This window comes from Legionella sp. PATHC039 (assembly GCF_026191275.1).
Classification (GTDB): Bacteria; Pseudomonadota; Gammaproteobacteria; order Legionellales; family Legionellaceae; genus Legionella; species Legionella pneumophila.
The window spans coordinates 1,555,823-1,671,165 of record NZ_JAPHOP010000001.1; the positions used below are offsets into that span (position 1 = coordinate 1,555,823).

The window sequence follows — 115,343 nt, forward strand, 5'->3', positions numbered from 1 at the left end:
TATGAGTGGTTTAATCATTCAAGGCAAAATCTTTTTTTGGAAGCCTCTTTATTCGGAACCAAGTAATCAGCTCAAATCCACTAAAACGCATCAATCCCATCTCTTGAATCTTTTGCCAGAACCATGATATAGATACGTCTCTGTATTGAAGGAGATATTTTGAAAATGGAACTTCTGCGCATTTTATCCACTCTTATTGTTTTATTGTTTTCAACCCTTATCCATTCTCATTCCGACACTAATTCCAATCAAGGCATTGCTTTTGTCCATGGTACTCGAGATCACAGAGAAGATGCCTATGGAGGGTATTGGAAAATTGATTTCATACAAAGTATCTCCCAAACCCTGGCAAAACCTGAAAATCACTACGTAGTTCATTGTGACTTTAGCCAATATATGTGGCATGAAGACGCGGCCAATTGTGTTGCCAATCAACTTCTGGAATTTATTAACGATAAAAATGTGAGCTCTCTCACAGTCTACACCCACTCTGATGGTGCCAACATCATGCGTTGGATTCTCTCAAACCCAACTTATGATAGCCGATATATGACTCTCAAACGCAAAATCAGTCAAGTGATTGCCATTGCACCTTCCAGTGGAGGGACTCCCCTTGCTGATGAAGTATTAAATGGCGGCATATTTGAAACGAGTCTGGCCTGGTTACTCGGTTATCTTTCAGATGCAGTCAAACAACAACGTGTAGGCGACATGCTGATCTATAACGAAGAATTGCTATTGGGGAGCAAAGGCCGACCCTCTCTGTCCATTCCATTTAAAGTCATAGTGGGGACTGATGTCTATGCTTCACCATTTTCAACATCCAGCTATTGTAATGGATACATGCTAAATAGCGGGCTAAAAATTGCCAAACTCTATCTTAATCAGTGTGCTGATGGCTTTCTGAATTGTGATTCGCAAGCTCAAGCAGGAGAAGTATGGTTCTATGATATAGACAAAACTGATTACAATTTGCCTTTAAGCCATAATCAAAGTCGACATTCTTGTTTTGGTTTGGATCAAATACTTATCAGTGCCCTAGTTAATGAAGGAGTTGTAAAATGAAAACTGCTCACCTTATATGGATATCCGCATTTTGTATTGCCCAAGCTCATGCGTTTACATTACCAAGACAGCCAACCAAATCTTATGAATGTGAGAATTGCAGCCAATTATCACGAGAAAATCTGCACGATAAATGGGAAATTACCAATGAACCATTAAACAACAACATCAGTAATGTTCGTAGAAGTTATGGTTACAAAGAACGTATTTCTCTGGAACAATTACAACGCGGAGTTATTATATCAACATTGGCTCCTGGCGCTGTCGTTCGCATTACCCCTTTGCAGAATAAATCCATCCCGGAATTACTTATCAAAACACCAAAAAATCAACTCTTGCCCCTGAAAGAAGCCTCTTCTCTCTATAATCAGGATGACGAGGTTGGTAATAATCCTTTAGCCATTACAAAACACCAGGCTATGTTACAAATAAAACCTGAACTGGGGTATGGAAAATTTATACTAAAAAGCAAGGACATTACTAACAAATATGCCGATGCTTATATGATCAGTGTCCTTGATAAATTTTCTATCACTTACCTTGAGGTTGAAACCGATTCCCTCCATTACCAGTATGGCGATAAGCTAAAAGCCACCATATCGCTTCACAATGATATCACTGAGTATGACGTCAATGACGTTGATGCTCGACTTGTAGGCCCTAAAGGTCAAGTCATTTCGCTTAATCTGACCAAGTTAAAATCCAATGTATTTGAAGGAACTGCCACTTTGGATTCCGAGTTAAATGATCGCGGCGAAAACTGGTACTTAGAAACCGATGTTCAAACAGAATACGGGCAAGAAATCATTAGACGATCTGGCCATACAGCCTTTTCATACTCCATTCCCTCAGCCAGTCTTATGAATGTAAAAAAATTGTCCTCTAAACCTTTGACTTTTGTTGTCACTGTAGATGTTGCAACTGCAAGCCGATACGCTTTACAAAGTGTGTTGTTCCAAAAAAATGGAAAGGGTGAAGCCAGGCCTATTCAGACCTCGCAAAGAGCACAGTGGCTTGAACCCGGTAAGCATGTTTTGCAATTTACCTTTGACAATCACAATCAATTATCGGACGATAACCTCTATTTGGGTTATTTACGCTTGATAGACTATGGGCAGTTAAAAACTGTGTATCAATACAACCAACCTGTCAAGCTTAGTCAGTTAGCGGATTAATGAATGGCATTATTTTCTTCTGTCACTTTGTTTGAGGGCATAGCGTTGGCTATTGCCCTTCAATTCTTATTGCTTTTCTGGGTTTTGGTAAAACAAGCACAGCAAAAAAAACTGACTGAACAACTTGGTGAAAGAATACAACAAACACTTATCTCTCAACTTCACCAGTTACGTATTGATTTAAGCCAATCATATCAAACGAGCCAACAATTTATTAATGAAAAGATAGCTCAAGGACAACTGACTACACAACAGCTCATTAGTGATGCCATACAAAGACAAATGGCCGATGTCAGAGAGCAAATGACTCATAGCTTCAAACATCATGCGAGCTCACTCACTTCTCACTTACAATTACTAACTGAGGAAATTCGTAATCATTTAAACACACTAACTCAGCAGGTTAATCACAAATTGACCGAAGGTTTTGAGAAAACTTCGTCTACTTTTATTGACGTGGTAAAGCGATTGACCATTATTGATGAGGCACAAAAGAAAATCACTGAACTCTCCAGTCATGTTGTCAGCCTTCAGGACGTATTAGTGGACAAAAAAGCTCGCGGTGCTTTTGGTGAAGTTCAATTATCAACACTCATCAGCAATATGCTTCCCAGCGCAAGTTATCAAATGCAATATACCCTCAGTAATCAAAAACGGGCTGACTGTGTTTTGTTCTTACCCGAGCCCACTGGAAATATTGTCATAGACGCCAAATTTCCCCTGGAAACTTATCAACGATTAATCAACAGTGATGCCTTATCCACAGATCGTAAGTCATTACAACAACAATTTCGCCAAGACATTCAAAAACATATTAAGGACATCGCTGAAAAATATATCGTGCCCAATGAAACAACAGATGGCGCCATGATGTTTATTCCTGCAGAATCTATATTTGCTGAGATTCATGCAAACTATCCTGATTTAATTGCCATGTCTCAAAAGCTAAAAGTCTGGCTGGTATCGCCTAGCACATTAATGGCTGTACTGACTACAGCAAGGGCAGTACTTAAAGATGATGCAACTCGCAAACAAGTACATATCATTCAAAAACATCTTCAAGCCCTGGCCAATGATTTTCAACGCTTTGAAAAGAGAATGGATAAATTATCCAAACACATTGACTTGGCACATCAGGACGTTAATGAAGTCAATACATCAGCCAAAAAGATCACTTCCAGATTCGAAAAAATTGAATCGGTCGATATCGAATTGGATGAACAGGAACTAACTCAATTAGAATTGGTCGAGTCTGAATCCATCTAAAATAAAATCTTTATGGTGCAGAATACCTAATTTAGCATTATACTAAGCGGTTTTCAGTTTTAATCATTAAATTCCAATGAATACAAAAACGCTACTTTACCAACCCACAAAAAATAAACAGATATGGGGGCAACTCTATGGTAGCAGTCTGGCGCTTGCTTTAGCTGAATATTGCCAACAAACACCCGGGATCAAATTACTTATTACGCAAGACAACCTATGCGCCAGTCAGTTGCAGGATGAACTACAATTTTTTCTAAACCCGAACCAAAATACCCAGGAGTTATTATTTTTTCCCGACTGGGAAACCTTGCCTTATGATCAATTCTCTCCTCATCAAGATATTATTTCAGAAAGACTCTACACCTTAAGCAGAGTTCAACAAATTACCAATGGAATCATTATTTCTTCAGTCAGCACTTTAATGCACAGACTTTCTCCGCCAGAGTTTTTAAATCAATACGCTTTAATGCTTAAAGAGGGGCAAAAGCTTGATCTGAACTCGTTCAGGAATCAGTTGCAACAAGCAGGATACCATTGTGTTAATAAAGTGCTTGAACATGGTGAATACGCACTACGTGGATCTATTATTGACGTGTATCCGATGGGTAGTGGTTTACCTTTCCGTATCGAGCTATTTGATGATGAAATTGAAAGTCTCAGAGAATTTGATCCGGAAACACAACGCACAATAGAAAAAATCAATCAAATCCATTTGTTACCTGCTCGTGAATTTCCATTAAATGAACAAAGCCAATTACACTTCCGACGAGCTTTCAGAGAGTCTTTTCCTGGAAATCCCAGCCATTGCCCAATATACGAAGCAATTAGTAACAGTCAATTTCCATCTGGCATAGAATATTATCTGCCCTTGTTTTTTGATAAAACCGTTACCTTTTTTGATTATCTGCCAGCCAATGCCAAAATTTGTTTAATTGAAGAAATCCAAGAGAATGCTGAGAGATTCTGGCGAGAATTAAATGAACGCTATGAACAACGGCGTCATGATGTCAGCCGCCCTATTTTAACCCCAGATAACTGCTTTATTAATCCCACCGAATTATTAACTAAAGCTAACAATTATGAACAAGTACGCCTGTATCATAAGCCTTCCGAAAAAAAAGGAGCCTTAAATTTCAATATTGCCAAAGCTCCACAACTCCCCATTGACAGGAAAAATATTGAGCCACTCCGCCAATTAAGTGAGTATTGTTCTGATCCAACGCGACGCTATCTTATTGTTGTTGAAAGCGCTGGGCGTCGCGAAGTATTACTGGATCTGCTTAAATCAAGCCATATCATTCCAAGAACACAAAACTCGTGGTTGGACTTCATTTACGATGAATCCCCCATCAATATAACTACTGGCCCATTGATTTATGGCTGTGAATTAACCGACAAACAAATTGTGATCATCGTTGAGTCGCAATTATTTGGTGAACAAAGCACACCTCAACGCCGAAGCACTCAAAAATCAGTTGATCCCGACTTAATCATACGAGATATGGCCGAACTTCGATTGGGCGCTCCTGTTGTACATCTTCAATTTGGAGTAGGTCGCTATCAAGGTTTGCAATACATCGACTCCAATGGTACCCCCAGTGAGTTCCTCGTCCTTGCTTATGCAGGTGATGACAAAATCTATGTCCCAGTCACTTCTCTGCATATGATAAGCCGGTATACTGGTGTGGACAGTGAACACGCCCCTTTGCATAAACTGGGTTCTGATCAATGGCAAAAGGAAAAAAAGAAAGCGGCCGAGAAGATTCATGATGTTGCAATTGAGTTATTGGATCTCTATGCTAAAAGAGAAGCCCAGCCAGGGCACCAATACGATTTCAATCAATCCGAATATATAAAATTCGCCAGTGGCTTCCCCTTTACAGAAACACCAGATCAACTTCAGGCTATTGAACAAATTATTAGGGACATGCAATCACCAAGACCGATGGATCGCCTAATCTGTGGTGATGTAGGATTTGGCAAAACAGAAGTCGCCATGCGTGCTGCATTCGTAGCAGTACAAAATGGAAAACAAGTCTGTATCCTTGCTCCAACTACCTTGCTTGCAGGACAACATTTTGAGTCATTTCGCGATAGATTTGCAGAGTTTCCTGTTAATATTGAATTATTATCCCGCTTTCGCAGTAATAAAGAGTCCGAAGCAGTCCTTGCCGCATTGCAATCAGGTAAAGTAGATATTGTGATTGGAACCCATAAATTATTCCAAAATAATATTTCTTTCAAAAACCTGGGATTACTGATTATTGATGAAGAACATCGATTTGGAGTGAAACAAAAGGAACATATTAAATCGCTTCGTACTCATGTTGATATTTTATCCATGACTGCTACTCCAATTCCCAGAACCTTGAACATGGCAATGGCGGGAATCAGAGATATTTCACTTATTGCAACACCGCCCGCCAAGCGTTTGGCTATTAAAACATTTTGGCAAGAAAAAAATGATCTCACCATACGAGAAGCGATATTGCGTGAAATATTAAGGGGAGGGCAAGTATTTTACCTGCACAATAATGTACAAACTATAGAAAGAGTTTGCCAGGATCTGGAAGCTTTAGTGCCCGAAGCAAAAATTCAAAGCGCACATGGGCAAATGCGAGAAAGGCAATTAGAGCGCATCATGTCTGATTTTTATCATCACCGATTTAATGTCCTGGTTTGCACAACCATCATTGAAACAGGGATCGATATTCCAACGGCCAATACCATTATTATCGATCGTGCCGATAAATTTGGATTAGCCCAGCTGCATCAATTACGTGGTCGTGTTGGACGCTCTCATCATCAAGCCTACGCTTACTTATTAACTCCCAATGAAAAACTGTTAACGCCAGATGCAGTGAAACGTCTCGAAGCCATTGTGTCTTTAGAAGATTTGGGAGCAGGGTTCACCTTGGCAACACACGATCTGGAAATTCGTGGAGCAGGTGAACTCCTTGGTGAAGAACAAAGTGGTAATATGCATGCCATAGGATTTAATTTATTTATGGAAATGCTTGACCGTGCCGTTAACGATTTAAAGGCAGGTAAAACTCCTGAATTGTCAGCACCAATGCATCAAGGACCTGAAATTGACTTGAGAATTAGCGCGATTATCCCCGAAGATTACATAGGTGATATACACAATAGACTCATCATGTATAAAAGAATTGCTAATGCAAAAACTACCCAACAACTTAGAGAACTACAAATAGAACTGATAGACCGGTTTGGTTTACTCCCACAACCAGTCAAACATCTGTTTTTGATTACTGAATTAAAGTTAAAAGCAGCACAGCTCGGTATTCAAAAAATCAGTGCCAGTGCTCAACAAGGTAAATTGGATTTTAGTGAAAAACCATCGATTGACCCAGGAACACTAATCAGCCTCATACAAGTACACGCCAAACGCTATCAAATGGAAGGACCGCAACGTCTGCGTTTTACTTTAGACAGCACGTCATCAGAGGAACGAATATTTGAAATCAGTTCTTTATTAAATAAACTGTCTCCTCATTCCCAAACGATTGACTGAGATTGCTGAAGTGCCTTTTGGATTAACTCGGCATAATCTTTTTCAACTACCCTTCTCTTTACTTTCAGTGTAGGTGTTAATTTATCATTTTCAGTTGTCCAGGCATCTTTCAGCACAAGGATGTGACCGACTTTTTCGTATTTAACCAATTTGGAATTGACTTGCTTTAAGGTTTCTTGCAATGAGTGAGTGATCTCCTCTTTTGGCATACCTAAACGCACTGCTTCATTCAAGGTAACTAACAAAACGTTACTAGGTAACTCTCTACCTACCAGGCACAGTTGTTCTAGCATAGAGTTCACTGAAAACAGTTTTTCTATTGGTGAAGGAGCAATGAACTCTCCTGTCTGATTTTTAAAGTTCTCAGAAAGTCTTCCTAATATTTTAACTCTGTCTTCATTATCAACATCAACGACATCTCCTGTTCGCAACCAACCCTCTTCTGTAAAGGCATTTTTAGTCGCTTGTTCATTTTTATAATAACCTGACATTAGACAAGGGCACTTCATTAGTAATTCATTCTCTTCGCCTACTTTTATCTCAACCTCCAGCCTCGGAGTACCAACGTAACCACGTTTTCTCTCATTTAACATCGATAAGGTAGCATAAGCCAAATTCTCAGACTGACCATATCCTTCCTGAATATAAATTCCCAATTTTTCAAAAAAATCAATAATGGATATTGGCAGATGAGATGCTCCGCTAAAACAATTAGTACACTCGCTTAATCCTAAACTGTGAATGATTTTTCTTTTTATCAAACTGGATATAAGAGGAATTTTTAATAAAAAATTCAATTTGGCTGGTGGCAGTTTTTGTTCAATTTTCTGCTTAAATACTCCCCAAATGCGTGGAACTGCAGTGAAAAAGGTAGGACTCACTTCTCTTAAGTTCTCTGCAAACTTCTCCAGACTTTCAACAAAAGATACCGATGCATTAATAGCAACACTGCCTAATTGGATGGCAGAGCGTTCATAGACATGGGCCAGGGGAAGATAAGATATTAATTTATAATGTTCCAGCTCTCTTATTCTGAGCAAGTCCTTGGGGAAAACTGTCAAGTAATTGGCTATGGACCGATTGGTATACATAGCTCCTTTGGGTGCCCCCGAAGTCCCGGATGAATAAATAATGGTATACAACGCATCTGGCTCTGGTTCCACCAGGTTAATCATAGGGTCACTTTTCAAAACATCAGACCATTCGTAATCAACTTGCAAATCTTTATGGTAATCAAAACCAATTGTGGGATAACTTTTAGGGATAAATTGTCTGACCCGCTGATGATCATCTAATTTTCCAACAAAAACCAGTTTCACATCCCCATGATCTAAAACATAATGCGCACTTTCTTCATTTTGATTAGCAAATAACGGGACATTGACCATTCCAGCAATATGAATTCCAAAATCAGCGATAAACCATTCCGCGCAATTCTTGGAGATAATGGAAATATGATCGCCTTTTTTTAACCCCAGATGGTGTAAAAAACCAGCTACTTTTCGGGCCTGCAGCATCACGGCCGACCAGGTATATTCATGCCAAACTCCACTTTTTGGTTGTCTTAAATACACATGGTCTGCCGAATTTTTTTCATTTTTCAACAGTAAGTTAAATAATGAATTGGAATTGGATTCTTTTTGCATGGCTCTTCCTTAAGCTTGTTTAATTACTATTCTAGACCAACTAGTTGTAAAATATTATTTTTTTCTCGCAAAACACAATTTTCACCTTCATGAATCGCCTCTTTTGCTTTATGAAAATCATAAAGCATGATGTTTCCTAATTGAGGAACCAAAGTCAAATCAGCAGGATCGCCTGCCGCTCTTGCTCGGGTTATCCGGTCTTGCATTATTTTGATGCTTCTGGTCAAGACATCATAATATCCAGGCCCATCACTGATTCCCATTATTTTTTTTATCATTTTATCAAATTGGCCTGAGAGAACTGAAAAAAAACCCGGGTGTTCTGTCGTGCTCGGAGGCACCCTTAGCAAGTCATGATTTAAATTGACAACGATTACAACATCTGCCCCCATAGCTCGACACAATGTAACAGGAACGGGATTAACTAAACCACCATCGACTAACCAGCAATCCTTATAACGCTGTGGGGTAAATAACCCTGGTAAGGACATGGATGAGCGAATAGCAAGCTCAAGAGAACCTTTACTTAGCCATATCTCACGTCCAGTACTCAAATCAGTAGCAACTGAACTAAAAGGTAGCGAGAGCTCCTCGATATTTTTTTCAAGACCAAAATCCTTGAAAAAGGTCATCAATTTACTACCAGAGATAACCCCGCCACCTAAAAAATTCACATCAATGAGTTTAGCCATTTCTCTTTTATTAAGCTTTATCACCCATTGTTCAAACAGATCCAGGGTGCCACAGGCATAAATGGCGCCAACCAATGCGCCTATGGAACATCCAGCGACACAATCAATCCTTACACCCAATCGTTTGATTGATTGAATTACCCCAATATGAGCCCAGCCGCGCGCTGATCCGCTACCTAAAGCCAAACCAATTTTAGGGTATTGATTTGTCAAGAATAACTCCTGGAAATAGTTGGTACACACTTGACTGGCATTTTCTTACTTGGTTCCGCCAACCGTCAAGGCATCAATTTTCAAAGTGGGCTGCCCTACGCCAACGGGAACAGATTGTCCTTCTTTTCCACATACGCCAATCCCTCTATCCAATGCCAAATCATTACCAATCATACTTATTTTTTTCATCACATCAGGGCCATTTCCAATCAAAGTAGCCCCTTTCACCGGTTTTGTAATCTTGCCATTCTCTATTAAATAAGCCTCACTCGCAGAAAATACAAACTGGCCAGAAGTAATATCAACTTGTCCGCCTCCAAAATTCACCGCATACAACCCTTTTTTTACAGTGCGAATAATTTCCTGAGGGTCGTACTGTCCTGACAGCATATAAGTATTAGTCATTCTCGGCATTGGGACATGGGCATAGGACTCACGACGACAATTACCTGTTGATTGCATTCCCATTAGTTTGGCATTCAACTTGTCCTGCATGTAATTCACTAAAATTCCATTATCAATTAAGGTCGTACATTGTGATGGCGTCCCTTCGTCGTCTATAGTCAGAGAACCACGTCGATTTTCTAAAGTACCATCGTCCACAACTGTAACACCTGCAGCAGCAACCTGCTGACCCAATCTACCTGAAAAAGCAGATAATCCCTTGCGATTAAAATCACCCTCCAAACCATGTCCAACAGCCTCATGAAGAAGTACCCCTGGCCATCCTGGGCCCAAAACAACTGGCATGGTTCCAGCAGGAGCTGGTTCAGCCTTCAAATTGGTTAATGCTTCCCGTACCGCTTCACGCGCATAACTCAAAGCGTTTTCTTTCTCGGTAAAATAGGAATAAGCTACTCGTCCACCACCGCCCGATCTCGCTGATTCTCTTCTACCATGACTGTCTTCAACAATAACACTGACATTAATGCTAACCAATGGCCTCACATCAGCCATCATCTGCCCATCCATATTGGCAACCATTACTACTTCATAGCAACCAGTTAAAGTGGCATTAACCTGTATCACTCGAGGATCAATACTACGGGCCTCTTTATCAATGGCTTCCAATAAAGCGATTTTCTCCTGTTTGCTCATTCCTTCCAAAGGATTTAAACTCTCATATCGATTTACAGAAGCCTTTAATACCTTGACGGCCGGTACTGTTTTTGAACCAGAAAGGGCTATGGAGCGCGCCGCATCGGCAGCACGAAGCATGGAAGGCAGTAATATATCATCACAATAAGCAAAGCCGGTTTTATCACCGCTTACAGCCCTAATCCCTACCCCCTTATCCAGAGAAAAATTACCGCTTTTAACCTCTGAATCTTCCAAATACCAGGATTCATAACTACAACTTTGGAAATAAAGATCAGCATCATCGACGTTGCGATTAAACATGGTCTTGAATAATTTTTCTATTCCGACTTCATCCAGGGAAGCTGGTGTCAATAAAATATTTTTTGCTATCGCAAGAGATTTTGTCATTTATATACCTTTTACATTAAAACATGATGTTCAACACACGGAAATTGTCTTCTCAACTGTGACAATCTCTCTAAATCAATATCGGCCAGAATTACTCCCTGCCCTTCTTCTTTTTGAGCCAACACTTTACCCCATGGTTCCACAACCATACTATGCCCATAAGTATGACGCCCGTTTTCATGAGTCCCACCCTGATTAGGAGCTAAGACATAACATAAATTTTCGATTGCTCTTGCTCTGAGTAAGACCTCCCAATGCGCAGCTCCAGTTACCGCAGTAAAAGCAGACGGAACTGAAAGTAATTGTGCGCCTCTTTGGGTTAAATATTGGTACAATTCCGGAAAACGCAAGTCATAACAGATGGTTAACCCAATTTTCCCCACTGGCGTATCCACTAGCGCTATATCTTTTCCTGCCTCTATAGTTAACGATTCCTGGTGTTTTTCCTGCTCGGAAACTATGACATCAAATAAATGAATTTTATCATAGCGAGCAACATTTAGGCCTTTATCATCATAAACTATACAACTTGCTCTTACCTTTGAACCCATACTTTTTAACGGGATTGTTCCTGCTATTATCCATACCCGCAAATCTCTCGCTAACTCACTTATTCTTTGTTGTATAGGTCCTTGACCATAATATTCAGCAATGTGCAACTTCTCTCGTTCATTCATTCCCATAAAAGCAAAATTCTCAGGTAGCACCACCAAACTGGCTTCCTGTTCCCTAGCTTGAATTAAATATTGTTCAGTGAGTTGCAAATTATCTGCTATTTTGGCAGATGATACCATTTGCACAAGCGCTACTCGATTCATCCTTTTTCCTAAATGACATTCATATTTTTCATCTTACTATATCGTTCCATATAACCCCAAAACAAAATTGACACAAAAACCTTTTCGCTTTAATAATAAATTGTCTATTGGTCTATATGTAAATTTTATTACAAAATTTTCAAGTGATGCGACTTGAAAAATAGGAAATTTGACCATAGATATGCTACACTGATAATAAATAACTGGAGTTCTGAACAATGAACCGAAATGATATCACCATACTTGGTCAACAAAGAGAATCTGTGCTCGCAACCAATAAAGTCCTGCGAAATACGTATTTACTGCTAAGTTTAACCTTCATATTTAGCGCATTAACTGCCTACGTAGCCTTTATTAGTGGAGCTCGCCCAATGAATCCACTATTAATGATAGTTGGCGTTTATGGCTTGATGTTTCTAACTCAAGCTTTAAGAAATAGCGTTTGGGGTTTGGTAAGCGTCTTTGCTTTTACAGGGTTTTTAGGATATACAATTGGCCCATTACTCAACTATTACATCACAGGTTTTTCAAATGGCCCACAAATAGTAGCTACTGCTTTAGGTGGTACTGGAATGATCTTTTTCGCTCTATCAGGATATGCCCTGACAACGAAAAAAGATTTTAGCTACCTGGGCGGATTTCTTTTTGTTGGCGTTATGGTTGCCTTATTGGCGATGATAGCGGGAATATTTATACAAATACCAGCTTTGCAATTAGTGATTTCTGCTGCTTTTGTATTAATTTCATCTGGATTGATTCTATTACAAACCAGCGCCATAATTCATGAAGGAGAAACCAATTACATAATGGCCACTATTGGCTTGTTTGTTTCCATTTATAACTTATTTGTTAGCCTTCTGAACCTGCTAAGCGCATTCTCAGGTCGCGAATAATTTAATATCGTCTCCTCTACCTGAGTCCCGGCTGTACGCCGGGATTTTTTTATGGATCAATTGTTTACGGAATATAAGAGAGTATCTCAACAAGGAGGTATTGAACTGATACAAAACAATATATTTAAATTAATTAACTGAAACAACTGCCACCTTTCAATTTTTGAGCAGTTATCTGAAGAATAATTACATTGCAAAATCTAGAGGAATTATTAATCGATGTGAAATTAATTTTGTTTCCAACTAGCCTTGGCTTTAAAAAGTTCTGGCAAATCTTCCGGTTTTTTCTTCACTTCCTGGCTCAGAGTAAAAAGCTCGCGATCTTTTTGATAATAGACTCCCAAAGGTACTGGGTAATCAGGGAACGTCAATCGCGCTAAACGCATGGCGCTAATTAAGTTTTTCTCATCATGCTTATAAAGCGTTTTTTCATCAATTGAAATTTGTACAAATTGCTCGTCGTCCAACTGCAGGGCTTTTTCTTTTTGAGCGCCAAATACGAGTGGCTGACCGTCTTCCAATATTATTGTGTTTTCAGCCCGGTTATTTTTAACTGCAAAATCATCAAAAGCACCATGATTAAAAATATTGCAATCTTGATAAATTTCGACAAAAGAGCATCCCTTATGTTCATAAGCTTTTTTAAGCACAGAAGCCAAATGGACAGGATCTTTGTCAACCGCTCTGGCTACAAAACTGGCTCCGGAAGCCAAAGCGATCATGATTGGATTGATTGGCTCACTTGTCACTCCTTTGGGGGATGTTTTAGTTACCTGCCCTTTCTGAGACGTTGGAGAAAATTGCCCCTTGGTTAATCCGTAAACCTGATTATTAAACAGAAGTATATTAACATTGACATTACGCCTTAAAATATGCAGCAGGTGATTGCCGCCTATACTTAACGCATCCCCATCTCCGGTAATAACCCAGACACATAAATCTTCTCGCATTGCCTTTAAACCAGTTGCTACTGCTGTAGCCCTGCCATGTATAGTATGAAACCCATAAGTGTTCATATAATAAGGAAGCCGTCCGGCACACCCTATGCCTGAGACAAAAACATGTTGCTCAGGAGGCAAACCTAATTCAGGAAGTACTCTTTGCAAAGCAGCTAAAATGGCATAATCACCACATCCAGGACACCAGCGAACTTCTGTTTCATTCGCAAAATCTTCACGCTTATAATTGCTGTTCATAGTTGGCTTCCGCTTTAATGGCACTTACCAAATGATTAACACTGAAAGGTTGACCATTGCATTGGCTAATCGATTGCGCATCCACCAGATAAACTGCTCTGATGAGTTGACATAATTGGCCAGAATTCAATTCAGCAACCAATACCTTGTCATATTTTTTCAATAAAGAACCCAAATCATGAGGTAATGGGTTAAGATGGCGCAGATGCAGATAGGCAACCGGTAATCCCTGTTCAAGACATTGTTGTACAGCAGACTTTAAACTACCAAAAGTACTACCCCAACCTATAACAAGCATGGGAGCCGTCATATCACCCTCAAGAACCAAAGCAGGATAATCTCTTGCAATACCCTTTATTTTCTCAGCACGTGTAATCACCATTTTTTGATGATTCTCAGCATCATAACTAACTCGTCCTTCATCGCCTTGCTTTTCCAAGCCTCCAATTTGATGAATAAACCCAGAAGTTCCAGGAACATTCCAGCTTCTACTTAAAAATTCATCTCGATGATAGGGTTTGGTAAAACGATTAAACTCCGGTTTTGGTATATTGAGAGAATCCAAAGCAGGAATTTCCCAGGGCTCTGCCGCGTTCGCCAAATAAGCATCGAGTAATACAATAACTGGAGTCATGTACTTGATGGCTATCCTGAAGGCTTCAATAATTGTATTAAAACAATCAGCAGGGGATTGAGCTGCAATCACAGGTAAAGGTGCCTCGCCATGGCGACCATACAAAGCTTGCTTTAAATCACTCTGGCTGGTTTTCGTGGGCAAACCTGTTGAAGCCCCCGCTCTTTGCACATCAACTAGCACCAAGGGCAGCTCCGTCACAACAGCCAAGCCCAGGCTTTCACATTTTAAATCAAGCCCAGGCCCTGAAGTACAGGTCAGAGCTAAACGACCACCATAAGCAGCCCCTATACAAGAACAAATAGCGGCAATTTCATCCTCGGCTTGTATTAACTGTACGCCGTAATCATATAAGCGAGCGCATTCATGCAAAATAGCAGAAGCCGGTGTAATTGGGTAACCTGACACCAACAGCGGAACTTGTGTCTGAGTAGCTAATGTAGCCAGAGCTAACCCTACTGCCTCAACTCCAGTGATTTGCCTGTACTCACCTGAATGTCTGTTGACTTCCCCCAGCATGTAATCCCGACGTGAAAGCTCCAGAGTCATAGCATAATTATATCCTGCCAACAAAGCCAATTCATTGGCTTTTGCTATGGCCTGATTTGTTTTAAACTTTTTAGCGATAAAAGCCTGGCAAGTTTCTGTAGGCAAATCAAACAACCACAAAACCAATCCCAAAATATAAAAATTCTTGGTTTTGACAGCCTGTGGTTTTGTAAGGTTAATGGATTCAACTGCCTGAATAGTTTGTGTAATTAATGGGAAAGCAACAATGTGATAATGTTCTCGACAATTATCCAGGAAACTCTTATCGATACATGCTTTTTGCCAATCTCTTTCTTGAAAACTGTCTTCATTAATGATCAGCAAACCACCTTGATTCAAATGTTGAAGTGAGTTTTTTAATGCAGCTGGATTTAAAGCCACTAAAACATCCAATGACTCTCCGGCAGTAAAAATAGCTCTTTCCGCCATTGCCAACTGAAATCCTGAGACACCCGCAACTGTTCCAGCAGGAGCACGGATTTCTGCCGGGAAATCAGGCATAGTACGCACATCACGTCCTGTCAATGCCGCGCTAATGGTTAATTGTTCACCTACCAATTGTACTCCGTCACCAGAATCGCCAGTGATACGTACAACAATGACATCAGTCGTTGACATAAAGTCTCGCTTCCTGCATTAATTGGCGCATGTGTCTTACTGCCTCTTTTAATCCACAGAATAATGCTCTGGCAATAATGGCATGTCCTATGTTAAGTTCATTTAACTCCCTAATCGCTGCAATCGGTTTAACATTATGATAGTGCAACCCATGACCGGCATTCACTATCAGGTTCAAACTGGCAGCAAATTCAGCTGCCTCTTTAATTCGTTGCAATTCATAATGCTGCTTTTCCTCTGAGGTAGCATCAGCATAACACCCCGTGTGCAATTCAATAACTGGCGCCCCAACATCAACCGCCGCTCTTATTTGCTCTTTATCCGGGTCAATAAATAAAGAAACCTCACTTCCCATTAATTGTAAGCGACGTACTGCCCTTTCCACCACATTGCGGTGAGTCAAAATATCTAATCCACCTTCTGTAGTTAGTTCTTCCCGCTTTTCAGGCACTAAGCAAGCATGCTCCGGCGATATTTCTTCGGCAAAATCAAGCATAACTTCAGTAACTGCCAGCTCAAGATTCATACGTGTTTGCAGAACCTGTTTAATCAATCTGACATCACGCGCCTGAATATGTCGTAAGTCCTCTCTCATGTGCAAAGTAATTCCATCTGCCCCAGCTTCTTCAGCATCCATTGCTGCCTGGACAGGATCAGGATAACGAGTTCCTCGTGCTTGTCTTATGGTTGCTATATGATCAATATTAACACCTAACAATAACTCTTTATTCATTTTGCACCAAAAAATGTAAAATGCAGAGTATAATGCAGTTCTTTACAAACTGCTATTCACGTTACCTTGTTTCAATCAGTTTAAACGGCACTACCTAAAGCATTTAACCATACTTTACTTTATTCACTACCACTTTAAAGAAATTATAATATTGAAGTCAAACTGATGCCTGAATAATAGGCACTGATCATATTTCCCTGAATCATCATAAACTAAACAAAAATCTTGATATCATTTTCTTGTTTAAATAAAATATTAAACAATTTTAATTATAATTGAACATGGTGTTAGATGTTAACATTATCGGCTTTGGAAAAAGGCTATGATAAAAATCTTAATCAACTCTCATTATCCTTTTTAAATCTTAGAGATAATGACATACCACTGTTATGTGAGTTTCTTCAAAATCATCCTGCCATAACCAGTCTTGACCTGTCACACAATGATATTACAGCCAACGGTGTGAAGCTTTTTGTTAATAAAACATCGATTTCATCCCTTGACATTAGCCATAATAATATTGGTCCAGAAGGTGCTCAAGCGTTGTAAAAAGACAATCACATTACTACTTTAGATGTCAGCTTTAACAGTATTGGTGACGATGGAATTAAGGCTTTAGCCAACAACGCAAAGCTGATAACCCTCTATGCACTTTATAATAATATAACCAAGGTAGGGGCAAGCTATCTTGCTCAATCCAATCTTAGGAAAATCGATCTCTGTTTCAATAATCTGGAAGATGAAGGAGTTATAGCATTAGCAAGTAATATCAATATAAAAGAGCTGATTGCAAGCGCTTGTGATGTCTCTGATATTGGAGCTATTGAATTAGCTAAAAACAATCAACTGACTTTACTTATTTTGGGAAAAAACGCGATAACTGATAAAGCAACAGTCCATTTTGCTAATAACACTTCTTTGAGTACCCTTCATCTGGGTAGTAATCAAATTACGGCAGCAGGTAAAAAAATACTTAAAACCAATACCAGGATAACGGACCTTGATTTAATCGGCAATCCAATCGAAGAGCATGAAACAGATGAACTAAATTATTCTAAAAAATCGGCAAACACCCATAGTGTATTTAAGTTTTTACAAAAATTTACTTTTCTCAGTTGTATGTCACCTTGTCAAGAAACCACAGAAAGCGAAAAAGGCTTAAATAAAAAACCGAATTAATTATGAACTCACGATTATCTTAATCAAGATTCAGTAAAAACAATAACCTAAGAGGTAAATTTATATTCGTATCTACAAAAAGAACAGCACTATATTTTTAAAAAAATCATGGTTAAGAAATAACCGCCACAACAAACTCAAATCAGTTATCGGAGTAATTTATGGCTATTGCCCCCCAACAGATACAAGAGAGACTGAAGCAAGAACAATATCAAAAATTTGTTGTTGCTGATATTGGGAATTTTCCACATTGCCTTGCTCAGACTCCTGAAGGCATAGCTAGCGGACAAAGATACCAAAAATACAGTACAAACTCCTTATCCAGAACACCACCATTTAGTCAATGGGGAGCTCCCCAGCTCTTAACCCCTAAATCGGCTCAGGAATATATTAAATTTGCCCAGCAAAGAAATAAAAAATCAAGTTTTAAAATTGATGGCGAGGCAGTTCGTGTCTCTGAATGCAGCAATTTTGCTTACCACTCTGTAGGAGTATTGTTAGATGATCCACAAATAAGAGCTCAGTATGATGTTGCTGTTATAGGAAGTATGCACAGTAACGGCCGGTATCTACATAATATTACTATACTCGTTCCTAAAGGAAGCAGACTCCCTCAACCCCCACAGCAATTAACCGCTGAAGTTTTTCCAACTGGTACGCTAATCGTTGATCCCTGGGCCGTTGGCATGGGACACCCTCCTGAACAAGCATTGGCGATTCCCAAAGAACAATTTGCTTATAATCGCAGCCTTTTTCCCGCCACAGTGAATTATCAGTCAGCTCTTGATGAGAGTCTTACTTCAACCAGAACAGGCCAGCTCACTCCCTATACTGGTACACCTTCACGAACTGGAAGGCAAGAAGTACGCGCACAAAGCCTGTTTCCTGATACAAGAAGGTCTGTTTCTGCAACGATCCCCGGAAATTTTGCTACTTATCATGAATTATGGCGAAATGCTTTTCAAGAAATTATGAATGATCCTCGCCATCAGCTCCACAGAAATGATGTAGAATACAAAAAGATACATGCCATTAGAACTGTTCTTGATGATTATACTAAAGGGGGCAACACTTGGTGGGCCAAATTCAGACGAATTTTCACTTTTCATTGGAATAGACACCATGTCAAAGTAGTTGATGACATTGTCAAGGAGATTGATGCTGGTAATTACACTACCTCAAGAGCTTTGGTTGATAGATTAGATAATCTTGCTATTTCATTGGGAAGTAAACTCAATCCTAAAGGTACTTTAAAAGAGCAAATTGGTTTTATTAAAATTCAGGAGCAAAATCCTGTGGAAGAAATCGAAAATCTATCCAGACCTCACCTAACATAATAAACCCTGGACCTGGTGTGATAGCGTAGAAGCACTTGGCGATCATACCACTATATCAGGCCGGTCCATATAAGGACCGGGCCTTGATTTCCCGTCCCCCCAAAAGATGATCGATTGCCTGACGCATAATGAATTTCGCTGATTTTAAATAAGCGGACTCGCTTAAATTATCTGCTGCTATAGCAAGTAAATGCTCACCAGGTATTTTTTTATCACCACCTAAAATAAAGCCCTCCCCAGCTACAAATTGGTAATGAGAATCGGGAACAATTAACTCTCCCGTTCGTGCCTCATGAAGAAATGAAAATGTGTATCCACAAGCCTTAAGCAAAGCCCATTCAAAGCGACGCAGCAAAGCTTCTATCGCCTCTCTTTCTCTAACTAATGCTATGCCATTTAAGGTGAACAAGTAAGCATCAAATAAATCCGGGTCAGGGAAATCGGGGCTCAGCGTATAATAGAGTAACTCATTGATGTATAGGCCTGAAAAAAGAGAATGTCCCTCAAGATCTAGTCTGGAAGAACTGCTTTCAATGTTTCGTGTGTAATATTGATCATAACGCTTTTCGATACTAACCCACAGAGGAATAAAAGCTTGAAGTAATGACTGTTTCTTGGGAGTTCGCCCTCCCTTGCACAAGCAATTAATTAATCCCAGTTCCCTAGTAAAAAGCTTTAGTCTGGCACTGGTATCTCCAGACCATTGCTTATGAATTACCCAAGCATTCAGCGATTTACTGGTCATATCCCAATTGCTTCAGTATTCTCTCATCATCTGACCAGCCTGATTTCACTTTACACCAACATTGTAAAAAAACCTTTTTATCTAGCATTTTTTCCATGTCCAAACGGGCATTAGTTGCCATTTCTTTTAATTTTTGGCCTTTATCACCAATGATCATGCGCTTGTGATTATCCTTGTCTACTAAAATCAAGGCATGAATACGAATTAAATTTCCCTCATCCTTAAATGATTCGATATCTACTGTTACTGAATAAGGCAATTCTTGCCCACAAAAGCGGAAAATTTTTTCACGGAGCAATTCAGCACATAAAAATTTTGTAGACCGATCGGTGAATTGATCATCAGGGAACAAATGTGGTCCTTCTGGCAAATAAGTCTTTAATTTGCCTTCTAATTCATCCACCTGCAAACCAGTTTTCGCCGACAAAGGAATAATGGCTGCAAATTGATATCGCTGACTTATTTGCTCTATCCAGGGCAAAAGTTGTGTTTTATCAGTTATCTTGTCAACTTTGTTAACTACCAGGATGCAAGGAACTTTAGCTTGTTTAATTAAATTCAATACATACTCATCTTCGTCTTTCCAATGCGTTCCATCGACTAGAAAGGCAATCACATCCACGTCACGTAGTACACTAATCGCTGTTTTATTCATCATGCGATTAATTGCTTTCGCATTACCCTGATGAATACCAGGAGTATCTACATAAACAAACTGAAATTCACCTTCTGTGCGAATTCCTAAAATACTATGGCGCGTGGTTTGTGGTTTTCTTGAGGTAATACTTAATTTTTGCTGTAAAATACGATTCAATAAGGTTGATTTGCCAACATTTGGCCTGCCAACTAAAGCAATATAACCACAATAACTACTCATTAATCTTGATTCCTGTTTATTTTTAAAACATTTTAACAGTCATGTCATAAAACTTCCAGAGATACCAAATTTTTCATTAAACAGACTTGCAATTTCTGTTGCAATTCGAGTACCCTGTGCATTAATGGCATTAAATTAAACGATTTTGTATTATTTTAGCTTACATGGGCTTTACTTTTCTTCAAAACCAACTTAAGCGATAAAAAATCACTAAATTAATGACAGTATCCTTTTACCATGTATTAAACCAAATAAATCTTTATGCCTGATTTTGAAACTACTGATGGCCAAACTCAAGTTATTATTCCACTCAGAGTTACTCCGCACACACACAAAGCGATGCCAACTATCACCGGAAGTATTTTCAGTCACGAAGCCGGTACAGTATTTTATGGTAATTATAATATGGAATATCTCCTTCCTGGAGGAGACAGACTACGCTTAATAGCCAATCATAACAAGAAAACAGTTCAACTGATGCTCTTCACTCATAACCCTGAACTGTTAAAAATTCTTCCGGGAGACAGACCATCCTCGTTAGTTGCTGATGTTATAAATCACGTCAATCGCTATAAAGTTCAAGCTGCAAGCTATAAAAAACCCCTAAGCCATGAGCAGGAAGAAAAAATTAACCTGGCTAATGCTTGTATCCGATCCTTAAACTGTCTATTGCAAAAAGAAAGACAATTAAAACCTCATGATCATGCTGGACAGGAGGAGTTAAGAAGAAAAATCATTTCCATTATTGAACATTGCCAGAACGGCAATCGAATGATAGCCAATAATCCTGTGGTTTCAGAAGGAAGTTTTGGTTATATGCTATATGATGCGCACAGAACAGCACAGCATTATCGGTTTAACCGAGTTTTTTCTGTTTCTCGCCAGGATCAAATGGACTTTACCCAAGTGACTAAAACACAACTTGGAAAACCAGTTACTCCTTGTTTTGTTTGGGATAGTGAAATCCATATTGGGCACAGTAGCAGTGAGCTTGACGATGCGCTCAGGGTAATTTGTCAGCAATACCAACTCTGCCCTGCGCCAGCATTAAACAACATCCCGGCCAATCGCTTTGCAAGACTGGAACGATTCATAAGTAAACTTTGGAATGACGGTCGCGATTGGATTAATTATCTGGCAATCACAAAAAAACCAGGTCATAAAACTGAAATACAAAAACGCCCTGATGGAGTATCTATCACCAAAATAACGCCTTACTACAAACTCAAAGGACTGCCTCAAAGAGGTTATAATAGTCTAGCTGCAATGGTAAATCATCTAGTGGAAAACTCAGCCCAACAGACTGAGGTAAACAGTATAAAAGAGGCGAAAAGATTACTAAGCCATTTACCTAATGGTAATTGGGTTATTGTGCCAAAAAAAAATACTGTTCTGTTAAGACTCGAAAATAAACTAGTTCATCTTAAATATTTTATTCATGATCAACTCTTTTATCCTTTGCCGGATGGAGAGGATTTATATATTTTAAGCCAAATCAGCAAAAGACATCTTTACTTGCCTGAAAGAATCAGCCTCCGTTTCAAAGCATTTATTTCCCGTATACCTGATTTTTTTAAAGGTTTTTACAAAAGCATGAGCCAATTCATCATACATGACCTGCATGAAGAGTTTTTTAATCATGTGCATGCAACTCATGCCCCTAAACAACATCTTTCAGAAAGGGATCAGCGTCCAAAATCCAAAAAAATGAAAAGAACCTCTCTGCATGAAGCGCTCCAAAATCAGGGACTTCTTGCGAATGGTCAAACTCTTGAAGAGTTCATTAGTGATCAGATCAACAACAGCCCCTATGTCATTGCAAGAGCGAATCATCCCCCTACTGTGCACACCTATGAAAATCCTTTGCACAGAGCTTTGGGCGTAGTACGCCATTTAGCCGGATTTTTTATAGACACTAGCGAACGTAACCCTATGATTGGTACTCTTGCCATGGCAGCTTATGTCTATGGCGCAGGAGCTGTACTAGCACCCAATGTTCTCGCTGACATTTTAAAAAAGCTGCACTTAAGTGGCTTGATTTATGGAATTGAGCCTGTTCAAAAGTTAGCTCACTTAATGAATCATGGCAAGACTTCTGAAGCTATTTCCGCCTCTGCAACCCTCTGGCAAGGTATGGTAGTGAGCGGCAATTTGGATAAGTTCTTTGTCGATGCTGTCTCTGTCCTGAAAGAAGATCCAGCAGAAATCGCTATTATTGTTTCTTTAGCGCTTAGCCTTGGTTATGGTTTAACAAAAGCGATTCCTTCACTACAACATGAAATGGGTGACTTTCCTTATACCAATTATGCTGCTCTTGGAGGTAAAGGAGGTGCCGCTATCTATGACACGATTATGCACCCGGGTGATGACTGGTTCCTTGGGACTTGCAAGTGGTTTTGCAAGAATATTATAAATATTGGAAAATTATTGATTGCACCTTTTTTTGAAGGTTTTTACTATGGTTTTTTTGATGGATTTATAAATGGCTGGAAAAAAAGTGGTAAATTGATAAAACAACTGGGTAAACAAACATTAGCCGCAGGTGTTGATCTTATTTTAGCTATTTTAACTATCCCCTTACTTGAGGCTAGTTCGCTTTTAATGCACGTACCTTTTAGAGGAATTACCAATTTTTTCCGTAAATTACTGTCTGTATTAGGTAACTTCCGTGCGATTGGGAAATTACTCATAGATATAGCAGAGCGTCCATCCACAAATAACTTCATATCTGAATTTACGCTTTCCCCTCTTTATGGATTTACTTCCCCTTTTGGCCATTTCTCAGATAATTCAGTCTCAAACATAGGCATTAATATCATAAGGCTGCTTTTTTTACCCCTTCTGCAGCTGATTAAAAATATTTTAATTCTCCCTCTGATAGACACCCTTTCACTAACAATAAGAATAAATTTATCTATTATTAACCCTATTTCCCGACTTCTTGCTTATTCTGCCGGCACTATCCTTTATCACTTCGGGCAGATTTGGGATCATTCAGCGGGAGTTTTGTTCTCAACAAGCGCGTATGGGCTGACTACATTATGTAACCACATAGATAGCAAAGCGGGTGAATTAAAGCAATATTTGCTTTCCTTAATAGAAATAAATCGTGGAAAAGTATATCAATGGGCATTCCATGATGAGGATATACTGATACATAAAATAATGCAGGATAATCAATACTATTTCAATGATCCCAGACGTTGTGAATTAATTCCTCACTCAGACAGTCACTGCTTGTTACACAATTTATTATTGAAGGAAAGGAGCTCTACCAATAAAGTTAAAGATAATCCGAAATCCCAAGAACTGCATTTTCCAGGTCTGTTTCGTGGTACCACACAAACACCAAACACAATGCCTCAAGAACATACACTGACTATCTAAACACTTCCAAATCTAATCGCATTGATTTCATGGTTTTTATTTGCAAATTATGCTACTTGCTTCTAAGATGAAATACTAATATTCAGCAAAAAACGGCTCTAATCATGCATGAGTTGTAAACTCAAGATCGCACGATAGTAAATGGCATGATCGTGTTAAAACATGAATAAACTGATGCTTTATTGGTCAACATTGTGTATAATATAAGATAACTGGGGGCGATTGATTAAGGATCCTATTTATGGCAAAAGATAACAAATTACATCAAGTTAAAACATCAGAAGAGAGTCCTGAATCCGTAAAAACCGAGGAAATGGAACCTGTTGTAGAAAAAATGCGTGTTGAGGATAGTAAAAAAGAAGATAAGCTATCAATGCCCACCACTAAAAAGGAATCTCAACCCAATGAGCCAGTAAAGCCCTTTAAAACTTCTTTTGAGAAATGGATAGAATCCACCTTGCTTGATCCACAGGCTAAGGAAGACAGTGGCTCCACCATTAATCTGGGACGAGAAGGGTTAAAAAACGCATCCCAGGTCAAAAAATTTCTTTTATCTCCGGCGGGTAAAGACGTAATAGCTGAATTAGGTGCCCAAATGGCTCTGCAAAGAAACATCAATCTACAAAATCAACAAGACAGAATGGAGCATGAGCTCTTTAAACGCCGGTTAATGGCCGCTTTGTTTTTGTGGTATTTATCTAAAAAATCCCATGCTGCGGAAAAAGTCAAGGAAATTATTCGAGAATACAATGAAAAAGCCATAAAAAATGCTGAAAAAGCAAGCAAGCCAAGCCAACAGTCCACTTCATCCACTTCACAAGCCGATAAAGAAATTCAAAAAATGCTGGATGAATATGAAAAAGCTATTAAACGTGCTCAAGAGAATATTAAGAAAGGCGAAGAATTAGAAAAAAAACTGGATAAGCTGGAGAGTCAAGGCAAAGATCTTGAAGGCAAGTACAAAACCTATGAAGAAAATTTGGAAGGATTTGAAAAACTTCTTACTGATTCTGAAGAGTTATCACTATCCGAAATTAATGAAAAAATGGAAGCCTTCAGCAAAGACAGTGAGAAACTCACGCAACTGATGGAAAAGCATAAAGGCGATGAGAAAACCGTTCAATCCTTACAGCGTGAGCATCATGACATAAAAGCAAAACTGGCTAATCTGCAAGTTTTGCATGACGCTCATACAGGTAAAAAATCCTATGTTAACGAAAAAGGTAGCCCGGTCAGCTCATTAAAAGACGCTCACCTGACCATTAATAAAGACCAGGAAGTAGTAGAACATGAAGGACAATTCTATCTCCTGCAACAAGGTCAATGGGATGCCATTAAAAATGATCCCGCAGCATTAGAAAAAGCCCAAAAAGACTATAGCCAATCTAAACATGATCTTGCAATCATCAAGATGGAAGCTCTAATTCATAAGCTTAGTTTGGAAATGGAAAAACAATTGGAAACAATAAATGATCTTATTATCAGCACAGATCCAGAAAAGAATGAGGAAGCCACCAAATTGCTGCATAAACATAATGGATTAAATTTAAAATTGGCAAATCTACAAGATATGCTTGCAGTACATAGAAAAGAAAAATCCTTTTTTAATGAGAAAGGACAGGAAGTGACCTCATTAAATGATGCGCATTACGTGATAGGAAAAGATCAACAACTGTTTAATTTAGGCGGTAAATTCTATCCTATCCATAAAGAACAAAAAATACTTGAAAAAGACGGCAAATTTTATCTTTTAAAACAAGGTGAAGACTGGGAATCTATCAAAGATAGCCCGGAAAAACAAAAAAAAGCTGAGCATGATTTTCATAAACTTCAGTATGAAACACCAATGACAGTCAAGAAATTAGTGCATCATAATAAAGGTTTAGAAACAACCATTCATAAAGAACGAATTGAAGACACGAAACAACAATTAGAAGACAATGGAAAAGAAAAAATAGAAATAGCCAATAACATAAGTAAACTTCAATCTACAGTTGGTGTGGCTTTAAATCAACTCAACCAACCAACTTTAGATACTGAATCACCTGTCTTAACACCTTCCGGAGGAAGTACAAACAGTTCACCGAAACCAACCCCGAGCTTGGCGTCAGTGACTACTTTTTTCAAGACGAAGATAGATGAAATGAAAAAAAATGAAAATGTTAAAGTTACCTTTGATGATCTGCTGGCGCTCAGTATTAAAATTGCCGACCCAAAAGCACGTACTTATTTTACTGGTGAACTACTTAAGGAAGTGCCACGCTCTGGGGCAATACCGTTTCAAACTATGCAACGTATGCTGCAAACTCTTGAGCAATATGGGGTAGATACTACAAAACCCAGTGTTACTTCTATAAGAAGCAAAACAGATGAAGTCCTTGAGCAACGATTTAATCCTAGTCCGTCTTTATCTCCATTCAAGACATCATAAGATAGAATTATCTTTCATCTCCCATACCCTGGATTATTATCTGAGAATCATAATTCAGGGTGCTCTACCCCCCACCTCAACATCAAACAAATTGTTGTTTTTCTTATCAATACCCTTGCCAACAATCAGCAAGTCTTCTAACATTGAAAGATTATTGCAGAATTTTCGGAATAAAACATGATTATTGAAAAAATCTTAGGTAATCAATCTGTAATCATATCATTGGATATCGATAGTTTTTTATTTGACAGGCTCGATCAAATTGCAAATTCCGATTTGGATTTAGTGGAGATCAACTCGTCCGATACCAATTTATTGGTAAAGATTAAAACCCAATACCCATCTCTAAAAATTGGAGCCGGCGGCATAATTGATACTCAACAATTAGAGCAATGCTACCAGGCGGGTGTACATTTTGCCTCTAGCCCCGGCTTTTTAACTTCTATAGCCCAAACTGCAAGTGTTTATTCGATGTGCTATTTTCCAAGTGTAGCTACCATATCAGAAGCTATGGCCGCAGCGAATATTGGATTTAAACAAGTGCGACCCTACCCTGCCAATCTGACATTTTGTAATGCTCTAAGCAAATATATACCAGGATTAAATCTGTTCCCAGCTGAAATTGACTGGAATGAAGCTGAGCTTTTCCTAAACTTGCCAGCTGTAGCAGCAGTAATTATTCATAACCCTGACCATAAGCAACTAAATGGATTAGCCAGGTTAGCACAATCAATTATCTGAAAATAAGTCGATTCTGATTGGTAAGCGTTGTTTTCCATTAATGCATGACAAGCTTTGGTATAGTATTTTGACTTAGAAAAGGGTTAAGATACTAAACCACTTCGGCACTATTATTTCTGTAAGAGATCAGCCTCCTGCCAAGAAAGTCTTTTTTTTGATCATCTTGAGCGAAAATAGCCATCTATTCTGTGCTTATTCAGGATTATTTGCATCTAACCAGAATGCAAACCCTACTGTTAGAGGATAGTCAAACATGAGGACACTAACTTATGACATTATTTCCTAGGCAGTTTGATTCTATTCCCTACGAATCAATAAATCCAGAACTAAAATTGCGGCTCCTATACATATAGCGCTATCGGCCAAGTTGAACGTGGCAAAATGGTGGTGTTTATAATAAACATCAATAAAATCAATCACATAACCATGAAGACCTCTGTCAATCAAGTTGCCAATAGCGCCTCCTAGAATAAGACTTATCCCAACAGATTGAAATCGTGCCTGTTCTGGGGTACGTACTAACCAGATCAGCAAAATAATACTCATTAAAAAACTAAACCCTGCAAAAAACCACCTATGCCAATCGCCTGCGCCACTTAAAAAACTAAAAGCAGCGCCTGTGTTAAAAGCTAAAGTGAAATTCAACATAGGCATAACTGGCATGGGTTTATATGGAGTTAATAACACCCCAACCCAATACTTACTTAGCTGATCGCAAATAATTACTAAAAAACTAAGTACAAGCCAAGGCCATTTATTCATATGTAAAGCCTCTCTTCATGATATCCGCTGATATTTCCTACACAGCGCAAGCACAGTTCAGGATGCTCTTGATTTTGACCAACATCTTCCCGTCTATGCCAACATCGAGCACACTTTTCGTGAACGCTGGCTGTAACTTGTATTGATACCCCACAATCAGTAACAGCTAATCCTTTGGGGGATTGACTAATTGGGCAAGCTTTCGCTTCTGATGTAATGAATAAAAAGCGTAACTCCTCGCCTAAACGCGTTAATTTTGGTAATGCCTTGGCATCAGCATAAACAGTTACCTTAGCCGCCAATGCAGAACCAATTTCACCTCTTTGCCTGGTTTCTTCTAAAGCCTTGTTTACTTCATCACGAACGATGTGCAGCTGTTCCCAATCCTCCATGTTCACTGCGTCAATAGTTGGCCAGGCATCATACCAATGCTCAATAAAAATAGATTCGCTATTATTCCCAGGTATTGTTTGCCATATTTCCTCAGCTGTAAAAGATAAGATAGGCGCCAACCAGATAGTGAATGCTTTGACCATATGATACATCGCTGTTTGGCAAGATCGCCTCGCTATACTGTCTTTTGCCGTAGTGTATTGCCTGTCCTTTATCAAATCCAAATAAAAACTACCCATATCCACTGCGCAGAAGTTGTGGATTTTCTGGTAAATCAAATGGAAGTGGTAATTTTCGTAGGCAGTAATTATTTCTTCTTGTAAAAGTTGGCAACGCTTTAGAGCCCACCTGTCCAGTTCTAATAACTCATTGGCATCAATACAATCAATGGCTGGATTAAAGTCAAATAAATTAGCTAATAAAAATCGCGCTGTATTACGAATTCTTCGATAAGCATCCGCGTTACGCTTAATGATTTCCTCAGAAATACTTACTTCATGACGATAATCAGTTGACGCTACCCATAATCTTAAAATATCGGCACCATGCTGATTCACTAATTTATCTAAAGCAACATAATTTCCTTTAGACTTTGATAGTTTTTTCCCCTCGGCATCAACAGTATACCCATGAGTCAATACAGTTTTGTAGGGAGCAACTCCATACATTGCAACTGCAGTTGTTAATGAGGAATTAAACCAACCTCTGTGCTGGTCAGATCCTTCAAAATAGACATCAGCCGGAAAATCTAAATCATTATTATGTTTTAAAACGCTATAATGTGATATTCCGGAGTCTAGCCAAACGTCCATGGTGTCTGTGATTTTATCATAGTGTTTGGCATCATCGCCAAGCAACTCGGAGCTATCCAGATCAAACCAGGCATCTATACCTGATTTCTCAATCATCACAGCAACCCTCTCTATTAACTCCAAAGTGTCAGGATGTAAATCTCTGGTGGTTTTATGCACAAACAATGGCATGGGTGTTCCCCAAGATCTCTGCCTTGATATACACCAGTCAGGCCTATTTTCAACCATATTGCTGATGCGCGCCTTACCCCAGTCAGGAACCCAGTTAACCTTATCTATCTCGTTAATTATTGCTTGTCGCAAATTGGATTTATCCATTGCGATAAACCACTGGGGCGTAGCCAGAAATATCATTGGCGATTTATGACGCCAACAATGCGGATAACTGTGCCTGATAGATTCACTAGCTAACAAAACATTTCGCTCTGACAAAACTGCTAGAATAGTTTCATTCGCTTTCAATACAGGAATACCTGCAAATAACTCTACATTCTCAGCAAAACATCCATTGGCCATAACAGGATTTATTAACGGCAACTGATAGGACTGGCCTACCAAATAGTCATCAGGGCCATGAGCAGGTGCAGTATGCACACAACCCGTACCAGACTCTGTTGTCACATGCTCAGCAAGAACTACGGGAACCTGACGCTTATAAAATGGGTGCCGCAGTTTAAAATGCTCAAAGACTCGCCCCTTAGCGGAGCCCGATGTTTTGTAATGGCTGATTCCATAACGCGCCATAACCGACTCAACCAAATCAGTAGCCACGATATAATAAGAATTCCCTGCATCAATCAATGCATAATCAATTTCAGGATGCAAACAAACCGCTTCGTTAGCTGGCAATGTCCATGGCGTTGTAGTCCAAATAGGCAGAATTAATGGTTTCACCGCTGGCTGAGTTCCAAAACAATTAAGGAACTCGGATGGATTTACTGCTGAGAACGCCACATCAATGGATGGAGAAGTTTTATCCTCATAATCCACCTCTGCTTCAGCCAAGGCAGATCCGCAATCTATACACCAATGAATGGGTTTAAAGCCTTGTTGTAAATGACCATTTTTAATCATTAAACCTAAAGCTCGTACTATATTGGCTTCATAATGATAATCCATAGTCACATAAGGGTTATACCAGTCTCCCAAGACTCCCAATCGTTGAAACTCGTCTCTTTGTATATCAATTTGGCTTGCTGCGTATTCTCGACATTTGGCACGAAATTCTCTTGGACTAATCTTGCTCCCTGCTTTACCTACTTTTTTTTCTACATTCAATTCTATAGGCAAACCATGACAATCCCAACCGGGGACAAAGGGGGCATCAAAACCACTAAAGGTTTTTGATTTAATAATAATATCTTTGAGAATTTTATTGAGCGCATGCCCACAGTGGAGATGCCCGTTGGCATAGGGCGGACCATCATGCAAAATAAAGCGCTTACTTCCAACACGAGCTTTACGAATTTTCTGATAAATTCCCTTTGCTTGCCAATCCGCCAACATTTCAGGTTCTCGCACTGACAAACTTGCTTTCATTGGAAATGAAGTGTTTGGAAGGTTTAAAGTATCTTTATATTCTGCCATAGGTGCCTACTCTGCCAAATCATTAAGTTTTTGATAATTTTAAATGCCCTTGTTCTGTTTCGTCTGCACAGCCCAAAAGGAGCTTACAAAAAATACCCGGATTAAGGGTAAATTAAACGGTATTATTGATTCCATTCGCAACATCATTCGATGAATCAATCACACTATCAAGCCAATTCTGTTTTAAATAGGCCTTTGCCAATATGATGTCACTATTAATCTGCGTAATTAACGCTTCCACATTTGAGAATTTAACTTCATCTCGAAGTTTGTGCAAGAAAATTACCTGCACTAGCTGACCATACAGAGACCCGTGAAAATCAAATAAATGGACCTCCAAAATATTTTTGGTTCCAGATACTGTTGGCCGCTTTCCAATATTTGCAACCCCATAAAAAACATTTGAATTAATATGGACTTGTACAGCATATACACCTTGCAAAGGGATCGATAAACGATGCATGCCTAAATTGGCTGTCGGTATCCCCCATTGACGACCACGACCATCTCCTTTGATAACACGCCCACACATGCTGTATGGCCTTCCCAACAACTTGGCTGCGAAACGCAAATTCCCCTGTTGCAACGCTTCTCTGATTCTCGTCGAACTGATTTTTTCATTTTCTATAAGAAAATCAGATTGCACTGTCACTTCACAGGAATAATTAGCACCTAGTGTTTTGAGTAAATTAACATCACCTTCTCTGCTTTTGCCAAAACGAAAATCCTGGCCAACCAGAAGGTAGCGTATTTTCAATGCTTCAAATAAATAAAACTGAGCAAAATACAAAGCGGGAGTTTGAGCCAGCCTTGCATCAAACTTGATGCAATAGATGTAATCCACCTGACATAAGTTTAAGACATCAATTTTTTCTCTCAAGGTAGAAAGTCGTGCTGGTGCTTTCTCTCTGTGAAAATACTCTTTAGGCTGAGGCTCAAACAATAAAATAACTAAAGGCAAGTTCATTTCATCAGCCTTTGCTCTTAGGGCCTTAATCAAATGCTGATGGCCTAAATGCACGCCATCAAAATTGCCAATAGTGGCAACTGCACCCTTATCAAATATAGCAAAATGAGTAGAACCGCGTAACAATTTCATGAATCGTTTTAATCAGAAGAATAAAAAACACATAGTATACTGGTTTTCTGAGATATTGAGAAATCTATAAAGCATTATCCGTACTACCAAGTAGTACGGAATTTCTTGAGTTAGAAGGTGCTCTTAGTGGTGTATTTTAGGTCTTACAATCAAGACATCGCATTCAGCACCGTGCAAGATTGCATTAGCGGTTGAGCCTAATAATAAAGAAAGGCCATGTTTTCCATGACTTCCTGTCACAATTAAATCAATTTTATGTTCTTTTGCTACCCTTAGGATTTCATTTTTAGTTGAACCATACTCTATAAAACGATGTTTTTCATCTACACCAAGTTTTTCTGCCAATTCATTCAGCTCTTTTTCAGCTTGCTCACGAATAGACATTTCTACTTCTGCAAATCCAGCAAAACCTGGGTAAGCATAAGCTGGAATAGGCTCTACAACATGAACTAAAATTAAATCAGCACCATTCTCGTCAGCAATTTTTTTAGCTTTCTCAGCTGCTCGCACCCCAACCTCATCAAAGTCCGTAGCAAACAATACCCTTTTATACATCTTTTTCTCCTTAAAATTCTGATAGCTAAGTTAAGATTAGCAGATTTAAGCCTATTTTCCCAGAATCAATCAACAACTCACAGCTATATCCAAGCTGATTATCTTAGTCTAACCAATGTTTGAAAGTCCCTCCACAGATCGTATCCATGGACTTAGTTTGGTTAATTCACCTGGTAGTTTTTTTATATTTAGCAGAGCTTGATTTCTGCTCTCATATTCACCAATAGTTAATATGTACCAACTACCTTTCGGATTGGTAAAATGTCTTATTTTTGCCTCAGCTAACCATTTGTTTTGGTTCTTAAACCTGTTGATATCCTCTACTTTATGACTGGCAGCCAATTGTATAGTAAACAGCTTACTATTAATTTTCTTGATGCCTGATTGCTCACTGGCTAATTTTGTTTGTGATGAATGGGGAATAGGAGGTAATTTTGATTGACTAACTACCGCTTGCCCGACCTGTTCTGAAATGTTTTTAGCTTTTAGTTTTGGAATGACAACGACCTTATCTACAATAGCTACTGTATTAAGAGTATCCTCTTCATCCATAAAATCATCTAAAATTTGTTTTTTGGGTAACCCATAATGCACTAACTGCCTCGTTGAAGAATCTCCCCATGAAGCAATATAGCTTACAGATTCTTGTTTAGGGGCATCTTGTTGTGTTGGAGTTTCTATAAGGTCATTTATAGGTGGAAGTGTTGTTACAGAAGCTAAATCTGGCAGTTTGGGAGTATTATCAGGTGCTTTATAGACATAATCAAAATAAAAATAGGACAATCCTGCAACAATCGCGAAGCTCGCAACTAAACTTATTCTTTTTAAAATTGCCTTTTTATTATTTTGCTTTTCATTAGCGCACTTGGATAAAAATAATTCTAGGTTTGAATTGATTTTTGATAAGTTCCCTTTGGTTAAGTGATAAAACTGTTTAAATTGGGCGTCAGTAAGTGGCCTGTTGATTAAATGAGAAGTCATTGCTCGTTGTAATACATAGGTTCTGGTTTCAGTCTCGCTTAATGCTCCGAGTTCTATTGTGTGTATTAAATTATTAAATGGCTCAACAGCAAGGTTATTCAATGTGGCAACGATAGAATAATCAGAAATTAAACAAAGATGGAAAAATCCAAAATCTTCCTGATTTTTTATAATAATCATCACTTCCTTGATAAAACTTTCAGGCAATTGATGTGCATCATCAATAATCAGCAAAACATGCGTTTTTCTTTCATTAATTTGTGCTGCAAGACAACCAATGTTGTTATCCTTATTATTAAGATGCAACTGCCTGGCAAACTCATTGATAATATCTTGACTGTCAAATGGCGGTTCTGCCTTAAATGATACTGATTTAATTTGTTGGTTCAAATGGCTTTTCAATAAAGAGTTAAAACAAGTTTTTCCTCCCTCTTTCTCTGACAAAATGGTTATTAGTACATTATTAAAGAGAATTAAATGATTAATGAAATCAACTTTCGCAAGCCAGGCTCCTGGTTTGAATAGAGTTCTGGGCTGATTGGCAACTCCCTCATTAAGAGGCTCCTTTCCATCTATCATTTTTGTTCTCCTTCTACCACATTAATCAGTGTATTGTGCAAACAATCTTCAGTAACTGAATCATCAATAAAACAAGCACCTGGCTTTTTAATCATTACAAAACGTAAACAATTATTTTTAATTTTCTTATCCAAACTCATCAACTCTCTTAATTGAATTAAATCTATGGAATTTGGAATTTTATGAGGCAAACCAGCATGTATGAGCATCTTTTCTACCTGGTCTACAATTGGTTTATCCAGCAAGCCCTTCTTCTCTGATAATACAGCCGCACAATATAAACCTATGGCAACGGCTTCTCCATGTAACCACTTTTTATAATCGGTATACGTTTCCAACGCATGAGCAAAAGTATGCCCCAGATTAAGCAAAGCACGCAACCCGGATTCCCTTTCATCTTGCTCTACAATTTTAGCTTTAACTTGACAACATTCTGCTATCAGTAGTGGTAACTCCGGACTATGTACCGTTAATCCTTGTTGCAGAACCTCTTGAATTCGTTCAAAAAAAGAGCCACCAACCAACAAAGCGTATTTTATCATCTCGGCAATACCTGCACGAAACTCACGCTCAGGTAATGTTTTTAAGGTATTTAAATCAATTATGACCGCTTGAGGTTGGTAAAAACTGCCAATCATATTTTTACCGGCAGGATGATTAATCGCTGTTTTACCACCAACTGAAGCATCAACCTGAGCCAGTAACGTAGTAGGCAGCTGAATAAATCGCACACCTCGTTGGTACGTAGAAGCTGCAAAACCAGCCATATCACCAATCACTCCCCCGCCCAAAGCGATGATTGAGGTATCTCTATGATGTTTGTTTTGAATCAAAGAATCATAAATAGTAAATAAACTGCGCTGATTTTTATGCTCTTCACCGTCTTCCAGAATAACAACATCGCATTGTTTTGATGGTAAAACAGATTGCAAATGGCCTAGATACAAAGGTGCCACTGTTCGATTAGTAACAATAAGCACTTGTTTTGAAGTGATAAAACGATTAATTAAATCAGGATCAATTAAACCATTGCGGCAAATAATTATTGGATATTGATGCCCTGAAATCGAAACATCAACCTGGGCATAAAGTTCAAACTTCGCCATATAAGTATTTTATTATATTGTTTGCAACAGCTTTTACAGTCAGTTTATCTGTTTCAAAACTGACATCTGCCAATTCATCATAAAAAGGTTCTCGCTCATCTCTGAGTGACTCAAGGCGTCCCTCAAGATCTTCTGTTTGTAATAAAGGACGTTTGGTATCACGCTTTGTTCTTTCAAATTGCTGTTGCAAAGATGTTTTGAGATAAATCACTGTTCCACGGCCTGCCAGGGCATTCCTGTTTTCAGGCGTAATGACGACTCCACCACCCGTTGCCAATACTATATTGGTTTTTTGAGTCAATTCATCAATGACCTTTTGCTCTCGGCGCCTAAATCCCTCCTCACCTTCTATATCAAAGATCCACGATATATCTGCGCCCGCACGCTCTTCAATTACTTCATCTGAGTCATAGAATTCTAGTTTGAGCTCCTTTGCCAAAGCACGTCCTATAGTACTTTTACCAGCACCCATCGGACCAATGAGAAAAATATTTCGTACTTTAACTATGCTCATTTTTTTTTACTTACCTCTTCTACTGAATTGTCATAATTAGCCATGCTATTATAACAACAAATTAGATACACGTCTTAGTTGATTTCATGATATTTACTGCTCCAACAACCTCGATAGAATAACACAAGACCTTTTATTTGAAGCATTTAAAGTAAATAACACAAATTAGGAATACATCCAATTACTATCTAAAATACTTCTGACATTCTACAACGGATAACCATTAATTACCCATATAAAATAATTATTTATTACACTTTTCTGCCATCGCTGAAGTTGATACTTCAACTTTACCCAATCCATCGCTGATGAGCGATTTTTTTCAAAATGCCATTACATCATAACGGGCTATATTTTAATTATAACATGTTCGTTGTGTTGAGGCACTTCTATTAAACTAATGTTTTTTATCTTTATTAATGAGATAAAATTAGTCCAATCTTGATTATTTATAAACATCTTTCTCACGCCCCTCTATCGTTGTAATCGATAAGGCATTCGTTATTATTCTTGGTGTAATAAAAATAAGTAATTCTTCATTTTTCAATGTGATTTGTCTATTACTAAATAAAATACCGACAACAGGCAACTCACCAAAGAAAGGAATTCTATTGATTACCTTGTTCTTATCTTGCTTATAAATACCTCCAAGTACTATGGTTTGTCCATTATTAACCAGAACATTCGTCTGAATCTCCTTTGTTATTATTGCTGGAACACCAAGGAATGTTTGTGGGGAAGGAGTATCCTGATTTATCTGTAAATCCATCAAAATTTTACCATCAGGCGTAATTTGCGGGGTAACTTTCAAACTCAATACTGCTTTTTTAAATGCAACAGCAGTTGCTCCACTTGATGTTGCCTCCTGATAGGGAATCTCCTCACCAGACTCTATGACTGCTGCCTGTTGGTTCGTAGTAATCAGGCGAGGACTGGATATTAATTCAGCACGCCCTTCGCTTTCCAAAGCAGACAACTCCAGATCAAGCAGAATATTATCATTAAGTTTAGCTAGCGCAATACCTAGCGAGGCCGGTGTAGCTCCAGTTAAAGGAGCAGCTGCCAAATCAAGATTTAACCTTCTTTCCAAGGGGACAACATTGGCTGGTGCTGTGCCTCTCGCTAACTCGTTAGCACCTTCCAGTGTACCACTTAAGTGAGTTGGTCTTGATACCCCCCAGCGTATCCCAATATCCTGGCTAAAATCTTTAGTTACTTCAACAATTCTTGCCTCAATAAGCACTTGCTTAACAGGGATATCCAATTGCTTTATCAGTTCCCTTACTTCCTCAATTTTGGTACCAGTATCCTGAATCCAGATTGTATTCGTTCTGGCATCAACACTTATTTTTCCTCTGTCCGATAATAGGGAGTTTTGCTTATCCTTGATCAAAACAGCAATATCTGCTGCCTTTGCATAATTAATCTGTATTAAATCAGATCGGATAGGCTCAAGTTTTTCAATTGTCTGTTGACTTTTGAGTTGTTCTTCCTCCATTTTATCCATGGAGGTTTTGGTATCTATCAACATGACGTTGCCCTTTCTGCGCTTATCTAGCGCTTGTGTGGTTAAAATGATATCCAGAGCTTGATCCCAGGGGATATCATTTAATCTAAGCGTAATATCTCCTTGCACTTTGTCGCTGACAACCATATTGATTCCGGTAAAATCTGCCAGCAGTTGAAGCACAGCTCGAATACTAATATTCTGGAAATTCAAAGAAATCCGTTTACCGGTAAATACCTGTTTCTTCAATTTCGCCTGACGAATTTCTTCCGCAGTTAAAGGAAAGACATCGACCATAAATTGTTTATTGACCTGATAAACAAAATGTCCATAATCCCCTTTGCTGAGGATGGTCATGCGAACCTTTTTGCCTTCCTGTTGCATCGTAATAATCTGCACAGGGCTGTGAAAATCAGAAACATCATAGCGTTTCATTAAATTCAAAGGGATTTTGGTATTCAGAAAATTAACGACTATTTCTTTTCCAACTTGAGTCACATCAATTGGAATACCCGTATCAGAAACATCAATTAAAACTCTACCTCCCTGCTTTTCTATACCACGAAAATCAATTCTTTTAATTTCATGCTTGGCGTTCACAACCTGGTTCGTTATGAATACCTCCTTGCTATTTTCAAATAAATCATTGCTTTTACCATTCAGGACAAGGCTATAAACGGAACCCGCCGTACTGCCAGAATAGGACACTGAACGATCCAGTTCCAATATGGCTCTTACTCTATCACCAACAGCAACAATGTTATAACTGTGTAATGAGCCTAATTGAATAGTTTTAGTTTTCTGATCCGAAGGAATTTGCATATCAGTGCTGATAAAATCTAACACCAAACGAGGCGGCTTTTGAGTAATAAAGCTTGCGGGCAACTGCTTTAAAGGGTTGGAAAATTGAAAATCAATACGCACTCTGTTTTCGGGCAATGGTAATACTTTTACTGAAATGAGTGAATTATCTTTAGAAAAAGCCATGCTTAAACTGGCAGTAATTAATATCAAAATCGCGATAATTTTTCTCACGCCTCACTCCTGCTTGCCAGTATCCAAATTAATTGTGGTAAACTGTTTTTCCCACTTCCCTGATTTTTGTACAGTTTCTTCCAATTTAATGAGTTCATTTTTAATCAAAATAATACGTCCATAATTTTGTCCCATGTAATCTCCAACCTTCACACGACTAATCTGCCCTTCAGGTTGCCTAATCAGGGCCCAAATTTCGTTGTCTTTTTTTAAAGTACCTACAAATTTTAAAGCATCCAGAGGAAAAGATTCCAAAGGCTGCTTAGGCCTTTTTTTATCTGGGGCATAAATATCATTTCTCTTTTTTTGATCAATAGGCTTGAATGGATTTCGCCTATCGTCGTTTTCTGGAAACCTAAAAATTGGCAAAGGGGCGAATTTGGGAATAGGCTCGATAGGTCTTCCTGGTCTTGATTTCACTTCGTTGATGTACTTAATAAGGTCACTGTTATCACCAGAGCAGGCACTAAGTAATAGAACCAATAACGCCGTCAATAGGCTTTTTCGGAAATTCTCTGAGGTGAGTAAAGCACATAGAAAATTTCCGAAAAAGTATAATATAAGTGTCTGGTTATTTTTAATTATCATTGTGCCCGATATCTGTATATTTTAGCAGTGATACTCATCACCAATTCATCCTGAGAAACTATTTTACCATCCCTGGAGGATACCCCCTCGACACTAAATTCGTGTAAAGTCACTATTCTGTTCATTTCAGCTACACGACTTAAAAACCTTGCTAATTGCATATAGGATCCGACAATCGTAATTTTTATAGGTAACTCCACATAAAAATCATGCACTACTTCAGGTTGTGGTGCAAACAATTCAAACTTCAAACCCGATGTGATCCCCGTTTTAGATATTTCCTCCAAAAGCCCAGGCATTTCATTTTTTGCCGGGAGTTGTTTTAGCATAGTCCCAAAGCGTTCATTCATTAACTGTAACTGATTACGATAGGCTTGTAGATTTGCTGCCTGATGTTGCTTTTTTTCAAATTCTGTTTTCAAAGCAACTTCCTGGGTTTCCAGCGTATCCAATTGCTCAAAATTGGGCTTAACAATAAGCCAATATCCTAATCCAATTATCAGTATACTGATGCCTAAAATTACTCCAATTTTAACCGGCATTGGCCACTGCCCGACATTCTCCAGAGTTAATTCATTTAAATTGACTGTATCCATGATTTTTATCAGCCTAATATTTGGGTTTAAGTACAAAACTTAATTTAAATTCATTGTTTGGAGACTGTTTCAGTTCAACATTTTTTTTAATTTCAGTAAGTATGGGATTCTGTATCCAGACATCAGCATCAATATTTCTCATCAAAATAGAAACACTTGTATTCGATTCGGAATACCCCCAGAGTGTTATTACATCGTGTTCTCTTTGTATTTTGGTTATATAAATTCCTGGAGGAATAATTCGTACTAACTCATCAAATAAATGGACCATTAGAGTTCTTATTGATTGCAGATTCTGCACAATCGACATTCTTGAAATTAATCCTTCCCTGATTTGTTTTAATGCTTTAATCTCCTTGATCTGTTCGTCCAAAGCTGTAATTTCTTTTTGTAAAATCTGATTTCGGTTCGTTTGATTACTTATTAAATGAGAAACATAAAAGTTCATTAAAAAAACAATTGCCGCAGCGATGATAATCCCTATCAATAGCATGGTTGTAAATAATTTCTTTTCCTGCTCACGTTTTTGTTCACGCCATGGCAATAAATTAATTTCAGTCATTTTTTACTCGACATGCCTCAAAGCCAACCCACAAGCCACCATCAGTGTAGGCGCATCACTATTAATCACATCCAAATTCACTTTTTTACCAAAAGACATATGGGATAGTGGATTAGCCACTGTAGTAGTCACTCCTAACTGTTCTTGAATAAGCGCTGCCAATCCTGATTGTCTTGCCATTCCTCCAGCCAATAAAATATGGTCTACAAATCCATGTTGACTGGTTGAATAAAAAAACTGCAAAGTACGTTTGATCTGCAAAAGAATCATGTCCTTAAAAGGTTCTAATACAGCAGATTCGTAGTCCTCCGGTAGTTTACCCTGATTTTTTAGGACAATAGCCTGCTCCAAATTCATATGATAGTGTTCTGCAATCGCTTCAAGAAGTTGCATACCTCCAAATTTTTCTTCTCTTGAAAAGATTAGTCGCATACCATGCAAAACAAATAAGTGAGTATAATTGGCTCCAATATCTACTATTGCAACAATTTTGTCTTGCCCACTTGCTGGTAATTCTTGCGCAATTTGTTGTACTGAACGCTCTACTGCATAAGATTCCACGTCAACAACTTTGGGTTCCAACCCTGCTCTATGGGCTGCTTCAACACGGGTATTAACGTTTTCTGCCCTTGATGCCACGATTAAAACATCAAGCAGTGATGAGCTCTTGGCTGAATGGCCTAACACTTCAAAATCCAGGTTTATTTCATCTATTGGGTAAGGAATGTACTTATCCGCCTCAATAACGACAAGCTCTTCCATTTCAAGGTCAGTTAACCCTTCATTAATTTGCACTACTTTACTGATAACAGCCGAATCAGGTACAGCCAATGCTACATTTTTAGATGTAAACTTCAATCTTTCTACTAATTTTTTGATACAATTCGCTACTACATCGACATCCTTGATCATATTTCCTTCTAGGGCAGAGGCAGGTATTTCTTCACGACCATATCCTTCAACACAAATGTCCTCTCCGGAACCCGATATTTCCAGAATTTTCACTGCGGAAGAACTGATGTCAATGCCAAGAATTGAACGATGCTTAGGTTTAAGCAATTTGAGCACTTATAGAATCTCCCTGTATATTTCCTTGCAGCCCAAAAGCACTCCTATTTTTAGATCTTTTCCTAACTATTGAATAATTAATGTTAGCGTAAGCCACTATAAATTGGAATCACTTTACTTATTACTTTGGGTTAAGTGTTTATAATCAATCTGAAAATTGATTCATGTATTTCCATTTCTGTCTTCTATCGATGCCCAAGCAAATTTCATGATATCAATCATAGTATTACAATCAAATCAGATTTTATATTCTTTCAAAAAACTGTAAAACAAACCCTCTACTTGTATGTTTTTTTCAAATAATGTACCAGTTAACAGGCACTTGCACTTATGCAAAACATTCAATATAGTGAAATACCAAGTTGTAGGGGATTTCCACATTTAGATTTTTAGCTTTATAAAAAGGAGCTTTACATATGACTAGATTAGAAGAGCTACTCTATACACTGACTTCTGTAATCATTCGGTATCATGACAGCCAGCCTAAAGTATTAAATAAATTAATAGTCGAAAGCAATCCCATTCTCTTAAGAAGAAAAGCACTTGCATTGGCTAAAGAAATTATTCAGGATAAAGACGTTGAATGTAAAGGGCGCTTTGAAGAGTTAATACAAAATTGTACCAAAGGTTACCCTGACAGAAAACCATTCTTATATTTTATTTTAAATGAAGTTCTTTTTCTAAAATCCATGCTGGATAGGAAAATCTCATTTGAACCATCTAAGCTGGAAGAATATAAAAAACAGATCGCTCAGCTTTTAATTGATCTCAAACAATTAATGATCACCCCTAAAAGTAAAACTTATGAAGTAAAATATACTTCTGCTACCGAGAGCTCTGAAACCAGCATTTCTCTTTCAGGTGTAAAAAATGATGGATACGTTGGTGGAGAATTTTGCAACTCCGGAAATTTGATCAAAGAAGAAGTTTTAGAAGCATTGAACATCCATATTAATTCTAAAAATACAGCAGAATGTTCTTCTGATGAAGAAATTAAAGCGCTTGCTGAATCTTTATGCTTAGAGCATCAAAATGCTCTCTTGGTACCTGAACTATTGGAGAAAGCCCAAATATCGAGTATCAGTAGCAAAGAGCAAGAAAAAGAACTTTTAACAAAAACACAAGAAGCAGAAAAAGATAAAAAGACAATCTCAGAGCAAAAAGCTACAATTCTGGAGAAAGACAAAGAAATAGAAAAACTGAAAGAGAAAGTAAGCGAATTAACTCGCAGCATGCCTCGTCCAGTTTTTAACCCTGTCCTGCCTCTCGGATACAGCTCTCTATTTTTCAATACCAAGCTGGGCACTCAAGCCAAACAACAAACGATGATTGATGTGAGCGATTTACCAATGGTTAAATCCTCTGAAACAACAGATACCCAGCCTAATCAATCTTTTTCTATGGGTAATGGCCATGGGGATTAATGTCTATTGGCGCTTCATCAATGATTATCTCCATAGCTGTGAGGCCCAAAATAGCATTTAAATCAGGTTTTTTCCCTTGTAAACCTCGCAATATTATATAGATTCGCTGTATAATATTGCACTACTCACATTTAACGAAAACGAAATTCTATGAAAAAAATGGCATACTTCTGGCGTAAAGGTCTTTGGGCGCTGATGAGCCTGTTTTTTCTCCTAATAGTGGCTGGCAGCCTTCTATATCTTTATCTCGAAAGCCAATTGCCTAATGTTGATTCATTAAAAACTGTACAACTACAAGTGCCATTACAGATTTTCAGCAAAGAAGGTTTATTAATTCAGGAATACGGTGAAAAAAAACGTATTCCCGTAACTTATGACGAAATTCCCCCTACTCTTATCCATGCATTAATTGCAACAGAAGATCAACGATTTTTTGAGCACCCTGGTGTAGACGTTATGGGATTGGGCCGAGCCGCAGTAAGCATGCTCAAAACTGGAACCAAATCTCAAGGTGGCAGTACGATCACCATGCAAGTAGCTCGTAATTTTTTCTTAAGCCGTAAAAAAACATTTTTACGGAAATTCAATGAAATTATGCTTGCTATCAAAATTGACCGGGAATTAAGTAAAGAAAAGATTTTGGAACTTTACTTAAACAGGGTTTATCTGGGTAATCGGGCTTACGGTGTTGGCGCGGCAGCCATGGTTTATTTTGGAAAATCCCTTAAAGACCTTAATCTGGCTGAACTGGCTATGATAGCAGGACTTCCTCAAGCTCCCTCAACTCAGAATCCTATCGCTAACCCGCTTGCTGCAAAAAAACGTCGTGACCATGTACTGGAGCGATTACTGGAAGAGCATTATATCAATGAAGAACAATACCAAAATGCAGTCAATCAACCAATTACTGCAAAATACCATGGAACTAATATCAAAGTGAAAGCGCCTTATGTTGCTGAAATGATTCGTCAGTCTCTGTACGACAATTTTGGCCCCGAAGCGTACACTAAAGGCTATAAGGTATATACAACCATTGATGGCAAATTACAAAATACTGCCAATGAAGTGGTAGAAAAAAATCTGATTGCTTACGATCATCGACATGGTTACAGAGGGCCAATTGCCAATATAGGTGAAAAAGACAGTCAATCTCCCAAGATTAGGCAAAAATACTTGCGGCAATATCCAGAGCTGAACAGTCTGATTCCAGCAGTGATCACTGAAGTAAGAGAAAAAGAAGCGACTGCGGCATTACAAAACGGGCAAATAATTATTATTCCCTGGGAGGGCATGTCCTGGGCCAGGCCGGCACTGAAAAGAGGAGGCTGGGTTGGGAAATCACCAACCAAAGCACAGCAATTGGTAGCAGCAGGCGATATAATTTATGTACACCCCACGGAAAAATCTTGGCAACTCGCCCAAATTCCTGAAGCAGAATCTGCAATGGTTGCTATGAATCCTAAAAATGGCGCCATTGAAGTTTTGGTCGGAGGATTTAACTTCTCAAAAAGTAAATTCAACCGAGCTACCCAATCCAGCAGGCAACCAGGCTCCAGTTTCAAACCATTTGTTTACGCTGCGGCTTTGAACAATGGTTATAATCTTGCTACCTTAATTAATGATGCCCCCATCGTTGTAGACGATCCCAGCCAACCGAATTTATGGCGGCCACACAATGTGAATCTAAAATTCAATGGCCCTACCCGCCTGAAACAGGCATTAGTTCAATCTAAAAATTTGGTATCTATAAGAATTCTCGATGATATAGGTATTGATTATACGATAGATTTCTTAACTCGTTTTGGCTTTAACAAAAAATCATTGCCTAGAGCCTTATCACTTGCTTTAGGAAGTTTGTCCATTAGCCCTATGGATTTAACCACTGCTTATGCAGTCTTTGCTAATGGTGGTTATAAAGTAGAGCCCTACCTAATTGACCATATAACAGACGCTGATGGTAAAATTCTGTTACAAGCCAAACCAAGTGTTGTATGTGACCCTTGTGATAAAGACAAAGTTGATGCCTCTACCTTGGCACCTCGTGTTATTTCTGAAGAGATAGCCTTTTTAATGAATACAGCATTACGCGATGTAATACAGCATGGCACTGGACGTGCTGCACGAGTATTAAATCGTCAAGACATCGCTGGTAAAACAGGGACTACTAATGATCAAGTAGATGCGTGGTTTGCCGGATTTAACTCTAATTTGGTAGTAACAACCTGGATTGGTTTTGATAATCCCAAATCATTGCATGAATATGCTGCAAATCTTGCTCTTCCGCTATGGATTGATTTTATGAAAGTAGCATTAAAAGACAAACCTGAAACTGAATTGAAGCAGCCTGAAAATGTTATAGCTGTTCGAATAGATCCAGTAAGTGGTTTGCTCGCCAAGCCTAACCAGGAAAATGGCATCATTGAGTATTTTCGACAAAATGAGGCTCCATCTGAAGAGGATCAAGGTCCTGTCTATAATGCACATAATGATCAGCAGGAAGAAGAACTAGCGCCAGTGGAAGAGAGTCTGTTTTAATTTGAGATTTATATTCTGATGAAGCACAAAACCCGTATTCAATTTGTGTAATACGGGTTTTAATCTACTAATTATCGTCCTGATAAAGCAGCTGCAGCTGGCGTGTATTCATATCCTAAATCACGAGCAACAGCCTCATAAGTGATTTTACCCTGGTGAACATTTAGGCCGTTAAGTAAATGAGGGTCACTTAATAAAGCCAGCTTAACCCCTTTAGTAACAATACTTAAAATGAAAGGTAATGTGGCATTATTTAAAGCAAATGTTGATGTTCTGGGTACAGCGCCAGGCATATTGGCCACACAATAATGCACTACGTTATCAACCACGTAAGTAGGTTCTTGATGGGTTGTCGCACGACTCGTCTCAAAACACCCTCCTTGATCAATAGCAACATCGACTAAAACGGAGCCAGGACGCATTGAGCACAGCATAGAGCGAGTCACTAATTTGGGGGCTGCAGCACCTGGTACCAATACAGCACCAATCACTAAATCAGCGCTGGATACGTATTTTTCTATAGAATCTGCAGTTGAGTAAACTGTATTGAGTTTAGAACCAAACTGAAAATCCAATTCATTTAAACGTTGCAGTGAACGATCTAACACAATAACACGAGCTTCCATCCCCATTGCCATGCGAACAGCATTTGTTCCTACAACTCCACCACCAATAACTACGACATTGGCGGCAGCAACACCAGGCACACCACCTAGCAATATACCGCTACCCCCTTGAGCCATCTCCAAGCAATGTGCACCGGCCTGGATTGCCATACGACCAGCCACTTGGGACATGGGAGTAAGTAAAGGTAACCCGCCATCATCCTGTGTCACAGTTTCATAAGCTATCGCTGTAACCCCAGATTCTTTTAATAAACGCGCTTGATGAGGATCAGGAGCTAAATGTAAATAAGTAAATAATGTTTGTCCTTCACGCAACCGTTTACATTCAATAGGCTGGGGCTCTTTTACTTTGACTATTAATTCGGCATTGGCAAATACATCATCAGCAGTATCAACCACTTCAGCCCCGGCATTTCTGTAATCATCATCCGATATGCCAATACCAAGCCCAGCCCCCTTCTCTACCAATACATCACTTCCTGCCCTAATAATTTCTCTAACACTCGAGGGAACAAGTCCTACTCTGTTTTCGTGCGATTTGATTTCTTTTGGTACCCCTACTAACATATTGTTACCTCTTATCGATTCTTTAATTGTTCTATTAATTGTGGAACTAATTCAAACAGATCACCTACTACCCCATAAGTCGCAATTTGAAAAATAGGTGCATCTGCGTCTTTATTAATTGCAACAATAACCTTGGAATCCTTCATACCTGCCAAATGTTGAACTGCTCCAGAAATACCCACGGCAATATAAAGCATAGGAGCCACTACCTTCCCGGTTTGGCCTACCTGATAATCATTAGGAACAAAACCGGCATCAACTGCAGCTCTGGATGCCCCTACTGCTGCGCCCAAAGTATCAGCTAATTCTTCGATTAATTTAAATTTTTCTGCATTTTGTAGTCCTCTACCGCCAGAAACAACTATTTTGGCACTACCTAAATCCGGCCTCTCGGATTTACTTAATTCATGGCGCACAAATTGACTTCCTTTGGCTTGAAATTCCTTATCAATACTTTCTATGCAACATACTTCCTTGCTTGATGTGATGGGATCAAAAGCTGTCGTTCTAATAGTTATTACTTTTAATGAATCCAAAACACGCACAGTCTCTATGGCATTACCAGCATAAACAGGATGTTGAAATGTATCTGAATTAATTATCTTGCTCACATCAGAAATCTGGGTCACATCAAGTTGTGCAGCAACTCTGGGCAATATATTTTTCCCATAAGTACTGGAAGGAGCTAAAATAGCACTGAATGAATTTGCAAAAGACACCACCAAATCGCTAACTGCTTCTGCCAATTGATGTTCGTAACAAGGATTATCTACATGCAAAACAGCATGGGCTCCTTCCAGACTGGCTGCCTCCTCGGCTACTGAACGGCATTGATATCCAACCACTAGTAATGTAATTTTATCACCGAGTTCTAAAGCAGCAGACAGCGTATTGCGGGTTGCTGGATGTAACTGCTGATTATTATGTTCAACCAAAACTAAAGTGCTCATCTCATCTCCTTAATTAAAGCACTTTGGCTTCATGTTGTAATTTATCCAACAATGCAGCCACAGAATCAAGTATGACACCACCACTTCTCGTTGCCGGGGCATTAACCTTTAATATTTCAACGTGTTGTTTAAGAGATAAGCCAAGCGAATCCAGATCAATGATATCAAGAGGCTTTCGTTTGGCCTTCATAATATTCGGCAAGCTGGCATATCTGGGCTCATTTAAACGAAGATCGGTACTGATTACTGCAGGCAGCTGTACATTGAGTGTTTCCAAACCACCATCAATTTCTCTCACCACTTCAAGATTATTATTATCGGGAATGATCTTCGACGCATTGGTAGCCTGTGGCCAATTCAATAATGCAGCCAACATTTGAGGAGTTTGATTGTTGTCACCATCTATGGATTGTTTGCCCATCAAAACCAAATCCGGTTTTTCATTAGCTACGATATTATTTAATATCTTAGCTATATTAAGGCTTTCGAATGATTTTTCTGTTCGAACCAGAATGGCCTTATCCGCACCCAAAGCTAAAGCGTGCCTTAAAGTTTCCTGAGAGCTATCCGAACCAATGCTTACAGCAATAACTTCGGTTGCCCAATTTTTTTCTCGCAAACGCAATGCCTCTTCAATGGCTATTTCATCAAATGGGTTCATTGCCATTTTGATATTTTGAGTTTCAACTCCTGAATTATCTGATTTCACTCGAATTTTGACATAAGGGTCAATCACACGTTTTACAGCCACGAGTATTTTCATGGTTCCTCACTGGAATATCAAATCAGTCTGCATCTTGCCAGAGATAGGGGTATAAATTCAAGAGGTTGATTTTAATTAGAACATAAAGCTAATTTATTCTAAATGAGATATGTTAAAGAAAACCTTCTTCTATTCTCACCTGCCTAGTAATCTGGTCCGGGTTGGAAAACTCAACTCGTGCAAAAAGAAAAAACATAGGGCAAAATAATGCCCTTAAGCACAATTAACAATGCGAACAATGGTTATATTTTGTCATTCACACATAGGAAGGGAAGCTGTTTTTATAGCAAACTGACGATCGAGAATTGCAATAGCTTCACGCATACGCAGCAATAACACACATAATCCGTTATTTAACCAATGTGTGATTTTGCCCTGAGAATAAGCATGAGATACTTGCAACAGCTATTAAGTCCCATTATAAACCACCAATTGCATAGAATCCTTGTCTTGTAGCAGAGAGATAACTTGTTCTGCTTCTTTTACGGCTTTTGCTGTATTGCTTGTAAAAACCTTAGTATCCTTCTTTATCTTATCCAGTTCTTTTTGAGCTTCTACCAATTTCTCCTCCAAAGGACTAGGAAGAGAATCCAGTACTCTCATCTTGAATAAAAATGCCTCTACTTTTAAACGTTTCTCTCGACCTATCCTCAAGTCACCAAAAAATTGCTGCGCGTTTTGACCAAGATAAGATTCAAGAGGAGCAGAAATGACTTTTAATTCCGGTGTCTTGAATTGCATTCCCTCACTAGTATTATGGCTAGCCAAGATTAAATCACTACATAAATTGGCAGCTGTATCAGACTCTGATTTTTCCTTAGTCTCAGGAGAGGGTAACATAGGTTTTAAAATCGCAGAGCCGATTTGTAAACTCACATCAAGAAATTGGCGCGAAGCCCAAAAAGTCATTTCAAGCAAGCGAACTAATAGAGTAGTTGATGCAGTTGCAGTAATAATACTGATTTCTTGCAACGTGCAGCCTATTTTTTTTAATTGACTGGATTCAGTGCTCTCCAGGTACTGCCCTCCTTTCAATAAAATAAAATAGAGCGCATAGATAGCAAACAATTCTTCTGCAAAAAGAAAAGTGCCATAGCTGGCAAATACTACAGGAATGAATCGAAGTAAAACTCTGAGTCCTCTAGGTTTTATTTTGCCAGTATCATCAAAAAAACCACTGGATTGTTCTAATAAATTAATTAAACTGTCACAAAAACTCTGGCCAGAGTAGGTAGTTGCCTTGGATCTTAAATTTTCCAGCCATTGTTTAAAATCATCCTTGCTTTTAATATCTCCTAAACTACTATCTTTGAATTTTTCAGGTGAAATTAATTTTTCATAACACAAGCCAAGTAGCTTGAAGCATGCCCCATTATTCTTGCTCTGAGATAAATTATTCTCTAGCCAAACCATTTCTGGTGAAAATCCTAAAATATGATCGGTGTGAAAGCAGAGAGTTAATCTTTTATAGTTTTTAACAATTTTTTCTTTTTCTGGCCCATCTATCAATAATTGCTGGTTAATAAATCTTGCAAAATCTCTTTCTAATCTCAATAAGGTATCCTTATCTAAATCGGATTTATAACAATTATTAGTTGTGTCCCACTCCGCATACAATCTTACAAAATTTTTTAATTCCCTTTCTATAGTCATAATTACTCCCTTAATAAACTTGACTAGGATTTATAGAGTCTAATTTATCTTATTGAGATAGTGGTTCCTTTGCAAATACTGTGTAAATAAGCCAACAAGCAACATACTGATATAAAATCCAGTCATAACATCACTTAAATAATGATGATATAAAATAACCCTGGTAGCAGCTACAAGCAAGGCTACTCCGATAAAGAAGAAAAAATATCTTGGAAAGACAAACCCCAATCCCGCAGCCAAAGCAGTTATAGTAATAGAATGCCCTGAAGGGAATGACCAATAATTGTCATTGAGTTGAAACCAATAAAACCCATAGAGGTTATTATCAAACAAGAGATCCGGCCGCGCTCGACTAAGGCTAATTTTTAATGCAAAAGTCAATAAATTAGGCAGTAAAACACAGCCTAATAAATACCAGGATCTAATTTCATATTGTTTATTTGGCTGAATATAGCGAAAGTATAATGCAGTGATTAAAAACAATGCAACATAAATCTTCCATTTTCCCAAAGCCGTCAAGTATATTAATGCATGAGCATTGACTCGAAGATCCAGGCTATGGAAATAAGTAGCCAACGTTCTATCCAAAAAATAATAAGAGAGAACAACAAGGGTAATATAGGTTATTATTACCCAGGTTTTTTTCATGAAGGTAAAAGTTTTCTCAAATTGCGTCATCGAAACCAAGCCTTATAAATCCTCATATCAAATGGAATCATATAAGATGCTTTCGATTTAGCCAAGACCCCATGTTAAATTAGGGCCTATCGAGATTTCTCGCGCTTGAGTAGAAAATCAAGGTTTTTCGGCAAGGATGGTAAAAATATCAACAAATCTGAGCAGTCACACAATTTTTCATCAACCCTTGTTATTAGCGAGTAGAATTCGTTAAAATCAGGATCATTATTAAATACATCAGAATATTAATGCCAGAATTCACGTTAATCCAACAAATTTGTATTTGGGCTTTACCAGTATTATTAGCTATTACTATTCATGAGTTAGCTCATGGTTACGTTGCCTACCGCTGCGGTGACAACACAGCTAAAATGTTCGGTCGATTAACATTAAACCCTATCAAACACATTGATCCAATAGGCACTGTTCTATTACCTCTTTTAATTGGCGTGATAACAAACTTCAATTTCGTAATTGGTTACGCAAAACCGGTTCCGGTTAACCAGAGCCAACTACGAAAACCACGCCGAGATATGATATTGGTAACTCTTGCGGGGCCATTGGCAAATCTGATAATGGCATTCCTATGGGCTGGATGTTTTAAAATAGCAACTCTGTTAAGCCCTCAAAGCTCAATGACTGCTTTATTCCTACTTGTTACAGCCAGGGCTGGAATGATGATCAATTTGATTCTTGCCTTTTTAAACCTAATTCCTATTCCGCCACTTGATGGCAGCAAAGTTGTAATAAATCTATTGCCGGTAAGACAAGCTATCGCTTATGCAAAATTAGAGCCATTTGGTTTTTTAATATTGATTGTACTAATTTTTACTAATGTATTGGGATATATTCTTACTCCCCTCATCTATGGTTCATTATATATTTTAAGCGCGATTTTTAATTTATGAACATTTTAGCAGATGCTTTATTGCCAGGATTGGATAGTGCTTTTCCACCACCATTTACCGTAACCTTGTATCATAAGGCCGATGAAATTCCAGACTTACTTCACCATAAGGACGTTATTCTTTGTCGTTCAACCCTAAAAATCAATGGCGATTTACTCAAAAACCATCAAATAAAGGTTGTTGCTACAGCAACCAGTGGAACCGATCATATTGATTTTCCTTTTTTAGAATCACAAAACATATCTATTATTGATGCCAAAGGGTGCAATGCTACATCTGTTGCTGACTATGTTGTTGCTTGCCTTGCCTATTTAGATAAACAGCAACTTATTCAAGGTAAAACAGCAGGAATTATTGGTTTAGGGCAAGTAGGTACTAAAGTTTATGAACGACTAAATGCTGCCGAATTTCAGTTATGCCTTTATGACCCCCCCAAAGTAGCCAGAGATACTTCTTTTCAAAGCTGCTCTCTTGGAGATCTTTTTGAATGTGATCTCTTATGTATTCATGCTGAATTACATAGCGATGCGCCCTACCCAAGCCTTAATTTAATTAATCGGGATTTTCTCAAGGAATTAAAACCTGGCTGCATTATCATCAATGCTTCTCGAGGAGGTATCGTTAATGAAGAAGCCCTTTTGCATCTTGGCTCTTCCATACTTTATTGCACCGACGTCTACAATAACGAACCTCATATAGATAACCGGATTGTCTCCAAGGCAACTCTTTGCACACCACATATTGCAGGACACAGCCTCGAAGCCAAATTTGCTGCAGTCGCAATCGTCAGTCGTAAATTACATCAAACGCTTGGTCTTCCATACCCACAATTTGCAACCCCTGAAAAACCTTATAGATTAAATGAAAACGGCGACTGGAGAGAGTTGGCTTTATCAATATATAACCCGATTCATGAAACACTAGAGTTAAAACACGCTGGAAATCTATCCTCAGCATTCTTGACTCTTCGCAAGGATCATCATCACCGCCATGATTTCACAACTTATTTTGATTCTGATTCAATAAAAAAGTATCCATTATTAGGTTAAGGTGTTGATGTCTATTTCTAATAATTAACCCCTGTCCCGAAATTTTAATTATTCATCAAACGTCTTACAACTTCCTGATCAGAAAAAACATGTTTTGTATTCCCAATCTGCTGATACGATTCATGTCCTTTTCCTGCAATTAATATAATATCGTTATGTTCAGCCTTTCTTAAAGCATAAGCAATTGCCTCTTCTCTATTCACTAGTTTAAAAACAAGCGCAGAGGCAGGAATGCCACAAGCAATTTCATTAAGAATAATTTCCGGATCTTCACTTCTTGGATTATCACTGGTAATGACAATATTATCAGCGTACATGCTGGCTGCCTTTCCCATAATGGGGCGTTTGGTTTTATCTCTGTCCCCACCACAACCAAATACAACCCACAATCTCCCTTTTTTTATTTGTTTTAAGGTGATAAGAACATTTTCCAACGCATCGGGAGTATGAGCATAATCAACAAGAACATATGGGGATTGAGCGATAATTTCCATTCGGCCAGGCGCCGCTTTTAACTCGGCCATAACTTGCACTACTTTTTCAGGATTATACCCGCTGGCGAGCAAACTGCTATAAACAGCCAGGCTATTATAAATATTAAACTTACCCAGTGCTTTAATCTTTAGAAGATGGTGCCCCCAAGGAGACTTGACTTCAATTTCTGTTCCGGTGATATCCATATTCCATTGGAGAGCTTTAACATCGCAATTTTGATGCATGCCATAAGTCACTTTTTTTACATGAGTCTTTAGCACATTGCTCATGAGATCTTGAAAGTTATCATCCTGATTAATAATAGCCCATTGCAACTCTGCTCGTTCAAACAACCTCGACTTTGCAGCCCCATAAGCTTGCATTGTCTGGTGATAATCTAAATGATCGAGCGTTAAATTGGTAAAGATAGCCTGACTAAATTCGAGAGAGTCGACTCTATGCTGGCTCAACGCATGAGAGGATACCTCCATACAAACCTGTTTAATGCCCTCTTCTTTATACTGATGCATCAACCTCTGCAAACAAAGAGCATCTGGCGTGGTATTTTCCAAAGGCATTAAGGCATCCACCTTGCCTTGCCCTATAGTCCCAATGTAAGCCGAGCGCTGCCCGAGTAAATCATGTGCCTGTGCCAACTGATAAGCAATAGTCGTCTTGCCATTTGTGCCAGTTACCCCAGTTAAACCAAGAAATTGGGATGGGTTATTAAAAAAACGTTTCGCTATTTCTCCTAATTTTTCAGCTAATTGGGGAATGGCTATGCAGGGAATCGCTGCTGGCAAAGTAATTCCCTGAGGTAAATTATTGGGCTCATAAACCACAGCGACAGCACCTGATGCCACAGCTTTTTCTATATATAATCGACCGTCGGAAGTTGCCCCTGGATAAGCGGCAAATAAATCCCCTTCTTTCACCAAGCGACTGTCATTTTTTATGTCACTAACAGTGCCATCAATAATGTCCCTTTTAATCCAGGGTTCTAATAATTGGGTTAGTTTCACAAAATTGGCTCCTATTCTCTTTAACTAACTGGCTCATCAGTAGGAATATTGAATAAGCGTAAAGCACCTGACATGACTTTCGCAAATAAGGGCCCTGCCACAGAGGCAGCATAATAACCCTTTCGTGAAGGTTCATGAATAATAACAGCGACTACAAACTTTGGTTTGGAAACTGGTGCTATCCCAATAAAACTGGCTGTGTATTTCCTGTCTTTATATCCATTCTTTCCAGCAACTCGTGCTGTTCCAGTTTTTCCAGCTACCCTATAACCAGGAACCCTTGCTCCCTTACCTGTACCCTTATTCATTACCGCTTCCATCATTAATAATACATTTTCAGCGGTTTTAGGTTGCATCACTTGAATGCCATTACTGGGGGTATCATTGTGAATCAAAGTCACAGGTATTAATCGTCCTTTATTTGCAAAAATTAAATTGGCTTTAGCCAATTGCAGTGCAGTAACAGACAAGCCATAACCGAAACCTAATGTAGCTAAAACGAATGGGTTTGCATCCTTGGCTTTTACTATGCCTCCTTCACTTTCACCCGGGTATGCCAATTCAGAACGTTGCCCAAAACCACATTTTTGCAAAAACCCTATTAATTGTTCAGCTGGAGTGGATAATACCATTTTTGTAACGCCCACATTACTGGAATGTTGTAATATTCCGGTAACATCTAAAACACCATAATTATGGATATCTCTTACTGTTCGGCCATGGACAGTCATCCATCCTGGATTAGTATCAATAATCGTATCCGGAGTAAATAAGCCTGTTTCCAAAGCACTGGCTATACTGAATGATTTAATGACAGACCCAGGCTCGAAAGTATCGGTGAAAGCTCTGTTGCGGTAGGTTTCCTTATCATAATGCCCACGTGCGTTAGGATTATAAGATGGAACATTAGCCACAGCCAGGATCTCACCATTTTCAGCATCGATTACAACTACAGACCCGGATTTAGCAGAAAACTCTTCGACTGTTTTACCTAATTCGCTATAAGCTAAATATTGTAGTCGTCTATCTATACTCAAAGTTAACTCATGTCCCGGGCGTGGTTCCTTCAAAACTCCCAGATCTTCGACAACCCGTCCTAATCGATCTTTGATTACTCTTTTTTTACCAACGACTCCCATAAGCCAATCTTGATAGGCCAGCTCAATCCCCTCCAATCCTTGATCATCGACATTAGTAAATCCAATTAATGGGGAAATACTATCTGAGTCTGGATAATAACGTTTGAATTCTTTTTGAAAATTAACACCTGGGATTTTTAAAGCTTCGATCTTTTTCGAAAGAGGTGGAGGCAACTGTCTTTGTAAATAAACAAACTCCCGATTTTCAGCCCGGACAATTTTTCTACTTAATTCTTTAGGTGCCAAATTCAGGTATTTAGCTAACTGCATAAATTGTTCTTCATCCGGAGAAAATTCCTTTGGATTAACCCAAACCGATTCAACAGGTGTGCTCACAGCAAGCGGAGTACCATTTCTATCGGTGATCATACCTCGATAGGCAGGAATATCTATAACTCGGATGCTGCGCGCATCACCCTGGCCCTGCAAAAATTGCCTGTGCAGAACAGTGAGATCAACCATTCTCCATATCAAAACAGCCAAAATCAAAGAGAAAAAAACAGCGACAGTAACCAGTCTGGCAAAATGGTGTGTTTTTTTCATATATGACTACTCATAAATAGTATTAACTACGCACGCAACAAGAAATTAGTGAAAATATACTTGAAACCTCTTCCTCAAAATTACCTTAGAGTTAAACATAAGGCACGTATACCTGCCTGTAATTTATCAGGCTATTTTACACTTAGTCTTCCATGACGTCCTGGAAAGAAGATGACTGACGTGTAAGTGTACATGAAGCTTTCAATTTTTTCGAGGTGATTTCCTCCGCATTGCGCCTAATTGCTCTATCCAATCCTTTGAAATTTCATTATTCAATCTTTAATTTGATGCTCTTAGACGTAGATTATCCTTCACCAGATCCTTAGTTCTTACCTATAACTCAAAATATGGAAACACTTTAACTCCTCCAAAACGACTCACTTATTGAGGATACAGCAAGTGCGTATTTGCAGAAGTTGGTAAAGTCATTCCCAATTTTTCTCTGGCTAATTCCTCAACCCGGGCTGGAGTTGCCAAACTGGCCTGTTCCAATAACAATTGTCCCCATTGCAATTGTAAAAAATGGGTTTGCTGTTCCTCTTGTTGCACTTGACTGAGAGTTAATCTGTAGGAATTAGTGCTATATATGACTGCAAAAGCACTGACTAGTACGGCAGCTAACAATACTATCAACATATAGAGTGATTTTGACATTTGCATATCTGCCAATTGACCATTAAATAAATTACCTTGATTAATGACTTTCGCTGCAGCGTTCATGCTAATTTCTCCCCTATCCTAAGTACTGCACTTCGAGATCTAACATTTTCCTTTATTTCGCTACTCTGTGGTTTAACTGCTTTACCTACTTTTTTAAAATTGGTCTTTAGTTCTTCGTATTTGATTGGAACTTCAACAGGTGGCCTGTTACCTTGCTCTTTATCTCTCATAAATTGTTTAACTATTCGGTCTTCCAAAGAGTGGAAACTGATAACGGCCAAGCGTCCTCCTGGTCCCAACACGTCCAGACATTGCTCTAGACAATTACTCAAATCGGTTAGTTCCTGATTGACATGTATTCGAATCGCTTGAAATACCCGGGTTGCAGGATGTTTGTGCTTTTCCCATTTGGGGTTTGCTTCTTTAACAATTTCCGCTAATTCCAAAGTGGTTGTTATTGGTTTTAGTTTTCTTGCATCAACAATAGCTTTTGCAATCCTGCCTGCAAATCGTTCCTCACCATAAACCCTGAATACATGAGCCAACTCGTTGACCTCTGCTTCATTGACAAAATTCGCAGCATTAATTGATTGAGTTAAATCCATTCGCATATCGAGAGGGCCTTGCAGCATGAAACTAAAACCTCTTTCTGGATTGTCCAACTGAGGTGAAGACACTCCCAGATCAAGCAAAATACCATCAACGTCCCCAATTACTCCCGCTTGTGACGCAAACTCTTTGATTTGCGCGAATGAACCGTGAAAAATTTGAAATCGTTTATCCAAACCAAAATAATCCTTGGCATATTGCACCGCATCAAGGTCCTTATCTATTGCAAACAATCTTCCTTTATCGCTTAAATGATTTAAAATCTCGCGGCTGTGGCCTCCTCGGCCAAAAGTTCCATCAAAATAGATACCGTCAGCTTTTATAGCCAAACCTTTGATTGATTCATGTAATAAAACAGATTGATGCTTTGCCATTTCTCTTTCCGTTATAAAGAAAACGTTTTCATTTCTTCGGGTAATCCATCCGTCATGGACGCTTCTTCTGCCAGCCATTGCTCGCGCTTGGATTCCCATAATTCTTTATTCCAAACCTCAAATTTATTTCCCTGGCCTATCATCACGACATCTTTTTCTAACTTTGCATAATTTCTTAAAACTGTGGGTAAAAGTACTCGTCCATTCGCATCAACCTCCACATCAGTGGCGTGCCCGATTAACAGACGTTGAATTCGTCTTGCTGCAGCATTAAAACTTGGCAGCTTTTGCAAATTATCTTCGATAATTTGCCATTGTGCTGCTGTGTAAAGGAGTAAGCAGGTTTCTTCGGTGTCAATAGTCACCACGAGAGGGATTTTCTCCTCTGCACCCAAGGCACTTCTGTAACGCGTCGGAATAGCTAAGCGCCCTTTAGTGTCTATGGTGATGGCATTAATTCCACGAAACATATTATTTCCCAAGTGAAGGAGAATTACTCTCCCACAATTCTCCACTTTTTTATTATTTTAACCCACTTTTCTACACTATAGGAACACATTTCTACACACGTCAAGCTGAAATACCACTTTTGGAGCAATTTTTTTATGGATTAAAGAGGCAAGCCCCAGAATTGCTATTTATTTGATCTTTAAGAAAGATTAATAACCAATTGTATGCGCACAGTTATTAGCTCTCTTGCATCATCTGATTATTTTGCTTGAGGGAAAGCCCTGATGTTTTGATGAGCGGGGTTTGCCAGAGTAAATAAGCGTCACAGAAACATTTGCAACGCAACAATAAAATGAAAGAGGCAGATTTTGCAAGTGAGCGGTTGAGAATTTGTTTGGCTCAGGCAGTATTCATCATAGCAGCCAATCTTATCCCCTGGAGAACCAAATCTGGGACAAGATGGTCATAAAGACCTTGCTTATCAAATAAAGACGCAAATCCCCCTGTTGCCAAAATTAGTATTTGATCGCCATTGAACGCTTCATGATGTATTCTTTGAATTAATTCTTTACATGCACCAAGGACACCATAGTAGACTCCAGACTGAATGCTTTCTATGGTAGAACGCCCAACTACACTCTCGGTCTTGATAATTTCAACAGAAGGTAACTTTGCAGTATTTTTTGACAAAGCATCAGCGGATAATCTAAGCCCTGGCAAAATAGCACCACCTAAATAAGCTTTTTTATGAGAAATGGCACAAAAAGTAGTTGCTGTACCAAAATCAATAACAATAATGTTTTGATTAGGGAAACTATGAGTGGCGGCAATAGCATTTGCAATTCGGTCAGCTCCAACCTCAACCGGATTTCTATATTTGATATTCAATCCAGTCTTAACCCCTGCCTGTAATAAAAAAGGATCAATTGAAAAATACTTCACACAGGCAGACCGCAATGAGTAATCCACTTGAGGTACTACTGAACAAATAGCAATTTTTCTAATTGTCTCAGGAGAGCAATTGTTTTCACGTAAAACACTTTTAAGAAAGATGCCCAATTCATCCGAAGTACTTACCTTGGAAGTATGACGAAACCGGAGTTTAATCTCATCTCCATCAAATACTCCACCATATATATGAGAGTTTCCTACATCAATACACAGAATCATTATTAAGATCTACTTTTTAAATGGCATAATTGGTGATTTGTGATTATAGGTCTAAGACAATAATTCAGCAATCCCGGGAAAATAGACTTGTATTGAGAGCATTCTATATTATTGATTCAAATTATTGTTGAATCCGCTTTCATCCCAACCCAAACTTTAGCTGGACTTTTACATAAAACCATTGTCTTTTTGCCAGAATAAGATAATAAAATCACCCAATAAAAAAACCCCGCAATTAGCGGGGAGTAGTGGAGAATCTTTACTTAATTAATAAGGTTTAACGATTACCGAAGTTCCTACATCAATAAAGTTTTGATTCAACCATTTTGCAGCGCTTGGTAAAACCCGGATGCAGCCGTGACTTGCGTTATGGTTGGGAACTTCATAGGCAGCATGTATTGAATAACCCCCATGAAAATGCATGCAATAAGGCATTTTTGCTCCACCGCCAGTTTCTATTGGATAGATACTGGAGGTACACTCCTCGCCTTTCTTGGAATAAACTCTAAAACTGCCTGTTACAGTCCGACAGGGTCTACCTACGTCCTCACAAAAATCTTTTCCCCCTGAAGCACTACCGGTTTTAACTCGGTTACCCTGGGCATCGTAAGCTGCCCAGGCCGTAGCTTTAGGATCAAAAATAAATACTTTTTTTCCTGTGGCCTGTCTTTTCTCAGGAAAGTAATTAGAGCCCTTTCTATCGGACTCCATACTCATAGTGTAATGGGTATAACCCGCATCATCGACTATGGCCGTTGATCTATCCATGGATGCACAAGAGGCAGCCAAGACACAAACTGGAACTAGCAGTATTTGTTGTTTCACTTTCTATCTCCCTCTTTCTCTTTTTAACTATATCGGGAGCATTTTGAATAAGTTTAGGCTTTTTTATAAAATTTTTTTACTGTTTGTATTATTTATGATCTAAAAGGTTATTTAATAGTCCTTTTTGAGCCTGTTTGGGAACCATCGCAATGATAGCTAGAATCAGCTGTTTATCAGTACATTCAAAGCATCCTCCTCTGGGAGGCATGGCATTAAACCCTTCATCGGTGTGTTTAAAAAGCACTTCCATTCCTTGTTTCAATCTTGCCCTCCATGCTCTTTCATTTCCAATTTCAGGGGCTCCTAAAGAAATCATTGGTTTCGTTCCATGGCAATTAACACAAAAATGATTAAAAATTTTTTCCCCTTCATCTTTTGTGCCAGCAATTGACTTTAGAAACTCTTGAGGATGATGATTCTCAGAGTACCCTGGCATCGCAAACATAAATAAAGCCAATATACAAACAAAATAACAAGGTCTCATGATATACTCCTAAAATTGGCGCAATACTTGCTTGGGGCATAGTGCGTTTCAATATAAAAAATCAATAGACTAAGGGAGTTTATGTCGTGAAAAAGTGCATACTAAGCTTTTTCTTAATTTTTGCAAGCACCAGTTTATTTTCAGAATCAAGTCAGTCTCTCGAATTATTAAAAAATAAAATAGAACAATACGCCCTCAATGAATTATCAAACTATACTGAAGGTAAAATTCAGGTTACGGCGGATAATATTGATCCTCGCCTAAACTTAAAAGTTTGTGATGATAATAAACTTGAAGTATTCAACCCTTATCAAACACCCATGCTCAATACCAGCACAATGGGAATCAAATGTTTGGAGGAAAACAATCACTGGACCTTATATATACCTGTCAAAATAACTATATTTAAATCTGTACTTGTGGCAAAACGAGCTTTACTGAAAGGTACAAAAATTAGTAATTCAGATATATATCAAACCGAGCTTGATGTTCAAAAACTGAAACAAGGATATTTTACTGACAGTAAAGAGCTTATTGGATTGGTATGCAAGCATGATATCACGCCTAATAGCCCACTTAACCCTTTCAATATTGAATTAGCCAAACTGGTCCATAAAGGAGAACAGGTATCTATAATAGCCGCTCATGACAACTTAACAGTGAGCATGGATGGAATTGCAATGGATGAGGGGGCGCTAGGAGACTCTGTAAAAGTAAAAAATCTTTCCTCAAAACGAATTATTGAAGCTCAAGTCACAGGAAAGAAAACCGTGAAAGTTACCTTTTAACTAATGTTTTAATTTTTAAGAAAAAATTTGGAAAAAAGATTAAAAATCAACCTTAATTTACTAAAGAAATTGCAAAAGGAGCCGATAATCATGATAAATACGATTGAGGATATTCATATGGTTAACCAAATTAATGACTCTGCCAATTTAAGGCATATAGATATGGACAATCGTATCAATGCAAAACACAAAGAAGCCAAAAGCCTCGTTCTGGAAAATAACTCTGCTGATAGCGTCAATTTAAGTAGTACATCGAAGCAACTGGAAGCTTTAAAAGCATCTCTTAAAGATTTACCTGAAATCAATGAGGCACGTGTATTGTATTTCAAAGCTGAAATTCAATCTGGGCAGTATGAAATTGATAGCAACAAGATTGCACATGGCATGTTAAATAGTGTAGAGATGGTTTAAACTGCAGGACGACTCGATGAATAATAACAATAAAGCAAAAACATTAATAACCCAATTAGAACAGGAAATAAACTGGGTAGAGGAACTCAATACTTTATTATCTGAAGAAAAAGAGATACTTTCTACCAGTCAATTCAATCAGCTGGAGACATTAGCCGAGAAAAAACAGGAATTATCAACTAAATTAGAGGCTAGTGCCAAACAACGTGTAGATCTTATAAAAGAATCAAATCCCGGCGACAAACCTCATGGACTCCTGTTGTCTGATTTTCTCAAAAATTGCGCTACAGAAGATGGCATTCAAATCAATCATTTAAATAACACTCTTGCAGAGAAATTAAACCTATGTCGTGAGTTAAATACCATTAATGGACAAGTCATAGCGAATAACATGTATACCCGTCAACAAATTGTCAACGCCTTGTCGGGAAATAAATCTGATGCTGTGAGTGTTTACACTTCTAACGGGAATTTGGAAACCCCTTCCGAAAGCAGTCACCATGAAGAAGCATAAGAAATATAACCCCTGGTATTTTTTAAAATAGCTCTCCGGTATGATGCGCCAGGCATAGCCACTCAACGCATACGGAGAGCCGCATCCAAACGAATTACCTCTCCATTAATCATCTGGTTTTCAATAATATGACCTACTAGTGAAGCAAATTCCTCTGGTCTACCCAGGCGTTTGGGAAAAGTCACTGTTGCAACCAAACTGTCCTGAACTTCTTGAGGCATATTTAAAAGCAAAGGAGTTGCTATTAACCCCGGCGCAATTGTATTTACTCTTATTGCAAATTGAGCTAATTCACGTGCTGCTGGCAAGGTCATTGATACTATTCCACCCTTTGACGCACTATACGCAGACTGTCCTATTTGTCCTTCAAAAGCAGCAATGGAAGCTGTATTGATTATGACACCCCGCTCCTGAGATTTGTTGTCCAACTCCAATCCTGACATGGCATGTGCAGCTATTCGCATGACGTTGAAGGTACCTATTAAATTGACATCTATTACTTGTCTAAATGATTCCAAAGGCATTGGTCCTTCTTTTCCTACCATGCGTTTTGCAGGAGCAATTCCCGCACAATTGATACAAACCCTTGGTACTCCTACCTGAGAGATAGTTTGTCGCATTGCTTTTTCAACAGATTCATCACTAGTTACATCACAAGCAACATACAGTTCCGCTTGATTTGAGGCGCCTTCCTGTTTATCCCAGACCACAACTTTCATGCCATGCTGTTGTAAATATTGTACACAAGCCTTACCCATACCTGAGACACCACCAGTTACTAGTGCAATCTGATTATCGAAATTCATTTTTTCTCCAAAATTCTACGGTTTCAATTTCCAATTTTCTTATTTCACTTAAAAACAGTATTCTATTAGACCTCTAGCCAAACCTGCATATTTTTTTAAGGCAAAGCGCAAAACCGCTTTGAGGAAGGAGCCTACATACAGTAAATGAGTGCCGCAGAAACGTTTGCAACACAGCAATAAAAGGAAATAATCAGGCCATGCAAATGGTCTATTGTAAAAATTCTTTGCTAATCGCTTTAAATTCTGGCGTACCTGCTTGTTTTAACCACTCGAACAGTACCATTTCAGCGGTTATCAAATGGATCCCATTCTGTTTCATCCTTTTTAGACCGTATTTTAAATCAAACTCAGAGCGGCTGCTCACACCATCTACAACAACAAAGACATCGAATCCATAGCCCTTCATTTCTATGGCCGTTTGAAGCACACATACATGAGCCTCAATTCCGATAAGAATAAGCTGGCTTTTATTATATCCTTTCAGGAGGTTAATATATTGTGGTTCTTGCATGCATGAGAAATGAATTTTTTCAATGCATTCTTCTTGATTGATATAAGAGCTTAAAGGAGAAACGGTTCGACCTAAACCTTTAGGGTATTGTTCACTGGCTAGAACAGGCACGTCCAGTTTTCTGGCTAATTTTAGTAACCATTCACATCGAGCTAAAAAAAGATCGAGATTTAATATTGCCAGGGTTAGCTTTTCCTGTACATCAATCAAGACCAAAAGAGAATCCGCTCTATTTAGTAACATCCTGATAGCCTCATTCTATTTATTGAACTATATCATATAGCATTAAGAAAAGTGAGTGAACCCCGGATTGACGCATTATTCCTTTCCGGGGAAATAATAGTTAGAAAAAATGAAGAGAGTTAAAGCGCTGCAATATCAATTGTTTTCATTTTAACATCCATTTTCTTACCATTCCTTATTATTGAAACAGTAATTTGCTCTCCCACCTTAATTTCCGTGAGCAAATTATACAGAGCATCATAATTTGGGACAGGATGTGCATTAACACCCACAATAACATCCCCTAAAACAATACGCCCCCATTGATCTCTGTGAGTACCTCGTAACTTCAATTTGTCTGCAGGAGTTCCAGGCACCACATCAGCAATCAAAATACCCTTTTTAACTCCCAACCTTTCAGCAAGATGTGGCTCAACTCGTTGAATACCGATACCAGACAATACCACTCGGCCATGATTAATAATTTGAGATGCAATTTTCTGAATATCTTCCGCGGGAACTGCGAAACCAATACCTGCAGAAGAACCCGATCGTGAATAAATCATGGTGTTCATACCAATTAATTGGCCTGCGCTATTTAATAGAGGCCCCCCTGAATTACCCGGATTGATAGGGGTATCGGTCTGGATCATATCATAAATTGTTACCCCGCCTATACCAGGGACTTTTCTCCCTAAAGCGGAGATCACCCCTTTTGATAGACTATGATCTAACCCAAAAGGATTCCCAATCGCAATCGCTTTTTGCCCAACGATCAGATCATTAAGAGAGACTATTTCAAAGGGCTGAAATGATTTCAAATAATTCAGAGCCTTGAGTGATTTAATTTCAAGGACTGCAATGTCCTTGCGAGGCTCTGAACCAATCACTTTGGCAGGGACAGTCATATTTCCCAAAGTGATTGCTATGTCATCAGCACCCTTAATGACATGAAAATTGGTTACAACATGGCCTTTGTTATCCCAAATAATACCGGAGCCTGCCCCATCAGGAATATGTGTTTTTTGTAATGAGTAACGACGCTGAACAGTAGCATTTGCCAATCGATGAACATAAACAACTTTGGATGAGGCTTTTTGAAATATTTCAACTGTATTTCGTTCATCTGGAAGAAGAGCATCCAGGTTTAAACTAAAAACAGGTCTTGCCAGAATAAAACATAAAATAAAAGGAATAAGTAATAAGTTACGTTGTTGTCTCATCATCTCCATTTAACTCCATACCTGCACGGCTTGCAAATCTCTTGCGAAATGCCTGTCGCACTAATAATTTATCAATTACTGATTGTGGAAAATCTGTAATAGTAATGATATTTTTATCTATTAAAACATCAATCAAATCTTCAAGTACACGAATCAATTGCAAATCGGATTGTAGAAATTTTAATTTTTCGTCGCTCTCACAACGCAACAAAAAATCAACAAATTCTGCATCGTTAATGTCAATTTGCTCCGTTACATCTGAGGTCTTCTGGCTATATACGGCACAAATCCGACCATCCTTATCTCGTTTTATGTAGACCACTGTTTAATCCTTTTTTAGCTAATACTATGTTTAGAAAAAACAGACACATAAATCTTATGTCTGCTGTCTCTAAACTCAAACCTTCCGTATTAATGGCAAGCCCAAACCCAGACAAAAGACTTTCATGAATTATTCTAGGAATATCATTAAGTACAAGCATCCTATTGTAATATATCCTTTCATAGATGTCACCAATTAACTCAAAAGATCAATTTTTATGCAAAAATTAGTCTTGAATCATTTTCAGAATCCGACTCATCCCGAGAGTCTTCATTATCTGAACGATTAGACTCATCGTCAGAATTGGCATCGGTATCGCTATAAATCTCATCATCGCTATTCTCAGAATCATTGATATCACTTTCAGTTTTATCAACATCATCTCGCGCAGCATTCTCCAATTTGGATTGGTCAAAATTAATACCTGATGAAATATTAAAATATTGCAGCAAGAATTGTATAGGCGCCAAAATAATCGCCTTAAATGAGGTGGTTCCTGCATCAATACTTTGTTTTGCAATATTTTCACTGTCATCAGTATGCCGAATATATATTTTTTCTAAAAGTGCTGTATGTTGCTTGTAAAGATGATCCAGACTCTCATTGCGAGACTTTTCCTGACCCAACAAATATTCTTGTAAATCCGTATGAGTATCCCACAATGAAGTTCGTCTTTGCTGCAGGTGCAGCAATTCACTATCATAGAATTTTATTTCTTCATCTATCTCCTTCTTTAACCTGTCACAGGCATCCTTCCTTTCTGTCGAGATCTCACCCTCAACTATGGCCCCTGATTCCTTGAGAGATACTTGTGCATAACGCTCCACTAAGTGAGCTTTTTTACGTAAAATATCCTCAATTTTATTATCCAGGTAGATGATCGCATCTTTATTCGCGCCAAGAACTTTATAATGAGAATCAAATCGTTTATTGCTTTGCATCTGCTCTCTCATTTTCTCAAGTTCACCGGCTTCCTGATTTATTGCTTTTCTCTGTGCTTCATCATTTAAATTTTTATCTCTACTTAATAATAGCTGTCTGATAAATGCGGATAATGCTACAACTGCTCCAAACGACGCCGCACAGATGAGGGCTATAGTCACTGGTTCCATAGTCAACTCCTTAATAGTGCAAATGTATCAATTGGGTGTGTATTTCAACAGCAAAATACCGACTGAAAGATTGAAATGAATTGACTTGTGGCCATTGTACTGATTGACCGCTTATCCGGCTCATAGTCGTTTCAAATATTGGCTTAAAATACTGTTTCATAAATGGCTTTACATCTTTGATAGTTGTGAAGTTTTTAACAATAACCGTTGAGTTTTCTGCTATCTGAGCTAAATTCACCCGACTCATAACATCAGAGAGGCCTTCTTGATCTTCAACAGCACATTTCATCCACTCTAAAAGCGCTGAACGAGGTTTGATATTCAACATCTGGTGCCCTTCTTTTAAAGAAGGTTCCATTAAAATAATATGAGAATGTAACTCAAATTTAAAACAACACAGAAAATCAAGAAAACTTGATTCAATTTCATTATGTGCAGAATGCCCCAACCAACGACAAATTTCATGTCTGAACATTGTAGGAAAATGCTTTTCGATCTCGTTAAGAGTACCATCGTCAGAATCATGCTTGGGAATAACATAAGCCGTATTGTCAGTATGCAATAATTTTAAGCTGGGTAAATTAGCTTCTGGTAATTGTGACGCTAGAAAGGATAAAAATAAATTAGTAGGCTTCAACACTACTATCTCAGATTGTCTTTGAGGCATGAGGCTCTCCTTGATTTAATTAACTCCTCCTGATTACATCTCAACTATTAAAATCAACGTCTCATCTCAATTTAGAATCTTAGTCACTATTTTGACTAATACAGAGTTTTATTCACAAATACGCATGAAGTCACACTTGACTTTCAAAGACTTAAAAACTCCCTGATATTGTTAAATTTAGAACCAAGATTAAGTACATCAACAAAAATTCTGGTAATACATTAACTGAAAAGTCCAAAAAAAAATCTCTCTTATTCAGTCTAATTTGCATATATGATAGTTTCAAGAGTTAAACAGAGTTTTTTTGAGAATATTTTTTCAATTTGTTAGAATAAATACCTATAGTCTTAAATCCTTCTTGACAGAAGCTCCTTTATCTATATGCTTTGGTTTTTAAACTCTGGTTCTATCCCATGAAATTGCTAGGAAAAACTCTACTTGCTTTTACTGCTTTAATGATTTTTGTATCAATTACTTTATGGATTTTAGCAAAAAATATTAAACCCGAAACCCTTAAGCAATTGGTTAATAATAAAATCACAGCAATCACTCATAAGCAAAGCCAAATTGATGGGACTATTTCCTGGCAATTGCTCCCAAGACCTGGGCTCAAATTCAATAAGATACATATAGGTAATGAAAATTTAAATGATAATTATTCTCTTCTGATTGATACATTGCTATTAAATTTAAAAATTACTCCTTTGTTGAAAGGACATTTTGTATTTAGTGAAATTAACATTGATGGCCTAAAATTATTTATCAATCAAGAAAATAATGAAAAGCCTCTCGCTTCTGAAAAAAACGCTAATCAATACAACACAACAACGTACCCCAATGAGCAATTTGCCATTCAAAAATTATTATTAAGCCATGGACAAATTATCCTTAACAGTAAGGGGCATTCTACTGTCTTAAAAAATATTCAAATCGGAGCGGAGCAATTTAATTTAAAAAACTCACCCTTTTCAGTACAGATTAAAGCCAAGCTGACTGATGCTGCTTTTTTACAGACAGCCAAAGCTAATATTAATTTTAAAGGTCGAGTTAGTCTATCTCCCTCAATTATTGATGAACTCAATTCAGGAATTAGTAAGTCTTCCATAGAAGGCCAACTGCAAATACAAAATATTTTATTAAATCAATTTGCTATCAAAAAAATCAATGCCACTCTTAAAACTCATAAAAGAGATATCCAATTTAATCCACTTACTTTGTCACTCTATAATGGGGAGTCGATAGGAGATATGGACTATGTGATCGCTACACAACAATTGTTAATTAATCAAACTGCAACCAATTTAGATGGAAAACAATTAATCACTTCTTTATTAAAACATCCTGCAATTAGCGGTAATTTAGATTACTCAATTCATGCCTCAATACCATTGAAAGCACTCAGTATTGAAAATCTTGTTAGTAAAGGTACCATTACGCTTAAAGATGGAGAAGTCTATAATATTAATCTTGATCAATTACTTAATAATCTAAAAGTAAAACTTAATTCGCTTATGACTGAAACTCCAGATAACATAAAAAAACTGACTCAATCAGCGGATTGGGATCAAAATAAAAACACGCAAGGCAATACCAAATTTAAATTAGCAAATTTTAAATTCCAGTTACAAACCGGAGCAATTAGCAGTGATTCATTTTTGCTGCAGACTGACAAACTCCAGGTGAATGGAGAAGGGAGAATTAATCTGCTAAATCAAGAAATAAACTCCAATATTAAGGCCACGTTAAACGACAATAGTACAGACAATACTTTGCAAAAAATTCAACAAGCATTGGGCGGCTATTTCCCACTGGTAGTATCTGGCACAGTTGAAAATCCCATAGTTTTGCCAGATTTTAAAGCAATTAGTCCTGTATTAAGTTCGTTGGCGATCAAATCGGCTCTAACAAAACCTTTAAAAATAATACAAAAACCACTTAAAGAGCTAATCCATTGAGTACAAACTCTTTAAATCAACTTTTCAGTCAATTACTGCTTGATTGGTATGATCTGCATGGACGCAAAGATTTGCCATGGCAATTACCCCGCTCTCCCTACAGAGTTTGGGTATCAGAAATCATGTTACAACAAACTCAAGTCCGAACTGTTATTCCCTACTTTAATCGTTTTATAGAACATTTCCCTGATGTTTTTTTGCTTGCTAATGCAGAAGAGGATGAAGTGCTCTCTCTATGGTCGGGGTTAGGCTACTACAATCGCGCCAGAAATCTTCACAACACAGCAAAAATAATTAGTGACCAGTATAGTGGCATATTTCCTGAAGATCTGAACATTTTAGTTCAACTGCCAGGAATAGGACCATCGACAGCAGCAGCGATACTTTCACAAGCTTTTAATAAACCAGCTGCTATTTTAGATGGGAATGTGAAACGAGTTTTGTCTCGATTTTTTTTAATCGAAGGCTGGCCAGAACAAGCCCAGGTTAAAAAAAAATTATGGGGGCTTGCGTCTTCTTGTATGCCCAATGAACGATGTGCGGATTATACACAAGCAATTATGGACTTAGGTGCAACATGCTGCACAAATAAAAATCCTCAGTGTTTGCGCTGTCCTGTTAAAAATCATTGCCTGGCCTTTCATAATAAAAAGCAACATCTTTACCCAACAAAAAAAATAAAGAAACAGCGCCCAATATTATCCCAACAGTTCTTGGTGTTGCATAATGGACAAAAACAGGTTTATCTGGAAAAAAGACCTCCTACAGGGTTATGGGGAGGCTTATGGTGTTTACCCAGTATAAATAATCAAACTTGCCCAATTGAGCATATCCAACTCTTTTACAGGTTGCAGGGAGATAGCCCAAAGCTAATTACCCGGTTTAAACACAGCTTCAGCCATTTTCATTTGGAAATAACAGCATTGAGCATAAGAATAGAGTCTATGAATAATTTTATCTCTGAATCCAGAGGACAATGGTTTACAAAAGAAACCTTGCCAACTTTAGGTCTTGCCAAACCAACTACCTTGATACTATCCAAATTAATGGAGACTAGCGCCTAGCGAAGAACCGTTTTAAAACCACCAAAAGATGTATAAACTGTTAAGTCCGCATAAGCCGATATCAATCTAACAAAATCTTTAGAAGTAATTTATTTGCTCATTATTTAATAAATAATGAACAATTACTTTTAATTTACATTTTTTTGTAAAGAAATATTTCAATCTTAACAATTCCTTAATGCTCGCTTAATGTTCTCTTCTTATTATTTATTTGCATTCAACAAGAGAGGTAAACATTATGTCAATATTATCTGCTGTTTCGCGTGTCATAAATAATTTTTCAACTGAAATTAAAAATAGAGTTGTTGAAGTGGGGAGTAATTTAAAGAAGTCAACAGAAGAGTTTATTGGTGAAGTAGTTATAAAAGCGGCTGTTAATCGTTTGAAACAAGGAATGTTGAACGCTTTGTCTTCATCTAATGACACCCCCAAAGATAATGGTAATGATTTATCCACAAACAGCCCTGACATTGAAGATATATCTGCCCCCACGCTAAGCTCAAAGAAAAAAACAGAGGCAAATACCACTCTGGTTGGCAGTACCAGTATAATGCAGAAATTGTTGGGCAATATTGGCGTAAACTCTGAACAAAGCATAGAATTATTGTCGAATCATTTTAATGGTGCTGTTGAGCGTTTTACCAAGGATGTTTCAAAGGCTGCAAATGAGGCTGTGTGTGAAAAGATCAAAAGCATACAACCAGAAGATGTGATAAAGGGTATTAACAGTCTAATCGGCAATAGTCTCAAAGTAGACTCGGAGTCCGGCGACACTACCCTATCATTCAAGCTTGAGAGTGCCGTACAAATCCTGGGCGTCATTCTTGCAACCATGGGTATGCTGATGTTTGTATCTCAAACTAAATCACCCGAGCAGAAAAATCTAGAGATAGAACATCTGCCAACTGAAGAAATTCAACCGCCTTCATTGGCTATTCATTAAAAAATGCTCTCAGCTTGTTCTTCCAAGCTACATGCCGAAAATCATTCTTGGCATGTAGTTTGAAGAATTGGCAACACATTCATAAACTCCTTAATTATAAGGGTTGATTACTGAACTCGCCGTATTTTATGATATATAAGCACTTTTAAATTAACATGATGATTACATGAGCTTCTGGCAGTTTTTTAAGCGTCAACCTTAGCTGTTTCACATTACGATGATTATTTTTTATCTAAAGATCTAATATGGTAGTGTAATACACATAGAAGCATGAGAGCTGCAATGCATAAAAATCAGAGTTTTTCTGCCATTATGGTATCAATACAAACAGACAGGACTTGTGAAAAACAAGATCAAGGCAAAAAATGTTTTAACGAGGGAATTTAGATAAACTAATTGTCTGAATTAAAAACATTTTTTAATGTGGATTTTAAGGAGGGGTTGTAAGTCCTGGCAAAACCCGAATATAAAGTGACACTTAATATCTATAAGTTATATCCTATAAACCATTCTCGTATTATTATCACTAAAAAATACCGAGTACAAAAATGAACCCTATTCTGAATTTGATTATCAGTTTTATTGCCCTTCTTTGGGCTGCCAATCATTTGGTTGCTGGTGCCTCAGGGCTGGCAATTCGTTTAAAATTATCCCCCTTTATGATTGGTTTAACTATTGTTGCATTGGGTACCAGTGCCCCCGAATTATTTATCTCAATCATTTCTTCCTTAAAAGATAAAAATGACCTCGCAATTGGAAATGCGATTGGCTCAAATATAGCAAATATTGGCTTAATTTTAGGAATTATAATCCTTATCAAACCAACATCTTTTCATTTTAATAAACTAAAAAAAGTATACCCAATATTGGTAATTGTCATGCTGTTTGCGTACAGCTTAATACTTGATGGTTATTTGGGCACAATCGATGGTTGCCTTTTTTTGATCGGATGTATAGCAGTACTCTGTTATTTCATTTATTTAGCTAATCACTCTCCTAAAAGAGATTTATCAGTTAATGAATTTAGACCCGCGATACTATCCTATCGTTCAACACCCTCTAATTTATTGAGTATCGCAATAGGTTTATTGATTCTGCCTATTTGTTCAAAATACCTGGTTTATAATGCATCTGAAATTGCAAAATGGGCTGGTATAAGTGAATTCACCATTGGCTTGACCATTATTGCTATAGGTACATCCTTACCAGAACTTACAACGTCCCTTGTTGCCGCTATCAAAGGAGAAGATTCTATAGCGATTGGAACGATAATTGGCTCAAATATTTACAATCTATTGTTAATTTTGGCTCTACCGGGATTACTAAACCCAACTAAAATTAGCAGCGTGGTATTATGGCGTGATATGCCAGTGATGATTTCCATTACCTTACTTTTATTGTTTTTAAATTACTATTATCAAAAAAAAACATCCTCCTGGGCTGGGGGGATACTTTTGCTTGTGTATTTTTGTTACATGGCTTCTTTGATTATTAACGCACACAGTTAGCTAAAACTAACCTGGCTTGGTTTACCCAGGTTTTTAAGAAAGCATTTGAATCAAGGAAATTAGCTTAAGGTAAAAAAATTATAAACCATTATCAACGGGAAAATGTTGCAAATTATTATCTTGAAATAGTTCTCTATCCCGCCTTGCTTGACGATCAAGAATTCCAAGAGCAACTATGGCGTCTGGCTGACCTGCTCTTGCAGCACAGGTTATCCAGAAACGGGCTTTTTTTCTATCTTCTACCACACCTTTACCATAATAATACATATAACCTACAGCATACTGAGCATCTGGATTTCCCTTTTCAGCTTCCGGTTTTAAACGAATGAATGCCTTCCTGTAATCCTGTGCTTTAAAGCATTGGATTCCTTCTCGTAAATTTAAGGTACTATGAATACAGGCAGCCATCATAGGAATAAAAATTAATAGAATGAATAACTTAAAGATGCGTTGCATGCCATTTATTCCTCTTTTAAAGGCTTAGCGACAGGTTCAAAGGTTAAATCATTTTTCGGAAGACTTAAACTTTCTAAAGCGCCATCTCTTTCCACAAGCACTCCTCCTGGCATAATACGTTTAATTGTTGCACCACCAGGTATCTTATCTCCTACATTATAGGTTTTTTCTTCCCCACTGGCAGATCGTATAATCACTTGAGACTCTTCTATCTTGTCCGCAAAAAGAATACCGACCAAAGTAACATTCAGCATTGATTGTTTTACATTATCCTCATTCAAGTCTGCAGGAACATAAACTCCAAATAAGGACGCATTGAAAATATAATTGAGATTCTCTTCTCTCATTCCAGCAATAGATTTTGTATTTGAAACAGGGATAGCCCTAACATAAGTCAATGGATAAAATAAGGAAATCCATTCAAAAATAATCAAAATACCAAACAGGGATATTAAACTAATGATTATCCATTTAGCGTAATTGGCTGAAAACAAAAATTGAATATCAAATTTCATACGTTTCCAATCCCAGTTAAACCTATCAAAACAAATTCATCCTTTTCTTTAAATAATATTGATATATAGCATCCTACCACAAAATAGATCTTTATCACCCTCACTTCAAGATCACTGGATCAGAGCTTACGAAAAATCCCAAGGTCAAGGCAAAAAATGTTTTTAATGAAGGAGTTTAGAATAAACTAAATGACCGAATTAAAAACTTTTTTTAACAAAGAGATATGGGTTTTCGTAAGCCCTGTAGATAATATATCTTTATCCAGGCTGAATTCATACCTTTATGCATCACCATGCCTTGATATCTGTTACGAAGCATGAGTTTGCACAACACTATTTTTTATATAGGATGTAATATCGATGAAAAAATTCCTGCTGGATCATACTGTTTTTTTAAACCTACCCATGAGTCGTATTTTTCTCCAAAATGCTTTAGCCAATAGTTGTCTGGTAATTCTGCACCTAAGAATCCTGATAAATAGCGTTTACCATTATTTTGCAGCAAGTGCTTATCGAGATTCTCAATAGCCTTCAGACAACTTTCCTCTAGGGAATAAGGTACCCCTGGATTTAAAATCATAAATTCACAAATTGAATCGCAGTCTGGTAACATCATAAACCCGGCTTTTTGCTTGGCAATTGGAACAACATGAACCAAACTGGCATAGTGAAGCGGTAATTCCTCTAACAGTTGGCACAGTACTCCTGTTAAAAATGAGGTAGGAACAAAACATTCATACCAAGGATGTAACAAATCCCATTGCCCTGTCAACTTCATCATATCAAAGCGAGAGTTATGTCTTAAAAAATAAGATAAAATACTCTCTTCCTGTATATTCAGGACATTCCATGGCTTTAACTGCCCTAAAATATCTTCTGCATGCCGATCATATTCAACAGAAAGGTGCAAACCATACAACCAATAAGCTATGGGAACACGTTTATCTTCTTTCAATCGAGCTCCCTGAATTGAAGGAGAACAAAATATCTCCATATAATCTACTTTACCTTGTATTTTATAAATATCTTCAAACCATTGATTCGGATCAGCATAAACCAGAAAGAAAGTTTTGACGCGCGGCTGAACTGAACGTAGCTGAATACATGCCTTGGTAATGACACCAAATCGACCTTGCCCTGAAAGGCAGGCTTGAAATAGAGGTGAGTTTTTTTCAACGATTTGCTTTCTCCCCAAACCATCAACCACTTCCAATGCTGAAACATAAGCATTAATAACACCGTATTTAAAAGAGGAAGCCCCTATTCCTCCTGCAGATAAAACACCCCCAACCGACAAATTACAGTTATAAGGCAGCACATAAGGGGCTTTATTGTTCAGTAGTGATTTTTCAAGCAGATTCTTCCAACTGGTATTGGCCTCAACCCAGATGAGATCTTCACTCAAATCAAGTGGCTTGTTGAAAGACTGCATAGAAATTGTTAGTCCTCCAGGAACAGGCAATGATTGGCCACCTTGACTTAAACCATTACCACGAATAGTCAATGGTAAGTGATATTGATTGGCGAATAGAATTAATGATTGCAATGACTCTATGCTTTGAGGAGCGGATACAGCTAACGGCTGTGATTGAATGAGCTTGCCAAAATCCTGACCAAATAAAACAAGCGATTGCTCATCACTGAGCAATGCTTGTCCGGTATCTTCCTTATACTGCTTGATTTTCTCTGAACTCCACTGATTTTGCGACATGTTGATTCCTTTCTTTTGCCAATTCCAATCGTTTATTGCAAGCAAGAATCAATCCATCAAACATCTTGCTAAATGCATCATAGCAACGATCTACCATCCTTAGCGCTTCTCTACGAGTGCTAATTGGTAATCTTCTGGAATATACTTTTCTTTCCATTTCCTCTTCAAATAAAGCATGTGCTAATTCTACTTCAAGATGAGAACTTGAGAAGTATTTCAGATTTTTATCTTCACCCGTTTTTTTAACTTGTTTGACAACTTTCTCAAAAAATACATGTCCTGATGATTCCAGGGTCAACAGCAAGACAATATTCAGATTCTCATCCTCTATTTTATAAATTTCAGACATAATAGAATAGGCAGCATCACGTACCAATTGGGAATCCTTACTGTATAGCCAGGCAACATCATCGCGATCACAGGCCTTGTTATCACATATTTCACCCATGTATTTTTTATCACTTAAAAACCATTTTTCGTGTCCTGCATCCTCTAATCTGTGATGTCGAGCTACTTTCTTTAAGTAAGGATCAGTTACTCTTTCTTCATTAATTCGAAGTATATCTTGAAAAGTCATTGCCCAAAATGTTAACTCCGGGACAAAATAACTGATTTCTTCTATACTATTTAATTCTTCTAAAAGGTTGAAGAAAGGATGATTCATGAACTCATGTTGTTTTGAATCAATATAGGCTTGAACAGTTTTCATAACAGACTCCATATAAACTTTATTTAGACAAGTTTATACTGCAGAATGCATGCCATCTTTTTAATCAAAATGTTCAATAATAAAACAAAAAATAAGCTATTTTTTATTCTTTGCGCTAAAAAACCTCAGGTAGCGACAAAAAAATGTCCCTGAATCCATCTTTTCTGACAAAACTTTGACTATAAATTTCATTTAAAATGAATGAGATAAATTAAATCAAATAATTTTCGCCAATTTTTTGTCATATACGCTAAGTAATTTCTCTACTTCCTGCCAATTTAACTCCTTAATATCAGTTATTGGGAAACAAATTTGCTCTAAAAGGCCAGATTGTAACTCGCCTATTGCCATCGCCTTAGCATACGGGGTATTGGTAAACATAACCAAAACATGCATGGAAACATAATGTTCCGGGTATCGCAACATGAGCTCCCGTTCAATCTGCTTTTGTAAAATAAATTTTGGATTTCTTATGTCTGAATGAATCTCATGATAATTATCCATAGACATTTTCGCTATCGCATCGGTATTCACTTTTCTTTGTTCATAAAAAACAGGGTTGACTCGCGACCAGTCGTCTTGGTATTCATCAAGTAATTCATCAAGAATACGGCAATCTTCAAATGCGCTATTCATTCCTTGCCCAAAGAATGGAATTATCCCATGTGCCGCATCACCTATTAATAAGCATTCGTCTTTATAGTACCAGGGTGAGCATTGGATAGTACTCAAATGTCCAGTAGGATTACCAAAAAAATCTTGAACCAAATTTGGCATAGCTGCATAGGCATCTGGGAACTGTGTTTTAAAAAATAAATGTAATTTTTCTTCATTATTTAGTTCAGAAAAACTGTCTTTCCCTTCATTAGCTAAAAACAAAGAACCTGTAATTGAATCGTCAGGATTAGGGTTACCTAATAGCATAAACGAATCACGTGGCCATAAATGCAAATGCTCTCTAGCCATCCCTTTTGTATGTTTTTTGCTAATTGAAAGCTCCTTGTATCCATGAGATAAAAAATCTCTGCTTGAACTAAATATCCCCTCATTTTTCAGCATATCCCTTACATGAGACGGCGCACCATCTGCTCCAATTAGTCTATGATATGAGGCCTCAACAAAATCACCATTTTTATTTTCAAATTTAATTTTTTTATTATGAATATCAAGAGAGTGCAATTTCATATTAAAGTGTAATTTAATGTTAGGGCATAATTCCGCTTTATTTAAAAGCAAGGCATTGAGATCAGAACGAGAAATAGCATTGATATATTCATCAATGTGACGTCCAAATGGTTGATAGTGAACCTCGCCATTGGCTTCGTGAATAGCTCTTGCTCGCATTGGAACCATAATTTTATTTACTTCACTTAACAGGTTCATTGCTTTTAAAGCGGTAATTCCTCTGCACGACAAAGCAAGATTAATGGAGCGGCCATAATCAGTGGGACTGTTACGAATGTCTGGTCTTGATTCAAACAACTCTACTTGATAGCCTCTTCTAGCAAGATATAAACCACATAAAGTTCCCGCTAACCCGGCTCCAATTATCGTAATGTGCTTCATTTATCCTCCCAACCCATTCTATATCAACACGACATCTATTCCGAATCTCCTTAAAAAATACACAAATTCAATCAATATATTGCTTGAATAAAAGTAAAACTCAGTCTCAACCTGTCATTTTGAGTTGTTCTATATACTTGCCCTTCATATAAACAACATAAAAGATAAAATAAACAAAGCCAACAGAAACTACTTGATTAATTTAACCTTTGTATGCAAAAAACATACCGATTTGGAGAGACTTATGATGGGATTTTAGTTTTGAGAGAAAACAGGAATTCTTCACTTAATGAATTAGTCATTATTTTATTTTCGATTCAGATAAACTTTTTAAAAATTCTAATATATTTTCTGGAGTATCAGGAGCCTTAAAAAAATATCCTTGAGCATAGTCACATCCATGAGATGTTATAAAGTCTCTTTGAAATTCATTTTCAACGCCCTCCGCAAGAACCTGAAGATTTAAACTGTGGCCCAGGTTAATAATCGCTTTGGCAATAGCCGCGTCATTCTGATTGCTTACCATTTCAGTGATAAACGAACGATCAATTTTCAGTTTATCTACGGGAAATTGTTTTAGATAAGACAAGCTTGAGTAACCTGTACCAAAATCATCAATGACTAACTTGGTTCCCATGTCTTTCAATGCATACATAGTATCTACAACGTGATCTATGTCTTCTATCAACAGGCTTTCCGTTAATTCAAGTTCCAAAAACCTCGATTGCAAGCCAGTGCTTTTTAATACTCGCGAGACTACCTCCGGCAAGTTTTTTTGTCGAAACTGCCGTCCAGAAAGATTCACCGCAATGCTTAAGTTTTTAAAGCCAGCTTTATGCCATTCTTTTACTTGTATGCAAGCTTGCTTCATTGCCCATTCACCCATTTCCAAAATCATGCCATTTTCTTCTGCCATGGGTATAAAATCCGCCGGACTAACAAGTCCCAATATTTTGCTATGCCATCTCATTAAAGCCTCGAATCCGACTACTCTGGATTGCTTTAAGTCAATCAATGGTTGATAAACCAGAAATAATTCATCATTTTTTAAAGCATCTCTTAACGCATTATCTAATTGCATATGATTAATAACTCGCCTATTCATTTCAGGTTCGTAGACACGATAGTTGTTTCTTCCAGTATCTTTCGCATGATACATAGACAAATCAGCACTTTTCATCAATGATTCGTAATCATCACCATCTCTGGGATAAAAGCTGATTCCCAAACTACCTGTAATCTTCAAACTATGTTGATCTATTTGAATAGGTTTTTCTATAATTTTTAAAATATTTTGTGCAATTGTTTCAGCTTCCAGCATATTATCTATGTCTGTAAGTAATATTACAAACTCATCTCCCCCCAATCTGGCAACGGTATCAAAATCCTCTGTAACAATGAGTAATCGATTGGCAATGGCTTGTAATAATTTATCACCCATACTGTGTCCCAAAGTATCATTAGTCAGTTTAAACCGATCTAAATCCAAAAATAAAAAAGCCAAAATTCCCTTGTTCTTTCTTGCTTGTAGAATAGCCTGCTCCACTCTATCCATCAGTAAGACACGGTTAGGTAAATTAGTCAGGGAATCATAAGTTGCTTGCAGCAACAGTTGATCTTCCATATCACGTCGTTGAGTCACATCATTTAAAATGCAAATATAATGTTTTACATAGCCAAAAGAATCTTTAACAGGAGCAACGCTGATTTCACACCAATAGAACTCTCCATTTCGTTTTATGCTTTCCATTTCAATTGTTTCTTCTTTGCTTTCCCTAATTGCCAGTTCAATACGTTTATGGTTTACCTCCTCCAAATTTGAACCTAGCAAAGTAAGCAAACCTTTCCCTAAAGCATGTTGCTCCACATATCCCGTGATTCTTTCGAAAGCTCGATTGACATAAATGACTTTGTTTTCATTTTTTGTTACGTCAATAATCACCACACCATGTGTGCTGGCTTCAATAGCACGTTCACGTATTCTCAACTCATCGAGAGCCATCCTCTTTTGAGTAACATCACGGAAACTATATACTCGCCCCACTATTTGTGAGCCCACACGCTGAGGCTGTGTAAAACGCTCATAAATCCGACCGTCTTTGAAATGAAGCTCAGGTAATTCACCTTGCCACTCTGGATTTTGATAAAGATATTGCACATCAGCAATCAAAGATTGCGGATCAATAAGTTGTTCAAGTATGTATTCAAAACTGATACTTTCTTTTCCCGACTCCATCATGTAAGAAGGAATTCGCCACATTTCTACAAACTTTTGATTCCAATCGACAACTGCTCCATGTCCATTAACCATCATAATACCATCTGCGGTGGATTCAAGTGTTGCCCGTAACAGTGAAATTGATTTTTCAAGCTCAACATTTTTTTCGCGAATTTCATCAGTATTTAAATTAATATTCTCAGTCAAAGGTGTGTGACTTTTTCTTTTAAATTCTGGTTGATTGTGATACCACTCTTCCAGCAAAATTGATAACTGCGAATGGTTCCCAACTAAACCAAGTTCGTCACGAATTTCATTAACAGACGGCTCTATGCCTCTTTTTTTTATTTTTTCTGCGGCCTTGGCAACTTTTTCATAATTGATTTCTTGCCTACGCATGCATCCCTCTCTAGAATGACTCTATAAAAATATCGGCATTTATATTATGAACTTTAGCAAAAAAAGCAACGGAAGTATAATTTTTAATCAATATTCTGATCGTTTATTGGTATTTCTTTGAATTCAAATATTTTTATGGGAATAAAAAATGAATAAGACTCATTTCGATACACGTGCAATTCATGCTGGGCAAGAACCATGTCAAAGTACAGGGGCCGTGATGACCCCTATTTATGCTACCTCCACCTATAAGCAAATTGCCCCTGGCGAACATCTTGGCTATGAATACTCACGCACCCAAAACCCCACCAGAAAAGCTTTTGAAGATTGCATAGCAAGCCTTGAATCAGGCCAAAAAGGATTTGCGTTTGCTTCGGGTATGGCTGCCATCAATACGGTTATTGATTTATTAGATTCCGGAGATCACGTCGTTGCCATGGATGATCTTTATGGAGGGACTTTCCGGCTTTTTGATAAAGTAAAAACCCGAACCTCTAATTTATCCTTTTCTTTTATTGATATGTCAGTAGCCGAGAATATTGAAGCTGCAATAACTCCGAAAACAAAATTACTATGGTTGGAAACCCCCTCCAATCCCATGCTAAAGCTAGCTAATTTACGAAAAATAGCTGCTATTGCAAAAAAATATAATTTGATTACAGTTGCCGACAACACCTTTGCAACTCCCTGGATTCAACGCCCTCTTGAACTCGGATTTGACATTGTACTTCATTCAGCAACCAAATATCTGAACGGACATTCTGATGTAGTCAGTGGAGTCGTTGTGGTTGGTGACAATCCAGTGTTGTCTGATAAAATTGCTTTTTTGCAAAATTCGTGCGGCGCTGTAGCTGGCCCTTTCGACAGTTTCCTGGTTCTGAGAAGCTTAAAAACATTATCTCTTCGTATGCAAAGGCACTGTGAAAACGCTAACCATCTGGCTAACTGGCTTAGCAGCCACCCCAAGATTGAAAAAGTCATTTATCCCGGATTAAAAAGTCATCCGCAATATTCTCTTGCTAAGGAACAAATGAACGATTTCGGTGGTATGATATCTTTGGTACTTAAAGGTAGTCTTGAAGATGCCAAACGATTTTTAGCTCGCTGCGAATTATTTACTTTGGCTGAAAGCCTGGGGGGTGTAGAAAGTTTAATTGAGCATCCTGCAATTATGACCCATGCCTCTATTCCAGTCGAACAACGCAAAGCCCTGGGCATAGAAGATAGTTTCATAAGATTATCAGTTGGTATTGAACACATTGATGATCTGCGTGCCGATCTGGAGCATGCTTTAGGTTAAAATATGTAAATCCTGTTTCTGACTGTTAAAAAGAAGCAGGGCAGATGTTTATAGGAGAAGTATTTCATGCAAAAAAATAAACAAAATGGCGGACAACTCCATGCGATTGCCGCTATTTTCGCATTGATAGTGTCCACTACTCTTTGCTTTATCCCCATATTATTTGTTGGATTATTAAAATTATTTCCTAATAAAAATTGGCAATCCCTTTGCACTCGTTGTGTTGATAAGATTGCTACTTTTTGGTGTGGAATAAATAACCTTTATGTGGCTAAAGCACAAAAAATACATTGGGAAATTTCCGGATTAAATAATTTAACTCCTAAAGATTGGTATTTAGTCGTTGCCAATCATCAAAGTTGGCTGGATATTGTCATTCTTCAACGCTTATTTAACAGAAAAATACCCGTTTTAAAATTTTTTATCAAAGATCAGTTAAAGTGGATTCCTCTACTTGGCTTTTCCTGGTGGGCTATGGGTTGCCCCTTTATGAAGCGGTATAGTAAGGAGTATTTGGCTAAAAACCCTCATAAACAAGGAAAAGATATAATTTCAACTCGTAAAGCCATAGAAACTTTTAAAAGAACCCCGGCTTCTATTATGAATTTTGTAGAAGGAACCCGTTTTACTAAAGTAAAAAAAGAACAGCAACAATCCCCTTATAATTATTTATTAAAACCCAAAGCAGGCGGTATTAGTTTTATCATTAACTCGATGGGACAACAGATAAAAAGCCTGATTGACGTCACTATCGTTTATGCAGAAAAAAACCATTCTCTCTGGGATTTTCTTTGTAAACGAGTCAAGAAAGTTAAAATCATTATTCGTCAACTCCCTATCCCTGCACAATTTACATCGGCAAATCTCATTAACGATTTTCAGGCACAAAATGCATTCAAAGAATGGTTAAATGAACAATGGGCAATAAAAGATAATTTAATAGCCTCTTTACAGGAATAAAACATGAACTCACTTCAAGCTCTGATTGAACAAGCCTTTGAAAACCGCCAAAATTTATCGCTCAACACAGCCTCCTCAGATTTGATCAATGCCATTAATGAAGTTCTCAGTGGTCTGGATAATGGCCAATTCAGAGTCGCTGAAAAAATAAATGGTGAATGGATAGTTCATCAATGGCTTAAAAAGGCAGTTCTTTTATCCTTTAAACTTTTCCAAAATCAAATCATAGACGCGGGTTTTTGCAAGTTTTACGATAAAATACCGCTAAAATATACGGATTGTAGTAATGAGCAATTTCAACAATCAGCGGTAAGAGTTGTTCCTCATGCCATGGTGCGACGTGGAGCATATATTGCCAAAAATACTGTTTTAATGCCTTCTTATGTCAATATAGGTGCTTATATTGATGAGGGTGTAATGGTTGATACCTGGGCAACTGTTGGTTCTTGCGCCCAAATAGGAAAAAATGTACACATATCTGGCGGCGCAGGTATAGGAGGTGTTTTAGAACCACTACAAGCGAACCCAACCATCATTGAGGACAATTGCTTTATTGGTGCTCGCTCTGAAATAGTGGAGGGGGTTATCGTAGAAAAAAACTCCGTTATATCAATGGGAGTATTTTTAGGCCAAAGCACTAAAATCTACAATCGAATCACTGGTGAAGTAAGCTACGGCAGAATTCCGGCTGGCTCAGTAGTTGTTGCAGGTAATTTGCCAAGTCATGATGGAAGCCACAGTTTATATTGTGCTGTCATTGTGAAACAAGTGGATGAAAAAACTCGCGTGAAGGTAAGCATTAATGATTTACTAAGAGCCAATCAAGATGACTGATATTACGCAAATTCTGACTGACCTCATTGGTTTTCCTTCTATTACACCAGAAGATGCTGGCTGCCAAAAATACATGATTCAATTTCTGGAGCAATTGGGATTTACTTGTCAACAACTGAATAATGGACCCATATCCAATTTCTTTGCCTGCTATGGCAAAATTGGGCCTTTATTAGTGCTCGCAGGCCATACCGATGTAGTTCCTGTTGGTGAAGTATCAAAATGGGATACAGACCCTTTCTCGCTCGAAGAAAAAAATGGCGTGCTCTATGGTCGTGGGGTTGCTGATATGAAAGGCAGCCTGGCCTGTATGTTGCATATGGCCAGAAGATTTATTAAAACTTATCCTTCCTTTCCAGGCAGACTAGGATTTCTGATCACCAGTGGCGAGGAAGGGGATGAATTTAATTTGGGCACACCTTATGTGATGCAAAAACTGGAGCAGCAAGGGATTGTTATTGATTATTGCATAGTAGGTGAACCTTCAAGCAGCTTGAAAGCTGGTGATGTCATCAAAATTGGAAGACGTGGATCATTAAGTGCCAAAATACATCTGAGTGGAAAGCAAGGTCATGTTGCCTATCCGCATTTGGCTGACAATCCAATTCATAGAATTAGCCCCGTATTAGCCGAACTCACTTCAATGCAATGGGATAATGGCAATACTTATTTTCCTCCTACCTCCATGCAAATAACTTATATTCATTGTGGAGGGCATGCGGGTAATATTATCCCAGGCGAATTAAATCTGCATTTGAACTTTAGATATTCGACAGAGCAAACAGACGAGTCGTTAAAAACGAGAGTAATTAATGCCTTTACACACCATAATCTTAACCCCGCTATAGAATGGCGATTAAATGGCGAACCATTCTTAACGAATAAAGGCATATTGCTAGAAAGCTGCAAACAAACAGTGCTTGAACATATTGGGACTCTCCCCGAACTTTCAACAAGTGGTGGAACTTCAGATGGGCGTTTTATAGCACCTTATGGGGTTGAGGTCATAGAGCTGGGACTGGTAAATGCAACCATTCATCAGGTTAATGAATGCACTTCTCTACAGGATTTGAATACACTTGAAACCATGTATTTTTCAATCTGTGAGAAATTATTAATTGATTAATCAAACCAATTCTGTAATGAGGGTTCGCATCAACAGTCCAAATTACAGTAATAGGTTAGTGCCCTCATCTTTAAATATCCTCTAGTGGTCGGATTTGAGTTCAGCTTGGATAAAAATAATCCTTGAAAAAGCACAGTATAGATTGCTATGTGAGCATTTTTAAGGATTATTTTCGTTCAAGATGAACCAAATAAGGCCGGTCCAGGTAGTGAACTGATCTCTTATAAATTACAAACTCATTTCATAGATATAAGTCTCAAAAAAACTTTCTGGAGACTTATATGTAAGCTATATTCATTTGCGCTTGAATATTTGCTGGCTTTAACCTAACTCGGCATTTAATAATGAACGCTCTTTTGGTCTAATGCCCACCACTCCATAACCATCTTCTGCTTTATCATTAACAACCTTGGTAACACAAGCATCAGACCATACGTTTAAGGCAGTTTCCAACATATCAATCAGACCATAGAAGGGAAGAATAACTCCCATAAGCGTGATAGGCACATTCATACTGGAGAGTAAACTAACGCTTAAGAAAAAGCAGCCCATAGGAACCCCGGCATTCCCTATTGCCGCTATAGTTGATACTAAAACCCATATCCCCATAGTAGCATAAGAAACCTGAATGCCGTGACTTTGCATAAGATAAATGACTGTGGCAAAAATAAATGCAGCACATCCATTCATATTAATGCTTGTGCATAATGGTAAAACAAAACGACTGACTTGAGGGTTAACCTTTAAATTAGCCTCTACAGTATTCATTGTAACAGGCAAAGTACCGACAGATGACTTGGAAAAAAAAGCAACAGATAACGCAGGTAACATTGCGCGCATTGAAGAGAATGGTTTAATACCATTTGATTTCAGCCATAAAGGCAGAATGACTAATCCTTGTATCAAATTAGCTAAAACAATAATCATCAAGTATTGACCTATCCCTTTAATATCCATACCCGATCGCAACTGAATTACAGTAGAAGTAATGAATCCGAATAACCCCAAAGGTATTAATTTAATTATCCATTTGGTCATCACTAAAAACATCCCATGAGCACCGCGGAAAAATCGAATAATAGTTTCCCGTGGCTCTGTCTCCGGTATTTGACGAACAGCAAAACCGATAACAATACTAAGCAACAATACCCCCATAACCTGTTGCTCCAGGAATGGAGATAATAAATTAGTCGGTATCATGTTACTCAAATACCCAAGATATCCCAAACCGCTGGTGGATTTTGGGTTCGCTGCATCCAAATTGACTTGAACAGTGCTTGGATGAATCAAAATATATAAAAAACAGCTGATTAATGCTGCAACTAAAGTTGTAGCAAAAGTATATTTAATTGTTCTTTGCCATACACTTTTCATCAAACTATCCGTTTGATAGTTTGCCAGAGTTACAATAATCGACAAGGAAATAATTGGTAAACTAATGCATTTGAACAATTTAATAAACAAATCAGAAATTAAAAGCCCTGTTTCTTTTAAAAAAGGCAAATCGGATAATCCACTTATTATCCCAAGTCCGATCATCGCTGCATAAATTAGTGGGGTACTAAAAATATATTTATTCTTTTGGTGGTGTGCTGCACACATAGCTGAATCCTTAAAACTTTAATTAATTATTTAAGCAAAGTATGATTAGCAGCAACAACAGATGGCTTGATATATGGAGTGAAATAATGAGGAATTATAATAATATAATGATTGAATTGACATAAAAGTCATTACCCATAGCTAAAACTGTTCATTTAGAATACATATTGTAACACGATTTTTCTTCTAGTCAATAGTATAAATAAACTCAGTCAATTGTACAGGGCTTACGAAAAAGCCCAAGGTCAAGGCAAAAAATGTTTTTAATGAAGGAGTTTAGATAAACTAAATGACGGAATTAAAAACTTTTTTAACAAAGAGATTGGGGTTTTTCGTTAGTCCTGTTATATTCTTCACAGAACACACCATTTAGATACTAATTAAATACTTCAAACCCCATCACAAACAATTGTGTCTGTTCATGCTGAAAAAGAAGATGGCGCCTCTCAAATGGGCGGAGTTATAGTGGTAACTTAATGTTTCATAAATCCGCCAGTTACCACTTGGCATGGCAGGGCAAGATCATACCTTTTTGACCAGTAATTATCATTTAGTATGATTTTTCAGTGATTTGTGATCAAATACTCATTTTTTGGATGACAAGAAATGAGTTTTGTAGAAAATTTTTCCATACTTAAAGATCCTCGTAGCGAAATAAATCAGCGCCATAATCTGCTAGATATCTTATTTTTAGCAGGTACTGCGGTGATGTCTGGAGCTGAGGGATGGAAAGACATAAAGGATTTTGGAGAAGAAAAGCTTGATTGGCTAAGACAATATCGGGATTTTAAGCATGGGATACCAGCCGATGATACCATAGCTCGTGTAATTAGTGCTCTTGATTCAGAGCAGTTCACGTTGTGTTTTGTAAATTGGGTGAATGAACTTCGTTCGAAAGATGGTCGAGAACAAATAGCAATAGATGGAAAAACTCTACGCCGCTCATATACAGGTGACCGCACCACAGCCTTACATAGCATTACTGCATGGAGTAAACGAAATGGGTTGATATTAGCTCAAATGCGCTCTAATGGAAAAGCAAACGAAAAAGCCAGTGTGTTAGAAATGCTAGACCTCTTGGAGCTTAAGGGAGCAATTGTTACTGCCGATGCTATGAATACAGAAAAGAAGATAGCTAAAAAAATACATGATAAAGGCGGAGACTATGTGCTTTGTGTTAAAAACAACCATAAAAAACTATTGAATGAAATTAAGGATTATTTTCATATCATGGAAAGAGACCATCGAGAAATCTGGTCACAAAATTACTTCGAAGAAGTGGACGCAGGCCATGGACGCATAGAAACAAGAACATGCCGGCAAATCGTAATTAGTCCATGGATTGAAGGTTACGCCGACTGGCAAGGATTACAAACCGTAATTGAAGTAACGCGAACACGTGAAATAAAAGAAAAAACCGGCACTGAAGTACAATACTATATCAGTTCCTTGCCCTTAGAGCCTAAACAAATTGCAGATGCTATCAGAGAGCATTGGGCAGTCGAAAACAAAGCTCACTGGGTGTTGGATGTGACCTACAAAGAAGATGACTCAAGAATACGCAGAGACAATGCAGCAGAAAATCTAGCCTTGCTTCGTAGGTTTGCACTCAATCTGGCTCGACTTCATCCTCAGAAAAATAGCATGAAGGGAAAATTAAAAAAGGCTATGTGGTCTGATAAATTTAGAAGTGAACTCTTGATTGGGCAAATTCAGGGCAAAGTATGATTTTGCCCTGCTTGGCATGGGCATTACGTATTGATTAATTCACTGCATATAATTTGTTGCTTCAGACGTACTATTCTTCTGTACGCCTCATCAATACGTTGAGAGGGAATTTGCTTGTCAATTACCAGTTTTTCAACCACATCTATAACTTCCGGTGCGGTAATAGTTCCAAGCTGATTGGCAAATATGACCATATCAGCCCCGGCATTGATGGTAAGGCAAAGAGCCTCTTCTAATGAATAGTGATTTGAAATGGCATGCATTTGCAAATCATCGCTGATAATGACCCCGTCATATCCTATGCTTTGACGTAACAATAACGTTAAAACGTCGTAGGACAGAGTTGCTGGCAATCCCTTACTATCCAAATGCTTATTAATCACATGCGCCGTCATTACCATCAAAGGGTTAGACAGGTCTTTTAATAAACTTCGATAAGGAATTAGCTCATCGGTTTGAAAGGTTTCTGTAACATCTACAAATCCCTCATGTGTATCTCCAGTGGCGCTGCCATGGCCGGGGAAATGTTTATACGCACAAGCAATACCATAACGACTGAACACATCAACGAACTGCCTGGCCAAACGAATAGTAACCTCTGGGTTAGAAGAAAAGCTTCTTCCCAAGTTTCCAATAATCCCTGCATGAGCATTTAAATTTAAATCAACAACCGGGGCAAAATTTAAATTAAAACCTAATGACTGCAACGTCATAGCCATTTGAGTTACTTCTTCATCAAAATCATCACTGGATAACTTTGCAAGTTCCCTAGCCTTCATAGTAGGCGGACAGCCTTCTATTTTGCTTAGTCTGTCAACCACTCCACCTTCGTAATCAATTGCAGTAAATAGAGGCAGATTGTCATTACCTCCTGAAATCATTGATGCATAACGATTAAGCTGTCGAATTAATTGCTTTATCTGAGTCTGATTCCTTAAATTCTTGCCATAAATCCCTGTGGATAGATCTTTGTCGAATAACAAGACTCCGCCGAGACCATCATTAGATAACCATTGAGCAACCGGACTATTATCATGCAGCTCGGAACCATGAAATCCCATAATCAGCATTTGTCCGATTTTGTTTCTTATTGTAATCAATCGCTCGCTCCATCACAAAATAAGCATAAAATCATACACAAAGATATTCTCTCTGGCTATGCCCCGCTAATCATTGCCTATAAACAGTATGGCAATGTGTACAAATAAAAAAATGCTTCTCATAAAATTAAAGCTTGGGATCAGGAATGTTCTTGAAGTTGCATTTACAGTTTCCTGCTACATTAGGTGGAAAGGGAACTTGAGCAAAATCTGCCGGAAAACAAACGGGGATAGTCCAGGCCAAATCTCCGGGATTCACTTTTGCTGGTAAATACCAATTCCTTAATGCCGGGTAGGTTTTTCCGACATCATTTTGCCAAAAGACAGGCGAAAATTGAGCGACATATCTCAACCCTTCAGCAGCCTCACAATTGAAAGTACCTCTAGCCCATGATTTTCCTTTGGGAGCGGTAATTGTCAACAAAGTTTTTGACGTAGAATCTTCAATGACATCGACAGTAACATCATAATCAGTCCAACAATTGTCTTTAACTAAGGTATATATACACGTGAAAGACCAAATTGGGCTGGTCACAAAGCACAATCCAGATAGGGCGAGTAAACGTAAGTACATGATTCAATCCTAAGATTTAATGAACCATTATTACTATATAGTATACACAATATTTATAAAAATAATTTTCCGATAAACTGTTTTAAGAGGGGAAATAATCTGATCTCCCCTCTTGGCTCTATTAGTTAAAGCACAAACAAGAATTGTAATCTGACTCAGACGAAGGTTCAGGATCAATGGACTTGGCAAACGCTTCCAAGCCCATACCTACAGCCAATAAAGTGCCAGCCAAAGTCCACCCAGCCAGTATCGCAAGACCGACCCCGGGAACACCCAAGGCAACAGATAACACAACGGCAACAGCTGATGTGATGGGGGACGCGATCAAAAGTGGAACCGGATCCAAATTACCTCTGGAAAACATTGAACCTAACACAAATCCTGTCAAAAAACTGTTATGATGTTTTTCTGCAGCAGCAAGCAAGACAAGATCAATAGCAACCGTTCCTACAACAGCCATCACTAAAAGACCGCCAGCACCACCATACTTTAGACCTGTGCCAATAATAAAACTAAAATCAGATACCCCTTTTTGTATGGAATGTTGCAGTGTCATTAATCTTACTCCTAAAAAATTGAGGAATGATACACTTAATTTTGCACACAATCAACACTAATTGAACACTGAAGTAACGAGTACATGAGATTAACACTCAAATAAAGCGATACAATTTATTCCCATACAAAAATAGAATGTATTATCTTTGTGATGGAAAACCTCTGTAATAGTTACCGCAGTCTTGCTTTTATTTGCCGACAAGTATAAGCTTGCCCGATTGGAGAGATGGCCGAGCGGTCGAAGGCGCACGCCTGGAAAGTGTGTATACGGCAACGTATCGAGGGTTCGAATCCCTCTCTCTCCGCCAAATTACAATTCCTGGTTATCCTTCACAGGGTATAAGGCTATAATTGCCGCTTTCATTGAATTGCATAAAGCAGTAAATTATATCCATTTTGTAAAGACTACAGCTGGCTCATATAAGATTCTTTTGGTAAAACTGCTTTCAGAACCAACCAATTCAATCAGGGATATGAAAGATGAAAATGAAATTACAACTAATTGCAATAGGAATTTTATTATCAATCAACGTATTTGCTGATGGTTACTACCCTGAGCCCACATCTCAAGACCAACCATGGACAATTATTGCCAGTTTTGGAAGTGGCGGATACCAACACATGTACTCAAAAGATGGCAAAACCGCTCTAGGCCGATTGGCTCTGGCTAATGAATTAATGTTGAGTGGAGATATTGCTCTGGGATTAGAGCTTGGGGTCCAAAATGGCAATAAAATGCGCTTGAATATCCCAAGAGAAACCTTATCAGTCCTTGGATGGCTACCGGTAGAAACCAACCTTAGTCCTATGCTGGATTTATTAGTTACCGCCAAAAGCGACCCTTTATTTGGAAGTTCTTTTTTTGCACAATTAAAGGGTGGTGTCGCTTACAGGTCCTGGCAATTTGATCTCTACCCTATCAATGAAATTTCACAACTAGCCGGAGAAATTCAAGCTGGTTTTGGTTATCCTATAACTGCTTTAGCCAGTTTGAGTTTGCTGTATCAGGGGGTTTTTGGTAATGACCCTAACGTCAAATTAAACGTGAGCTCAAAAACCGGCAGTGTTTCAAATATCCCTGTTTTACATGGAATTTTATTAGGATTTACTGTCAATTTATAATCCATTAACACACCACGCTGCTTCCAGGATACCGCCCAATTAAAGTAGTTTTTTTACTACAATTTGGTTTTTTCCATTTTTTTTAGCTTGATATAATACCTTATCCCCTACAGTAATTGCGTGTTCTAAACTGGCAGAACTTTCAAAATGAATATAGACAATCCCAATGCTTAAAGTGACATGACTCATGAGTAATTGTTCATTTGAATCACAATTTTGATTCAATATTCCTGTTTTAAAAGGATTTTTAATTACTTGGCAAATAGATATTGTGTCTTTAATCGGCTGATTAGCGATGATTATTGCAAATTCGTCTCCGCCAAGCCGAAACAGTATATCGTTTGAACGTCGAAATATTTTTTTTAATAAATCAGCGATGCTAATGAGGACTTTATCGCCAAAAGGATGCCCCCAATTATCATTGATTAATTTAAAATTATCTATGTCTATTGATACCAGGCTTAAAAAATATTGATTGCGTCTTGCTCGATTAAGCTCTTGTGGAAATATGTTGTCAAAATATCTCCTGTTATATAACCCCGACAAAGAATCAGTGATTGACATTACTTTCAATTCATTGATTAATAGTTCTTTTTCATTGAATAATCGAAAATTTTCATTGAGCAATCTATGATTAATCTTTGCAGAAATAATAAGCATGGCAATAAATATTAGAAACATGGTTGCTAAAATCGTTCTATCGACATCTAGCAAGGCATAATTATAAACAATGACTGGCAAAAGCATCGGAAAAACATAGGCATAATAAGCTGGCAAATAAATAGACAGAGAAGCGATAGCACCTGCGCACATCCCACCAAACACCAAAATAATAATAAATTCATGCAGATCATTTAAATAAGGCAGTGTAATGAAGTAGCACGAGCCCCATATACTGCCCGTAACAAATGTAAGAAGGAAAAACTCGATCAAAGTGGCTTGTATTCTATTTTTTTCTACTCCTCGCTTAATTATTTTCCAGCAGAAATAACTTCTTACCAAGCTTATGAAGACAATACCGAAAAACCATGCCCCTATTATTAATGCAGGCACATCATTATAAACAAGGTCAAGGGCAAGCAATGTAGCCAATATAATATTGAACGGAATCGCTCTTAGAGATCCCTCAAATAGCAAGGTCATACTTTCCTTGTAATGCTTGGAGGAAGTCATCTTATCCAATGTCCACTAATTGATATCCACTCCTTATAATTATAGAACACTTTTGCATAAACCCATTCAAAATTTTTTATCCTTATTAATGTATTAGAGACTATAATTTAATCTATTAAGCCTTTTAGTTTGAGGGGCTTGCGAAAAACCCAAGATCACGGCAAAAGATGTTTTTAATAATGGGGTTTAGATAAACCAAATGATTAAATTAAAAATATTTTTAACAAAGAGATTGGGATTTCTCATAAGTCCTGATGATAATTAAATGGAGTACTATCATGAAAGAAAAACATTTTGCCTATAAAATTACTCTTTCTTCAAAAGGGCTGATTTGTACCCATTCTGAAATTGAAGAAAACAGGATGATTGATCTGTTAAAAGAAATAAAAAACGATGATTCCCAAGCTATTTTCTGGATCTTTAAACAATTTGATAAGCAGCCTAGAGAACAACTAGGGATCATCGATTGTTCCCAAAAGCGTATTTATTACCATTATTCGGGCGAAGTTGAAAAAATTGATGAGGCTATTGAAAAACTAAGTAAAAAAATATAAGCCTAAAAGTGCCCTAAGAAACATCGCATTTGATTGTTTGGAGATATATTTCAAATCCTGGATTGAAAATATATTATATTAAACCAAATGAAAAAACACACACCATAATATGAAAATTAAGACCAAATAAATCCAATAAAATACTTTTAGTAAATTTTTAGTTCTAGCAACTACTGGACAAAAGCATGTTTTTTAGTAACCATTCAGAACAAAATAATTCCTTTATTCTTAATAATAAATTATGAGGATTTCCTATGAATCTGATAAAAATTAAATCAATAACCTTATTAGGTATACTTGTACATTGTTTTCTCTTCCCTGTTTATGCTGCCCCACAACCCAAAAACACGATGAATGACGCCGCCATTCAAAATGAAATATTAGTTTACATCAATAATTACAGACAACAGCATGGCTTATCGCCTCTCAAAATGGATAACCGCATAGTAAAGGAAGCAAAAATTCATTCCATGGATATGGCAAAACACGCAATACCTTTCGGCCACAAATATTTTAATAAGCGTATTGATAAATTACACACACAAATTAAAAACTCAAATGCAGGAGCTGAAAACGTGGCTTACAACTATAAAAATGCCCAGGATGTTGTCAAAAACTGGTTACGTAGCCCAGGACACAAAAGAAATATCGTTGGTAACTATGACCTTACTGGGGTAGGTATAGCTCGAGACGAAAAGGGAAAAATATATTTTACTCAAATATTCTTAAAAACAGGAAATAGCCACTATGCCTCCAGAAAACCCTTCCCATCAATTTTTAGTGGTGCTCTCTTCAGTAAGAAAGCATAAAAATTAAAATAGGGTGTTTAACAAAATTTTTGCAATTTTTAAGTGCAATTGAGTGGAATTAATGACAACGTTAGCCTAATATTGAAACATAGACGGCAATCATTGTTCAGCCAACAGTACAATTTTGGAGGCCAGATTGAGAGTGTGGTGAGCAAGCTCAGCCTAGACTGAGAAGCCAAAAGCACTCCGGAGGAATCCACGGTTTTAAACAGGACTGCACTCAATCTTGCTGTCTATAACACACTAACACCATCGGGCGTATTTATTACGCCCTTTTCATTTTTAATTCCTCGCTTTGGCAGATTCTAAAATACAAAATTGGTATTTTCTACTGTAGAAAATTATTCTAAATTACAATAGGATAGAATAATAACGGTAATAAGGATTTTCCCATGATGATTACAACCTTAATGGAATCAGCTCAGGAAACGCGAGTAGCTATCACGCCCAACACAGCCAAACAATACATAAAACTAGGCTATGACGTAGGGATTGAAAAAAACGCGGGGCTTAGCTCAGATTTTGCCAATGAAGAATTTGAAAAAATTGGCGCAACAATATTCGACAGTAAAAGTACATTACTCAAAAAAACACAAATTCTTTTATGTGTTGACGAACCTGATCCCAAAAACCTAAATGGCCTACCTGCAGATTCTTTGATAATTGGCCACATAGACAATAATCCTAATAGCCCGCTTGTTAAGTGGTGTCTGGATCAGCAAATGACATTATTTTCAATGAATCTCATACCCAGGATAAGTCGTGCTCAAAGCATGGACAGCCTATCGTCTCAAGCTAATCTTGCTGGGTACAGGGCAGTTTTGGAAGCTGCGGCAACATTTCATAGAGCAATTCCTATGATGATGACAGCAGCAGGTATGATTCAACCGGCCAAAGTACTCATTCTAGGTGCCGGAGTTGCAGGCTTGCAAGCCATAGCTACTGCGAAACGTTTAGGTGCAGTGGTTTATGCCTTTGACGTAAGAAAGGCAGCCAAGGAACAAGTTGAAAGTTTAGGAGCTGAGTTCATAGAAGTAATGCAGGAACAAGATAGCGAAACCGCTGGGGGATATGCTTCAGAAACTAGTGAAGAATATAAAAAACTTCAGGCTGAGCTCATTGATCAATATGCAAAAACTGCAGACATCGTAATTTCCACTGCCTTGATACCCGGACGTCAAGCCCCAGTTTTACTTCATAAAAAAACTGTCGAGCAAATGAAACCTGGTTCTGTCATTGTTGATCTCGCAACTTCTCGAGGTGGAAATTGTGAACTCAGTGTTGTCGATAAAACTATTAAGCATGGTGAAATTACTATAGTAGGATTAAGTAATATGGCAGGTCTTGTCCCCGCTACCGCAAGTGATCTGTATTCTAATAATCTGGTTCATCTCATTAACCTTTTAGCGAAAAATCCGGCTGAATTTAACTTAAATCCTGATGATGAGATTATTCAGCAAGCTGTGCTTTGTCATAAAGGAACTTACCTGCCCTTTCAAGGAGTAAAGGAGAAGCAAAATGCCTGAGATTCATACACTTGATAATCCTTATATTACAATATTAACCATTTTCGTTCTGGCCTGTTTTGTAGGTTATTATGTGGTTTGGAAAGTAACACCAGCTTTACATACCCCTTTAATGTCAGTTACTAATGCCATCTCCAGTATTATTATACTTGGTGCTTTAATTGCTGCAGGAAGTGAATTGATTGGAAAGATCACCTGGTTAGGTGGCATAGCCATATTTATCACTTCAATTAATATTTTTGGCGGATTTGTAGTAACTCAACGCATGCTGCGCATGTATAAAAAATAATGATATAAAGGATGGAATCAGTAATGAATTCAATAGTTCCACTGTTTTATTTATTGGCAGCCATTTGCTTTATATTGGCTTTAAAAGGACTGGCCAGTCCAGCTACTTCAAGAAGGGGGAACCTTCTAGGCATTCTAGGTATGATCCTGGCAGTGGGCTCCACCCTAATGATGCCTACTACCTATCATCATATTCTTTTAATCGCCTTAATAGCAGGCGGTGGAATAATAGGAACTATTATTGCTTTGAAGATCAACATGACGGCCATACCACAACTGGTTGCTGCTTTTCATTCTTTAGTAGGCATGGCAGCAGTTCTGGTAGCCTATTGTGCCTTTTTATCCCCCGCGTCCTTTCAAATCGGCACACCTGGTGCTATTGCTACCGCAAGTCTAATTGAAATGAGCCTGGGATTAATCATCGGAGCCATTACCTTTTCTGGTTCAGTCATTGCCTTTTTAAAATTGCAAGGACTCATATCAGGTATTCCAATTCGATTTTATGCTCAAAACTATGTCAACTTAATAATAGGACTCACAATCCTGGTGTTACTCATTTTATTTGTAGCCAATCAAAACCTGTTTCTCTTTAACCTGCTCGCGGGATTAGCTTTTCTCATTGGGGTTTTACTGATTATTCCTATTGGCGGAGCTGATATGCCCGTCGTTATTTCCATGCTAAACTCTTACTCAGGTTGGGCCGCAGCAGGAATAGGTTTCACTCTGAGTAATCATCTGTTAGTTATCACAGGCGCTCTGGTAGGCGCCAGCGGGGCAATTTTAAGCTATATCATGTGCGTTGGTATGAATCGCTCTATTTTTAATGTCATTTTTGGTGGAATAAACAGTTCTGGAAATACGAAACAAGCTCATTCTGCTAATGAGTTACGCAATGTCAGGCAAGCCAATGGCGAAGATGCTGCATTCCTATTAAGTAATGCCAAGGATGTCATCATTGTTCCTGGATATGGAATGGCAGTGGCACATGCTCAACATGCGGTGAAAGAGCTTGTTGATGCCTTGGAATCTCGTTCTATTCGTGTTCGTTTTGCAATACACCCTGTTGCCGGACGCATGCCTGGCCATATGAACGTATTACTTGCTGAAGCCAATATCCCCTATGACAGAGTCTTTGAGCAAAGTGAAATTAACAGAGATTTTGCTACCTGTGACGTTGCTTACGTGATTGGAGCTAACGATATCACCAACCCTGCAGCTAAAACTGATCCTGCCTCCCCCATTTATGGGATGCCTGTCCTGGAGGTTGAAAAAGCTAAAACGGTCTTATTCGTCAAACGCAGCTTATCTCCTGGTTATGCCGGTGTGGAAAACGATTTATTTTTTCACGACAATACCTACATGCTTTTCGGAGATGCCAAAGTAATGACTGAATCAATAGCTAAGGCTTTGGGAGAAATATAACCCTTTCAAAATAAAAACAATAATCTCTGACGGGGTGGGTACCCGGTTCAATCGACGCAAATGCCTTTTAATTTGCCAACGAAGCAAAATAAATGTATCTTAGCCAGTTAATTTTTCATAATGGAGATATATCTATGCTACGAAAAATCGGCTTTACGTTGTTATGCGCAGTGGCAACATTTAGTTCAAGCACTTATTCCAGCGTGACTCACACACTCCAAGCTGGAGTAACGCTGGAATATGAGTTTCCCCCTAATGAACCTCTAGTCTTTGTTAATTATTTGTATTGGGAAGTAGCGGCCGATTGTAAAATTACCAGTGAAGATCCATCCAATGAACTTTTTGCCGAGGCTCTCGCAAAAGCCGGTAAAATTAATGGTGTAACGCTCTCTAAAGGAAATACCATGAAAGTGACTGTCCATTCTGGCGATATTTTAAAATTAAGCGCAGAATCTGGGGCAAAAGTTCAAATCACCAATTTTGGACCACATACTCTCAAAGCAACTTGTACAGCATAAAGAATTGAGCTAATCGCACCCCAACACCAAACAGTAATGGGGTGTGAAAATTCAAATCCTGTTCATCAATGTTCTCGAGTAGCGCAGAATTTAATCTTCGGATAACGCTCCTCTGCCATTGTCAAATTCACTTTGGTAGGCGCCAGGTACATAAGCATATCTCCTCCGTCCAAAGCCAAATAATCATAAGCCTTGGTACGAAACTCGCTCATTGCTTTATCATCTTCAGAATAAACCCATCGAGCGCAAGTCACATTGACTGATTCATAAATACAATCGACTTTATATTCATGTTTCAGTCTATGCGCTACCACATCAAATTGTAATATCCCAACAGCTCCCAATATTAACTGATTGCTGTTTAATGGCCTAAAAACCTGGGTAGCACCCTCTTCAGATAATTCGATTAATCCTTTAAGCAAGGCTTTACTCTTTAATGGGTCCCTCAACCTGACAAGCCTAAACAATTCAGGAGCAAAATTAGGAATTCCAGTAAACTTTAATTGTTCACCTTGTGTAAAAGTATCACCAATACGAATAGTACCATGATTATGCAAACCAATAATATCACCAGCTAAAGCAAGTTCTGTGTGCGATCTATCGCCTGCCATAAAAGTTAAGGCATTGGAAATTTGCACTTCTTTTCCTATGCGTAAATGACTTAATTTCATTCCCTTCTTGTAAGCGCCAGAACATACACGCATAAAGGCAATTCGGTCTCTGTGTTTGGGATCCATATTGGCTTGAATTTTAAAAACAAAACCGGAAAATGTTTCTTCATTCGGAGAAACAACTCTCTCCTGAGTTGCTCGAGGTTGAGGTCCTGGCGCATACTCGACAAAATCGTCCAATAATTCTTTAATACCAAAATTATTAATTGCTGAACCAAAGTATACCGGGGTCATTTTTCCTGCAAGATAATCTTCCAAGTTAAACTCGTGGGACGCTCCTTTGACTAATTCAATTTCTTCTCTAAGTTCGTCTGCACTGTCTCCTATCAACTCATCTAATTGAGGATTATCCAATCCTTTAATCTGCATAGCTTCCACTTTTTTTGCATTACTTCCTTGCTGATATAAATAAATAATATCTTGATAGCGATGATAAATTCCCTTGAAGCGTTTACCCATTCCAACTGGCCAGGTAATTGGCGCACATTGAATGCCCAAAACAGACTCTACTTCATCAAGCAAATCAATAGGCTCTCGCCCTTCTCTGTCCAATTTATTGATAAAAGTCATGATAGGTGTATCACGTAAACGGCAAACTTCCATCAATTTTACCGTTCGCTCCTCCACTCCCTTGGCCACGTCAATTACCATTAAAGCAGAATCTACAGCTGTGAGAGTACGATACGTATCTTCAGAAAAATCTTCATGTCCTGGTGTATCTAGCAAATTGATGACGTGTTGATTATGTATAAACTGCATAACGGACGTGGTAATCGATATTCCTCTCTCTTTTTCCATTTCCATCCAATCGGAAGTGGCATGCCTGTCTGCTTTCCGGCCTTTAACCGTACCTGCGAGCTGAATAGCTCCTCCAAAAAGTAATAACTTTTCAGTCACAGTGGTCTTTCCTGCATCAGGGTGAGAAATAATGGCGAAGGTACGCCTTTTGTTAAAGTCTTGATAAAAATCAGACATTCTGCTCTCAAATTAAGTAATTAATTAAAATAATGCGCTTTAATCGTATAGTATACCATGGAACCTGCGGCCCCATAAACGTAGCGAATTAAAATCATTCCTGTATACTCAAAATTAGAACCTGTTTTCATGCGATCACCTGTGATCAAAACCTGATCTAATCTGTTCCCTGCTAAACTGGTTCTTTAAATTAAAGGATTTAATTTAAAAAAGGAGTTTGCTATGAGATTCAATCATTTTATTGCTCCACTGGTTTTACTCCCTGTTTGTGCATTAAGCCAACCCCAAAATGACAAAGGAGATGTCTTTTTATCAAAAATTCCAACCAGTAAAAATGCTTTTGTAAAATCTTATTCCAGCGAATCGGCAGAATTCAAGTTACTTGAATCTAATGCCAGAAGCATTGACTACCCTACTCAAATTATTCGTATTTCTGGTTCTCTCGAATCAGAACAGCTGGACTGCGATCAGGTACACGCAGAAATTCTTGAAAAAGTGGTGGCTCCTTTTGCTCCTGATAAATTTACTTACAATACTTATATTAGTTGTAGTTATAATCCGGATACCAATATGGCCACTGGCTTTCTCATCAATAGCTATATAGACCCACTAAGCGATGATGCCGTTGAATTATTTGAAACTTACCTGGCAAAAAATAATGGTTCCAATCTGTTAGGTACACCATTGACATTTGAGCCCGCTAAAGCGCTTATCGTTGCTTTAACTATCTCTGCAGGAATGAAAAAAAATCCTAATAAACCACCTTTCGTAGAATATAAGCAAGATCGAAGTAACTTCTACTTCAAAAGCAATTATGAAATGAGAAATAAATTGTTCACTGATATTTATCAAAATTTCTTTACCAATGATCCCAATAAAATTCTACCTTTCCTGGATAAGTGGATTTTCGTTAATGCCTCAAGCGTTTATGAAGCCATTTTAATGGACTCCAATTTTGTCGAACTGCAACCTGAACGAATTTTTCTTATGGAAAATGGTGAACAGATATTTGTATCTAATCTAAAATATTATTTCACTCATAATTGTAATAGGTACAGTAATCACCGCTGCTTACAACCGCAAGCTTGAAGCTCTTTTGACGAAGGAGGCATTTTGGGGATGAGCACATTTTATTGAATTATTACTTTTAGATACTTCCTTATGACAACAATCAGATAATATTTCAGACTGATCTTCAACCATAAGGAGGTATTCATGCCGGAAATTTATTATTCTCCAATCAAATTCAGAAAACTAAAGTATCATTAATTCTAATCCGGAAGATGAGCTTTCAAAATAACTCACTACCATGCCATCAGTGACCAACTCCAAACTGGACGGTCTCCATTGAGGATTTTTATCTTTATTAATCAATAAAGAGCGAACTCCTTCATAAAAATCACTGCCTTTCATAAAATGACTGGCGAGATCGAAATCCATTTTTAAACATTCTGCTAAAGATAAGCCCTTGGCTTTTTGGATTTGTGCAAGGGTTATCTTAAGGCTCAGAGGCGATTTTTGCAGCAAAGTATTATCCACCCCAAGAGCCCACACACCGTCTGTGCTCTGTAAAGACTCTCTTATTAGTTCAACACTAGGCTTGGAGAAACAGACATCGATTAAAGGTTTGATTTGACTTGCCTCGGTGGGCATGGCATCACTTGCAAAAGAAGAAATGCATTCATCGACACGATTGAAAGCATCTTCTGATAAATCTTCTCTCTTTAATGCCTCAATCATTGACTGCATTTGCTCTGCAAAGACAATCTGCTTCACTAACCCTGCCTTCCTGGCATCATGAGGACCCAATTTATTTCCAGTTAACCCCAAATAGACTCCTAAGAACCCTGGGCATCTGTTTAATAAATAGCTGGCACCAATATCAGGAAAAAAACCAATCCCTGTTTCTGGCATTGCAAATACAAAACGCTCACTGGCAACAGGGTGGCTTCCATGTAAGGAAATACCGACCCCTCCTCCCATAGTAATCCCATCCAGCAAAGAAATATAAGGTTTACCAAAATGATGAATAAAATGGTTTAACCTGTACTCATGCCAAAAGAACTGCATCTGCTCAGAGTCTTTACTACGGCCCGCATTATATAGCCAACGAATATCGCCACCTGCGCAAAAAGCATTACCCGGAACAGCTTGTACGACTACTGCTTTAATAGAATTATCTTCTTTCCAAATTGACAATTGCTTTTGCAGTGCCATGATCATGGTTAAAGTTAAAGCATTTAAAGCCTTGGGTCGATTTAAAGTAATGAATCCCAATTGACCTTCCTGAGAAAACAGCACCTCTTCAGTCATAATTAAACCCCTTTAAAATCTGCGGTTCGCTTGTCTAGAAACGCAGCTACTCCTTCCTTCTTATCTTCAGTGGCGCAAACTTTTGCAAAATGAATTGCTTCCAAATGAAGTGCCTCTGTGAGTGATAAATCATAACCATGATCTATCGATTCCATTACACTGGCAACTGCTAAAGGAGCCATGCTTAATATTCCGTTTAGAATATTTTTTCCTTGAGTCAACAAATCCTCTGGTGCTACAACTTCACTGACTAACCCCCAGTTTAAGGCAGTCTCCGCATTGATAAAGCGCCCCGTCAAACATAAATCCATCGCTCGCCCTTTGCCAATTAGCCTGGCCAATCGTTGTGTGCCACCATACCCGGGAATAACACCTAATTTTACCTCAGGCTGACCAAACATCGCCTTATTTGAAGCAATTCTAAGAGTTGCAGATATCGCTAACTCACATCCGCCACCGAAAGCAAAACCATTCACTGCGGCAAGTGAAGGTTTCCCCATCGTTTCCAAAAGTCGAAAAACCTCTTGTCCCTGGCAAGCAAATTCATAACCAGTTTGAGCGTTACATTCAGCCAGTCGATTAATGTCAGCCCCAGCGCAAAATGCTTTACCATTTCCTGTTAACAATAATGCTTTGACTTTGGGATTAGATTTCGCTTGAAAGAATAATTCATTTAATGCGCTCAAAACATCTGTGCTTAAAGCATTGAGCTTCTCTGGTCTATTCAAAGTTAAAGTTAAGATTCCTTTATTATCTATATCCTGTTCAATTAAATTCATCAATAATCCCCTATGATTAATCTATAAAATACTCTTCATCCAAACTTGCTTTCGCTATAATTTCACGCATGATTTCATTAGTCCCTTCAAGAATCTGATGAACTCTTAAATCTCTAAATATTCTTTCAATTTGATAATCTCTCAGGTAGCCATAACCTCCATGCAATTGCATGGCTTTATCACTAATACGAAATGCGACATCTGTAGCCAAGCGCTTGCCCATCGCACAATACATTGGCGCATTGGAGTCATCATTATCCATTGCTGCTGCAGCCCTATAAACCATCAGCCTTGCCGCTTCATAATCTGTTAACATATCCGCAAAATAAAAACGAAGAGCTTGCATCTGAGTTAAAGGTTTTCCAAACTGTTTGCGCTCATGCATATAAGATTGGCTCATTCGCAGGCAAGCAAGAGCCCCTCCCAATGAGCAGGAAGCAATATTCACTCTCCCTCCGTTTAAGGCATTCAGTGCAATTTTAAAACCCATACCTTCTTCACCAACACGATTGGCAATGGGCACACGACAATTTTCAAAATATAGCATACAAGTTGGCTGATTTCGCCAACCTAATTTTTTCTCCAGTTTGCCAAATGTCAGACCAGGAGTGTTTTTTTCAATTAACAAACAACTGATGCCATGATGAGATTCATCACCTGTACGTACCATACATAAATACACATCACTAACACTTCCACCCGATATGAATGCTTTCGCGCCATTAAGAACATAATATTCACCCTCTTTTACCGCACGAGTTTTTAAAGAGGCTGCATCAGATCCGGATTCTGGTTCTGTAAGACAATAACTGGCTATCACTTCCATACTGGTTAATTTTGGCCCCCATTTCTTGCGAATCTCTTGACTGCCATAGCGGTCGACCAATGAAGCGACCATATTATGGATGGAGAGATATGCACTTGTTGGAATACAGCCCGTAGCGAGTTGTTCAAATATGAGTGCGGCATCCAGACGAGAGAGCTGAGCACCTCCTATATCTTCGCGGACTACCATTCCCGCCATACCTAATTGTGCCGCTTCTCTTAAAATTTCGATTGGAAAGTAACCTTGTTCATCCCAGAAATCTGCCATTGGAGCCAGTTTGTTACGAGCAAACTCGGAGGCCATTTCTCGAAATGCCAAATGTTCATCAGTGAAATTAAAATGCATAGACCATCCTTAGATTTATTGATTTTAGTCATTGGATTTATTTATGACGCTTTCTTAAAAAATGATATTATTGCGAATTTTTAGCGCCCAGGAAAGATAATAAGAATAATTACATGGGAACTTTAGCGCAACCATCTTTTATAAATCCAAACGCATTAGCTGTTTTAAAAAAATATTTTGGATTTGATTCCTTCAGGCCTCCTCAGGAAAAAATAATTGAGGATGTCATTTCTGGGGAAGATGTGCTGGTATTAATGCCTACTGGAGGGGGAAAATCGCTTTGCTATCAAATTCCAGCCATTGTTCGCCGTGGTGTTGGCATTGTAGTATCTCCTTTAATCGCGTTAATGGAAGATCAAGTAACCGCTCTCAAACTACAGGGTATTCGTGCGGCTTACTACAACTCATCCTTAACCGCCGAAGAGGCTAGAAATGTATTAAATCAATTACATCATAATGAATTGGATTTACTCTATATTGCTCCAGAACGTCTTATTAGTAACTCGTTTCTGGATCGACTGTCAGAATGTACTATCTCTTTATTTGCTATCGATGAAGCACACTGTATTTCACAATGGGGACATGATTTTCGACCTGAATACGCTTGTTTAGGTTTACTGAAAACTAACTTTCCTGACATTCCTATGATTGCTCTGACAGCGACTGCAGATAAGCAAACACGTGAGGATATTGTTACCAAGTTGAATTATCAACCAAAAAAATACGTTGTTTCATTCAATCGACCGAATATCCATTACAAAGTAGTTCCTAAAACAAATGCAGTGAAGCAATTAAATCTGTTTTTACAATCTGATACCCAGCAATCCGGAATTATTTATTGTGGAACCCGCCATACAGTCGAACATCTTACAGCGAAATTACAAGAACTTGGATTTAAAGCACGCGCTTATCATGCAGGCCTGTCTCATACGGAGCGGCGTGAGGTGCAAAACCTTTTCAGATACGATCGCATTGATATTGTGGTAGCTACTATTGCTTTTGGAATGGGTATTGACAAACCTAATGTTCGCTTTGTTGTACACCATGATTTACCCAAAAGCATCGAAGGTTACTACCAGGAAACAGGTCGTGCAGGACGTGACGGATTACCGGCCAAGGCTCTTCTTCTTTATGATGCCGCGGATAGTGCCCGTTTGCGGTCCTGGATCATGAACATCTCTCTTGATGAGCAAAGACATATAGAAACCAATAAATTAAATCATATGCTTGCTTTTGCTGAAGCGTCACATTGTCGTCGTCAAATTTTATTACGCTATTTTGATGAACCTTCTCATACAGAATGTAAAAACTGTGATGTCTGCGATAACCCACCGCAAACAGCCGATGCAACAGAAGATGCGCAAAAATTTTTATCGTGCATTTATCGATTAAAACAAAGCTATGGTTTAACTCATACTATTGATGTCCTGAGAGGTAGTTTATCTGAAAAAATCAAGCAGTCTGGGCATGAGCATTTAAGTACCTTTGGAATTGGGAAAGAGAAATCTGCCAATTATTGGAAGCATCTTGCCTGGCAATTAATTCATAAAGATTATTGTTTACAGGACATGAATCATTTTAATGTGTTACGCTTGACCCCAAAAGCGATTCCCCTCCTAAAAGGTGAAGAAAGTATTTCATTAACCATTCCTAACAATGATCTGAATAGCAGTAAAAAGAAAGGCAAGCAGAGTCCTTCCTTTAAAACTGAAAGTAACCCATTATTTGAAAAACTTCGTGCGTTAAGACGTCAGTTGGCCGATGAAGAAAACAAACCACCATTTATGATATTCAGTGATGCTACATTGCATGAAATGGCCCAATTAAAACCCAAAAACAGTAAGCAACTACTGAATGTATCTGGAGTTGGGCAACATAAATTAGCTCGTTATGGCCATTATTTTCTCGAAGCCTTAAACGAATTTTCAGAAGTCGAGTGAGATACCTTTATGCGTAAATTACCAAGACCTTTTTACGAACGTGATACCATTCTGGTTGCAAAAGAACTTTTAGGCAAATATTTGGTTCATCATGATGGATTGGAAGAGAAGATTGGGCGCATTGTAGAAGTCGAAGCCTACCTTGGGCCACATGATTTGGCCTGCCATTCATCAAAAGGATTGACTAAAAGAACTAAAGTTATGTTTGGACCAGCAGGCTATGCGTATGTTTATCTAATTTATGGCCTGTATTATTGCATGAACGTAGTCACCGAAAAGGAGGGTATAGGTTCAGCAGTATTAATACGTGCCCTGGAACCTATCAAAAACATTCAAGACAGAACTCAAGGACCAGGGTTATTATCCAAAGCCATGCGCATTGACTCCAAACTGAATCATCGTGATTTATTAAGCAATGATTTTTATATTGCTGAGCCAAACAGTCCAACTGATTTTACCATTATAGAAAAACCCAGAATTGGGGTTCATTATGCTAAAGAATGGGCTAATGAGTTATTAAGATTTTATATTAAAGACAATCCTTATATTTCGAAAACCTGATTAGGCCTCGTGCATAAACTGTCTCTTTCATTTTATTGCCGCATTGCAAAGATTTCTGTGATGCTCAGGGTATGTGAAAAGCGTATTATCGTATTAATGAGCCCATTATTATTACATCCCTTTATTCAAGGATGTCCTATCAATCCCCGGATCCAGGCTTTGTGCCTAATCCGGGGTAATTTCTTGAAATAACTCTACTCTAACCCAATTGCCTTGGGCGGGCAGATATAGGCATTACCCAGATTAGTCACATTAGTTTGTTCTGAACCGCCGCTCATAAAACCACCGTGACGATCAAATGAACCACTCATGGAACCAGTTACACCGGCTCGGTTCGTCACCAATTGAATGTAATTTGCCCCTTTTTTGCTTGCTTTATTCTTCAGATCATTCATTGCTCCCTCTTCCAAATTGCGATTGGAAGTAAAGCCTCCGGTAAAGAAATTACCCTGATTGCCTACGACCTGGCCCACGTATTTGCAACCTTTAGGTGCCGGATTCGGGCTTGCAATCACACGTTCGGTCTGAGGATCTGCTGGAATAGCTGCGCATCCGGTAATCATCAAAGTAATAACAGACGCAGATAGTAGTTTTTTCATAATTACACCTTTTTGTTATCAACAAAACAATGAAATGTTAACAACTCCTGTTTGATTAAACATTACAACCCACTTTTAAATGCACTTGATAATACTTCACTTTATTATCATCAATGAAACCTCTTGTTTCTACTACTTCAAACCAATCCAATTTTCCATGCGTTTTAGCCACTTGCTTTATTGCATTATCAATTGCTTTTTCAATTCCTTCCTGCGAAGTCCCAATTAACTCCACAATTTGGTAAACTTTATCTGTCACTCTTCTTTCCCCCTCTATTAATTTGTTTCTCAGCTTTTGCTATTGCCTTGCGAATAGCCAATGCTTCTTCGGACTGCGCTGGCGCCAACTGGAGTAGCCGTTGCCAGTAATTAATCGCAGCTTCATAATCATGACTTAAGTAAGCATGCATCGCAAGCATGGCTAAAGCATCCGGTTGCCTGGGGTTATTTTTTAATAAGGTATGAAAAATTTCTAAAATATCAGGATTGAACTGTTGATTACTCAATTGCCATAAACTGTGGGCATAATTGACTGCAAATTGCTCGTCTTCAGGTTTAAGCTGGTGGGCTTTTGCAAAAGCGAGGGAAGCATTTTGGTTATCCTTTTGACTGCTGTATAATCTGCCTAACAAATACCAACCCTTGGCACTTTCAGGTTGCGCATCCAACTTGGCCTTCAGCTTGTCGATTAATTCCTGAGGGCTTTTAATCGATTTTAGCATCGATTGCGCTAGCTCCTGAGCCTCATTTCGATGTAGATATTCTTGCCACCGAGCAAAATCTCCCCAAAAATAGTACCCTGTAAAAACCATTATAAAAATAACGGGGGCGAGCAACAAACTTACCAAACGATTACGCCGCAAAGGATAGATAATAAGAGTGCTTGCAAAAACGGCTAAAACAACCAATAAAATAATTAACCACCATTCATTCATGAGAATTTCGCTTAAAACATGTCCGCCAAAAAATAATAAAGCCAATCAATAAAAACAGGAATGGGCCAAACCACAATAAAAGAGTTACGCTCTTAACAGGCGGTTTAAATAGTATAAAATCCCCATAACGTACGGTTAAATAATCCATTATTTCACTATCGCTTTTGCCCTCTTTCACTAATTCATAAACCTGAAAACGTAAATCCTTCGCTAATTGAGCATTTGAATCTGCCAAATCCTGATTTTGGCATACCAAACAACGCAAATCTTTTAAAAGATGGTTAAATTGTGCTTCTTTTCTTGCTGAGTCCAATGGATACATACTATTTGCAAACGCAACGGATACTAATAGCAGCAATAAAATCACCTTAAAACAGAAGTGGAATACTCTCATTATGATTTCTCCAAATTCCTCATTAAAGGTAAAATATCAGTTAACCAGGTTTTCTGATTCATTATCCCGACATGCCTGTAGCGGACTATTCCTTTCTTGTCAATGACAAAAGTTTCAGGCGCCCCATATACACCTAAGTCAATAGCGACTTTACCTTCTGAATCCTGGCCTATGAGTCGATAAGGATTCCCCCATTGTGCAAGCCATGCTCTCGCGTGCTCTGGATTGTCTTTATAATTTAAACCATAGATAGGTACGCCTTCTCTTGCGAGTTGCAACATAAATACTTGCTCTTCAACGCAAGCCTCACACCAACTTGCCCAGACATTAAGCAAAACGACCTGATTATGAAAGTTTATTGCACTAAAAGTAGAATCGGGATTTTGCAACTCTGGTAAGGCAAAGTCTGGTAATGGCTTTCCAATTCGAGCTGAAGGCAAATGATGGGGATCCAAAGATAAACCTCGCCAGAGGAAAAAACATAAAAGACAAAAAATAGCGACAGGAATAACACGCCATCCTATTTTTTTCATATCTTGATCTCCTGCTCTGACATTACCGTTACTTGCCTTTTTCTGTAATACCTTCTATCTGTTAATGCCAAAACGCCTCCGGCTAAAATCATAAATCCGCCAGCCCAAATCCAGCGGACTAACGGTTTATAATAAATACGTACCGACCAGACATCCTCAGACAGTGGCTCCCCCAAAGCAATGTAAATATCTCGGAAGGGAGTCACATCAATCGCAGACTCAGTCATTGGCATTTGTCCAATGGTATACACTCTTTTTTCAGGAAAAATTTGCCTGGATTTATTCTGATATTGTATTGAAAACTCAGCCCTTGTCCCTTTGTAATTTGGGCCATTCAACGGAGTCTGATTAATGAATCCAATCTGATAATCCAGCAGATTCACTTGCTTGCCAGGAGACATACGTACATCATCTTGTACGCCATAAGCTGAAGAAACAGCAATGCCAATCACTGTTGCTGCGACACCACAATGAGCCAAAACCATCCCCCAATAAGCCTGTCCAACTCCTGCCACCCCTCTATCCCTGACTTTGTGATACGCCGCATTAGCAGTACTCAACAAAACCCAGAATGCCAAAATTAATCCCAAAAGGGCTGTAAGGTGTATTTCAGTTGAGGTACAGAATAGTAAAATGACAGGCAATATCAGACTAAGCAAAAAAATACGATTTAGTTTTCTGAAGACATCCCTCCAACAATCATTCTGCCATTTCAAACGGACACCTAACCCCATTAGCAATAATAAAGGAATCATTAATGGAACAAATACTGCATTAAAATAGGGCGCTCCAACGGATAATTTGCCTAACCCTAACCCTTCCACCAGCAATGGATAAACCGTGCCCATTAATACCGTCAGCATAATAACCACTAAAAACACATTGTTTAACAACAACGCACTTTCTCGGGATAATAAGCCAGGATGTTTATTGACTTGCAAGGTTTGGGCTCTGAAAAGAAACAATGTTAAAGAACCCCCAATGACGAATAACAAAAATCCCAGAATATATAATCCCCGCTGAGGATCAACCGCAAAGGCATGAACTGAAGTTAAAACTCCAGAGCGAACAAGAAAAGTACCAATTAAACTTAAAGAAAAAGCAGCGATTGCAAGCAAAATGGTCCACGCTTTAAATTGCTGGCGCTGCTCTGTAACTGCCAAAGAATGCAATAGTGCCGTACCAACCAGCCAGGGCATAAAAGAAGCGTTTTCTACAGGATCCCAAAACCACCAACCACCCCAGCCTAATTCTCTATAAGCCCACCAACTGCCCAAAGTAATTCCCGCGGTTAAACAACACCAGGCAGCCAGAGTCCAGGGTCTGGTCCATTTAGACCAACTGGTTTCTACTTTCCCTGCCCACAAGGCAGCAATAGCAAAAGCAAAAGCGACACAAAACCCTACATATCCCATGTACAACATAGGAGGATGGAATAAAAAGCCAGGATCTTGCAGCAATGGATTCAGATCACGGCCCTGTGTATTCAATACTTGAAATTGGCGCAAGAAAGGATTGGAAGTCATTAACAAAAAAAGAATAAAACCAATGCTTAGCCAACCTAAAATAACTAATACCCGAGCGCGCATTTCCGTATCAAGGCTTGAGCTAAAAAAACAAACCAGGATCATCCAAAAACTAAGGATAGCGACCCATAACAGCATGGAACCTTCATGCCCACCCCACACAGCACAAAATTTATAAAACCATGGGAGCAATAAGCTGGAGTTATTCAGCACATAGATCACCGAAAAATCATCCATCAAAAAACAGGCCGTGAGACATAGGTAAGCACATGCCACAAATAAAAATTGCAGCACGACATAATTCCTGGAGGAATCAATCCAGTCTTTCCGATTGAATTGCAAACCAGCTAATGGGATCAAAGCTAACATCAAAGAAGCCACTAAAGCCAAAATCAAAAAAAACAGTCCTAATTCCGCTATCATTGTTTCACCTTATCAGCTAAAGCAGACTTTACTTGAGGTGGCATATAATTGGCATCGTGTTTTGCCAAAACTTGTATAGCATGAAAATGATGATTATCAGTTACTTCTCCTTCCGCAACTATTCCTTGCCCTTCTCGAAATAAATCGGGAAGTATCCCTGAATAGGTAACAACAATCGTGTTTTCAAAATCCGTAATTTTAAACTGGACATCCAAACCTTTTTTGGCACGTACTATGCTATTTGCTTCCACCATACCTCCAACTCGGATGTGGTGTTTTACTGGTGCTTCTCCCGCAACAATCTGAGTGGGGGTGTAAAATAAACTGATATTTTGTCTTAAGGCATATAGAACCAGGGCAGCCGCTGCAGATAAAATAGTCAGGGCAAACAGTAAGATAAATAATTTGCGTCGCCGTAAAGGGGTCATTTAACCTATCTCTTAAACCAACGTTGTAATTTTTTGCGGGTACGAGTTCTTTGCCACTTTATTCCTAAAATATTCATGCCCAAAACCACGCAAACCAAGCCATAAGCAGGCCAAACATAGAGAGAATAACCGCCCATTGCCAACCATTCAAAAAACTGATTCATCAGACTCTTCCTCAAATTGAACCTTAACCCATGATTGCTTTCTCTCCCTAAATAAGACTTCATTACGTGCTTTTTCCAAAATGATCCATAAGGAATACAAGAAAAAACCCAGCAAAGTGATTAACAAAGGATACAACATACTGAGAGCAATTTTGGGTTTAGCAAACACAGATAAAGTCGCACCTTGGTGTAAAGTATTCCACCAATAAACTGAATAATGAATTATTGGTAAATCAATTAAGCCCACCAAAGCTAAAATTGCTATTATTTTATCTGCATCTTCTTTATTTTTTACCGCTTGGTAGGTAGCCAGAATTGCCAGATAGAGTAACAAAAGTATTAACTCTGAGGTCAGGCGCGCATCCCATACCCACCAGGCACCCCACATGGGTTTACCCCAAATGCTCCCTGTAATTAAAGCAAGAAATGCCATGCAGGCACCTAATTGCGCGACTTTATGAATCAAAAGCCCTGCCATTTTGATACGCCACACCAACAATAAAATGGCCAGAAACCCCATCCAGGCATACAATGCCATTGATAAAAAAGCGCTGGGCACATGAACAAAAATAATTCGGTATGCATCCCCTTGCTGATAATCTGGTGGAGCAAATGCCAATCCCCAAACCATACCAATGGCTATGGTAGCTAAAGCACTGACTGCCAACCAGGGAATGAGGCGTCCCACGTAGTTATAAAAATTTTTTGGCGATGCCAACTGATACAATATCTTCCACATAGGAAACAATAAAATCAAAAAGAAGGATTCTACCACGCATCAAAACAATCACAAAACAATCACAAAACAATCACAAAATTTAGTTCCAAACTTAGGGTCTGTTGACATTTCGCTCGCTTGAGTCGAAAAGCCTTGATTTTCGAGCACCGTAGCGGAGCATACATAGAAGTATGTGAGTAACGGAGCACAGAAAATCAAGGCTTTTCGGCCAAGATAGTAGAAATGTCAACAGACCTTAGTCTATATGACTAATACGTATCACTGCAGCAATCGCATAGGGTAGAAAACCAACTGTCAATAGAGACATCGCCAATAATAAAGCCAGATAGCCGCTGACCGGCAAACCCTGCATCGCAACGCTCAAAGTACCACTACCAAATATCAGTAAAGGTAAAGTTAATGGCAATAGAATCAATGCCATCAAAGCCCCACGCTGATTTATCCCTATACCAAAAGCTGCTGCAAGCGCACATAAAAATAATATGGCTGGCGTCCCGCAAATAAGGCTCAATAACAATATATATGTCTCCCAAACATTGAATGAAAATAATATTGCAATCAAAGGAGATAATAATAATAACGGTGTCACAGATATCAACCAGTGTGCCATAACTTTGGCTGTCACAAGGAGATTTAATGGTTGCCCTGAAACTAGCCACTGTTCAAGAACCCCTTGTTCATAATCTTGTTGAAACAACCGTTCTAACGAAAGAAGCATGGATAACAAAATGGCCATCCACACTAATCCGGGAGCAAACATACGCATCAACATCAATTCTGGTCTTAGAGTAAGAGGAAAAATAAATAACAACATTAAAAAAAATAAACACGAATTAACTAAATATCTGATTTGCCGCACCTGGATTAATATTTCACGCCTGAACTGTTTTCCGAATAATTGAAATGGGGAATTCATAGATGATACTCCTCATAATCTGCCTTGTTTAAAGGCAAATCCTGATGAGAGGTCAATAATACAGCACCGCCTTTTGCCCTGTGCTCTTGGATTTTTGTGATAATTGTAAGCAATGATAACTCATCAAGAGCAACCAAAGGTTCATCAAGCAACCATAATTTTGCTTTTGACATCCATAATCTTAATAAAGCAACTTGCCTTTTTTGTCCCGAGGATAGTAATCCACATGGATAATCAATAAGGTGTTCTAAACTGAATAATCTGCATAATTCTGTAATGCCCAGTGCACCAGGAGAAAAATGTATGTCATATAAACAATTTTCTCTTAGCGTAAGATAGGGATTAATCCCTGATCTATGTCCCACAAAACATAATTGCTTTTGATAAGTGCATAGATCTTTTTTTATAGATTGCCTTTCGAAGAAAATTTCTCCCTTTTCAGGATTAAGCAAACCCGCGATTAATTTAAGTAAAGTCGTTTTTCCTGCTCCATTGGAACCTTTTAAATGCAATAAGCCTCCAGCAGGAAGATGAAAAGAAATTTGTTGCAACAACGGCTGGTCATGATAGTCAAAATCAAGTTCAATCACATCAAGCATAAAACACTTTATTTTTAGATACACTCGGCTAACTATAACAGGACATAAGAAAAATCCCCAATGCCTTCGTGAAAAGTTATTTAATTTTTGCTTGCGAAGTGAGTGGATGATCGCCATAATCTGCTTTATTTTTTGCAAAGGTATATGATGGAATTCCTTAGTGAATATGGCATGTTTCTCTTAAAATGCATCACTCTCGTCATCGCATTACTCATTCTTCTGGCAGGTATATTTTCTATGGGTCGCAAAACCAAACCCAAACTGGAAATTACCTCTCTTAATGAAGAGTATGAGCACCTGAATGCCTTAATGAATAAAGAGATTTTAGGAAAAAAACCTGGAAAAAAGAAAAAAGATAAAACCAAGCGCCCGGTTCTTTATGTCATTGATTTCAGCGGCGATATCAAAGCAACCCAAGTTGAACAACTAAGAGATGAAGTCACATCGATATTAAGTATAGCAAAACCTGAGGATGAGGTTTTAGTAAGGTTGGAAAGCCCTGGAGGGGCCGTCAATGGTTATGGACTTGCTGCGTCCCAGTTACAGCGAATCCGTGATAAAAAAATTCCTTTGACTGTCAGCATAGACAAAATGGCAGCCAGCGGCGGATATTTAATGGCCTGCGTAGCAAATAAAATAATTGCCGCCCCATTTGCAATAATCGGCTCTATAGGCGTAGTTGCTCAAATTCCTAATTTTCATCGCTGGTTAAAGAAAAACAACATTGATGTTGAGCTATTAACTGCAGGAGAATACAAACGCACCCTGACACTTTTTGCGGAAAATACTGAAAAAGGTAGAAAAAAGTTTCAGGAAGATTTGGAAAAAATTCATACCGCATTCAGAGAGTATGTTCTTAAAAATAGAAGTCAACTTGATATAGATAAGGTTGCAACTGGTGAACATTGGATAGCAAAAGATGCTTTTGATCTCCGGCTCGTTGATAAATTAGCTACTAGCGATGAATATTTAATAGAAAAAATGGCGGAGTTTAATGCATTCAAATTAACTGTCCATGCCAAATTACCAATTATAAGCAAGGTGCTTAAACCGGCAATGAGACTCATTCATCCGTGGATTTAAAAATTAGTACTGAAACAGCTTGGGAACGCCATTGAAATTCAATACCGTTAAATCAGGCAGCATTCCATAGGAAACGAGATCAATTTTATCATGAGCTTAAAGCTGATGATGGTAGCGGAATTTAAGAAATTAATGAGCAAAAACTTTCAAAATCTGCCATTAACCAAAATTTGAATCTCGGTATATAATTAAAGAATAACAATTTTTTCTGAGGAGTAAGGCATGAGTGATTTCAAATCGAAGTTACCAGATCTTAATGAATTAACATCAATGACCGCGAAATTATTTAAGGGGATTAAAACCAGTGTCAGTGAAATAATTCAGGACTATAAGCAAAAAAGAGCACAGCCTGTTAGTACCGAAGAGAAAACCACAGAAAATAAGCCAGCTGAAAGCGAGGCCGAACCAAAAACAGAAAACAAGACCACTGAAAACAAAACTGAGCCAAAAACAGAAAGCAAACCTGAATCAAATACAGAAGAAACACAGGAAAAAGAGAAATAATCCTGTGCTAGCAAATAAGTAATATGGGGTGAGCTGTATCTATCTATCGTTCCATTCTTTCTGGTCGAGTTAAGCCATATTTGCGCATTTTTTCAACTAAAGTTGTCCTTCTCATGTTGAGATAACTGGCCGCATGAGCAACAACCCAATCTGACTCATCTAAGGCCTGGCTAATCAAGGCAAGTTCTGTTTTAACCAAATGCTCTTTTAAATCAATGCCCTCTGCATTGGCTACTGACTCCTGCTTTATTATTTGCAACAAAGTTTCACGTTCCGCCCCTGATGCCTCTGAACAAGCTGGTTTATTTTCACCTTGAAACCGATGAGGTAAATCACTCTTGCCAATAATACCATTAGGGTAAAGAATAGATAATCTCTCCACCAAATTAGCTAACTCCCTCACGTTACCTGGCCAGCTATATTCGCATAAAGCATCCATAGCATCGGGCATTAATCGAACGGTAGGTCTGCCCTCTCCTTCAATTCGAGAAACCAGCTCATTAAAAAGCAGTGGTAAATCACTACTTCTATTACGTAGTGGAGGCATTTCAATGGGAAATACATTCAATCTGTAAAACAAATCTTCTCTAAATTTCCCTTCTTGAATAGCAATTTCTAAATTTCTATGTGTAGCGGCAATGATACGAACATTGACTTCGATGCTTTTATTTGAACCCACTCTTTCAAAACAACGTTCTTGTAAAACTCTTAATAACTTAACCTGCATAGCTAATGGCATATCTCCTATTTCATCCAGGAATAGAGTTCCTCCATTGGCCAACTCAAAACGTCCTTGCCTTGATGTAATCGCTCCTGTAAATGCACCTTTTTCATGACCAAATAATTCACTCTCCAATAATTCCCCCGGGATTGCTCCACAATTGATAGGGACAAATGGTTTATTTGCTCGGTATGAAAGAGAATGTATATTGCGAGCAACGACTTCCTTACCCGTACCTGACTCACCCAAAATCAACACGCTGGCCTCAGTATCAGCTACTTGCTCAATTAGTTTGCGTACTTGACGAATACCTTCACTATTCCCAACCAAGCTTCTAAATAAGGGGGTCTTATGGGTACCTGCAGTGATAAATTTAACTGCTTCTTTAGCAATTTGACACCTATGGAGCGATTTAAGCATTTTTGCATAGCTGAATGGAAATGATAAACAATCAACGATATTTCGATCCGCGCATTCAGATGTAGAAAGCACAGCATCAATAACCAATATTGGAGTTTTTGGAAACTTTTTAACTAATGTATCCAATTCATCCATCATTTTTTCAAAAGAAGTACACGCTCCAAGAACTATCACACTTGGATTAGGATTAACACTCAATTGCCAATTGCCATATTGAGTGACCTCAGAGAATTGTCCTATAAAATCAAAAATAGTCCGAAGCTTGTC

104 protein-coding genes, 1 tRNA gene and 1 pseudogene (1 of these 106 cut by a window edge) are annotated in these 115,343 nt (G+C 38.2%); 39 read left to right on the forward strand and 67 right to left on the reverse strand.

Annotated elements, in window-relative coordinates; genetic code table 11:
* The first annotated feature begins 165 nt into the window (after positions 1-165).
* The 4 genes from OQI99_RS07030 to mfd all read left to right on the forward strand — a co-directional run bounded on the left by OQI99_RS07030 (position 166) and on the right by mfd (position 7,044).
* Positions 166-1,065: a hypothetical protein gene (locus OQI99_RS07030; RefSeq protein WP_014843620.1), complete on the forward strand. Its 900-nt coding sequence runs from the start codon at positions 166-168 to the stop codon at positions 1,063-1,065.
* Positions 1,062-2,240 carry a DUF4785 domain-containing protein gene (locus tag OQI99_RS07035; RefSeq protein ID WP_265731580.1) on the forward strand — a complete coding sequence of 393 codons (1,179 nt, stop codon included), beginning with the start codon at positions 1,062-1,064 and terminating at the stop codon, positions 2,238-2,240. The genes OQI99_RS07030 and OQI99_RS07035 overlap by 4 nt, the downstream gene beginning before the upstream one ends.
* A 3-nt stretch (positions 2,241-2,243) precedes the next feature.
* Positions 2,244-3,506, forward strand: coding sequence for a DNA recombination protein RmuC (locus OQI99_RS07040; RefSeq protein WP_265731581.1), 1,263 nt, complete (start codon positions 2,244-2,246; stop codon positions 3,504-3,506).
* 76 nt (positions 3,507-3,582) lie between these two features.
* Entirely contained in the window at positions 3,583-7,044 is a 3,462-nt protein-coding gene (gene mfd / locus OQI99_RS07045) for a transcription-repair coupling factor (protein WP_265731582.1), read from the forward strand.
* Here mfd and OQI99_RS07050 read toward each other — a convergent pair.
* From OQI99_RS07050 to OQI99_RS07065, 4 genes are read right to left on the reverse strand one after another with little or no spacing between them, the layout of a single operon-like run.
* The gene (locus OQI99_RS07050; RefSeq protein WP_265731583.1) at positions 7,023-8,690 is read right to left on the reverse strand and encodes an AMP-binding protein; all 1,668 of its coding nucleotides are present in this window, start codon (positions 8,688-8,690) and stop codon (positions 7,023-7,025) included. The genes mfd and OQI99_RS07050 overlap by 22 nt on opposite strands.
* A gap of 26 nt (positions 8,691-8,716) precedes the next feature.
* Positions 8,717-9,595: a patatin-like phospholipase RssA gene (gene rssA, locus OQI99_RS07055; RefSeq protein ID WP_265731584.1), complete on the reverse strand. Its 879-nt coding sequence runs from the start codon at positions 9,593-9,595 to the stop codon at positions 8,717-8,719.
* Between the two features lie 45 nt (positions 9,596-9,640).
* Positions 9,641-11,083 (reverse strand): metalloprotease TldD, encoded by a 1,443-nt coding sequence (tldD, locus tag OQI99_RS07060; RefSeq protein WP_011213375.1) that lies wholly within the window; start codon positions 11,081-11,083, stop codon positions 9,641-9,643.
* Between the two features lie 11 nt (positions 11,084-11,094).
* Entirely contained in the window at positions 11,095-11,901 is an 807-nt protein-coding gene (locus OQI99_RS07065) for a carbon-nitrogen hydrolase family protein (RefSeq protein ID WP_011213374.1), read from the reverse strand.
* 218 nt (positions 11,902-12,119) lie between these two features.
* Here OQI99_RS07065 and OQI99_RS07070 point away from each other — a divergent pair, with 218 nt between their 5' ends.
* Positions 12,120-12,794 carry a Bax inhibitor-1/YccA family protein gene (locus OQI99_RS07070; protein ID WP_061512987.1) on the forward strand — a complete coding sequence of 225 codons (675 nt, stop codon included), beginning with the start codon at positions 12,120-12,122 and terminating at the stop codon, positions 12,792-12,794.
* A 227-nt stretch (positions 12,795-13,021) separates the two neighbouring features.
* Here the strand turns inward: OQI99_RS07070 and OQI99_RS07075 are convergent, their stop codons facing one another.
* From OQI99_RS07075 to pdxJ, 3 genes are read right to left on the reverse strand one after another with little or no spacing between them, the layout of a single operon-like run.
* Complete coding sequence (locus tag OQI99_RS07075) at positions 13,022-13,990, reverse strand: 2-oxoacid:ferredoxin oxidoreductase subunit beta (RefSeq protein WP_061512986.1); 969 nt, start codon at positions 13,988-13,990, stop codon at positions 13,022-13,024.
* Positions 13,974-15,791, reverse strand: a complete 1,818-nt coding sequence (locus OQI99_RS07080) for a 2-oxoacid:acceptor oxidoreductase subunit alpha (protein ID WP_265731585.1) — start codon at positions 15,789-15,791, stop codon at positions 13,974-13,976. Before OQI99_RS07080 ends, OQI99_RS07075 begins: the two co-directional genes overlap by 17 nt.
* A complete protein-coding gene (pdxJ, locus tag OQI99_RS07085) occupies positions 15,778-16,524 on the reverse strand; it encodes a pyridoxine 5'-phosphate synthase (protein ID WP_061512984.1) in 747 nt (248 codons plus the stop codon). The genes OQI99_RS07080 and pdxJ overlap by 14 nt, the downstream gene beginning before the upstream one ends.
* A 291-nt stretch (positions 16,525-16,815) precedes the next feature.
* Between pdxJ and OQI99_RS07090 the strand changes: the two are divergent.
* Positions 16,816-17,703, forward strand: a pseudogene (locus tag OQI99_RS07090) (GALA protein).
* Positions 17,704-17,864: 161 nt separating this feature from the next.
* Positions 17,865-19,040 carry a Dot/Icm T4SS effector RavJ gene (ravJ, locus tag OQI99_RS07095; RefSeq protein WP_265731586.1) on the forward strand — a complete coding sequence of 392 codons (1,176 nt, stop codon included), beginning with the start codon at positions 17,865-17,867 and terminating at the stop codon, positions 19,038-19,040.
* 55 nt (positions 19,041-19,095) lie between these two features.
* Here ravJ and recO read toward each other — a convergent pair whose 3' ends face one another.
* Entirely contained in the window at positions 19,096-19,785 is a 690-nt protein-coding gene (gene recO / locus OQI99_RS07100; RefSeq protein ID WP_061512981.1) for a DNA repair protein RecO, read from the reverse strand.
* Entirely contained in the window at positions 19,775-20,662 is an 888-nt protein-coding gene (gene era, locus OQI99_RS07105; RefSeq protein WP_061512980.1) for a GTPase Era, read from the reverse strand. The genes recO and era overlap by 11 nt, the downstream gene beginning before the upstream one ends.
* Positions 20,663-20,923: 261 nt before the next feature.
* Here era and OQI99_RS07110 point away from each other — a divergent pair, with 261 nt between their 5' ends.
* The 3 genes from OQI99_RS07110 (at position 20,924) to OQI99_RS07120 (ending at position 27,221) form a co-directional block, all read left to right on the forward strand.
* Positions 20,924-24,049, forward strand: coding sequence for a hypothetical protein (locus tag OQI99_RS07110; protein ID WP_265731587.1), 3,126 nt, complete (start codon positions 20,924-20,926; stop codon positions 24,047-24,049).
* Positions 24,050-24,290: 241 nt separating this feature from the next.
* Positions 24,291-26,480, forward strand: a complete 2,190-nt coding sequence (gene lidA / locus OQI99_RS07115) for a Dot/Icm T4SS effector LidA (protein WP_265731588.1) — start codon at positions 24,291-24,293, stop codon at positions 26,478-26,480.
* A 177-nt stretch (positions 26,481-26,657) separates the two neighbouring features.
* Positions 26,658-27,221, forward strand: coding sequence for a multidrug DMT transporter permease (locus tag OQI99_RS07120; protein ID WP_265731589.1), 564 nt, complete (start codon positions 26,658-26,660; stop codon positions 27,219-27,221).
* Between the two features lie 297 nt (positions 27,222-27,518).
* Here the strand turns inward: OQI99_RS07120 and lspA are convergent, their stop codons facing one another.
* The 12 genes from lspA to pilM form a co-directional block, all read right to left on the reverse strand.
* On the reverse strand, positions 27,519-27,983 hold the full coding sequence (lspA, locus tag OQI99_RS07125; protein WP_061512976.1) for a signal peptidase II: 465 nt from the start codon (positions 27,981-27,983) through the stop codon (positions 27,519-27,521).
* Positions 27,980-30,775: an isoleucine--tRNA ligase gene (gene ileS / locus OQI99_RS07130; protein ID WP_265731590.1), complete on the reverse strand. Its 2,796-nt coding sequence runs from the start codon at positions 30,773-30,775 to the stop codon at positions 27,980-27,982. Before ileS ends, lspA begins: the two co-directional genes overlap by 4 nt.
* A gap of 112 nt (positions 30,776-30,887) precedes the next feature.
* Positions 30,888-31,874 (reverse strand): bifunctional riboflavin kinase/FAD synthetase, encoded by a 987-nt coding sequence (ribF, locus tag OQI99_RS07135; protein WP_265731591.1) that lies wholly within the window; start codon positions 31,872-31,874, stop codon positions 30,888-30,890.
* 123 nt (positions 31,875-31,997) lie between these two features.
* Positions 31,998-32,429 carry a universal stress protein gene (locus tag OQI99_RS07140; RefSeq protein ID WP_011213360.1) on the reverse strand — a complete coding sequence of 144 codons (432 nt, stop codon included), beginning with the start codon at positions 32,427-32,429 and terminating at the stop codon, positions 31,998-32,000.
* Positions 32,430-32,537: 108 nt separating this feature from the next.
* Positions 32,538-33,989: an SPOR domain-containing protein gene (locus OQI99_RS07145; protein WP_265731592.1), complete on the reverse strand. Its 1,452-nt coding sequence runs from the start codon at positions 33,987-33,989 to the stop codon at positions 32,538-32,540.
* Positions 33,986-35,095, reverse strand: coding sequence for a 3-dehydroquinate synthase (gene aroB / locus OQI99_RS07150; RefSeq protein ID WP_061512971.1), 1,110 nt, complete (start codon positions 35,093-35,095; stop codon positions 33,986-33,988). The genes OQI99_RS07145 and aroB overlap by 4 nt, the downstream gene beginning before the upstream one ends.
* Positions 35,082-35,609 (reverse strand): shikimate kinase AroK, encoded by a 528-nt coding sequence (gene aroK, locus OQI99_RS07155; protein ID WP_010946667.1) that lies wholly within the window; start codon positions 35,607-35,609, stop codon positions 35,082-35,084. Before aroK ends, aroB begins: the two co-directional genes overlap by 14 nt.
* Before the next feature lie 445 nt (positions 35,610-36,054).
* Complete coding sequence (gene pilQ, locus OQI99_RS07160; RefSeq protein ID WP_061512970.1) at positions 36,055-38,151, reverse strand: type IV pilus secretin PilQ; 2,097 nt, start codon at positions 38,149-38,151, stop codon at positions 36,055-36,057.
* Positions 38,152-38,154: 3 nt separating this feature from the next.
* Entirely contained in the window at positions 38,155-38,739 is a 585-nt protein-coding gene (locus OQI99_RS07165; protein ID WP_061512969.1) for a pilus assembly protein PilP, read from the reverse strand.
* The gene (locus tag OQI99_RS07170) at positions 38,736-39,335 is read right to left on the reverse strand and encodes a type 4a pilus biogenesis protein PilO (RefSeq protein ID WP_061512968.1); all 600 of its coding nucleotides are present in this window, start codon (positions 39,333-39,335) and stop codon (positions 38,736-38,738) included. The genes OQI99_RS07165 and OQI99_RS07170 overlap by 4 nt, the downstream gene beginning before the upstream one ends.
* Positions 39,336-39,348: 13 nt before the next feature.
* A complete protein-coding gene (locus tag OQI99_RS07175; RefSeq protein WP_061512967.1) occupies positions 39,349-39,897 on the reverse strand; it encodes a PilN domain-containing protein in 549 nt (182 codons plus the stop codon).
* A gap of 3 nt (positions 39,898-39,900) precedes the next feature.
* Entirely contained in the window at positions 39,901-40,965 is a 1,065-nt protein-coding gene (gene pilM / locus OQI99_RS07180; RefSeq protein ID WP_265731593.1) for a type IV pilus assembly protein PilM, read from the reverse strand.
* 416 nt (positions 40,966-41,381) lie between these two features.
* On the opposite strand from pilM, the gene ravI reads away from it, so the two are divergent.
* Entirely contained in the window at positions 41,382-42,389 is a 1,008-nt protein-coding gene (ravI, locus tag OQI99_RS07185; RefSeq protein ID WP_265731594.1) for a Dot/Icm T4SS effector RavI, read from the forward strand.
* Between the two features lie 150 nt (positions 42,390-42,539).
* Positions 42,540-44,924: a penicillin-binding protein 1A gene (locus OQI99_RS07190; protein ID WP_265731595.1), complete on the forward strand. Its 2,385-nt coding sequence runs from the start codon at positions 42,540-42,542 to the stop codon at positions 44,922-44,924.
* A gap of 71 nt (positions 44,925-44,995) precedes the next feature.
* Here the strand turns inward: OQI99_RS07190 and ald are convergent, their stop codons facing one another.
* From ald to OQI99_RS07215, 5 genes are all read right to left on the reverse strand, one after another.
* Positions 44,996-46,117 carry an alanine dehydrogenase gene (gene ald / locus OQI99_RS07195; RefSeq protein ID WP_061512963.1) on the reverse strand — a complete coding sequence of 374 codons (1,122 nt, stop codon included), beginning with the start codon at positions 46,115-46,117 and terminating at the stop codon, positions 44,996-44,998.
* An 11-nt stretch (positions 46,118-46,128) separates the two neighbouring features.
* Positions 46,129-47,067, reverse strand: coding sequence for an electron transfer flavoprotein subunit alpha/FixB family protein (locus OQI99_RS07200; protein WP_061512962.1), 939 nt, complete (start codon positions 47,065-47,067; stop codon positions 46,129-46,131).
* A 13-nt stretch (positions 47,068-47,080) separates the two neighbouring features.
* Entirely contained in the window at positions 47,081-47,830 is a 750-nt protein-coding gene (locus OQI99_RS07205) for an electron transfer flavoprotein subunit beta/FixA family protein (RefSeq protein ID WP_061512961.1), read from the reverse strand.
* 408 nt (positions 47,831-48,238) lie between these two features.
* A complete protein-coding gene (locus OQI99_RS07210) occupies positions 48,239-49,483 on the reverse strand; it encodes a J domain-containing protein (protein ID WP_265731596.1) in 1,245 nt (414 codons plus the stop codon).
* A gap of 39 nt (positions 49,484-49,522) precedes the next feature.
* Positions 49,523-50,161, reverse strand: coding sequence for a phosphatase PAP2 family protein (locus tag OQI99_RS07215; protein ID WP_061512959.1), 639 nt, complete (start codon positions 50,159-50,161; stop codon positions 49,523-49,525).
* A gap of 248 nt (positions 50,162-50,409) precedes the next feature.
* On the opposite strand from OQI99_RS07215, the gene OQI99_RS07220 reads away from it, so the two are divergent.
* Positions 50,410-51,069, forward strand: a complete 660-nt coding sequence (locus OQI99_RS07220; RefSeq protein ID WP_061512958.1) for a site-2 protease family protein — start codon at positions 50,410-50,412, stop codon at positions 51,067-51,069.
* The gene (locus OQI99_RS07225) at positions 51,066-52,118 is read left to right on the forward strand and encodes a 4-phosphoerythronate dehydrogenase (protein WP_265731597.1); all 1,053 of its coding nucleotides are present in this window, start codon (positions 51,066-51,068) and stop codon (positions 52,116-52,118) included. Before OQI99_RS07220 ends, OQI99_RS07225 begins: the two co-directional genes overlap by 4 nt.
* Positions 52,119-52,162: 44 nt before the next feature.
* Here the strand turns inward: OQI99_RS07225 and OQI99_RS07230 are convergent, their stop codons facing one another.
* The 8 genes from OQI99_RS07230 to OQI99_RS07265 all read right to left on the reverse strand — a co-directional run bounded on the left by OQI99_RS07230 (position 52,163) and on the right by OQI99_RS07265 (position 59,868).
* Positions 52,163-53,614, reverse strand: a complete 1,452-nt coding sequence (locus OQI99_RS07230) for a UDP-N-acetylmuramoyl-L-alanyl-D-glutamate--2,6-diaminopimelate ligase (RefSeq protein WP_265731598.1) — start codon at positions 53,612-53,614, stop codon at positions 52,163-52,165.
* Positions 53,615-53,634: 20 nt separating this feature from the next.
* Positions 53,635-55,296: a peptidoglycan D,D-transpeptidase FtsI family protein gene (locus tag OQI99_RS07235; RefSeq protein ID WP_011946011.1), complete on the reverse strand. Its 1,662-nt coding sequence runs from the start codon at positions 55,294-55,296 to the stop codon at positions 53,635-53,637.
* 381 nt (positions 55,297-55,677) lie between these two features.
* Positions 55,678-56,016 (reverse strand): cell division protein FtsL, encoded by a 339-nt coding sequence (gene ftsL / locus OQI99_RS07240; RefSeq protein ID WP_265731599.1) that lies wholly within the window; start codon positions 56,014-56,016, stop codon positions 55,678-55,680.
* On the reverse strand, positions 56,013-56,939 hold the full coding sequence (rsmH, locus tag OQI99_RS07245) for a 16S rRNA (cytosine(1402)-N(4))-methyltransferase RsmH (RefSeq protein ID WP_265731600.1): 927 nt from the start codon (positions 56,937-56,939) through the stop codon (positions 56,013-56,015). Before rsmH ends, ftsL begins: the two co-directional genes overlap by 4 nt.
* A gap of 11 nt (positions 56,940-56,950) precedes the next feature.
* Positions 56,951-57,409 (reverse strand): division/cell wall cluster transcriptional repressor MraZ, encoded by a 459-nt coding sequence (mraZ, locus tag OQI99_RS07250; protein ID WP_265731601.1) that lies wholly within the window; start codon positions 57,407-57,409, stop codon positions 56,951-56,953.
* 379 nt (positions 57,410-57,788) lie between these two features.
* Positions 57,789-58,559, reverse strand: coding sequence for a type III pantothenate kinase (locus OQI99_RS07255; protein ID WP_010946646.1), 771 nt, complete (start codon positions 58,557-58,559; stop codon positions 57,789-57,791).
* Between the two features lie 267 nt (positions 58,560-58,826).
* Positions 58,827-59,384, reverse strand: a complete 558-nt coding sequence (locus OQI99_RS07260) for a L,D-transpeptidase (RefSeq protein WP_265731602.1) — start codon at positions 59,382-59,384, stop codon at positions 58,827-58,829.
* Positions 59,385-59,472: 88 nt separating this feature from the next.
* Positions 59,473-59,868, reverse strand: a complete 396-nt coding sequence (locus tag OQI99_RS07265; RefSeq protein ID WP_265731603.1) for a c-type cytochrome — start codon at positions 59,866-59,868, stop codon at positions 59,473-59,475.
* 86 nt (positions 59,869-59,954) lie between these two features.
* Here OQI99_RS07265 and flgA point away from each other — a divergent pair, with 86 nt between their 5' ends.
* The 3 genes from flgA (at position 59,955) to OQI99_RS07280 (ending at position 61,581) form a co-directional block, all read left to right on the forward strand.
* Positions 59,955-60,656: a flagellar basal body P-ring formation chaperone FlgA gene (gene flgA / locus OQI99_RS07270; RefSeq protein WP_265731604.1), complete on the forward strand. Its 702-nt coding sequence runs from the start codon at positions 59,955-59,957 to the stop codon at positions 60,654-60,656.
* Between the two features lie 90 nt (positions 60,657-60,746).
* A complete protein-coding gene (gene flgM, locus OQI99_RS07275; RefSeq protein WP_265731605.1) occupies positions 60,747-61,067 on the forward strand; it encodes a flagellar biosynthesis anti-sigma factor FlgM in 321 nt (106 codons plus the stop codon).
* Positions 61,068-61,083: 16 nt separating this feature from the next.
* The gene (locus tag OQI99_RS07280) at positions 61,084-61,581 is read left to right on the forward strand and encodes a flagella synthesis protein FlgN (protein WP_014843589.1); all 498 of its coding nucleotides are present in this window, start codon (positions 61,084-61,086) and stop codon (positions 61,579-61,581) included.
* Between the two features lie 62 nt (positions 61,582-61,643).
* Here the strand turns inward: OQI99_RS07280 and OQI99_RS07285 are convergent, their stop codons facing one another.
* The 6 genes from OQI99_RS07285 to OQI99_RS07310 all read right to left on the reverse strand — a co-directional run bounded on the left by OQI99_RS07285 (position 61,644) and on the right by OQI99_RS07310 (position 66,444).
* Positions 61,644-62,387, reverse strand: a complete 744-nt coding sequence (locus OQI99_RS07285; protein ID WP_061512951.1) for an SDR family NAD(P)-dependent oxidoreductase — start codon at positions 62,385-62,387, stop codon at positions 61,644-61,646.
* 208 nt (positions 62,388-62,595) lie between these two features.
* The gene (locus OQI99_RS07290) at positions 62,596-63,141 is read right to left on the reverse strand and encodes an isochorismatase family protein (RefSeq protein ID WP_061512950.1); all 546 of its coding nucleotides are present in this window, start codon (positions 63,139-63,141) and stop codon (positions 62,596-62,598) included.
* A gap of 119 nt (positions 63,142-63,260) precedes the next feature.
* Positions 63,261-64,352: a S1C family serine protease gene (locus OQI99_RS07295; RefSeq protein ID WP_080447232.1), complete on the reverse strand. Its 1,092-nt coding sequence runs from the start codon at positions 64,350-64,352 to the stop codon at positions 63,261-63,263.
* Positions 64,327-64,665 carry a hypothetical protein gene (locus OQI99_RS07300; RefSeq protein WP_061512949.1) on the reverse strand — a complete coding sequence of 113 codons (339 nt, stop codon included), beginning with the start codon at positions 64,663-64,665 and terminating at the stop codon, positions 64,327-64,329. The genes OQI99_RS07295 and OQI99_RS07300 overlap by 26 nt, the downstream gene beginning before the upstream one ends.
* A gap of 215 nt (positions 64,666-64,880) precedes the next feature.
* Positions 64,881-65,777, reverse strand: coding sequence for a hypothetical protein (locus tag OQI99_RS07305; RefSeq protein ID WP_061512947.1), 897 nt, complete (start codon positions 65,775-65,777; stop codon positions 64,881-64,883).
* Between the two features lie 10 nt (positions 65,778-65,787).
* Positions 65,788-66,444, reverse strand: a complete 657-nt coding sequence (locus OQI99_RS07310; RefSeq protein WP_061512946.1) for a hypothetical protein — start codon at positions 66,442-66,444, stop codon at positions 65,788-65,790.
* 413 nt (positions 66,445-66,857) lie between these two features.
* Here OQI99_RS07310 and OQI99_RS07315 point away from each other — a divergent pair, with 413 nt between their 5' ends.
* The 4 genes from OQI99_RS07315 to OQI99_RS07330 all read left to right on the forward strand — a co-directional run bounded on the left by OQI99_RS07315 (position 66,858) and on the right by OQI99_RS07330 (position 71,914).
* Positions 66,858-68,399, forward strand: a complete 1,542-nt coding sequence (locus OQI99_RS07315) for an AsmA family protein (protein WP_061512945.1) — start codon at positions 66,858-66,860, stop codon at positions 68,397-68,399.
* Positions 68,396-69,463 (forward strand): A/G-specific adenine glycosylase, encoded by a 1,068-nt coding sequence (gene mutY / locus OQI99_RS07320; protein WP_061512944.1) that lies wholly within the window; start codon positions 68,396-68,398, stop codon positions 69,461-69,463. Before OQI99_RS07315 ends, mutY begins: the two co-directional genes overlap by 4 nt.
* Before the next feature lie 211 nt (positions 69,464-69,674).
* Positions 69,675-70,406 (forward strand): Dot/Icm T4SS effector Ceg18, encoded by a 732-nt coding sequence (ceg18, locus tag OQI99_RS07325; RefSeq protein ID WP_265731606.1) that lies wholly within the window; start codon positions 69,675-69,677, stop codon positions 70,404-70,406.
* A gap of 548 nt (positions 70,407-70,954) precedes the next feature.
* Positions 70,955-71,914, forward strand: coding sequence for a calcium/sodium antiporter (locus OQI99_RS07330; RefSeq protein WP_265731607.1), 960 nt, complete (start codon positions 70,955-70,957; stop codon positions 71,912-71,914).
* 78 nt (positions 71,915-71,992) lie between these two features.
* Here OQI99_RS07330 and OQI99_RS07335 read toward each other — a convergent pair whose 3' ends face one another.
* From OQI99_RS07335 to OQI99_RS07360, 6 genes are all read right to left on the reverse strand, one after another.
* The gene (locus OQI99_RS07335; RefSeq protein WP_061512941.1) at positions 71,993-72,370 is read right to left on the reverse strand and encodes a tetratricopeptide repeat protein; all 378 of its coding nucleotides are present in this window, start codon (positions 72,368-72,370) and stop codon (positions 71,993-71,995) included.
* Between the two features lie 5 nt (positions 72,371-72,375).
* Positions 72,376-72,885, reverse strand: coding sequence for a type II secretory system protein LspC (lspC, locus tag OQI99_RS07340; RefSeq protein ID WP_061512940.1), 510 nt, complete (start codon positions 72,883-72,885; stop codon positions 72,376-72,378).
* A gap of 340 nt (positions 72,886-73,225) precedes the next feature.
* The gene (locus tag OQI99_RS07345) at positions 73,226-74,596 is read right to left on the reverse strand and encodes an FAD-binding protein (protein ID WP_265731608.1); all 1,371 of its coding nucleotides are present in this window, start codon (positions 74,594-74,596) and stop codon (positions 73,226-73,228) included.
* Positions 74,553-75,305, reverse strand: coding sequence for a hypothetical protein (locus tag OQI99_RS07350; protein ID WP_061512938.1), 753 nt, complete (start codon positions 75,303-75,305; stop codon positions 74,553-74,555). The genes OQI99_RS07345 and OQI99_RS07350 overlap by 44 nt, the downstream gene beginning before the upstream one ends.
* A gap of 216 nt (positions 75,306-75,521) precedes the next feature.
* Positions 75,522-76,871 (reverse strand): FAD-dependent oxidoreductase, encoded by a 1,350-nt coding sequence (locus OQI99_RS07355; RefSeq protein WP_265731609.1) that lies wholly within the window; start codon positions 76,869-76,871, stop codon positions 75,522-75,524.
* A gap of 301 nt (positions 76,872-77,172) precedes the next feature.
* On the reverse strand, positions 77,173-79,488 hold the full coding sequence (locus tag OQI99_RS07360; protein WP_265731610.1) for an EAL domain-containing protein: 2,316 nt from the start codon (positions 79,486-79,488) through the stop codon (positions 77,173-77,175).
* A gap of 148 nt (positions 79,489-79,636) precedes the next feature.
* Between OQI99_RS07360 and OQI99_RS07365 the strand changes: the two genes are divergently transcribed.
* From OQI99_RS07365 to dapE, 4 genes are all read left to right on the forward strand, one after another.
* The gene (locus tag OQI99_RS07365) at positions 79,637-80,788 is read left to right on the forward strand and encodes a trans-sulfuration enzyme family protein (protein WP_265731611.1); all 1,152 of its coding nucleotides are present in this window, start codon (positions 79,637-79,639) and stop codon (positions 80,786-80,788) included.
* Positions 80,789-80,854: 66 nt separating this feature from the next.
* Positions 80,855-81,748, forward strand: a complete 894-nt coding sequence (locus tag OQI99_RS07370; RefSeq protein WP_027219637.1) for an acyltransferase — start codon at positions 80,855-80,857, stop codon at positions 81,746-81,748.
* Positions 81,749-81,751: 3 nt separating this feature from the next.
* Positions 81,752-82,582 (forward strand): 2,3,4,5-tetrahydropyridine-2,6-dicarboxylate N-succinyltransferase, encoded by an 831-nt coding sequence (gene dapD, locus OQI99_RS07375; RefSeq protein ID WP_265731612.1) that lies wholly within the window; start codon positions 81,752-81,754, stop codon positions 82,580-82,582.
* Complete coding sequence (gene dapE, locus OQI99_RS07380; RefSeq protein WP_265731613.1) at positions 82,575-83,708, forward strand: succinyl-diaminopimelate desuccinylase; 1,134 nt, start codon at positions 82,575-82,577, stop codon at positions 83,706-83,708. The genes dapD and dapE overlap by 8 nt, the downstream gene beginning before the upstream one ends.
* 321 nt (positions 83,709-84,029) lie before the next feature.
* Here dapE and OQI99_RS07385 read toward each other — a convergent pair whose 3' ends face one another.
* Positions 84,030-85,310, reverse strand: coding sequence for a dicarboxylate/amino acid:cation symporter (locus OQI99_RS07385; protein ID WP_265731614.1), 1,281 nt, complete (start codon positions 85,308-85,310; stop codon positions 84,030-84,032).
* A gap of 606 nt (positions 85,311-85,916) precedes the next feature.
* Here OQI99_RS07385 and OQI99_RS07390 point away from each other — a divergent pair.
* Positions 85,917-87,038 carry an ISAs1 family transposase gene (locus OQI99_RS07390; protein ID WP_061514717.1) on the forward strand — a complete coding sequence of 374 codons (1,122 nt, stop codon included), beginning with the start codon at positions 85,917-85,919 and terminating at the stop codon, positions 87,036-87,038.
* Positions 87,039-87,061: 23 nt separating this feature from the next.
* On the opposite strand, the gene OQI99_RS07395 is transcribed toward OQI99_RS07390, so the two are convergent.
* The 3 genes from OQI99_RS07395 to OQI99_RS07405 all read right to left on the reverse strand — a co-directional run bounded on the left by OQI99_RS07395 (position 87,062) and on the right by OQI99_RS07405 (position 89,268).
* Positions 87,062-88,138: a glycoside hydrolase family 3 N-terminal domain-containing protein gene (locus tag OQI99_RS07395; protein WP_265731615.1), complete on the reverse strand. Its 1,077-nt coding sequence runs from the start codon at positions 88,136-88,138 to the stop codon at positions 87,062-87,064.
* A 127-nt stretch (positions 88,139-88,265) separates the two neighbouring features.
* Positions 88,266-88,712 carry a hypothetical protein gene (locus tag OQI99_RS07400; RefSeq protein ID WP_265731616.1) on the reverse strand — a complete coding sequence of 149 codons (447 nt, stop codon included), beginning with the start codon at positions 88,710-88,712 and terminating at the stop codon, positions 88,266-88,268.
* 121 nt (positions 88,713-88,833) lie between these two features.
* Positions 88,834-89,268, reverse strand: a complete 435-nt coding sequence (locus OQI99_RS07405; RefSeq protein WP_014841248.1) for a hypothetical protein — start codon at positions 89,266-89,268, stop codon at positions 88,834-88,836.
* Between the two features lie 222 nt (positions 89,269-89,490).
* Here OQI99_RS07405 and OQI99_RS07410 point away from each other — a divergent pair.
* Together OQI99_RS07410 and OQI99_RS07415 are read left to right on the forward strand one after the other, a co-directional pair.
* A tRNA-Ser gene (locus OQI99_RS07410) sits at positions 89,491-89,578 on the forward strand.
* Between the two features lie 172 nt (positions 89,579-89,750).
* Positions 89,751-90,392, forward strand: a complete 642-nt coding sequence (locus OQI99_RS07415) for a hypothetical protein (protein WP_265731617.1) — start codon at positions 89,751-89,753, stop codon at positions 90,390-90,392.
* Between the two features lie 39 nt (positions 90,393-90,431).
* Here OQI99_RS07415 and OQI99_RS07420 read toward each other — a convergent pair whose 3' ends face one another.
* Entirely contained in the window at positions 90,432-91,565 is a 1,134-nt protein-coding gene (locus OQI99_RS07420; RefSeq protein ID WP_265731618.1) for a GGDEF domain-containing protein, read from the reverse strand.
* A gap of 278 nt (positions 91,566-91,843) precedes the next feature.
* On the opposite strand from OQI99_RS07420, the gene OQI99_RS07425 reads away from it, so the two are divergent.
* From OQI99_RS07425 to OQI99_RS07450, 6 genes are all read left to right on the forward strand, one after another.
* On the forward strand, positions 91,844-92,119 hold the full coding sequence (locus OQI99_RS07425) for a hypothetical protein (RefSeq protein WP_265731619.1): 276 nt from the start codon (positions 91,844-91,846) through the stop codon (positions 92,117-92,119).
* 254 nt (positions 92,120-92,373) lie between these two features.
* On the forward strand, positions 92,374-92,928 hold the full coding sequence (locus OQI99_RS07430) for a CAP domain-containing protein (RefSeq protein WP_061512925.1): 555 nt from the start codon (positions 92,374-92,376) through the stop codon (positions 92,926-92,928).
* A gap of 392 nt (positions 92,929-93,320) precedes the next feature.
* The gene (locus OQI99_RS07435) at positions 93,321-94,454 is read left to right on the forward strand and encodes a Re/Si-specific NAD(P)(+) transhydrogenase subunit alpha (protein WP_265731620.1); all 1,134 of its coding nucleotides are present in this window, start codon (positions 93,321-93,323) and stop codon (positions 94,452-94,454) included.
* Complete coding sequence (locus tag OQI99_RS07440; protein WP_061512923.1) at positions 94,447-94,743, forward strand: proton-translocating transhydrogenase family protein; 297 nt, start codon at positions 94,447-94,449, stop codon at positions 94,741-94,743. The genes OQI99_RS07435 and OQI99_RS07440 overlap by 8 nt, the downstream gene beginning before the upstream one ends.
* A 23-nt stretch (positions 94,744-94,766) precedes the next feature.
* Complete coding sequence (locus tag OQI99_RS07445) at positions 94,767-96,164, forward strand: NAD(P)(+) transhydrogenase (Re/Si-specific) subunit beta (protein WP_265731621.1); 1,398 nt, start codon at positions 94,767-94,769, stop codon at positions 96,162-96,164.
* A 134-nt stretch (positions 96,165-96,298) separates the two neighbouring features.
* Entirely contained in the window at positions 96,299-96,682 is a 384-nt protein-coding gene (locus tag OQI99_RS07450) for a hypothetical protein (protein WP_011213334.1), read from the forward strand.
* 65 nt (positions 96,683-96,747) lie between these two features.
* On the opposite strand, the gene OQI99_RS07455 is transcribed toward OQI99_RS07450, so the two are convergent.
* Positions 96,748-98,328 carry a peptide chain release factor 3 gene (locus OQI99_RS07455; RefSeq protein WP_265731622.1) on the reverse strand — a complete coding sequence of 527 codons (1,581 nt, stop codon included), beginning with the start codon at positions 98,326-98,328 and terminating at the stop codon, positions 96,748-96,750.
* A 222-nt stretch (positions 98,329-98,550) separates the two neighbouring features.
* On the opposite strand from OQI99_RS07455, the gene OQI99_RS07460 reads away from it, so the two are divergent.
* The gene (locus tag OQI99_RS07460) at positions 98,551-99,417 is read left to right on the forward strand and encodes an Lpg0189 family type II secretion system effector (protein WP_061512919.1); all 867 of its coding nucleotides are present in this window, start codon (positions 98,551-98,553) and stop codon (positions 99,415-99,417) included.
* A gap of 165 nt (positions 99,418-99,582) precedes the next feature.
* Here the strand turns inward: OQI99_RS07460 and OQI99_RS07465 are convergent, their stop codons facing one another.
* The 3 genes from OQI99_RS07465 to OQI99_RS07475 are packed head-to-tail and all read right to left on the reverse strand — an operon-like array spanning position 99,583 to position 102,591.
* Positions 99,583-100,641, reverse strand: coding sequence for an enoyl-CoA hydratase/isomerase family protein (locus OQI99_RS07465; protein ID WP_265731623.1), 1,059 nt, complete (start codon positions 100,639-100,641; stop codon positions 99,583-99,585).
* 2 nt (positions 100,642-100,643) lie between these two features.
* Positions 100,644-101,420: an enoyl-CoA hydratase/isomerase family protein gene (locus OQI99_RS07470; RefSeq protein ID WP_265731624.1), complete on the reverse strand. Its 777-nt coding sequence runs from the start codon at positions 101,418-101,420 to the stop codon at positions 100,644-100,646.
* A 16-nt stretch (positions 101,421-101,436) separates the two neighbouring features.
* The gene (locus tag OQI99_RS07475; RefSeq protein WP_265731625.1) at positions 101,437-102,591 is read right to left on the reverse strand and encodes an acyl-CoA dehydrogenase family protein; all 1,155 of its coding nucleotides are present in this window, start codon (positions 102,589-102,591) and stop codon (positions 101,437-101,439) included.
* Between the two features lie 113 nt (positions 102,592-102,704).
* Between OQI99_RS07475 and recQ the strand changes: the two genes are divergently transcribed.
* Positions 102,705-104,531: a DNA helicase RecQ gene (recQ, locus tag OQI99_RS07480; protein ID WP_265731626.1), complete on the forward strand. Its 1,827-nt coding sequence runs from the start codon at positions 102,705-102,707 to the stop codon at positions 104,529-104,531.
* Positions 104,532-104,540: 9 nt separating this feature from the next.
* On the forward strand, positions 104,541-105,092 hold the full coding sequence (locus tag OQI99_RS07485; protein ID WP_265731627.1) for a DNA-3-methyladenine glycosylase: 552 nt from the start codon (positions 104,541-104,543) through the stop codon (positions 105,090-105,092).
* Positions 105,093-105,286: 194 nt separating this feature from the next.
* Here OQI99_RS07485 and OQI99_RS07490 read toward each other — a convergent pair whose 3' ends face one another.
* The 11 genes from OQI99_RS07490 to ccmA all read right to left on the reverse strand — a co-directional run bounded on the left by OQI99_RS07490 (position 105,287) and on the right by ccmA (position 112,348).
* The gene (locus OQI99_RS07490; protein WP_265731628.1) at positions 105,287-105,691 is read right to left on the reverse strand and encodes a DUF4156 domain-containing protein; all 405 of its coding nucleotides are present in this window, start codon (positions 105,689-105,691) and stop codon (positions 105,287-105,289) included.
* Positions 105,692-105,746: 55 nt separating this feature from the next.
* The gene (locus OQI99_RS07495) at positions 105,747-105,950 is read right to left on the reverse strand and encodes a dodecin (protein WP_011213332.1); all 204 of its coding nucleotides are present in this window, start codon (positions 105,948-105,950) and stop codon (positions 105,747-105,749) included.
* A complete protein-coding gene (locus OQI99_RS07500; RefSeq protein ID WP_011945973.1) occupies positions 105,940-106,626 on the reverse strand; it encodes a tetratricopeptide repeat protein in 687 nt (228 codons plus the stop codon). Before OQI99_RS07500 ends, OQI99_RS07495 begins: the two co-directional genes overlap by 11 nt.
* Positions 106,619-107,020: a cytochrome c-type biogenesis protein gene (locus OQI99_RS07505; RefSeq protein WP_265731629.1), complete on the reverse strand. Its 402-nt coding sequence runs from the start codon at positions 107,018-107,020 to the stop codon at positions 106,619-106,621. Before OQI99_RS07505 ends, OQI99_RS07500 begins: the two co-directional genes overlap by 8 nt.
* Positions 107,020-107,553 carry a DsbE family thiol:disulfide interchange protein gene (locus tag OQI99_RS07510; RefSeq protein WP_027268084.1) on the reverse strand — a complete coding sequence of 178 codons (534 nt, stop codon included), beginning with the start codon at positions 107,551-107,553 and terminating at the stop codon, positions 107,020-107,022. The genes OQI99_RS07505 and OQI99_RS07510 overlap by 1 nt, the downstream gene beginning before the upstream one ends.
* Positions 107,550-109,502 (reverse strand): heme lyase CcmF/NrfE family subunit, encoded by a 1,953-nt coding sequence (locus tag OQI99_RS07515; protein ID WP_061481528.1) that lies wholly within the window; start codon positions 109,500-109,502, stop codon positions 107,550-107,552. The genes OQI99_RS07510 and OQI99_RS07515 overlap by 4 nt, the downstream gene beginning before the upstream one ends.
* Entirely contained in the window at positions 109,499-109,930 is a 432-nt protein-coding gene (gene ccmE, locus OQI99_RS07520) for a cytochrome c maturation protein CcmE (protein ID WP_061481530.1), read from the reverse strand. Before ccmE ends, OQI99_RS07515 begins: the two co-directional genes overlap by 4 nt.
* Positions 109,931-109,935: 5 nt before the next feature.
* Positions 109,936-110,094 carry a heme exporter protein CcmD gene (gene ccmD, locus OQI99_RS07525; RefSeq protein WP_011945969.1) on the reverse strand — a complete coding sequence of 53 codons (159 nt, stop codon included), beginning with the start codon at positions 110,092-110,094 and terminating at the stop codon, positions 109,936-109,938.
* Positions 110,078-110,833 carry a heme ABC transporter permease CcmC gene (gene ccmC, locus OQI99_RS07530; protein ID WP_061481532.1) on the reverse strand — a complete coding sequence of 252 codons (756 nt, stop codon included), beginning with the start codon at positions 110,831-110,833 and terminating at the stop codon, positions 110,078-110,080. The genes ccmD and ccmC overlap by 17 nt, the downstream gene beginning before the upstream one ends.
* 235 nt (positions 110,834-111,068) lie before the next feature.
* A complete protein-coding gene (gene ccmB, locus OQI99_RS07535; RefSeq protein ID WP_061481534.1) occupies positions 111,069-111,749 on the reverse strand; it encodes a heme exporter protein CcmB in 681 nt (226 codons plus the stop codon).
* Positions 111,746-112,348: a heme ABC exporter ATP-binding protein CcmA gene (gene ccmA / locus OQI99_RS07540; protein WP_061481536.1), complete on the reverse strand. Its 603-nt coding sequence runs from the start codon at positions 112,346-112,348 to the stop codon at positions 111,746-111,748. Before ccmA ends, ccmB begins: the two co-directional genes overlap by 4 nt.
* A gap of 147 nt (positions 112,349-112,495) precedes the next feature.
* On the opposite strand from ccmA, the gene sohB reads away from it, so the two are divergent.
* Together sohB and OQI99_RS07550 are read left to right on the forward strand one after the other, a co-directional pair.
* Positions 112,496-113,431 carry a protease SohB gene (sohB, locus tag OQI99_RS07545; protein WP_042238083.1) on the forward strand — a complete coding sequence of 312 codons (936 nt, stop codon included), beginning with the start codon at positions 112,496-112,498 and terminating at the stop codon, positions 113,429-113,431.
* A gap of 222 nt (positions 113,432-113,653) precedes the next feature.
* Positions 113,654-113,935 (forward strand): hypothetical protein, encoded by a 282-nt coding sequence (locus OQI99_RS07550; protein ID WP_061481538.1) that lies wholly within the window; start codon positions 113,654-113,656, stop codon positions 113,933-113,935.
* 43 nt (positions 113,936-113,978) lie between these two features.
* Here the strand turns inward: OQI99_RS07550 and OQI99_RS07555 are convergent, their stop codons facing one another.
* Positions 113,979-115,343, reverse strand: partial view of a sigma-54 dependent transcriptional regulator gene (locus OQI99_RS07555; protein ID WP_061481540.1) — the 3' portion only. 51 nt of this gene lie beyond the right edge of the window; only the last 1,365 of its 1,416 coding nucleotides appear in the window; the start codon falls outside the window, past its right edge; it ends in the stop codon at positions 113,979-113,981.

Coding starts and splice junctions, on each gene's coding strand:
- OQI99_RS07190 (WP_265731595.1), top strand. CDS start 42,540: ATGAAAAAAATGGCATACTTCTGGCGTAAAGGTCTTTGGGCGCTGATG.
- OQI99_RS07235 (WP_011946011.1), bottom strand. CDS start 55,296: ATGAAAAAAACACACCATTTTGCCAGACTGGTTACTGTCGCTGTTTTT.
- OQI99_RS07140 (WP_011213360.1), bottom strand. CDS start 32,429: ATGTATAAAAGGGTATTGTTTGCTACGGACTTTGATGAGGTTGGGGTG.
- OQI99_RS07505 (WP_265731629.1), bottom strand. CDS start 107,020: ATGAGAGTATTCCACTTCTGTTTTAAGGTGATTTTATTGCTGCTATTA.
- OQI99_RS07050 (WP_265731583.1), bottom strand. CDS start 8,690: ATGCAAAAAGAATCCAATTCCAATTCATTATTTAACTTACTGTTGAAA.
- ald (WP_061512963.1), bottom strand. CDS start 46,117: ATGTTAGTAGGGGTACCAAAAGAAATCAAATCGCACGAAAACAGAGTA.
- ileS (WP_265731590.1), bottom strand. CDS start 30,775: ATGGCAGAATATAAAGATACTTTAAACCTTCCAAACACTTCATTTCCA.
- OQI99_RS07310 (WP_061512946.1), bottom strand. CDS start 66,444: ATGCCTCAAAGACAATCTGAGATAGTAGTGTTGAAGCCTACTAATTTA.
- OQI99_RS07075 (WP_061512986.1), bottom strand. CDS start 13,990: ATGAACAGCAATTATAAGCGTGAAGATTTTGCGAATGAAACAGAAGTT.
- flgM (WP_265731605.1), top strand. CDS start 60,747: ATGATAAATACGATTGAGGATATTCATATGGTTAACCAAATTAATGAC.
- ftsL (WP_265731599.1), bottom strand. CDS start 56,016: ATGAACGCTGCAGCGAAAGTCATTAATCAAGGTAATTTATTTAATGGT.
- ravI (WP_265731594.1), top strand. CDS start 41,382: ATGACTAGATTAGAAGAGCTACTCTATACACTGACTTCTGTAATCATT.
- aroB (WP_061512971.1), bottom strand. CDS start 35,095: ATGGCGAAGTTTGAACTTTATGCCCAGGTTGATGTTTCGATTTCAGGG.
- OQI99_RS07110 (WP_265731587.1), top strand. CDS start 20,924: ATGCCTGATTTTGAAACTACTGATGGCCAAACTCAAGTTATTATTCCA.
- OQI99_RS07400 (WP_265731616.1), bottom strand. CDS start 88,712: ATGTACTTACGTTTACTCGCCCTATCTGGATTGTGCTTTGTGACCAGC.
- dapE (WP_265731613.1), top strand. CDS start 82,575: ATGACTGATATTACGCAAATTCTGACTGACCTCATTGGTTTTCCTTCT.
- OQI99_RS07360 (WP_265731610.1), bottom strand. CDS start 79,488: ATGCGTAGGCAAGAAATCAATTATGAAAAAGTTGCCAAGGCCGCAGAA.
- OQI99_RS07435 (WP_265731620.1), top strand. CDS start 93,321: ATGATGATTACAACCTTAATGGAATCAGCTCAGGAAACGCGAGTAGCT.
- mraZ (WP_265731601.1), bottom strand. CDS start 57,409: ATGTTTCGTGGAATTAATGCCATCACCATAGACACTAAAGGGCGCTTA.
- OQI99_RS07280 (WP_014843589.1), top strand. CDS start 61,084: ATGAATAATAACAATAAAGCAAAAACATTAATAACCCAATTAGAACAG.
- OQI99_RS07255 (WP_010946646.1), bottom strand. CDS start 58,559: ATGATTCTGTGTATTGATGTAGGAAACTCTCATATATATGGTGGAGTA.
- OQI99_RS07345 (WP_265731608.1), bottom strand. CDS start 74,596: ATGTCGCAAAATCAGTGGAGTTCAGAGAAAATCAAGCAGTATAAGGAA.
- OQI99_RS07370 (WP_027219637.1), top strand. CDS start 80,855: ATGCAAAAAAATAAACAAAATGGCGGACAACTCCATGCGATTGCCGCT.
- mfd (WP_265731582.1), top strand. CDS start 3,583: ATGAATACAAAAACGCTACTTTACCAACCCACAAAAAATAAACAGATA.
- OQI99_RS07385 (WP_265731614.1), bottom strand. CDS start 85,310: ATGTGTGCAGCACACCACCAAAAGAATAAATATATTTTTAGTACCCCA.
- dapD (WP_265731612.1), top strand. CDS start 81,752: ATGAACTCACTTCAAGCTCTGATTGAACAAGCCTTTGAAAACCGCCAA.
- OQI99_RS07390 (WP_061514717.1), top strand. CDS start 85,917: ATGAGTTTTGTAGAAAATTTTTCCATACTTAAAGATCCTCGTAGCGAA.
- recO (WP_061512981.1), bottom strand. CDS start 19,785: ATGACCAGTAAATCGCTGAATGCTTGGGTAATTCATAAGCAATGGTCT.
- OQI99_RS07445 (WP_265731621.1), top strand. CDS start 94,767: ATGAATTCAATAGTTCCACTGTTTTATTTATTGGCAGCCATTTGCTTT.
- OQI99_RS07225 (WP_265731597.1), top strand. CDS start 51,066: ATGAACATTTTAGCAGATGCTTTATTGCCAGGATTGGATAGTGCTTTT.
- OQI99_RS07145 (WP_265731592.1), bottom strand. CDS start 33,989: ATGATAGATGGAAAGGAGCCTCTTAATGAGGGAGTTGCCAATCAGCCC.
- OQI99_RS07420 (WP_265731618.1), bottom strand. CDS start 91,565: ATGACTTCCTCCAAGCATTACAAGGAAAGTATGACCTTGCTATTTGAG.
- OQI99_RS07365 (WP_265731611.1), top strand. CDS start 79,637: ATGAATAAGACTCATTTCGATACACGTGCAATTCATGCTGGGCAAGAA.
- ccmD (WP_011945969.1), bottom strand. CDS start 110,094: ATGAATCAGTTTTTTGAATGGTTGGCAATGGGCGGTTATTCTCTCTAT.
- lspA (WP_061512976.1), bottom strand. CDS start 27,983: ATGAATAAATGGCCTTGGCTTGTACTTAGTTTTTTAGTAATTATTTGC.
- OQI99_RS07215 (WP_061512959.1), bottom strand. CDS start 50,161: ATGACGCAATTTGAGAAAACTTTTACCTTCATGAAAAAAACCTGGGTA.
- OQI99_RS07500 (WP_011945973.1), bottom strand. CDS start 106,626: ATGAATGAATGGTGGTTAATTATTTTATTGGTTGTTTTAGCCGTTTTT.
- OQI99_RS07220 (WP_061512958.1), top strand. CDS start 50,410: ATGCCAGAATTCACGTTAATCCAACAAATTTGTATTTGGGCTTTACCA.
- rsmH (WP_265731600.1), bottom strand. CDS start 56,939: ATGGCAAAGCATCAATCTGTTTTATTACATGAATCAATCAAAGGTTTG.
- OQI99_RS07080 (WP_265731585.1), bottom strand. CDS start 15,791: ATGTCAACGACTGATGTCATTGTTGTACGTATCACTGGCGATTCTGGT.
- OQI99_RS07030 (WP_014843620.1), top strand. CDS start 166: ATGGAACTTCTGCGCATTTTATCCACTCTTATTGTTTTATTGTTTTCA.
- OQI99_RS07035 (WP_265731580.1), top strand. CDS start 1,062: ATGAAAACTGCTCACCTTATATGGATATCCGCATTTTGTATTGCCCAA.
- OQI99_RS07485 (WP_265731627.1), top strand. CDS start 104,541: ATGCGTAAATTACCAAGACCTTTTTACGAACGTGATACCATTCTGGTT.
- OQI99_RS07305 (WP_061512947.1), bottom strand. CDS start 65,777: ATGGAACCAGTGACTATAGCCCTCATCTGTGCGGCGTCGTTTGGAGCA.
- OQI99_RS07440 (WP_061512923.1), top strand. CDS start 94,447: ATGCCTGAGATTCATACACTTGATAATCCTTATATTACAATATTAACC.
- OQI99_RS07200 (WP_061512962.1), bottom strand. CDS start 47,067: ATGAGCACTTTAGTTTTGGTTGAACATAATAATCAGCAGTTACATCCA.
- OQI99_RS07355 (WP_265731609.1), bottom strand. CDS start 76,871: ATGAAGCACATTACGATAATTGGAGCCGGGTTAGCGGGAACTTTATGT.
- OQI99_RS07335 (WP_061512941.1), bottom strand. CDS start 72,370: ATGCAACGCATCTTTAAGTTATTCATTCTATTAATTTTTATTCCTATG.
- lspC (WP_061512940.1), bottom strand. CDS start 72,885: ATGAAATTTGATATTCAATTTTTGTTTTCAGCCAATTACGCTAAATGG.
- OQI99_RS07465 (WP_265731623.1), bottom strand. CDS start 100,641: ATGACTGAAGAGGTGCTGTTTTCTCAGGAAGGTCAATTGGGATTCATT.
- ccmC (WP_061481532.1), bottom strand. CDS start 110,833: ATGTGGAAGATATTGTATCAGTTGGCATCGCCAAAAAATTTTTATAAC.
- OQI99_RS07210 (WP_265731596.1), bottom strand. CDS start 49,483: ATGACTATAGAAAGGGAATTAAAAAATTTTGTAAGATTGTATGCGGAG.
- OQI99_RS07350 (WP_061512938.1), bottom strand. CDS start 75,305: ATGAAAACTGTTCAAGCCTATATTGATTCAAAACAACATGAGTTCATG.
- OQI99_RS07120 (WP_265731589.1), top strand. CDS start 26,658: ATGATTATTGAAAAAATCTTAGGTAATCAATCTGTAATCATATCATTG.
- lidA (WP_265731588.1), top strand. CDS start 24,291: ATGGCAAAAGATAACAAATTACATCAAGTTAAAACATCAGAAGAGAGT.
- OQI99_RS07475 (WP_265731625.1), bottom strand. CDS start 102,591: ATGCATTTTAATTTCACTGATGAACATTTGGCATTTCGAGAAATGGCC.
- OQI99_RS07510 (WP_027268084.1), bottom strand. CDS start 107,553: ATGAAAAAAATAGGATGGCGTGTTATTCCTGTCGCTATTTTTTGTCTT.
- OQI99_RS07165 (WP_061512969.1), bottom strand. CDS start 38,739: ATGATAATTAAAAATAACCAGACACTTATATTATACTTTTTCGGAAAT.
- ribF (WP_265731591.1), bottom strand. CDS start 31,874: ATGAAATTGTTACGCGGTTCTACTCATTTTGCTATATTTGATAAGGGT.
- OQI99_RS07550 (WP_061481538.1), top strand. CDS start 113,654: ATGAGTGATTTCAAATCGAAGTTACCAGATCTTAATGAATTAACATCA.
- ravJ (WP_265731586.1), top strand. CDS start 17,865: ATGGCTATTGCCCCCCAACAGATACAAGAGAGACTGAAGCAAGAACAA.
- OQI99_RS07065 (WP_011213374.1), bottom strand. CDS start 11,901: ATGAATCGAGTAGCGCTTGTGCAAATGGTATCATCTGCCAAAATAGCA.
- ccmA (WP_061481536.1), bottom strand. CDS start 112,348: ATGCTTGATGTGATTGAACTTGATTTTGACTATCATGACCAGCCGTTG.
- recQ (WP_265731626.1), top strand. CDS start 102,705: ATGGGAACTTTAGCGCAACCATCTTTTATAAATCCAAACGCATTAGCT.
- OQI99_RS07415 (WP_265731617.1), top strand. CDS start 89,751: ATGAAAATGAAATTACAACTAATTGCAATAGGAATTTTATTATCAATC.
- pdxJ (WP_061512984.1), bottom strand. CDS start 16,524: ATGAATAAAGAGTTATTGTTAGGTGTTAATATTGATCATATAGCAACC.
- OQI99_RS07425 (WP_265731619.1), top strand. CDS start 91,844: ATGAAAGAAAAACATTTTGCCTATAAAATTACTCTTTCTTCAAAAGGG.
- OQI99_RS07460 (WP_061512919.1), top strand. CDS start 98,551: ATGAGATTCAATCATTTTATTGCTCCACTGGTTTTACTCCCTGTTTGT.
- OQI99_RS07205 (WP_061512961.1), bottom strand. CDS start 47,830: ATGAAAATACTCGTGGCTGTAAAACGTGTGATTGACCCTTATGTCAAA.
- OQI99_RS07330 (WP_265731607.1), top strand. CDS start 70,955: ATGAACCCTATTCTGAATTTGATTATCAGTTTTATTGCCCTTCTTTGG.
- OQI99_RS07295 (WP_080447232.1), bottom strand. CDS start 64,352: ATGGAGATGATGAGACAACAACGTAACTTATTACTTATTCCTTTTATT.
- OQI99_RS07285 (WP_061512951.1), bottom strand. CDS start 62,387: ATGAATTTCGATAATCAGATTGCACTAGTAACTGGTGGTGTCTCAGGT.
- OQI99_RS07450 (WP_011213334.1), top strand. CDS start 96,299: ATGCTACGAAAAATCGGCTTTACGTTGTTATGCGCAGTGGCAACATTT.
- OQI99_RS07430 (WP_061512925.1), top strand. CDS start 92,374: ATGAATCTGATAAAAATTAAATCAATAACCTTATTAGGTATACTTGTA.
- tldD (WP_011213375.1), bottom strand. CDS start 11,083: ATGACAAAATCTCTTGCGATAGCAAAAAATATTTTATTGACACCAGCT.
- OQI99_RS07170 (WP_061512968.1), bottom strand. CDS start 39,335: ATGGATACAGTCAATTTAAATGAATTAACTCTGGAGAATGTCGGGCAG.
- era (WP_061512980.1), bottom strand. CDS start 20,662: ATGAGTAGTTATTGTGGTTATATTGCTTTAGTTGGCAGGCCAAATGTT.
- OQI99_RS07070 (WP_061512987.1), top strand. CDS start 12,120: ATGAACCGAAATGATATCACCATACTTGGTCAACAAAGAGAATCTGTG.
- OQI99_RS07470 (WP_265731624.1), bottom strand. CDS start 101,420: ATGAATTTAATTGAACAGGATATAGATAATAAAGGAATCTTAACTTTA.
- OQI99_RS07040 (WP_265731581.1), top strand. CDS start 2,244: ATGGCATTATTTTCTTCTGTCACTTTGTTTGAGGGCATAGCGTTGGCT.
- ccmE (WP_061481530.1), bottom strand. CDS start 109,930: ATGACCCCTTTACGGCGACGCAAATTATTTATCTTACTGTTTGCCCTG.
- OQI99_RS07490 (WP_265731628.1), bottom strand. CDS start 105,691: ATGAAAAAACTACTATCTGCGTCTGTTATTACTTTGATGATTACCGGA.
- OQI99_RS07265 (WP_265731603.1), bottom strand. CDS start 59,868: ATGAGACCTTGTTATTTTGTTTGTATATTGGCTTTATTTATGTTTGCG.
- aroK (WP_010946667.1), bottom strand. CDS start 35,609: ATGAGCATAGTTAAAGTACGAAATATTTTTCTCATTGGTCCGATGGGT.
- ccmB (WP_061481534.1), bottom strand. CDS start 111,749: ATGAATTCCCCATTTCAATTATTCGGAAAACAGTTCAGGCGTGAAATA.
- OQI99_RS07455 (WP_265731622.1), bottom strand. CDS start 98,328: ATGTCTGATTTTTATCAAGACTTTAACAAAAGGCGTACCTTCGCCATT.
- OQI99_RS07175 (WP_061512967.1), bottom strand. CDS start 39,897: ATGACTGAAATTAATTTATTGCCATGGCGTGAACAAAAACGTGAGCAG.
- OQI99_RS07515 (WP_061481528.1), bottom strand. CDS start 109,502: ATGATAGCGGAATTAGGACTGTTTTTTTTGATTTTGGCTTTAGTGGCT.
- OQI99_RS07405 (WP_014841248.1), bottom strand. CDS start 89,268: ATGACACTGCAACATTCCATACAAAAAGGGGTATCTGATTTTAGTTTT.
- OQI99_RS07290 (WP_061512950.1), bottom strand. CDS start 63,141: ATGTTACTAAATAGAGCGGATTCTCTTTTGGTCTTGATTGATGTACAG.
- sohB (WP_042238083.1), top strand. CDS start 112,496: ATGGAATTCCTTAGTGAATATGGCATGTTTCTCTTAAAATGCATCACT.
- OQI99_RS07315 (WP_061512945.1), top strand. CDS start 66,858: ATGAAATTGCTAGGAAAAACTCTACTTGCTTTTACTGCTTTAATGATT.